Annotated in this window: 106 protein-coding genes, 1 tRNA gene and 1 other RNA gene (1 of these 108 cut by a window edge); 76 read left to right on the forward strand and 32 right to left on the reverse strand. The window is 68.8% G+C overall.

What is annotated here, in order from left to right; genetic code table 11:
• Positions 1-340, forward strand: a 340-nt coding sequence (locus M0L44_RS02635; RefSeq protein ID WP_252768069.1) for a transposase, incomplete at its 5' end; no start/stop codon positions are given.
• A gap of 1,169 nt (positions 341-1,509) precedes the next feature.
• Here the strand turns inward: M0L44_RS02635 and M0L44_RS02640 are convergent.
• Entirely contained in the window at positions 1,510-1,884 is a 375-nt protein-coding gene (locus M0L44_RS02640; RefSeq protein WP_252768070.1) for a nuclear transport factor 2 family protein, read from the reverse strand.
• Positions 1,885-2,113: 229 nt separating this feature from the next.
• Between M0L44_RS02640 and M0L44_RS02645 the strand changes: the two genes are divergently transcribed.
• The 6 genes from M0L44_RS02645 (at position 2,114) to M0L44_RS02670 (ending at position 6,887) form a co-directional block, all read left to right on the forward strand.
• On the forward strand, positions 2,114-3,046 hold the full coding sequence (locus M0L44_RS02645; protein WP_252768071.1) for a transporter substrate-binding domain-containing protein: 933 nt from the start codon (positions 2,114-2,116) through the stop codon (positions 3,044-3,046).
• Between the two features lie 48 nt (positions 3,047-3,094).
• On the forward strand, positions 3,095-4,030 hold the full coding sequence (locus M0L44_RS02650; RefSeq protein WP_252768072.1) for a transporter substrate-binding domain-containing protein: 936 nt from the start codon (positions 3,095-3,097) through the stop codon (positions 4,028-4,030).
• Positions 4,031-4,173: 143 nt separating this feature from the next.
• Positions 4,174-4,860 carry an amino acid ABC transporter permease gene (locus M0L44_RS02655; protein WP_252768562.1) on the forward strand — a complete coding sequence of 229 codons (687 nt, stop codon included), beginning with the start codon at positions 4,174-4,176 and terminating at the stop codon, positions 4,858-4,860.
• Position 4,861: 1 nt separating this feature from the next.
• A complete protein-coding gene (locus M0L44_RS02660; RefSeq protein WP_252768073.1) occupies positions 4,862-5,530 on the forward strand; it encodes an amino acid ABC transporter permease in 669 nt (222 codons plus the stop codon).
• Between the two features lie 114 nt (positions 5,531-5,644).
• Positions 5,645-6,379 (forward strand): amino acid ABC transporter ATP-binding protein, encoded by a 735-nt coding sequence (locus M0L44_RS02665; protein WP_252768074.1) that lies wholly within the window; start codon positions 5,645-5,647, stop codon positions 6,377-6,379.
• A gap of 13 nt (positions 6,380-6,392) precedes the next feature.
• Positions 6,393-6,887, forward strand: a complete 495-nt coding sequence (locus M0L44_RS02670; protein ID WP_252768075.1) for an ureidoglycolate lyase — start codon at positions 6,393-6,395, stop codon at positions 6,885-6,887.
• Positions 6,888-6,916: 29 nt separating this feature from the next.
• Here M0L44_RS02670 and M0L44_RS02675 read toward each other — a convergent pair whose 3' ends face one another.
• The 6 genes from M0L44_RS02675 to M0L44_RS02700 all read right to left on the reverse strand — a co-directional run bounded on the left by M0L44_RS02675 (position 6,917) and on the right by M0L44_RS02700 (position 13,832).
• Positions 6,917-8,101, reverse strand: a complete 1,185-nt coding sequence (locus tag M0L44_RS02675) for an amidase (RefSeq protein WP_252768076.1) — start codon at positions 8,099-8,101, stop codon at positions 6,917-6,919.
• 16 nt (positions 8,102-8,117) lie between these two features.
• On the reverse strand, positions 8,118-9,155 hold the full coding sequence (locus tag M0L44_RS02680) for an ABC transporter ATP-binding protein (protein WP_252768077.1): 1,038 nt from the start codon (positions 9,153-9,155) through the stop codon (positions 8,118-8,120).
• 10 nt (positions 9,156-9,165) lie between these two features.
• Complete coding sequence (locus tag M0L44_RS02685; RefSeq protein ID WP_252768078.1) at positions 9,166-10,200, reverse strand: ABC transporter ATP-binding protein; 1,035 nt, start codon at positions 10,198-10,200, stop codon at positions 9,166-9,168.
• A 4-nt stretch (positions 10,201-10,204) separates the two neighbouring features.
• A complete protein-coding gene (locus M0L44_RS02690; RefSeq protein ID WP_252768079.1) occupies positions 10,205-11,095 on the reverse strand; it encodes an ABC transporter permease in 891 nt (296 codons plus the stop codon).
• A 45-nt stretch (positions 11,096-11,140) separates the two neighbouring features.
• Positions 11,141-12,094, reverse strand: a complete 954-nt coding sequence (locus M0L44_RS02695; protein ID WP_252768080.1) for an ABC transporter permease — start codon at positions 12,092-12,094, stop codon at positions 11,141-11,143.
• A gap of 64 nt (positions 12,095-12,158) precedes the next feature.
• Entirely contained in the window at positions 12,159-13,832 is a 1,674-nt protein-coding gene (locus M0L44_RS02700) for an ABC transporter substrate-binding protein (protein WP_252768081.1), read from the reverse strand.
• Between the two features lie 188 nt (positions 13,833-14,020).
• On the opposite strand from M0L44_RS02700, the gene M0L44_RS02705 reads away from it, so the two are divergent.
• Positions 14,021-15,277, forward strand: coding sequence for a Zn-dependent hydrolase (locus tag M0L44_RS02705; RefSeq protein ID WP_435526380.1), 1,257 nt, complete (start codon positions 14,021-14,023; stop codon positions 15,275-15,277).
• Between the two features lie 33 nt (positions 15,278-15,310).
• Here the strand turns inward: M0L44_RS02705 and M0L44_RS02710 are convergent, their stop codons facing one another.
• Complete coding sequence (locus M0L44_RS02710) at positions 15,311-16,144, reverse strand: IclR family transcriptional regulator (protein WP_252768083.1); 834 nt, start codon at positions 16,142-16,144, stop codon at positions 15,311-15,313.
• A 99-nt stretch (positions 16,145-16,243) separates the two neighbouring features.
• On the opposite strand from M0L44_RS02710, the gene pyrC reads away from it, so the two are divergent.
• Positions 16,244-17,284, forward strand: a complete 1,041-nt coding sequence (pyrC, locus tag M0L44_RS02715) for a dihydroorotase (RefSeq protein ID WP_252768084.1) — start codon at positions 16,244-16,246, stop codon at positions 17,282-17,284.
• Between the two features lie 51 nt (positions 17,285-17,335).
• On the opposite strand, the gene M0L44_RS02720 is transcribed toward pyrC, so the two are convergent.
• From M0L44_RS02720 to aptA, 3 genes are all read right to left on the reverse strand, one after another.
• The gene (locus tag M0L44_RS02720; protein ID WP_252768085.1) at positions 17,336-18,754 is read right to left on the reverse strand and encodes a hypothetical protein; all 1,419 of its coding nucleotides are present in this window, start codon (positions 18,752-18,754) and stop codon (positions 17,336-17,338) included.
• A gap of 308 nt (positions 18,755-19,062) precedes the next feature.
• Positions 19,063-19,587 (reverse strand): superoxide dismutase [Cu-Zn] SodC, encoded by a 525-nt coding sequence (gene sodC, locus M0L44_RS02725; RefSeq protein WP_252768086.1) that lies wholly within the window; start codon positions 19,585-19,587, stop codon positions 19,063-19,065.
• Between the two features lie 98 nt (positions 19,588-19,685).
• Positions 19,686-21,026, reverse strand: coding sequence for an omega-aminotransferase AptA (aptA, locus tag M0L44_RS02730; protein ID WP_252768087.1), 1,341 nt, complete (start codon positions 21,024-21,026; stop codon positions 19,686-19,688).
• A gap of 93 nt (positions 21,027-21,119) precedes the next feature.
• Here aptA and M0L44_RS02735 point away from each other — a divergent pair, with 93 nt between their 5' ends.
• The 5 genes from M0L44_RS02735 (at position 21,120) to M0L44_RS02755 (ending at position 27,612) form a co-directional block, all read left to right on the forward strand.
• Positions 21,120-22,058, forward strand: a complete 939-nt coding sequence (locus M0L44_RS02735; RefSeq protein WP_252768088.1) for a LysR family transcriptional regulator — start codon at positions 21,120-21,122, stop codon at positions 22,056-22,058.
• 116 nt (positions 22,059-22,174) lie between these two features.
• A complete protein-coding gene (locus tag M0L44_RS02740; RefSeq protein ID WP_252768089.1) occupies positions 22,175-23,530 on the forward strand; it encodes an NAD(P)-dependent oxidoreductase in 1,356 nt (451 codons plus the stop codon).
• A 23-nt stretch (positions 23,531-23,553) separates the two neighbouring features.
• Positions 23,554-24,870 (forward strand): NAD-dependent dihydropyrimidine dehydrogenase subunit PreA, encoded by a 1,317-nt coding sequence (gene preA, locus M0L44_RS02745; protein WP_252768090.1) that lies wholly within the window; start codon positions 23,554-23,556, stop codon positions 24,868-24,870.
• Positions 24,871-24,880: 10 nt separating this feature from the next.
• Positions 24,881-26,323, forward strand: coding sequence for a dihydropyrimidinase (gene hydA, locus M0L44_RS02750; protein WP_252768091.1), 1,443 nt, complete (start codon positions 24,881-24,883; stop codon positions 26,321-26,323).
• 26 nt (positions 26,324-26,349) lie between these two features.
• Positions 26,350-27,612, forward strand: a complete 1,263-nt coding sequence (locus tag M0L44_RS02755; protein WP_252768092.1) for a Zn-dependent hydrolase — start codon at positions 26,350-26,352, stop codon at positions 27,610-27,612.
• 26 nt (positions 27,613-27,638) lie between these two features.
• Here the strand turns inward: M0L44_RS02755 and M0L44_RS02760 are convergent, their stop codons facing one another.
• Positions 27,639-28,328: an alpha/beta family hydrolase gene (locus M0L44_RS02760; RefSeq protein WP_252768093.1), complete on the reverse strand. Its 690-nt coding sequence runs from the start codon at positions 28,326-28,328 to the stop codon at positions 27,639-27,641.
• A gap of 170 nt (positions 28,329-28,498) precedes the next feature.
• Here M0L44_RS02760 and M0L44_RS02765 point away from each other — a divergent pair, with 170 nt between their 5' ends.
• Both M0L44_RS02765 and M0L44_RS02770 read left to right on the forward strand, forming a co-directional pair.
• Positions 28,499-30,385, forward strand: coding sequence for an ABC transporter ATP-binding protein (locus M0L44_RS02765; RefSeq protein WP_252768563.1), 1,887 nt, complete (start codon positions 28,499-28,501; stop codon positions 30,383-30,385).
• A 104-nt stretch (positions 30,386-30,489) separates the two neighbouring features.
• Positions 30,490-31,563, forward strand: coding sequence for an acyltransferase family protein (locus tag M0L44_RS02770; RefSeq protein WP_252768094.1), 1,074 nt, complete (start codon positions 30,490-30,492; stop codon positions 31,561-31,563).
• 40 nt (positions 31,564-31,603) lie between these two features.
• Here M0L44_RS02770 and M0L44_RS02775 read toward each other — a convergent pair whose 3' ends face one another.
• The 9 genes from M0L44_RS02775 to cysK form a co-directional block, all read right to left on the reverse strand.
• Positions 31,604-32,017 (reverse strand): VOC family protein, encoded by a 414-nt coding sequence (locus tag M0L44_RS02775; RefSeq protein ID WP_252768095.1) that lies wholly within the window; start codon positions 32,015-32,017, stop codon positions 31,604-31,606.
• 16 nt (positions 32,018-32,033) lie between these two features.
• The gene (locus M0L44_RS02780) at positions 32,034-32,660 is read right to left on the reverse strand and encodes a LysE family translocator (RefSeq protein WP_252768096.1); all 627 of its coding nucleotides are present in this window, start codon (positions 32,658-32,660) and stop codon (positions 32,034-32,036) included.
• 45 nt (positions 32,661-32,705) lie between these two features.
• Positions 32,706-34,553: an AI-2E family transporter gene (locus M0L44_RS02785; RefSeq protein WP_252768097.1), complete on the reverse strand. Its 1,848-nt coding sequence runs from the start codon at positions 34,551-34,553 to the stop codon at positions 32,706-32,708.
• The gene (locus M0L44_RS02790; RefSeq protein WP_252768098.1) at positions 34,550-35,215 is read right to left on the reverse strand and encodes a TetR/AcrR family transcriptional regulator; all 666 of its coding nucleotides are present in this window, start codon (positions 35,213-35,215) and stop codon (positions 34,550-34,552) included. The genes M0L44_RS02785 and M0L44_RS02790 overlap by 4 nt, the downstream gene beginning before the upstream one ends.
• Positions 35,216-35,283: 68 nt before the next feature.
• Entirely contained in the window at positions 35,284-36,291 is a 1,008-nt protein-coding gene (locus tag M0L44_RS02795) for an ABC transporter substrate-binding protein (protein WP_252768099.1), read from the reverse strand.
• A 57-nt stretch (positions 36,292-36,348) separates the two neighbouring features.
• Positions 36,349-37,449: an ABC transporter permease gene (locus tag M0L44_RS02800; RefSeq protein ID WP_252768100.1), complete on the reverse strand. Its 1,101-nt coding sequence runs from the start codon at positions 37,447-37,449 to the stop codon at positions 36,349-36,351.
• Positions 37,446-38,342: an ABC transporter permease gene (locus M0L44_RS02805; protein WP_252768101.1), complete on the reverse strand. Its 897-nt coding sequence runs from the start codon at positions 38,340-38,342 to the stop codon at positions 37,446-37,448. The genes M0L44_RS02800 and M0L44_RS02805 overlap by 4 nt, the downstream gene beginning before the upstream one ends.
• Positions 38,332-39,162: an ABC transporter ATP-binding protein gene (locus M0L44_RS02810; protein ID WP_252768102.1), complete on the reverse strand. Its 831-nt coding sequence runs from the start codon at positions 39,160-39,162 to the stop codon at positions 38,332-38,334. Before M0L44_RS02810 ends, M0L44_RS02805 begins: the two co-directional genes overlap by 11 nt.
• Positions 39,163-39,356: 194 nt before the next feature.
• Entirely contained in the window at positions 39,357-40,280 is a 924-nt protein-coding gene (gene cysK / locus M0L44_RS02815) for a cysteine synthase A (RefSeq protein WP_252768103.1), read from the reverse strand.
• A gap of 148 nt (positions 40,281-40,428) precedes the next feature.
• On the opposite strand from cysK, the gene rnpB reads away from it, so the two are divergent.
• From rnpB to glk, 5 genes are all read left to right on the forward strand, one after another.
• Positions 40,429-40,827, forward strand: an RNA gene (gene rnpB, locus M0L44_RS02820) — RNase P RNA component class A.
• Between the two features lie 40 nt (positions 40,828-40,867).
• On the forward strand, positions 40,868-42,109 hold the full coding sequence (locus tag M0L44_RS02825) for a multidrug effflux MFS transporter (protein WP_252768104.1): 1,242 nt from the start codon (positions 40,868-40,870) through the stop codon (positions 42,107-42,109).
• 37 nt (positions 42,110-42,146) lie between these two features.
• Positions 42,147-43,196 (forward strand): carbonic anhydrase, encoded by a 1,050-nt coding sequence (locus M0L44_RS02830; protein ID WP_252768105.1) that lies wholly within the window; start codon positions 42,147-42,149, stop codon positions 43,194-43,196.
• 204 nt (positions 43,197-43,400) lie between these two features.
• Positions 43,401-46,244 (forward strand): ExeM/NucH family extracellular endonuclease, encoded by a 2,844-nt coding sequence (locus M0L44_RS02835; protein WP_252768106.1) that lies wholly within the window; start codon positions 43,401-43,403, stop codon positions 46,242-46,244.
• 91 nt (positions 46,245-46,335) lie between these two features.
• Positions 46,336-47,367: a glucokinase gene (gene glk, locus M0L44_RS02840; protein WP_252768107.1), complete on the forward strand. Its 1,032-nt coding sequence runs from the start codon at positions 46,336-46,338 to the stop codon at positions 47,365-47,367.
• A 22-nt stretch (positions 47,368-47,389) separates the two neighbouring features.
• Here glk and M0L44_RS02845 read toward each other — a convergent pair whose 3' ends face one another.
• Entirely contained in the window at positions 47,390-48,466 is a 1,077-nt protein-coding gene (locus tag M0L44_RS02845; protein WP_252768108.1) for a substrate-binding domain-containing protein, read from the reverse strand.
• Between the two features lie 152 nt (positions 48,467-48,618).
• On the opposite strand from M0L44_RS02845, the gene M0L44_RS02850 reads away from it, so the two are divergent.
• The 25 genes from M0L44_RS02850 (at position 48,619) to M0L44_RS02970 (ending at position 77,910) form a co-directional block, all read left to right on the forward strand.
• Positions 48,619-50,292 (forward strand): OFA family MFS transporter, encoded by a 1,674-nt coding sequence (locus M0L44_RS02850; protein WP_252768109.1) that lies wholly within the window; start codon positions 48,619-48,621, stop codon positions 50,290-50,292.
• Between the two features lie 40 nt (positions 50,293-50,332).
• Positions 50,333-50,818: a formate dehydrogenase subunit gamma gene (locus M0L44_RS02855; protein WP_252768110.1), complete on the forward strand. Its 486-nt coding sequence runs from the start codon at positions 50,333-50,335 to the stop codon at positions 50,816-50,818.
• Positions 50,815-52,377, forward strand: coding sequence for a formate dehydrogenase beta subunit (locus tag M0L44_RS02860; RefSeq protein WP_252768111.1), 1,563 nt, complete (start codon positions 50,815-50,817; stop codon positions 52,375-52,377). Before M0L44_RS02855 ends, M0L44_RS02860 begins: the two co-directional genes overlap by 4 nt.
• 13 nt (positions 52,378-52,390) lie before the next feature.
• Positions 52,391-55,270 (forward strand): formate dehydrogenase subunit alpha, encoded by a 2,880-nt coding sequence (gene fdhF / locus M0L44_RS02865; RefSeq protein ID WP_252768112.1) that lies wholly within the window; start codon positions 52,391-52,393, stop codon positions 55,268-55,270.
• Between the two features lie 66 nt (positions 55,271-55,336).
• Positions 55,337-55,591, forward strand: coding sequence for a formate dehydrogenase subunit delta (locus M0L44_RS02870; RefSeq protein WP_252768113.1), 255 nt, complete (start codon positions 55,337-55,339; stop codon positions 55,589-55,591).
• A 225-nt stretch (positions 55,592-55,816) separates the two neighbouring features.
• A complete protein-coding gene (locus M0L44_RS02875; protein WP_252768114.1) occupies positions 55,817-56,242 on the forward strand; it encodes an organic hydroperoxide resistance protein in 426 nt (141 codons plus the stop codon).
• Between the two features lie 258 nt (positions 56,243-56,500).
• Entirely contained in the window at positions 56,501-56,929 is a 429-nt protein-coding gene (locus tag M0L44_RS02880) for a division/cell wall cluster transcriptional repressor MraZ (protein WP_252768564.1), read from the forward strand.
• A gap of 10 nt (positions 56,930-56,939) precedes the next feature.
• Positions 56,940-57,878: a 16S rRNA (cytosine(1402)-N(4))-methyltransferase RsmH gene (rsmH, locus tag M0L44_RS02885; RefSeq protein WP_252768115.1), complete on the forward strand. Its 939-nt coding sequence runs from the start codon at positions 56,940-56,942 to the stop codon at positions 57,876-57,878.
• Positions 57,875-58,183, forward strand: a complete 309-nt coding sequence (gene ftsL / locus M0L44_RS02890; RefSeq protein ID WP_252768116.1) for a cell division protein FtsL — start codon at positions 57,875-57,877, stop codon at positions 58,181-58,183. The genes rsmH and ftsL overlap by 4 nt, the downstream gene beginning before the upstream one ends.
• A complete protein-coding gene (locus M0L44_RS02895; protein ID WP_252768117.1) occupies positions 58,180-59,970 on the forward strand; it encodes a peptidoglycan D,D-transpeptidase FtsI family protein in 1,791 nt (596 codons plus the stop codon). The genes ftsL and M0L44_RS02895 overlap by 4 nt, the downstream gene beginning before the upstream one ends.
• A 46-nt stretch (positions 59,971-60,016) precedes the next feature.
• A complete protein-coding gene (locus M0L44_RS02900) occupies positions 60,017-61,534 on the forward strand; it encodes a UDP-N-acetylmuramoyl-L-alanyl-D-glutamate--2,6-diaminopimelate ligase (RefSeq protein ID WP_252768118.1) in 1,518 nt (505 codons plus the stop codon).
• Complete coding sequence (locus tag M0L44_RS02905) at positions 61,531-62,916, forward strand: UDP-N-acetylmuramoyl-tripeptide--D-alanyl-D-alanine ligase (protein WP_252768119.1); 1,386 nt, start codon at positions 61,531-61,533, stop codon at positions 62,914-62,916. The genes M0L44_RS02900 and M0L44_RS02905 overlap by 4 nt, the downstream gene beginning before the upstream one ends.
• Entirely contained in the window at positions 62,906-64,087 is a 1,182-nt protein-coding gene (mraY, locus tag M0L44_RS02910) for a phospho-N-acetylmuramoyl-pentapeptide-transferase (RefSeq protein ID WP_252768120.1), read from the forward strand. The genes M0L44_RS02905 and mraY overlap by 11 nt, the downstream gene beginning before the upstream one ends.
• A 12-nt stretch (positions 64,088-64,099) precedes the next feature.
• Positions 64,100-65,935 carry a UDP-N-acetylmuramoyl-L-alanine--D-glutamate ligase gene (gene murD / locus M0L44_RS02915; RefSeq protein WP_252768121.1) on the forward strand — a complete coding sequence of 612 codons (1,836 nt, stop codon included), beginning with the start codon at positions 64,100-64,102 and terminating at the stop codon, positions 65,933-65,935.
• The gene (gene ftsW, locus M0L44_RS02920; RefSeq protein ID WP_252768122.1) at positions 65,932-67,203 is read left to right on the forward strand and encodes a putative lipid II flippase FtsW; all 1,272 of its coding nucleotides are present in this window, start codon (positions 65,932-65,934) and stop codon (positions 67,201-67,203) included. The genes murD and ftsW overlap by 4 nt, the downstream gene beginning before the upstream one ends.
• A complete protein-coding gene (gene murG / locus M0L44_RS02925) occupies positions 67,200-68,294 on the forward strand; it encodes an undecaprenyldiphospho-muramoylpentapeptide beta-N-acetylglucosaminyltransferase (protein WP_252768123.1) in 1,095 nt (364 codons plus the stop codon). The genes ftsW and murG overlap by 4 nt, the downstream gene beginning before the upstream one ends.
• On the forward strand, positions 68,291-69,700 hold the full coding sequence (gene murC / locus M0L44_RS02930) for a UDP-N-acetylmuramate--L-alanine ligase (protein WP_252768124.1): 1,410 nt from the start codon (positions 68,291-68,293) through the stop codon (positions 69,698-69,700). The genes murG and murC overlap by 4 nt, the downstream gene beginning before the upstream one ends.
• Positions 69,697-70,674 (forward strand): D-alanine--D-alanine ligase, encoded by a 978-nt coding sequence (locus M0L44_RS02935; RefSeq protein WP_252768125.1) that lies wholly within the window; start codon positions 69,697-69,699, stop codon positions 70,672-70,674. The genes murC and M0L44_RS02935 overlap by 4 nt, the downstream gene beginning before the upstream one ends.
• Positions 70,671-71,462, forward strand: coding sequence for a cell division protein FtsQ/DivIB (locus M0L44_RS02940; RefSeq protein WP_252768126.1), 792 nt, complete (start codon positions 70,671-70,673; stop codon positions 71,460-71,462). Before M0L44_RS02935 ends, M0L44_RS02940 begins: the two co-directional genes overlap by 4 nt.
• 7 nt (positions 71,463-71,469) lie before the next feature.
• Complete coding sequence (gene ftsA, locus M0L44_RS02945) at positions 71,470-72,702, forward strand: cell division protein FtsA (protein WP_022981070.1); 1,233 nt, start codon at positions 71,470-71,472, stop codon at positions 72,700-72,702.
• A 99-nt stretch (positions 72,703-72,801) separates the two neighbouring features.
• On the forward strand, positions 72,802-74,040 hold the full coding sequence (ftsZ, locus tag M0L44_RS02950; RefSeq protein ID WP_252768127.1) for a cell division protein FtsZ: 1,239 nt from the start codon (positions 72,802-72,804) through the stop codon (positions 74,038-74,040).
• A gap of 122 nt (positions 74,041-74,162) precedes the next feature.
• On the forward strand, positions 74,163-74,810 hold the full coding sequence (locus tag M0L44_RS02955; protein WP_252768128.1) for a response regulator transcription factor: 648 nt from the start codon (positions 74,163-74,165) through the stop codon (positions 74,808-74,810).
• Positions 74,776-76,734: a sensor histidine kinase gene (locus M0L44_RS02960; RefSeq protein WP_252768129.1), complete on the forward strand. Its 1,959-nt coding sequence runs from the start codon at positions 74,776-74,778 to the stop codon at positions 76,732-76,734. Before M0L44_RS02955 ends, M0L44_RS02960 begins: the two co-directional genes overlap by 35 nt.
• A 38-nt stretch (positions 76,735-76,772) precedes the next feature.
• On the forward strand, positions 76,773-77,708 hold the full coding sequence (gene lpxC, locus M0L44_RS02965) for a UDP-3-O-acyl-N-acetylglucosamine deacetylase (protein WP_252768130.1): 936 nt from the start codon (positions 76,773-76,775) through the stop codon (positions 77,706-77,708).
• Between the two features lie 16 nt (positions 77,709-77,724).
• A complete protein-coding gene (locus tag M0L44_RS02970) occupies positions 77,725-77,910 on the forward strand; it encodes a hypothetical protein (protein WP_252768131.1) in 186 nt (61 codons plus the stop codon).
• A 4-nt stretch (positions 77,911-77,914) separates the two neighbouring features.
• Here the strand turns inward: M0L44_RS02970 and M0L44_RS02975 are convergent, their stop codons facing one another.
• Entirely contained in the window at positions 77,915-78,544 is a 630-nt protein-coding gene (locus M0L44_RS02975; RefSeq protein ID WP_252768132.1) for a TetR family transcriptional regulator, read from the reverse strand.
• A 148-nt stretch (positions 78,545-78,692) separates the two neighbouring features.
• On the opposite strand from M0L44_RS02975, the gene M0L44_RS02980 reads away from it, so the two are divergent.
• The 5 genes from M0L44_RS02980 (at position 78,693) to M0L44_RS03000 (ending at position 85,644) form a co-directional block, all read left to right on the forward strand.
• Positions 78,693-79,946 carry an efflux RND transporter periplasmic adaptor subunit gene (locus M0L44_RS02980; RefSeq protein WP_252768133.1) on the forward strand — a complete coding sequence of 418 codons (1,254 nt, stop codon included), beginning with the start codon at positions 78,693-78,695 and terminating at the stop codon, positions 79,944-79,946.
• A gap of 16 nt (positions 79,947-79,962) precedes the next feature.
• On the forward strand, positions 79,963-83,142 hold the full coding sequence (locus tag M0L44_RS02985) for an efflux RND transporter permease subunit (protein WP_252768134.1): 3,180 nt from the start codon (positions 79,963-79,965) through the stop codon (positions 83,140-83,142).
• On the forward strand, positions 83,142-84,569 hold the full coding sequence (locus tag M0L44_RS02990; protein WP_252768135.1) for an efflux transporter outer membrane subunit: 1,428 nt from the start codon (positions 83,142-83,144) through the stop codon (positions 84,567-84,569). The genes M0L44_RS02985 and M0L44_RS02990 overlap by 1 nt, the downstream gene beginning before the upstream one ends.
• Before the next feature lie 124 nt (positions 84,570-84,693).
• Complete coding sequence (locus M0L44_RS02995) at positions 84,694-84,981, forward strand: autorepressor SdpR family transcription factor (protein ID WP_252768136.1); 288 nt, start codon at positions 84,694-84,696, stop codon at positions 84,979-84,981.
• Between the two features lie 177 nt (positions 84,982-85,158).
• Positions 85,159-85,644 carry an SdpI family protein gene (locus M0L44_RS03000; RefSeq protein ID WP_252768137.1) on the forward strand — a complete coding sequence of 162 codons (486 nt, stop codon included), beginning with the start codon at positions 85,159-85,161 and terminating at the stop codon, positions 85,642-85,644.
• Here M0L44_RS03000 and ruvC read toward each other — a convergent pair.
• From ruvC to dusB, 4 genes are all read right to left on the reverse strand, one after another.
• Positions 85,638-86,192 (reverse strand): crossover junction endodeoxyribonuclease RuvC, encoded by a 555-nt coding sequence (ruvC, locus tag M0L44_RS03005; RefSeq protein WP_252768138.1) that lies wholly within the window; start codon positions 86,190-86,192, stop codon positions 85,638-85,640. The two genes, M0L44_RS03000 and ruvC, sit on opposite strands and share 7 nt — an antisense overlap.
• A 117-nt stretch (positions 86,193-86,309) precedes the next feature.
• Positions 86,310-87,896 carry a bifunctional phosphoribosylaminoimidazolecarboxamide formyltransferase/IMP cyclohydrolase gene (purH, locus tag M0L44_RS03010; RefSeq protein ID WP_252768139.1) on the reverse strand — a complete coding sequence of 529 codons (1,587 nt, stop codon included), beginning with the start codon at positions 87,894-87,896 and terminating at the stop codon, positions 86,310-86,312.
• A 55-nt stretch (positions 87,897-87,951) separates the two neighbouring features.
• Positions 87,952-88,191, reverse strand: a complete 240-nt coding sequence (locus M0L44_RS03015) for a Fis family transcriptional regulator (RefSeq protein ID WP_022981057.1) — start codon at positions 88,189-88,191, stop codon at positions 87,952-87,954.
• Between the two features lie 50 nt (positions 88,192-88,241).
• Complete coding sequence (dusB, locus tag M0L44_RS03020; protein WP_252768140.1) at positions 88,242-89,282, reverse strand: tRNA dihydrouridine synthase DusB; 1,041 nt, start codon at positions 89,280-89,282, stop codon at positions 88,242-88,244.
• 117 nt (positions 89,283-89,399) lie between these two features.
• Here dusB and M0L44_RS03025 point away from each other — a divergent pair, with 117 nt between their 5' ends.
• On the forward strand, positions 89,400-89,885 hold the full coding sequence (locus M0L44_RS03025) for a YqaA family protein (protein ID WP_252768141.1): 486 nt from the start codon (positions 89,400-89,402) through the stop codon (positions 89,883-89,885).
• 80 nt (positions 89,886-89,965) lie between these two features.
• Complete coding sequence (locus M0L44_RS03030) at positions 89,966-91,462, forward strand: carboxypeptidase M32 (protein WP_252768142.1); 1,497 nt, start codon at positions 89,966-89,968, stop codon at positions 91,460-91,462.
• Positions 91,463-91,494: 32 nt separating this feature from the next.
• On the opposite strand, the gene M0L44_RS03035 is transcribed toward M0L44_RS03030, so the two are convergent.
• Together M0L44_RS03035 and M0L44_RS03040 are read right to left on the reverse strand one after the other, a co-directional pair.
• A complete protein-coding gene (locus M0L44_RS03035; RefSeq protein ID WP_252768143.1) occupies positions 91,495-92,007 on the reverse strand; it encodes a phasin family protein in 513 nt (170 codons plus the stop codon).
• Positions 92,008-92,075: 68 nt separating this feature from the next.
• Positions 92,076-92,366: a copper-binding protein gene (locus tag M0L44_RS03040; protein ID WP_252768144.1), complete on the reverse strand. Its 291-nt coding sequence runs from the start codon at positions 92,364-92,366 to the stop codon at positions 92,076-92,078.
• A 203-nt stretch (positions 92,367-92,569) separates the two neighbouring features.
• Here M0L44_RS03040 and argB point away from each other — a divergent pair, with 203 nt between their 5' ends.
• From argB to tatC, 14 genes are all read left to right on the forward strand, one after another.
• Complete coding sequence (gene argB / locus M0L44_RS03045) at positions 92,570-93,481, forward strand: acetylglutamate kinase (protein WP_252768145.1); 912 nt, start codon at positions 92,570-92,572, stop codon at positions 93,479-93,481.
• 8 nt (positions 93,482-93,489) lie between these two features.
• Positions 93,490-94,413 (forward strand): DMT family transporter, encoded by a 924-nt coding sequence (locus M0L44_RS03050; RefSeq protein WP_252768146.1) that lies wholly within the window; start codon positions 93,490-93,492, stop codon positions 94,411-94,413.
• The gene (locus M0L44_RS03055) at positions 94,403-95,098 is read left to right on the forward strand and encodes a pyrimidine 5'-nucleotidase (protein ID WP_252768147.1); all 696 of its coding nucleotides are present in this window, start codon (positions 94,403-94,405) and stop codon (positions 95,096-95,098) included. Before M0L44_RS03050 ends, M0L44_RS03055 begins: the two co-directional genes overlap by 11 nt.
• A complete protein-coding gene (gene slmA, locus M0L44_RS03060) occupies positions 95,098-95,748 on the forward strand; it encodes a nucleoid occlusion factor SlmA (RefSeq protein WP_252768148.1) in 651 nt (216 codons plus the stop codon). Before M0L44_RS03055 ends, slmA begins: the two co-directional genes overlap by 1 nt.
• A gap of 106 nt (positions 95,749-95,854) precedes the next feature.
• A complete protein-coding gene (locus M0L44_RS03065; protein ID WP_252768149.1) occupies positions 95,855-97,720 on the forward strand; it encodes a bifunctional metallophosphatase/5'-nucleotidase in 1,866 nt (621 codons plus the stop codon).
• 63 nt (positions 97,721-97,783) lie between these two features.
• Positions 97,784-98,677, forward strand: coding sequence for an ATP-binding protein (locus M0L44_RS03070; protein ID WP_252768150.1), 894 nt, complete (start codon positions 97,784-97,786; stop codon positions 98,675-98,677).
• Positions 98,674-99,126: an NUDIX domain-containing protein gene (locus M0L44_RS03075; protein WP_252768151.1), complete on the forward strand. Its 453-nt coding sequence runs from the start codon at positions 98,674-98,676 to the stop codon at positions 99,124-99,126. Before M0L44_RS03070 ends, M0L44_RS03075 begins: the two co-directional genes overlap by 4 nt.
• 39 nt (positions 99,127-99,165) lie before the next feature.
• Positions 99,166-99,558 carry a phosphoribosyl-AMP cyclohydrolase gene (hisI, locus tag M0L44_RS03080; protein WP_225863054.1) on the forward strand — a complete coding sequence of 131 codons (393 nt, stop codon included), beginning with the start codon at positions 99,166-99,168 and terminating at the stop codon, positions 99,556-99,558.
• 8 nt (positions 99,559-99,566) lie between these two features.
• Positions 99,567-99,917, forward strand: coding sequence for a phosphoribosyl-ATP diphosphatase (locus M0L44_RS03085; protein WP_252768152.1), 351 nt, complete (start codon positions 99,567-99,569; stop codon positions 99,915-99,917).
• Positions 99,914-100,273, forward strand: coding sequence for a DUF4870 family protein (locus M0L44_RS03090; RefSeq protein WP_252768153.1), 360 nt, complete (start codon positions 99,914-99,916; stop codon positions 100,271-100,273). The genes M0L44_RS03085 and M0L44_RS03090 overlap by 4 nt, the downstream gene beginning before the upstream one ends.
• 9 nt (positions 100,274-100,282) lie before the next feature.
• Complete coding sequence (locus M0L44_RS03095) at positions 100,283-100,630, forward strand: histidine triad nucleotide-binding protein (RefSeq protein ID WP_252768154.1); 348 nt, start codon at positions 100,283-100,285, stop codon at positions 100,628-100,630.
• A gap of 99 nt (positions 100,631-100,729) precedes the next feature.
• A complete protein-coding gene (gene tatA, locus M0L44_RS03100) occupies positions 100,730-100,963 on the forward strand; it encodes a Sec-independent protein translocase subunit TatA (protein ID WP_252768155.1) in 234 nt (77 codons plus the stop codon).
• Positions 100,964-100,997: 34 nt separating this feature from the next.
• Positions 100,998-101,495, forward strand: coding sequence for a Sec-independent protein translocase protein TatB (gene tatB / locus M0L44_RS03105; protein WP_252768156.1), 498 nt, complete (start codon positions 100,998-101,000; stop codon positions 101,493-101,495).
• A 44-nt stretch (positions 101,496-101,539) separates the two neighbouring features.
• The gene (tatC, locus tag M0L44_RS03110) at positions 101,540-102,331 is read left to right on the forward strand and encodes a twin-arginine translocase subunit TatC (RefSeq protein ID WP_252768157.1); all 792 of its coding nucleotides are present in this window, start codon (positions 101,540-101,542) and stop codon (positions 102,329-102,331) included.
• Positions 102,332-102,347: 16 nt separating this feature from the next.
• Here the strand turns inward: tatC and M0L44_RS03115 are convergent, their stop codons facing one another.
• Positions 102,348-103,532, reverse strand: a complete 1,185-nt coding sequence (locus M0L44_RS03115; RefSeq protein WP_252768158.1) for a Do family serine endopeptidase — start codon at positions 103,530-103,532, stop codon at positions 102,348-102,350.
• 21 nt (positions 103,533-103,553) lie between these two features.
• Between M0L44_RS03115 and M0L44_RS03120 the strand changes: the two genes are divergently transcribed.
• Positions 103,554-104,303: a Nif3-like dinuclear metal center hexameric protein gene (locus M0L44_RS03120; protein ID WP_252768159.1), complete on the forward strand. Its 750-nt coding sequence runs from the start codon at positions 103,554-103,556 to the stop codon at positions 104,301-104,303.
• The gene (pdxA, locus tag M0L44_RS03125; RefSeq protein ID WP_252768160.1) at positions 104,300-105,325 is read left to right on the forward strand and encodes a 4-hydroxythreonine-4-phosphate dehydrogenase PdxA; all 1,026 of its coding nucleotides are present in this window, start codon (positions 104,300-104,302) and stop codon (positions 105,323-105,325) included. The genes M0L44_RS03120 and pdxA overlap by 4 nt, the downstream gene beginning before the upstream one ends.
• On the opposite strand, the gene mscL is transcribed toward pdxA, so the two are convergent.
• Positions 105,326-105,748 (reverse strand): large conductance mechanosensitive channel protein MscL, encoded by a 423-nt coding sequence (mscL, locus tag M0L44_RS03130; protein ID WP_252768161.1) that lies wholly within the window; start codon positions 105,746-105,748, stop codon positions 105,326-105,328. It abuts the gene before it with no gap.
• Between the two features lie 203 nt (positions 105,749-105,951).
• On the opposite strand from mscL, the gene petA reads away from it, so the two are divergent.
• The 6 genes from petA to M0L44_RS03160 all read left to right on the forward strand — a co-directional run bounded on the left by petA (position 105,952) and on the right by M0L44_RS03160 (position 110,184).
• Positions 105,952-106,548 (forward strand): ubiquinol-cytochrome c reductase iron-sulfur subunit, encoded by a 597-nt coding sequence (petA, locus tag M0L44_RS03135; protein WP_252768162.1) that lies wholly within the window; start codon positions 105,952-105,954, stop codon positions 106,546-106,548.
• A 39-nt stretch (positions 106,549-106,587) separates the two neighbouring features.
• Complete coding sequence (locus M0L44_RS03140) at positions 106,588-108,009, forward strand: cytochrome b (protein WP_252768163.1); 1,422 nt, start codon at positions 106,588-106,590, stop codon at positions 108,007-108,009.
• A 23-nt stretch (positions 108,010-108,032) separates the two neighbouring features.
• Positions 108,033-108,782, forward strand: a complete 750-nt coding sequence (locus tag M0L44_RS03145) for a cytochrome c1 (protein WP_252768565.1) — start codon at positions 108,033-108,035, stop codon at positions 108,780-108,782.
• Positions 108,783-108,896: 114 nt separating this feature from the next.
• Entirely contained in the window at positions 108,897-109,508 is a 612-nt protein-coding gene (locus tag M0L44_RS03150) for a glutathione S-transferase N-terminal domain-containing protein (RefSeq protein WP_022981032.1), read from the forward strand.
• 18 nt (positions 109,509-109,526) lie between these two features.
• A complete protein-coding gene (locus tag M0L44_RS03155; protein WP_252768164.1) occupies positions 109,527-110,051 on the forward strand; it encodes a ClpXP protease specificity-enhancing factor in 525 nt (174 codons plus the stop codon).
• Positions 110,052-110,108: 57 nt separating this feature from the next.
• Positions 110,109-110,184 (forward strand) — tRNA-Thr (locus M0L44_RS03160).
• A gap of 38 nt (positions 110,185-110,222) precedes the next feature.
• Here the strand turns inward: M0L44_RS03160 and M0L44_RS03165 are convergent.
• The gene (locus tag M0L44_RS03165) at positions 110,223-110,543 is read right to left on the reverse strand and encodes a hypothetical protein (protein ID WP_252768165.1); all 321 of its coding nucleotides are present in this window, start codon (positions 110,541-110,543) and stop codon (positions 110,223-110,225) included.
• A 115-nt stretch (positions 110,544-110,658) separates the two neighbouring features.
• Here M0L44_RS03165 and secA point away from each other — a divergent pair, with 115 nt between their 5' ends.
• A protein-coding gene (secA, locus tag M0L44_RS03170) for a preprotein translocase subunit SecA (RefSeq protein ID WP_290429030.1) crosses the window boundary here: on the forward strand, positions 110,659-111,523 show its 5' end (the start). It continues 1,886 nt past the right edge of the window; the window shows 865 of its 2,751 coding nt (coding positions 1-865); its start codon is at positions 110,659-110,661; its stop codon lies beyond the right edge, outside the window.

Genomic DNA, 111,523 nt, shown 5'->3' on the forward strand with positions numbered 1-111,523 from the left:
GCGTCAGCTCATGGCCTATGTGGGCCTGGTGCCCGGGGAGCACAGTTCCGGCCCCAAGCGACGCCAGGGCAGCATCACCAAGGCAGGCAACAGCGCGGTGCGCCGCATGCTGGTGGAGGTGGCTTGGCACTACCAAGCCGGCCCGCGCGTGAGTCCCATCATCGCCCGGCGCCATGACGGCCTGCCCTCCGCCATCACCGACATCGCCTGGAAGGCCCAGACCCGCCTGAACAGCAAGTTCAAGCGTCTGTTGGCCCGGCGCGTGATGAAGACCAAGGCCGTGGTGGCGGTGGCTCGGGAGCTCGCCGGCTTCGTCTGGGCCATCGGGCGCGAGGTGTAGACCTCCGGTTGGCGCGGCGCAGCCACGGCCATCAAGGGAATCCTCGCAAACGTTATTGGTGAGCCGCTGACCGGCAACGATCAGCGCGCAATCTCAGCCCCTAGACCGAGGCAGCCCTGCGACGAACACCTGTCTTGCGGTACCCAACCCGCGCATATCAGCATGAGCAACCGTCGCGCATCCACATCGGGTGGCATCCAACGGGCTCCGTCGCGTTCCCCGTCCGGCAACGGGTTTGAATTCAACATCCGCTGCGCGGAGAAATCAGTGTTGCCCCTTGACAGGAAGAAGCCATATCAACGTGGAAGTGAGGGGCAGCCGGAGCGCGTAGCGCGGAGGGGACCAACAAGCGCAGCTTGTTGGCTGTCCCTCTCGACTGCAGGGTTAGACCGATTTGAGTGCCTGAAAGTTAGCCAGAACTGTAGCGGGAAGACTATGCAACTTTGCTTTGTACTCTTCATGGTTGAAGAACCACTCCTCGATCATTGATCTGATGCTAGCGCAGGACTCCCGAGCGTGGCCCAGTCGTGATATCAATCTTTGGAACTCATACTTTGAATCGGTGAACAAGTACATAGCCCGTGGCAGGTTATGAACGATCCAGTTCCTTTCATGGACAATTTCAGCAAGATGAAAGCGAAGAGTCTCGACAAAGTAGACGTTAGCGTTTAATTGTTTGTTCAGCTTTCCTAGAGTTTTCTTGTAGTCGACATCCAAAGCCTCCCACGCCTCTTCGATGCTTCGAAATTCCTCATTCTTTACTACGCAAAGAATGACCGCGAGTAGATGCTCAAACTTGTGAAACTCGCTCACAGCCTTGCCAAGCGCTAGATGGAATGTCGCGACTACGTCAACTTCTGGCTGATAAGGCATGCTTAGGTCTAACTAGTTATATACGTCAAAAGTGACGCATAACATCCTGGTGTGACGGATAACATTCCAGTGCATGGGTTGCCAAGTCCTTGTCGGGTCTGATATTTTTCTGATTAATGCAGGATAACATTCCGTGCAGTGGCGTTAAAAGCATCAAGATCCCCCCATTTGGGGGTAAGAGCGCTGACCCGCAGACAGGGCGGCATGCCATGACGTGACTCAGCGTCAGTCCACTTGTCGACAGCGCTGGGCGAGCGCTGCCATTCGCGAACTTTCGCCTTGGCCGAGAGCGTCAATCACCACGCATCGGCTGCTGGAGTCCCCTGGTGATACCTCAACCGCCATCCATCGCCGTCCTGCACCCAAACCGACGACCGATGGGTGTGCAGGTGCAAAGTCCCATCGGTCTGCCGATGGGCGCTGCGGTAAGTCAGCAGGGCGACTTGGGGTGCGAGCAGCGCCACCTCAAACCCCTCCGACACCACCGGCGGGTGTTCGCTCAGGGAGGCGAGAAAGCCCAGCACCGTTTCTCGGTCGTAGGCGCGGCCGGATCGGCCGATCTCGTGGAACTGGGGATGGAGCAGCGCGTCCAGGCGCGAGGGGCTGCAGCGTGTGCCGGGGTGGTGCAGTTCCACTTCCAGGCCCTGCAGCAGAAGAAGCAGGTCTTGCATGCGCCCACCCTAGCGCAAAGCGGTGCCTTTGGGGGGCAGGGCAGGAGGGAAGGGGAGAGGGGGATGAACGGATTTCCGTCCGCCTGGATCGACGGGCGAACGGAAATCCGTCCGAGGTGGGGCCGCCGGGTGGGCGGCCGCCAGACCAGCGCCCATGATGCGACAGGCACTTGGGCGCGTGTTGCGCCGCGTCAATGGGCCTGGCACGTTGCCTGCAAGAGTGGCCCTCATGTTTTCGGTGCGCCGCTCCCTGTTGTCCTGCTGCCTGGCCTTGGGCCTGGCGGGGCTGGGCGTGGCCGCACGGGGCGCGCCGCAGGCGGTCAGCCCGGCGCAGCCGGATTCGCCCACCCTGGCCCGCATTGCCGAGACGGGCACCATCAACCTGGGCCACCGCGAGTCCTCGGTGCCGTTCTCGTACTACGACAACAAGCGCCAGGTGGTGGGCTATTCGCAGGACCTGATGCTCAAGGTGGCCGATGCCATCAAGGCCGAGCTGAAGCTGCCGGCGCTGACGTTGCGCCTGGTGCCGGTCACCTCGCAGAACCGCATTCCGCTGGTGCAGAACGGCACGGTCGATCTGGAATGCGGCTCCACCTCGCACACCACCGAACGGGCCACGCAGGTGGCGTTCTCCACCTCCTTCTTCGTCATCAGCACGCGGCTGCTGGTCAAGCGCGATGGCGGGCCGCGGGACTTCCCCGAACTGGCCGGCCGCCGCGTGGTGGTCACCTCGGGCACCACGTCCGAACGCCTGCTGCGCAGCTACAACGAGTCGCACGGCAGCCGCATTCAGCTGCTGACGGCGCGTGACCATGGCGATGCCTTCCAGGCCCTGGAAAACGGCCAGGTGGATGCGCTGATGCTGGACGACGCGCTGCTCTATGGCGAGCGCGCCAAGGCCCGCAACCCGGACGACTGGATCGTCACCGGCACGCCCATGTCGGCCGAGGTGTACGGTTGCATGATGCGCAAGGACGACCCCGGCTTCAAGGCCGTGGTGGACCGCGCGTTGACCCGCTTGATGACCTCGGGCGAGGCATCGAAGATCTACACCCGCTGGTTCCAGCGCCCCATTCCGCCCAAGGGGCTCAACCTCAACTGGCCTCCGTCGGAGGCGCTGCTCAAGTTGTTCCGCCAGCCGGACGACCGTCCCTCGCCCTGACGGGCAGCGACGGTGCCCCCGGTTTTTTTTGTCCTTGATGGAGTTGTGATGTCACAGACCCGCTTTGCTTTCACCACCCGCCGCACCGCCCTCGCCCTGGCGGTGTTCTCTGCCGTGCTGGGCACCGCCGCCCATGCCGAGACGACGGACACCCTGAAGAAGATCAAGGACAGCGGCACCATCACGCTGGGCGTGCGTGAGTCGTCCGGTGCCCTGGCCTACACCCTGGGCAACGGCAAGTACGTGGGCTTCCACACCGAGATGGCCGAGCGCGTGGCGCAGGACATCCGCAAGAAGCTGGGCATGAGCTCGATCACCGTGAAGTACCAGCCGGTCACCTCGCAGAACCGCATCCCGCTGGTGCAGAACGGCACCGTGGACCTGGAGTGCGGCTCCACCACCAACAACCGCGCTCGCCAGAAGGACGTGGCCTTTGCCGTGACGACCTACGTCGAGGAAGTGCGCATTGCCGTGAAGGCCAATTCGGGCATCACCTCGATCAAGGACCTGGCCGGCAAGACCGTGGCCACCACCACCGGCACCACCTCGGTCCAGACTCTGCGCAAGCATGAGCGTGCCACCGGCCTGGACTTCAAGGAGCTCTATGGCAAGGACCACGCCGACAGCTTCCTGCTGCTGGAATCGGGCCGCGCCGATGCCTTCGTGATGGACGGTCAGATCCTGGCCGGCAACATCAGCAAGTCCAAGAACCCGAAGGACTACAAGATCGTCGGCGAAGTGCTGTCGGTCGAGCCCATTGCCTGCATGCTGCGCAAGGACGACCCGGCCTTCAAGACCGCGGTGGACGACAGCATCAAGGCCATGATGAAGAACGGCGACCTGGCCAAGATGTACGACAAGTGGTTCATGCAACCCATCCCGCCGGCCAATGTGGCCGTGGGCCTGCCGATGTCGCAAGCCACCAAGGAAGCCTGGGCGCATCCGAACGACAAGCCGATGGAAGACTACGCGGCGAAGAAGTAAGCGCTTGAACGGGGCGTGCCCCGGCGGCTGGCTTTGAGCCGGTGATGCCGGGGCACAGGTTTTGAGGGTCACGCGGGGGAGAACATCCGTTGGGCAATTGGGATTGGCAGGTCTTCTGCCGCAACACCATCGATGGCGAGGTGATGCCGGGCTGCTTCGGTAGCAACGGCGACATCACCTATCTGGACTGGCTGCTCTCGGCCTGGGGCTGGACACTGAGCGTGTCCTTCTGCGCCCTGGCCGTGGCCCTCATCGTGGGGGCCCTGATGGGCATCCTGCGCACCGTGCCCCACAAGGGCCTGGTGTTCCTGGGCAATGCCTGGACGGAGCTCTTCCGCAACATTCCGCTGCTGGTCCAGATCTTCCTCTGGTACCACGTGGTGCCGGCCCTGGTGCCGCCGCTCAAGGGCGTGCCCAGCTTCGTGCTGGTCGTGCTGGGCCTGGGCTTTTTCACCTCGGCCCGGGTGGCCGAACAGGTCAAGGCCGGCATCCAGAGCCTGCCCAAGGGCCAGCGCTATGCCGGCCTGGCCCTGGGCCTGACGCTGCCGCAGACCTACCGCTATGTGCTGCTGCCCATGGCCATGCGCATCGTCATTCCGCCGCTCACCAGCGAGTCGATGAACATCATCAAGAACTCGGCCGTGGCCTTCGCGGTCAGCATTGCCGAGATGACGATGTTCGCGATGCAGGCGCAGGAAGAGACCTCGCGCGGCATCGAGGTCTACCTGGCCGTCACCGGCCTGTATTTCATTTCGGCCTTCGCCGTCAACCGCGTGGCGCTCGTCATCGAGAAGAAGCTGCGCGTGCCGGGCATGGTGGGGGCGCACTGAGATGATCAACCTCGACTTCTCCTTCCTGAGCTGGCAGGTCCTGTCGGACTTCGTCGCCAAGGGCTTCATCTTCTCGATCGAGCTGACCCTGGTGGCCATGCTGGGCGGCATCGCCCTGGGCACCGTGCTGGCGCTGATGCGCCTGTCGGGCAAGCCCTGGCTGGTGGGCCCGGCGTCCTTCTACGTCAACACCCTGCGCTCCATCCCGCTGGTGATGGTGATCCTGTGGGTGTTCCTGCTGCTGCCGCTGCTCACCGGCGAGCCCATGGGCGCCGAGCTGTCGGCCGTCATCACCTTCACGGTGTTCGAGGCGGCGTACTATTCCGAGATCATGCGCGCCGGCATCCAGAGCGTGGCCAAGGGGCAGACCTATGCGGGCTACGCGATGGGCATGACCTACCGCCAGACCATGCAGCTGGTGGTGCTGCCGCAGGCCTTCCGCAACATGCTGCCCGTGCTGCTCACTCAGACCATCGTGCTGTTCCAGGACACGTCCCTGGTCTACGCCATCGGCGCCTACGACCTGCTCAAGGGCTTCGAGGTGGCCGGCAAGAACTTCAACCGTCCCGTCGAGACCTACCTGGTCGCCGCCGTCGTCTACTTCGTGATCTGCTTCAGCCTGTCCATGCTGGTCCGGCAATTGCAAAAGAAGATCGCCATCGTGAGATGAGACCCCCACGCTCCCTGCCGGTCGCTGCCCCCCGAGGGGGCTCCGGCAGCGGACCGGCGAAGCCGGATCCACGCCGGCCCTTGGTGGGCACGGTACCCAGTTCAGGAGATAGAAGTGATTGAGATCAAGAACGTCAGCAAGTGGTACGGCAGCTTCCAGGTGCTGACCGACTGCACGACCAGCATCCAGAAGGGCGAGGTGGTGGTGGTCTGTGGCCCTTCGGGCTCCGGCAAGTCCACGCTGATCAAGACCGTCAATGCGCTGGAGCCCTTCCAGAAGGGCGACATCGTGGTCGACGGCATCAGCCTGTCCGACCCCAAGACCAACCTGCCCAAGCTGCGCAGCCGCGTGGGCATGGTGTTCCAGCACTTCGAGCTCTTCCCCCACCTGTCGGTGACCGAGAACCTGACGCTGGCCCAGATCAAGGTGCTGGGCCGCAACAAGGACGACGCCCTGAAGCGCGGCCTGAAGATGCTCGAGCGCGTGGGCCTGATGGCGCACAAGGACAAGTTCCCCGGTCAGCTCTCCGGTGGCCAGCAGCAGCGCGTGGCCATCGCCCGCGCGCTGTCGATGGACCCCATCGTGATGCTGTTCGACGAGCCCACGTCGGCACTGGACCCGGAAATGGTCGGCGAGGTGCTGGACGTGATGGTGCAGCTGGCCAACGAAGGCATGACCATGATGTGCGTGACGCACGAGATGGGCTTTGCCCGCAAGGTGTCCAACCGCGTCATCTTCATGGACGCCGGCAAGATCATCGAGGACTGCAAGAAGGAAGACTTCTTCGGCAACCCCGAGGCCCGCAGCCCGCGCGCCAAGGACTTCCTGTCCAAGATCCTGGCGCACTGAGCGGCGGCGCGCCATGCGTCGCCTGGTGCCGGTGCCGCTGACGGCCGAGGGCTTCGCGCCGTTCGGCACCGTGATCGAACGCCCCGCCGAGCCCGGCGGGCGCCTCATCAATGGCGGCACCTCGCGCCGCCACGACCTGCTGGCCGACCTGGGCGTGCAGGCAGAAGGCGGCCACCCACTGCTGACCTTGTTTCATGCCCAGGCCCGGCCGTTCCCGCTGCGCCTGGGTGAACTGGAGCGTCACCGCCTGGGCTCGCAGACCTTCGTGCCCCTGGCGGGGGCGCGCTGCGTGATCGTGGTGGCTGCGGCCGACGCACCGCTGCACGCGGAGGCCCTGCAGGCCTTTCAGGTGCGGGGCGACCAGGGTTTCGTGCTCGCGCCGGGCACCTGGCACCACGCCTTGTTGGCCATCGACGAAGGGGACTTCGTCGTCATCGAGCGCGGTGCCGACACCGTGGACTGCGACGAGCAGGCTCTCGACACCCCGGTCGAACTGAACCTGGGTTGAACGGCGGCCGCTGAGCGGTCTGCCTGGCCTCAGGCCGCGGCGGCGATGCGCTCGGCCAGGGCGATCAGGCTGCGGTCGCTGCCCGCCGGCCCCAACAGGGAAATGCCCAGCGGCGCACCGTCGCGCCGGGCCAGCGGCATCGACAGTTGCGGGAAGCCCGACAGCCCGGCCATGCAGAGCATCTGCGTGGCGCGGTTGCGGTAGGTTTCCAGGTCCGCCTCGGACGTGCTGCGCAGCGGCGCGATGTCCGGCATGGTGGGCAGCACCAGCACACCATCGGTGCCCAGCAGGGCGGCCAGGTGGGCGCGGAAGCGGGTGCGGAAGGCGCGCGCCTCGGTGACCTGCGCATCGGTGACCTGCTTGGACCAGGCAAAGCGCTCGGCCACGCCCGGGCCCAGCGGCGGGGCGTAGCGTTCGATCAGCGGGCCATCCACCAGCCAGGCCTCGCGGCCCTGCACGTGGCGGAAGGCCCAGTACATCGCGTCCAGCGAATCCAGCACTGCCGTGGCAGGCTGAGCGGCGCTCAGTGCGGCTTCCACCTGCGCCAGGGCAGGCGCCAGCGCGTCCACCGCGCCCGGTTCGGCCAGGGCCCAGATGTCGGTGGGCTTGAGCAGGCGCACGGTGGCCGGCAGCGGGGCCGGGTCGTCCGCCAGCAGCACATCGGCCACGCGGGCAAAGGTCTGCACGTCGCGGGCAAACCAGCCGCAGGTGTCCAGGCTGGGGGACAGGTCCAGGGCGCTTTCCAGGCTGACCCGGCCGTGGGTGGGCCGCAGGCCGTACAGGGCGCAGTGGTTGGCCGGCGCGCGCACCGAGCCGCCGGTGTCGGTGCCCAGCGCGAAGTCGCACAGGCCCCAGGACACGGCAGCGGCCGAACCCGAGGAGGAGCCGCCGGTGATGCGCTCTGGCGCCGCGCCGTTGATGGGCGCGCCGAAGTGAGCGTTGTTGCCGTTCATCGAGAAGGCCAACTCGTCCGTCACCGTCTTGCCGGCCATGCGGGCGCCGGCGTCCAGCAGCTTTTGCACCGTGGGGGCGGTGCGGGTCTTGATGCCCGAGGCCGCCAGCACGAAGGGGTTGCCGCCGCCGGTGGGGTAGCCCGCCACGTCGAACAGGTCCTTCACGCCGAAGGACAGACCGATCAGCGGGCCGGTGCCGGCATGGGGCACCGGAGCGTCGGGGTAGGGGAGGAAGCCGCGGGAGGGATCGTGCAAGGACATGGCGGGTGGCCTGGGTTCAGAGGACGGGGGTGGCGGTCTCGGCCAGACGCAGGCAGCGCACCACGTGGCCGGGCGTGAGCTCGACTGCTTCCGGCGCGCTGGCGCGGCAGCCGGCATCGGCCAGACTGCAGCGGGCGGCAAAGGCACAGCCGGGCGGCAGGGCGGTCAGGTCCGGCGGTGCGCCGGCCAGGGTCTGCAGCGGCGCGCCGCGCTCCATCGCGCCGTGGGCCCGGCTCATCAGCAGGGCGCGGGTGTAGGGATGGCGCGGGGCGTGGATCAGCTCGCGGGCCGTGCCCTCCTCGACGATGCGGCCGGCGTACATCACGGCGATGCGGTCGGCCACCTCGATGGCGGCGCCGATGTCGTGGGTGACGAAGACGATGGTCAGGCCCAGGTCGCGCTGCAGTTCGCGCAGCAGCAGCAGGATCTGGATCTGCACCGTGGCGTCCAGCGCGGTGGTGGGCTCGTCGGCCAGCAGCACCTGCGGGTTGCAGGCCAGGGCCAGCGCGATCATGGCCCGCTGGCGCATGCCGCCGGACATCTCGTGCGGGTAGGCCTTGAGCCGCTGGGCCGGGCTGGGAATGCGCACCCGCTCGAACAGTTCCAGCGCGCGGGCCTCGGCGGCGGCAGCGCTCAGGCCTTCATGCCGGCGCAGGGATTCGGTGATCTGCGCGCCCACCGGGTACACCGGGTCCAGGGCCAGCAGCGGCTCCTGGAAGATCATCGAGGTGACCTTGCCGCGGTAGGCACACAGGTCTTTCTCCTTCATGGCCAGGATGTCGCGCCCGCCGATGCGGACCTGGCCTTCCATGCGGGTGCGGCGCTCGGGGTGCAGACGCAGCAGGGTGCGCAGCGTCACGCTCTTGCCGGAGCCGGATTCGCCGATCAGCGCGACCGACTGGCCGCGCGGCACCTGCAGCGTGACGCCGTTGACGACCTGGGCGGGCTTGCGGCCGCCGGTGAAGGTCACGCGCAGGTCGCGCACGTCAATCAGCGGTTCGGCCGAGGGGGCCACAGCCAGGGGGGAAGCCGGGGAGGGGGCGGGGGTGCTCATCGGGATCTCCTCAGGCGGCCTGGGGCAGGGTGGCCGGGGCGCCGGGGTGGCCGCTGCCGGCCTCGTGCATCAGGCAGGCCGCCACATGGTGGCTGTCCAGTGCGGTGTGCACGGGGGCGCGTTGGCTGCAGACGGCCGCGGCCTGCGGGCAGCGGGGATGGAAGCGGCAGCCCGTGGGCGGGTTGATCGGGTTGGGCGGGTCGCCGGCCAGCGGGGCCTTCTCCGTGCGGTGGTCCGGGTCCATCGACGGCATGGACGACAGCAGTGCGCCGGTGTAGGGGTGGCCAGGCTGGCGGAACAGGGTGTCGGACGGGCCGATCTCGGCCACCTGGCCGAGGTACATCACCATCACCCGGTCGCTGATGTAGTGCACCACGTTCAGGTCGTGGCTGATGAAGACATAGGTCAGGCCGAACTCGCGCTTGAGGTCCTGCAGCAGGTTCAGCACCTGGGCTTCAACCGATTTGTCCAGTGCCGAGACGGCTTCGTCCAGGATGACCAGGCGCGGCTGCAGCGCCAGGGCACGGGCGATGTTGACGCGCTGGCGCTGGCCGCCAGAGAGCTCATGCGGGTAGCGCTCGGCAAAGCGCTCGGGCGCCAGGCCCACGCGCGAGAGCAGGTCGCGTGCGCGGGCCACCGCCTCGCGCCGCGAGACGCCATGGACCTGCGGGCCGAAGGCCACCGAGTCCTCGATGGTCAGGCGCGGGTTGAGCGAGGCATAGCTGTCCTGAAAGACCATCTGCACCTGGCGGCGGAAGTCCTTGAGCGAGAGGTCGCGCGTGCCGACCACGCGGCCATCGAAGATCACCTCGCCCGCCGTGGGGGCCAGCAGCTGCATCAGCAGCCGCGCGGTGGTGGACTTGCCGCAGCCGGATTCGCCGACCACGCCCAGGGTCTCGCCCTTGAGCACCTCGAAGTCCACACCATCGACGGCGCGCACCAGGCCGCCCTTCTTGAGCGGAAAGTGCTTGGTCAGGCCGCGGATGGTGAGCAGAGGCTGGGCCGGGCCGCCGACGTCTTCAGCAGGCAGGAAAGGCGTGTTCATGGGATCAGCCCTTGTGGTCCATGGCCGAACGCAGGCCGTCCGACAGCAGGTTGAAGGAGATGGAGGTGATGAAGATCATCGCGCCCGGCAGCGCCGCCACCAGCGGCTGGGTGTAGATGGCCGTGCGCAGGGTGTTGAGCATCAGGCCCCACTCGGGTTCGGGCGGCTTCACGCCCAGGCCCAGGAAGGACAGGCCCGAGGCCAGGATCATCGACACCGCGACCAGGCTGGTGGCGTACACGAAGATGGGCCCGAGCACATTGCCCAGCACATGCACCCGCACGATGGTGAAGGCGCTGGCGCCGGTGGCCCGCGCGGCTTCCACGTAGTCGCGGTGGCGGGCCTGGGCGGTGACGCTCTCGGCCACGCGGGCGATCTGCGGCACGAAGACGATGGTCAGCGAGACCAGCGAGTTGAAGATGCCCGCGCCCAGGGCGCCGGACAGCGCGATGGCCAGCAGCACGGAGGGGAAGGCGTAGAACACGTCGATCGTGCGCATGATCACCGTGTTGGTCACGCCGCCGGCGTACCCGGCCAGCACGCCGATGGCGGTGCCGATGACGAAGGCCAGCAGCACCGGCGTGATGCCCACGAACAGCGAGAGCCGGGCACCGACGATCAGGCGCGAGAGCAGGTCGCGGCCCAGCTCGTCACTGCCCAGCGGGTAATCGGGGGTGCCGATGGGTTGCAGGCGCTTGAACATTGAGCTGGCATAGGGATCGGCCGGCGCCAGCTGCGGGCCGAAGAGGGCCAGCAGCAGCAGGGCCAGCAGCAGCAGGCCGGCGCCCATGGCCACCGGGTTGCGCACGAAGCGGCCCAGCACGGAGGCCCAGTAGCCGCGGCTGCGCGGCGGGGCCGGCTCTGTCGCCACCGAGGAAGAGGCAAGGGTGTTCATGTCGGTGTCCTCAGGATCGGTTCACGGGCGGGTTCACGGGCGGGTTCATTGGCGGGCAATGCGCGGGTCCAGCAGGGTCTGCATCACGTCGACCAGCAGGTTCAGCAGCACGAAGAACAGGGCCAGCACCAGGATGCTGCCCTGCAGCAGCGGCAGGTCGCGCTGGAAGATGGCCTGGTTGAGCAGGAAGCCGGTGCCGGGCCAGGAGAACACGGTCTCGATCAGGATGGAGCCGCCCAGCAGGTAGCCCAGCTGCAGGCCCATCACAGCCAGCGCGGTGGGCGCGGCGTTCTTCAGCACGTGGCGGAACACGCCGACGTGCGACAGGCCCTTGGCGCGCAGGCCGGTGATGAATTCCTGGTCCAGCAGCTCGGCCACCAGGGCCCGCACCGTGCGGGCGATGATGCCCATCGGGATCACCGACATGGTGATGGCCGGCATCACCATGAACTGCACATGGTCCCAGTCCCAGGCCCAGTCCTCGGAGCCGCCGGGGCCGGCGCCGGTGGCGGGCAGCCACATCAGCAGGGACGAGAAGACGATGACCATCACCATGCCCAGCCAGTAGTGCGGCACCGACACGCCCAGCACCGACACGGCCGAGGCGAGGCGGTCCAGCCAGGAGTTGCGGAAGTAGCCCGCCACGAAGCCGAACAGGCTGCCCAGGACAAAGCCGATGAGCGTGGCCACCAGGGCCAGGCGCAGGGTGTTGACCACGGCGGTCATCACCTCGGACGAGACCGGCCGGCTGTTGGCGATGGACAGACCCAGGTCGCCGTGCAGTGCGCGCCAGACCCAGCGGGCGAACTGCTCGGGCAGCGGGCGGTCGAAGCCATAGAGCGTGCGCAGCTGGGCCTGCAGCTCCGCCGAAGCGTCGGCCGGCAGCACGGAGACCAGTGGATCGCCCGGGGCGATGTGCACCAGGGCGAAGCACACCAGGGCCACGCCCAGCAGGATGGGCAGGGTGTAGAGGATGCGGCGGAGCAGGTAGGCAAGCATGGGCGGCGGCGCGTGCGGGGTGGAAGGCGGAGGGCCGCCGCGTGGCGGCAGCCCTCCAGGGCCATCACTTCAGGGTCATCGTGGCGATGTCGATGAACCAGCTCTGCGGCTGCACCACGTTGCCGACCTTGGCCGACATGGCACGCGGGCCGACGTCATGGGCCACGAAGAGGAACGGGGCCTGGTTCACGATCTCGGTGTGCAGCTCGGCCAGGGCGGCGTCACGCTTCTTGTCGTCGAAGCTGGTGCGGGCCTTCTCGACGATGGCGTCCACCTTCGGGTCGCTGAAGTAGCCCCAGTTGTTCGACACCGGCGGGAAGGCCTTGGTGCTGACGAAGCGCACCATCGCGAAGAAGGGGTCCATCGTGGCGGCGGTCACGTTGGTGGCGTTGGCGCCGTGCGCGCCCGGGTCCTTGGCGCCCAGGCGCCAGCCGGAGAACAGGGTGTTCCACTCGACCACGTCGAAGTCCACGTCGATGTAGCAGCTCTTGAGGTTCTGCTGGATCACCTCGTTCATCGGCAGCGGCAGCATCTGGCCCGAGCCCGAGGCCGAGGTCTGCACCTTGACCTTCAGGTGCTTGTTGGGGCCGTAGCCGGCCTGTTGCATCAGGGCCTGGGCGGCCGGGACGTCGTACTTGATCTGGAATTTCGGCTGGCCGCGCCAGGGGTGGCCGGGCTCCACGATGCCGGTGGCCTCGACCATCATGCCGCCCAGCAGCTGCTTCATCGCGGTGCGGTTCACGCACAGGTTGGCGGCCTGGCGCACGCGCACGTCGGTCCAGGGCGAGCCCGGCAGGAAGGAGAACTGCCACGGCCAGATGTGCGGTTGCAGGTTGGAGTAGAGCTTGAAGCCGCGCTGCTGCAGGGTGGTCAGCGCGTCGGGGGCCGGGGCCTCGATCCAGTCAACCTGGCCGGACATCAGGGCGGCGGTGCGCGAGTTGGCCTCGGGCAGCGGCAGCAGCACCACGCGGTCGATCTTGGGGCGGCGCTTGGCATCCCAGTACTCGGGGTTCTTCACCATCTCCAGGCGCTCGCGCGGCACGAACTTGGCGGCCTTGAACGGGCCGGTGCCGGAGGGGTTGGCGGCAAAGGCCGTCCAGGCCTGCTTGCTGCGCTCGGCATGGTCGGTCACGCCGGCGGGGACGGCGTCGTACTTCTTCTGCCAGGCGGCCGGCGAGGCCATGAACAGGTTGGTCAGGTTGATCGGCAGGAAGGCATCGGGCTCGCTGGTGGTGAGCTCGACGGTCAGGTCGTCGATCTTGCGGGCGCTGCGCAGCGTGGGCATGCGCGAGGCGGTCACGCCCACCTGGGCCGGGTCGTACTGCGGCGCGCTCTTGTCGAGCACCTTGTGCACGTTCCAGACCACGGCGTCGGCGTTGAAGGGCGAGCCGTCATGGAACTTCACGTCCGGGCGCAGCTTGAACACCCACTTGGTGTGGTCCTTGGGGTCGACGGCCCAGGACAGGGCCAGGTCGGGAATGACGGCGCTGGGCTTGGTGGCCGAGCTCAGGTCCCACTGGGTCAGCCCGTCGTACATCGGGATGCCGGTGAAGCGGTTGCCCTCGAAACCCTGGTCGGGCTGGCCCGAGGTGCGGGGAATGTCGCCAGCGGTCATCGCGATGCGCAGCACCTTCTCCTGGGCCAGGGCGTTGCTGCTGCCCAGGGCGCCGAAGGTGGCGGCCAGGGCCAGGCCCAGAAGGGCCGATCGGGAAGACGGGAAACGCGGGGTCGGGGACATCACTGGGTACCTCGTCGAGGGGGTGGAAGGATGGGTCAGGTGAAGCAAGCGGTATGCCAGAAAGAAACGTAAAAATCGATGTTCGATTTATCTGTCGCGTTTATCGGTATGTACATAGTCTATAGAGATACTGTGGTGTGCTTCTTGCAGCGTCGGCCCCATCCTGTTTCCTGTTTGGATGAATCGCGATGACAAGCCTTGAAATGCCCCGAATCGATGCCGCACGGCTGTGGCAATCCCTGATGGACCTGGCCCAAGTTGGTGCGACGCCCAAGGGTGGTGTGTGCCGACTGGCGCTGACCGACCAGGACCGCCAGGCGCGCGATCTCGTCACCCGCTGGTTCCACGAGGCCGGGCTGAGCGTGCGTGTGGACGAGGTGGGCAATGTGTTCGGCCGCCGTGCCGGCACCGACCCGCAGGCGGCGGCGGTGGCCACCGGCAGCCACATCGACACCCAGCCCTCGGGCGGCAAGTTCGATGGCAACTACGGCGTGATGGCCGGCCTGGAGGTGGTGCGCACGCTCAACGACCGCGGCATCCGCACCCGCGCACCGATCGAGGTGGCCTTCTGGATGAACGAGGAGGGCTCGCGCTTCACGCCGGTGATGATGGGCTCGGGCGCCTTCACGGGGGTGTTCACGCCCGACTTCGTGCGGGCCCAGCGGGACATCGACGGGCTGAGCGTCGGAGACGAGTTGGCGCGCATCGGCTACCGTGGCCCGGTGCCGGCCGGCGAGGTGCCCGGGGGCATGTTCGCGGCCTACTTCGAGGCCCACATCGAGCAGGGGCCCATCCTGGAAGCGGTGGGGCGGCCCATCGGCGTGGTGGCCGGTGCCCTGGGGCAGCAGTGGTACGACGTGGTCGTCACCGGTCAGGATGCCCACGCCGGCCCGACGCCCATGGCGCTGCGCCATGACGCCCTGCTGGCCACGGCCCGCATGATCGACCGGGTCAACCGCATTGCGCTGGACGAGGCGCCGCATGGCCGGGGCACGGTCGGCTTCGCGCAGGTGATTCCGAATTCGCGCAACGTCATCCCGGGCGAGGTGCGCTTTTCGGTGGACTTCCGGCACCTGTCACAGGACGGCCTGGACCGCATGGACGCCGCGATGCGCGAGGGCTTTGCCGCGTTGGCACGGGACTGCCAGTGCGAGGTGGTCCTTCAGCAGGTGTGCAAGTTCGAGCCGGCGCAGTTCGACGCCGACTGCGTGGCCAGCGTGCGCCATGCGGCCGAGGCCCTGGGCCTGCCGCACATGGACGTGGTCAGTGGCGCCGGGCACGACGCGGTCTACGTCAGCGCCATCGCCCCCACCGGCATGATCTTCGTGCCCTGCAAGGACGGCATCAGCCACAACGAGATCGAGGATGCCCAGCCCGAGCACCTGGCCGGCGGGGCCGATGTGCTGCTGCTGGCCATGCTGGAGCGGGCCGGCCGCGTGGCCTGAGGCCCCTGGGGCGCTCGGCGGCGCCCCAGCGCCTCAGTGCGCCATCGCCTGCGAGATGGCGCGGGCGCACTCGATCACCATGGGGCCGAGCTTGCGCTGGGCCTCGTCCAGCGTCCAGCGGCTGGTGGGCGGGGCGATGTGCACCGCGGCCACCGGCTGCCCGCGGCTGTCCACCACCGGGGCGCCGATGCCCATGTCGCCCAGGAACAGCTCCTCGCAGTTGGTGGCCACGCCAATGCGGCGGCACTCGGCCACCTTGGCCAGGATGTCGTCCACCGCCGTCAGCGTGGCGGCCGTGCGGGCCGGCCGCGGCGCGGCCTCCAGCAGGGCCCGGGCCTGGGCTTCGTCCAGGCAGCTGAGCCAGGCCCGGCCCGAGCTGGTGCAGTACATCGGCACCCGCATGCCCACCGGCGTGAGCACCGGGATGAACTTGGGTGTGAGCAGCTGCGCCACATAGACCATGTCGGTGCCCACCGCCTCGGTCAGGCTGGCCGTCTCGCCGCTGGCATTGGCCAGCTGTGACAGGTAAGGATGGGCGGTGCGGATCAGCGGATGGGCCGCGATGTAGTTGAAGCCCAGTTCGATGACCTTGGGCAGCAGCTGGAAGCGGCGGGTCTGCGGGTGCTTGCCCACATAGCCCAGCACCTGCAGCGTGTGCACCGTGCGCTGGGCCGAGGCCTTGCTCATCCCTGTCAGGCCGGCCAGTTCGGCCAGGGTCAGCGTGCGGTGCGCGGCGTCGAAGGCCCGCAGCACCTCCAGCCCCTTTTCCAGGGACTGGTTGAACAGCGGATCGGGCCGACGCGCCGGCGCCGGGGCGCTGGCAGCAGGGGGCGGTGGTGAGACAGCGGTGCGGGCCTTGGGCGGCATGGTGGTGCTATATGGGTGAATCGATTGTCGATGCAATGCACGTGAAATGCATGCAGGTTTCGGGCCTGGGGGGCGGCCCCGCGATGGGACAATTCCCCCATGAGCGCTCCCACCTCCCTGACGATCACCCGCCCCGACGACTGGCACCTGCATGTGCGCGACGGGGCAGCCCTGGCGGCCGTGGTGCCGCACACGGCGCGCCAGTTCGGCCGCGCCATCATCATGCCCAACCTGAAGCCGCCGGTGACCACCGCGGCCCAGGCCCTGGCCTACCGCGAGCGCATCCAGGCCGCGGTGCCGGTGGGCGTGGCCTTTGAGCCGCTGATGACGCTCTACCTGACCGACAACACGCCGGCCAGCGAGATCGCCGCGGCGAAGGCCGCTGGCGTGGTGGCGCTGAAGCTTTACCCCGCGGGCGCCACGACCAACAGCGATGCCGGCGTCACCGACATCCGCAAGACCTACGCGACGCTGGAGGCCATGCAGCGCGCCGGCCTGCTGCTGCTGGTGCACGGCGAGGTGACCGACCCCGAGGTGGACATCTTCGACCGCGAGGCGGTGTTCATCGACCGCGTGATGCAGCCGCTGCGCCGCGACTTCCCCGAACTGAAGGTGGTGTTCGAGCACATCACCACGAAGGAGGCCGCCGACTACGTGGCCGGCGCCGGGGCCTTCACGGCCGCCACCATCACCGCCCACCACCTGCTCTACAACCGCAACGCCATCTTCCAGGGCGGGCTGCGGCCGCACTACTACTGCCTGCCCGTCCTGAAGCGCGAAGTGCACCGCCAGGCCCTGGTGGCCGCGGCCACCAGCGGTTCGGACCGCTTCTTCCTGGGCACCGACAGCGCGCCGCACCCGGCGCACCTGAAGGAACACGCCAGCGCCTGCGCCGGCTGCTACACCGCCCTGTCGGCGCTGGAGCTGTACGCCGAGGCCTTCGAGGCCGCGGGCGCGCTGGATAAGCTGCAAGGCTTCGCCAGCGAGCACGGCCCGGCCTTCTACGGCCTGCCGCGCAACGCCGGCACCGTGACGCTGCTGCGCGAGCCCTGGACCCTGCCGGAGGCCGTGGCCTTCGGCGACGCCAGCCTCAAGCCGCTGCGCGGCGGTGAGACCCTGCACTGGAAGCTGCAGGGCTGACGCCCCCAGCCTCGACCGGACAGCACAAGGGCCCCGAGCGGGGGGCCTTTGTCAGACAAGAGCAGCTCTGTACTGCTGTGTCGCGTTCGACGACATAAATGAGCTGACGGAGGTCGGTGAAGCATCGGACGCCGACACGTCCCAGCCGAATATTCGGAGCACGCAGCGCTCGACCAGAAGCTTGAGATGCTCAAGTGCCACATGGATGGAGTTCATGTCCGTTTCTGAGAACGGCGCGCCGTGGGAGAGTCGATTCCGAATCGAGTAGAGGTCGAGTCCGGGTGACTCATCTCGATAAGCTGGCCACAGGTCGGCTACCGGCACATCAAACGCCTCGATGAAGCTCCGGAACCGTCGGTCAGGCGGCGCACCGATCCTGTCGAGCCTGCGTTGAGTTGGACCCACGTCAATCGAGGGGTCGCTCGCTTTGAGCGCATTGAGCGCGTGCAGGACCGCTTGGCGAATCTTCCGGTTCCGTGCCCTCTCTGCGGCAGAGAGGCGTTGACCGCCTGAGTCATCGAACTCCACGCACAGGCCTTCTAGCGCGGAGAACACAGAACGGAACTGATCCTCCAGGGTGCCGTGCTGGCTGTGAACAACCATAAGCGCCTGCCGTATTGACTCCCGCTGGTTTGCGGAGAGCTTGGCAGCGGCCGCCAGCGCCTGCGTCAGGAAGTTCGATAGCACTGCTTTAGGAATTAGCTCGTCCCGTGGCGGCTGGGGCCAATGCGGTGTCCACGAACTGAGTGCTTGAAAGTAGGTACGCGACACCGTGTTTCTGTCTGCCCACTGCCTTCCCCACACTCTAGTTGGGTACCGCGCCGCGAAGCCTGCAACAAGCAGTGCCTCACGCACGGCAGTGTCAACCTCTTCCAGCGAGGCCGACGCAGACACAGGCCTGTTCAGTATGAGTGCAAGCGTGGTTGTCTCAGACCTGACGCCTGGCTCGGTCTCAACTAGGCCGTGCCTTTGGTCAAACGCCAACAGGCCAAGGTGCGGGTGCTGACATTCGATGCGATGGATGGCGGTTCGGTTCACCTGTCCATTCGGGTGTCTCTCGACCATCGACGCAGGGTTGAGGAGCTTGCAAGGGGTCAGAAAGTACTCTACCTCCCTGCAATGCTCCTCCGAACCGGAGCCATAGCGTTGCGTGATGTCGAGCTCGTAGATTTGGTCCAGGTACAAGGTCGGCCGCGCGTGCCTTCTGTCCGGATGATGTTCCCGCTCGAATGCCTTCAGCCAAACGCCGTCGGCTGTCAGCGTGGTGTTCCCGAGAACGCCGCGAAGCTGATATGGCCCTGCTGCCATGACGGCGAAGGCATCGAACGGGGTCGTACAAGCAAGCTCCATCCTTCCAGGGCTGTTCGCGTCAACGGGTTCCCAGACAGCGGCATCAAATTCGGCAGCAACAACGCTGTCCACTAGCAGCTGGAGGTCGATGCGGAGAGAGGGCTTTTCGGCAGTGAACATCGGTCTGGGGAGTCAGGGAGAACAAGTGAAGTGGCTCCGTTTATCAGCCCGCCCCTAGTCTGTATTCCACCCGTGGATGCGCGGCAACAGAGCTCGCATTCCATTGAGACTTCCACCTACGCAGCGTACGCGGTGCAGTCCGCGAGGTGTGATTTTGTGGACACAAGGGCAGGTCATGAGTGAAAACTGCCCTCGTGTAGGCCCCGATTCCAGCGCCAATGTCTACGAAAACGGGCTCAAACCGGCCGAATGACGTGGCTTGGATCATCAGCTAGATAACACCCGTGAGGGCGTGATGCAGAGTACGCTCAGCCCGGGATGACGCCGCAGGCCATGCGCGCCCCGCCACCGCCCAGCGGGGCGGGGTGGTCCGAGTGGTTGTCGCCACCGGCATGCACCATCAGGGCGTGGCCCTGCACGTCGGCCAGTTTCAGGCGCGGGGCCAGCACGGGCTGGGCAGCGGTGCCGTCGGCCGCCACGAAGAGCGGGGGCAGGTCGCCCAGGTGGCCGTCGCCCCAGGGCTCGCCGTGCTTCTTGCTGCCGGCCGGGTCCAGGTGGCCGCCCGCGGCGCCCGCGGGCACCGGCTTGCCGTTCTGCTCGGCCGGGGCGCAGGAGCCCTTTTCATGCACGTGGAAGCCATGCAGGCCCGGCGGCAGGCCCTGCAGCGTGGGGTAGAAGGCCAGACCGTAGGGTGTCTCCACCATCTTCACCGTGCCCAGCGTGGTGCCGGGGCCGTCGGGGTTGGCCGCCTGCAGCGTGACGGTGGCCTCGGCGGCCAGGGTGGCGGAGGCGGCGGCACAGCAGCCGGCCGCGAACAGCAGTTTGAGGAGCATGGCATTCCCTGTGGATGTGTGGGAATGCCCTTGTAGCGCAGCCTCCTGCGGCTGTCATCGCACAAGCGTGACGACCGCAGGGGCTTGGCCCGGTGTCGTCAGGCCGTCGCGTTCAGCGCTTCGCCCAGCGCGTTGACCAGCGCGTCCACCTGGGCCGGGGTGGTGATGAAGGGCGGGGCCAGCTGGATGGTGTCGCCACCGAAGCGCACGTAGAAGCCCTTCTCCCAGCACTTCAGGCCGATGTCCCAGGGGCGGATGCTGGGGTCGCCGTCGCGGGCGGCGATGGTCAGGCCGGCGGCCAGGCCGTAGTTGCGGATGTCGGTGACGTGCTTGGCACCCTTGAGGCTGTGCACCGCGTTCTCGAAGTACGGGGCCAGTTCCTTGGACTGCTGGATTGCGTGTTCCTTCTCCAGCAGGTCGAAGGTGGCCAGGCCGGCCGCGCAGGCCACCGGGTGGGCCGAGTAGGTGTAGCCGTGCGGGAATTCGATGGCGTGCTCCGGGCCGCCGGCCGACATGAAGGTGTCGTAGATCTCGCCCTTGACCACCACGCCGCCCATGGGGATGGTGCCGTTGGTGACCTGCTTGGCGAAGTTGACCATGTCGGGCGTGACGCCGAAGGCCTCGGAGCCCGTCCAGGCGCCGGCGCGGCCGAAGCCGGTGATGACCTCGTCGAAGATCATCAGGATGTTGTGCTGGGTGCAGATCTCGCGCAGGCGCTGCAGGTAGCCCACCGGCGGGATGACCACGCCGGCCGAGCCGGAGAAGGGCTCGACGATCAGCGCGGCGATGTTGGACGCGTCGTGCAGGGCGATCACGTCCAGCAGCTCGTTGGCCAGCTCGGCGCCGTTTTCCGGCATGCCGCGGCTGAAGGCGTTGCGGGCCAGCTGGGTGTGCGGAATGTGGTCGCACTGCAGGCCTTCGCCGAACATCTTGCGGTTGCCGCCGATGCCGCCCACGCTGATGCCGCCGAAGTTCACGCCGTGGTAGCCCTTGAGCCGGCCGATCAGGCGGGTCTTGCTGGCCAGGCCCTTCTGGCGCCAGTAGGCGCGGGCGATCTTCAGCGAGGTGTCGGCCGCTTCGGAGCCGGAGCAGGCGAAGAACACATGTTCCAGGCCGGCGGGCATGTGCGAGACGATGCGCTCGGCCAGCTGGAAGGAGCCCTTGGTGCCGAACTGGAAGCCCGGCGCGTAGTCCAGCGTGCTCACCTGGCGGCCCACTGCCTCGGCGATCTCGCTGCGGCCGTGGCCCAGGCCACAGGTCCACAGGCCCGACAGGCCGTCAAAGACCTGGCGGCCGCGGTCGTCGGTGAAGTACACGCCCTTGGCGCCCACCAGGATGCGCGGGTCCTTCTTGAAGGCGCGGTTGGCGGTGAAGGGCATCCAGTGGGCCTTCAGCTGGGCCTCGGTCAGCGGTTGCTCAGGCAGGGTGCTCATGTCCATGGTGGGGCTCCGTAAAAGGCCCATTCTGTTCAGTGTGTTGGTTTGCATAAACTGCAATCTTTGACCAATCACGCGCAGAGGATTGAAACCTTCATGGTGAAGAAGGCCTTGCTGGGGCAGGTGGGCGACACCGAGCTGCGCCTCTTGCGCATCTTCAAGTCGGTGGTGGAGTGCGGCGGGCTGGCGGCGGCCGAGCTGGAGCTCAACATCGGCCGCTCCACCGTCAGCCGCCATGTGAAGGATCTGGAGCAGCGCCTGGGCCTGGTGCTGTGCCGGCGCGGGCGCAGCGGCTTCGCGCTCACGCCCGACGGCCAGCGCGTCTACGACGCCGCGCTGCGCCTGCTGTCGGCACTGGACGGCTTCCGGGCCGATGTGCGCGACCTGCACGCCGATCTGAAGGGGCCGCTGGCGCTGGGCTTGTTCGACAAGATCGCCACCAACCCGGCCGCGCGCCTGCACCAGGCCCTGGCCGATTTCCGGGACCAGGCGCCGCAGGTCACCCTGGATGTGACGGTGGGCTCGCTCAATGCGCTGGAGACCGCGGTGATCGACGGTCGCCTGCACCTGGCGGTGGTGCCGGACCACCGGCGCTCCGACAGCCTGAACTACCTGCCGCTGTTCCCCGAGACCATGTGGCTGTACTGCGGCGCCGGCCACCCGCTGTTCGGCCGGCCGGCCGATGCGGTGGGCTGGGACGAACTGCGCCGGCACGACTACGCCGGCCTGGCCTTCCATTCCCCGAACATGGAGGTCACGCACCGTTTCGGCCTGCGGCGCACCGCCACGGTGACCGACCAGGAGGCGCTGGCGCTGCTGATCCTGTCCGGCCGCTTCCTCGGCTTCCTGCCGGACCACTATGCGGCCGTCTTCCTGCGCGAAGGCCGGCTGCAGCGGGTGGGGCCGGCAGACGCCAGCTACCCGGTGCAGTTCGTCGCGGTGACGCGGGCGTCTCCCTCGGCGCCGCGGGCGGCGCGGGCCTTTCTGGAGGCGCTGCGCCAGGCGCATCCCCAGCCCCCGCTCCCACCGGCCTGATTGCCCGCGACACGCGGCGCCGGCTTGTCTGGCATGGATCTGGCTTTGGCTTGCTCTGAAAGTTGACCAAACGGTCAAGTTCCTGAGGCCCAACCCGAACCAGACGAGGAGTTCGCGTGTCCCCGACCCCCCATCCCGCGCAGGCCATCGCCGCCGCCGCCGAAGCCCCGCTCACCCGCGCCCAGGCGCTGCTGGAAGCCGAGCGCTGCCTCTACTGCCACGACGCGCCCTGCGAGCAGGCCTGTCCCACCCACATTCCGGTGCCGCAGTTCATCCGTCGCATCGGCGATGGCGACCTGCGCGGCGCAGCCCGGGCCATCCTGGCGGCCAACCCGCTGGGCGGGCTGTGCGCCCGCGTCTGCCCGACCGAGGAGCTGTGCGAGGCCGTCTGCGTGCGCAACACCCAGCAGGGCCAGCCCATCGCCATCGGCCGCCTGCAGCGCCACGCGGTGGATGCGGCGATGACGCTGCCGGCCAGCACCTTCTTCACCCGCGCACCGGCCACCGGCCGCAACGTGGCGGTGGTGGGCGCCGGCCCGGCCGGCCTGGCCTGCGCCCACGGCCTGGCCCTGCAGGGCCACCACGTGGTCGTCTTCGACGCCCGCGAGAAGGCCGGTGGCCTCAATGAATATGGCCTGGCCAGCTACAAGACGGCCGAGGACTTCGCCCAGCGTGAGATCGCCTGGCTGCTGCAGACCGGCGGCATCACCGTGCGCTGCGGCTGGAAGCTGGAGACCGTGGCCCAGCTGGTCGAGTTGCGCAACAGCTTCGACGCGGTGTTCCTGGGCCTGGGCCTGGGCGGCACGGCGGCCCTGGGCGTGCCGGGCGAGGACCTGGCTGGCGTGGCCGATGCGGTGGACTTCATCGCCCAGCTGCGCCAGGCCCCGGACCTGGCCCGCCTGCCGGTGGGCCGGCGCGTGGTGGTCATCGGCGGCGGCATGACGGCCATCGACGCCGCGGTGCAGGCCAAGCTGCTGGGCGCCGAGCAGGTCACCATCGCCTACCGCCGCGGGCCCGAGGCCATGTCGGCTTCCCAGGTGGAGCAGCACTGGGCGCAGACGCACGGGGTGGTGATCCGCCACCATCTGGCGCCGCAGGCCCTGCTGGGCCAGGACGGCCGGGTCAGCGCCATCGCGCTGGCCGTGCAGCAGGAGGTGGACGGCCGCCTGCAGCCCACCGGCGAGGTGGAAACGCTGGCCGCCGACCAGGTGCTCAAGGCCATCGGCCAGAAGCTGGCCCTGCCCTGGGCCGAGTCGGCCGGTCTGGCGATCCAAGGGGGCCGCCTGGTGGTGGACGCCGAGGGCCGCACCGCGCTGCCGGGCGTCTGGGCCGGCGGCGACTGCGTGGCCGGTGGCCGCGACCTGACGGTGGAGGCGGTGGAGCACGGCAAGCAGGCCGCGCTGTCCATCCATGCGGCCATCCAATCCGCCACTTCCCAGCCTTCCGAACAGCCGGTGGCCCACGCCGCCTGACGATCTTCCAGGAGCCTTTCACCATGGCCGATCTCTCGACGAACTTCGTGGGCATCCAGAGCCCGAACCCGTTCTGGCTGGCCTCCGCCCCGCCCACCGACAAGGCGACCAACGTCATCCGCGCCTTCGAGGCCGGCTGGGGCGGTGTGGTCTGGAAGACCCTGGGCGAGGACCCGCCGGTGGTCAATGTGCATGGGCCGCGCTACAGCACCCTGCTGTCGCCCGACCGCCGCGTGCTGGGCCTGAACAACATCGAGCTCATCACCGACCGCCCGCTGGATCTGAACCTCAAGGAGATCACCCAGGTCAAGCGCGACTGGCCGGACCGCGCGATGGTGGTCTCGCTGATGGTGCCCTGCAACGAGGCCAGCTGGAAGCGCATCCTGCCGATGGTGGAGGACACGGGGGCCGACGGCATCGAGCTGAACTTCGGCTGCCCGCACGGCATGAGCGAGCGCGGCATGGGCGCGGCCGTGGGCCAGGTGCCCGAGTACATCGAGATGGTCACCGCCTGGTGCAAGCAGTACAGCCGCCTGCCGGTGATCGTCAAGCTCACGCCCAACATCGCCGACATCCGCCACCCGGCACGGGCCGCCAAGCGCGGCGGGGCCGATGCGGTCAGCCTGATCAACACCATCAACTCGGTGATGGGCGTGGACCTGGACACCCTGACCATGCTGCCCAGCACCGGCGGCAAGGGCAGCCACGGCGGCTACTGCGGCCCGGCGGTCAAGCCCATCGCGCTGAACATGGTGGCCGAGATCGCCCGCGACCCGGAGACCGCGGGCCTGCCCATCTCCGGCATCGGTGGCGTCACCAACTGGCGCGATGCGATGGAGTACATCGCCCTGGGCGCCGGCACGGTGCAGGTCTGCACCGCGGCCATGGTCTATGGCTTTCGCATCGTGCAGGAGATGGTCTCCGGCCTGTCCAGCTACCTGGACGAGAAGGGCCTGCCCAATCTGGCGGCGGTGCAGGGCCGGGCCGTGCCCACCGTGTCGGACTGGCGCTATCTGAATCTGAACCATGTCTCCAAGGCGGTGATCGACACCGACGCCTGCATCGAGTGCGGCCGCTGCCACGTGGTCTGCGAGGACACCTCGCACCAGGCCATCGCCTTCCACAAGGACGAGGCCACCGGCGCGCGCCGCTTCGAGGTGAAGGAGGCCGACTGCGTGGGCTGCAACCTCTGCGCCTCCATCTGCCCGGTGCCCGGCTGCATCACGATGCGCGACCTGGCCCCCGGCGAGATCGATGAGCGCACCGGCGCACCGGTGCCGGCCGGCCACCGCGACTGGCGCACCCACCCCAACAACCCGATGCGGGAAACCGCGGTCTGAGGAGCAAACCATGAAGAGCCTGTTGATCCGCGGTGGCACGGTGGTGAACGCCGACCGCGAGCAGCGTGCCGATGTGCTGTGCGTGAACGGGGTGATCGCCGAGGTGGGCGAGCAGCTCAGCGCCCCGTTGGGCGCCACCCTCATCGAAGCCGGCGGCCAGTACGTGATGCCCGGCGGCATCGACCCGCACACCCACATGAACTTCCCGTTCATGGGCACCCGCACCGTCGATGACTTCTACAGCGGCACCGCGGCCGGCCTGGCCGGCGGCACCACCAGCATCATCGACTTCGTCATCCCCGACCCGCAGCAGCCACTGATGGACGCCTACCGCCAGTGGCGCCAGTGGGCCGAGGTGGCGGCCAGCGACTACAGCTTCCACGTCGCCATCACCTGGTGGGGCGAGAGCGTGCACGCCGACATGGGCACCCTGGTGCGCGAGGAGGGCGTGAACAGCTTCAAGCACTTCATGGCCTACAAGAACGCCATCATGTGCGACGACGAGACCCTGGTGAACAGCTTCCGCCGCGCGCTGGCGCTGGGCGCCATGCCCACCGTGCACGCCGAGAACGGCGAGCTGGTCTTCCTGCTGCAGCAGGAGATGAAGACCCAGGGCATCACCGGCCCCGAGGGCCACCCGCTCTCCCGCCCGCCAGCGGTGGAGGCCGAGGCCGCCCAGCGCGCCATCGCCATCGCCGATGTGCTCAACGTGCCGATCTACGTGGTGCACGTCTCCAGCGCCGAGACGGCCGAGGCCATCGCCCGCGCCCGCGCCCGTGGCCAGCGCGTCTACGGCGAGGTGCTGGCCGGCCACCTGGTGGTGGACGACAGCGTCTACCGCGACCCGAGCTTCGAGTTCGCCGCCGCGCATGTGATGAGCCCGCCCTTCCGTGCCAAGGGCCACCAGGAGGCGCTGTGGCGTCACCTGCAGGCCGGTGCGCTGCAGACCACCGCCACCGACCACTGCACCTTCTGCGCCGCGCAGAAGGCGGCCGGCCGGCTGGACTTCAGCAAGATCCCCAATGGCACCGGCGGGGTGGAGGAGCGCATGGCGGTGCTCTGGGATGCCGGCGTCAACAGCGGTCGCCTCACGCCCAGCGAGTTCGTTTCGGTGACCTCGGCCAACGCCGCCAAGCTCTTCAACCTTTACCCGCGCAAGGGCTGCGTGGCCAAGGGCGCCGATGCCGATCTGGTCGTCTGGGACCCGGCCGGCACCAAGACCTTCTCGGCCGCCAGCCAGCATTCCAAGGGCGACTTCAACATCTTCGAAGGGCGCACCGTCACCGGCGTGCCCAGCCACACCATCAGCCAGGGCACGGTGGTCTTCGCCCAGGGCGAGCTGCGCGCCGAGGCGGGCGCCGGCCGCTACATCAAGCGTCCGGCCTTTGGGCCGCAGTTCACTGCATTGGGCCGCAAGGCGGCGCTGGCCGCGCCGGTGGCCGTGGCGCGCTGAGTGGCGCCGAATAACAGGAGCATCCCATGAGCACCCCCAGCACCACGTCCACCTCCGCCTTGCGCATCCATGGCGAACGCCTCTGGCAATCGCTGATGGACCTGGCCCGCATCGGCGCCACGCCCAAGGGCGGCGTCTGCCGCCTGGCCCTGTCCGAGCTGGACGGCCAGGGCCGCGACCTCGTCGTGGGTTGGGCCCGCGAGGCGGGCCTGTCCGTCACCATCGACCAGATCGGCAACGTCTTCATGCGCCGCCCCGGGCGCAACAACAGCCTGCCGCCCATCATGACCGGCAGCCACATCGACACCCAGCCCACCGGGGGCAAGTTCGACGGCAACTACGGCGTGCTGGCCGGGCTGGAGGTGATGCGCACCCTCAACGACCACGGCATCCAGACCGAGGCGCCGATGGAGCTGGCCTTCTGGACCAACGAGGAGGGTTCGCGCTTCGTGCCGGTGATGATGGGCTCGGGCGTGTTCCGCGGCGCCTTCACGCTCGAACATGCCTATGCCGCCACCGATGTGGACGGCAAGACGGTGAAGGACGAGCTGCAGAAGATCGGCTACCTGGGCGACGAGGTGCCGGGCCAGCACCCCATCGGCGCCTATTTCGAGACCCACATCGAGCAGGGCCCGGTGCTGGAGGACCACGGCAAGACCATCGGCATCGTCACCGGGGTGCTGGGCATCCGCTGGTACGACTGCACCGTGACCGGCATGGAGGCCCATGCCGGCCCCACCCCCATGCACCTGCGCCGCGACGCGCTGCAGGTGGCCACCCGCCTGATGCAGGAGGTGGTGGCCTGCGCTGGCCGGCATGGCCCCGAGGGCCGCGGCACCGTGGGCATGGTGCAGGTCTTCCCGAACAGCCGCAACGTGATCCCCGGGCAGGTGAAGTTCAGCATCGACATGCGCAATGCCAGCGACGCGGCCTGCGACGCGATGGACGCCGACATCCGCGCCGTGGCCGAGCGGCTGACCCGCGAGACCGGGCTGGCGATCCGGTTGGATCTGGTGTCCGCCTACCCCGCGCAGCCCTTCCACCCCGACTGCGTGGAGGCGGTGGCCCACGGCGCCCGGACGCTGGGCTACAGCGCCATGCGCTGCGTCTCCGGCGCCGGCCACGACGCGGTCTACATGGCCCAGCTGGCGCCGGCCGGCATGGTCTTCATCCCCTGCAAGGACGGCATCAGCCACAACGAGATCGAGGACGCCGACCCGGCCCACATCGCCGCCGGCTGCAACGTGCTGCTGCACGCCATGCTGGAGCGGGCGGGCGTGGTGGGCTGAGGGGGGACGGATCGGCCCGCCGCGGCTCACCAGCCGAGCTCGGTCTCGATGAGGGCCACGATCCGGTCGGCTTGTTCGGGGTCGAGACGGAAGTCGTGGTCGGCTTCGACCACCCGCAGGCAGACCTGCGGGCTCAAGGGGTAGCGCTGGGCCACCTCGGCGCCGCCATAGACGTCATGTCGGCCCTGGACGATCAGCATCGGCGTGCGCAGCGTGGCCAGGTGCCGGTAGCGCTCGGGCTCGTCGCCTGCATCGGGGTGGCGAAAGGGGTAGCCCAGGCAGACGATGCGGGACAGGGGCAGCGCATCGGCCACCAGCGAGGCCACCCGCCCGCCCGAGGAGCGGGCGAAGACGATGACCTCGCCCTGCTGCGCCAGCGCGCGCACGGTGTGGCACAGGCTGGCGCAGCGGTCTTCCACCGTGCGCCGGCCCCGGCGCCGCAGGTAGCCCAGGTAGGAGGGGTGAACCACGGCGTAGGCCAATTGCGCGCCGCGCAGCCCCCACGGATGCAGCCATCCCGGCAGGCCGGGGTGTCGGCGTGTCCAGTCCTGCCAGGCATGCACCCAGGCCGTGGCCGGGTCTTCCCAGGCCACACGCAGCCCGGGCCGCCGCAGGCGATCGAGCAGTTGGATGTTCAGCGGCCCGTCCTTCTGCCAGTGGTCGCGGCCCACCATCAGCAGGATGGGCGTGCGTGAAACCGGGGGGATGGGCGGCATGGCGCGGCGCATGCTAGCAGGGCCCTGGCCGCACCGCAGCCGCCATCCGGAGGAAGCCCGGCGCCAAGACAGCGTCACCCTTCCACGCTACGCTAGAGGGCTTGGCCGCCATCCGCGGCCGTCTGTCCTGGCCCATCCGGCCCGTTCTTCCGAAGGGAACCCCCTTGTCCTTGTTCGACCGTTTCGAGCGCCTTGTCGACCCCTTCCCGGTGGCGGAGTCCGGTCCGGCGCCCAGCCGCTTCTGGCCTTTTCTGTGGCAGGCCACCGAGGGCGTGCGGCGCTACATCGCCGGCATGACGCTCTTCACCGCCATCATCGGCGTGTTCGAGGCCTGGCTGTTCTCGCTGTTGGGCAAGCTGGTGGACTGGCTGGCCGGCATTCCGCCGGCCGAGCTGTGGGCGCGCGAAGGGCACACCCTGCTGGCGCTGGGGGCCGTGCTGGCGTGCAGCACGCTGGCCGTGGCGCTGCAGACCATGTTCAAGCACCAGACGCTGGCGGGCAACTTCCCGATGCGCCTGCGCTGGAACTTCCACCGCCTGATGCTGGGCCAGAGCATGGCCTTCTTCCAGGACGAGTTCGCCGGCCGCATCGCCGCCAAGGTGATGCAGACCGCGCTGGCGGTGCGTGACGTCTGGTTCACCGTCTGCGACATCCTGGTCTTCATCATCATCTACTTCGTCACGCTGATGGCGGTGGTGGGCGGCTTTGACGCCTGGATGCTGGTGCCGCTGGGCGGCTGGCTGGCGCTGTACCTCGCGGCCATGCGGGTCTTCGTGCCGCGCCTGGCCCACGTGTCCAAGAACCAGGCCGATGCCCGCTCGCTGATGACCGGGCGCATCACCGATGCCTACACCAACATCGCCACCGTCAAGCTCTTCGCCCACGACCGGCGCGAGGCCGCCCATGCCAAGGGCGCGATGCAGGATTTCCTCGGCACGGTGCACCGGCAGATGCGGTTGGTGAGCTGGTTCGAGGTGGTCATCCATGTGCTCAGCGTGCTGCTGATCCTGGGCATTGCCGGCGTGGCCCTGTGGCGCTGGACCCTCGGTGAGGTGGGCGTGGGCGCGGTGGCGGCGGCCACCGCGATGGCCATGCGCCTGAACGGCATCTCGCACTGGATCATGTGGGAGATGGCCTCGCTGTTCGAGAACATTGGCACGGTGCAGGACGGCATCGGCACCCTGGCGCGGCCACGCCGCGTGGTGGACGCCACCGAGGCCCGGCCGCTGCAGGTGAAGGCCGGCGAGATCCGCTTCGAGGATGTCACCTTCCACTACGGCGATGCCGCCACCGGCCGCCCGGTGGTGGACCACCTGGACCTGACCATCCGGCCGGGCGAGAAGATCGGCCTGGTGGGCCGCAGCGGCGCAGGCAAGAGCACGGTGCTGAGCCTGCTGCTGCGCTTTCACGATGTGCAGGGCGGCCGGGTGCTGATCGATGGTCAGGACATCGCCGGCGTGACGCAGGACAGCCTGCGCGCCCAGGTGGGCATGGTCACCCAGGACACCTCGCTGCTGCACCGCTCGGTGCGCGAGAACATCCTCTACGGCCGGCCTGACGCGGGCGACGCCGCCATGAAGGCCGCGGCCGAGCGGGCCGAGGCGGCGGCCTTCATCCAGACGCTGAGCGACCCCAAGGGCCGCCAGGGCTACGACGCCCAGGTGGGCGAGCGCGGTGTGAAGCTCTCCGGTGGCCAACGCCAGCGCATCGCCATCGCCCGGGTGATGCTCAAGGACGCGCCCATCCTGTTGCTGGACGAAGCCACCAGCGCGCTGGACAGCGAGGTGGAGGTGGCCATCCAGGACAGCCTCTACAAGCTGATGGAGGGCAAGACGGTGGTGGCCATCGCTCACCGGCTGTCCACCATCGCCGCGATGGACCGGCTGCTCGTGATGGACGCCGGCCGGGTGGTGGAGGAGGGCAGCCACGCCGAGCTGCTGGCGCGCGGCGGTCTGTATGCGCGTCTGTGGGCCCACCAGAGCGGCGGCTTCCTGGGCGAGGAGGACGAGGCGGACGACACCGACCTGACGCCGGCGAAGGTGGTTCGCACAGCCTGATACAGCGCTTGCGCTGCGTTGCATCATCGGGCTTGTCCTGAGGGGGGCTACCCGGAGAAGCTCTTGCTCTTTGGCCATCGCGTCGATGGATCGAAGGGAGAGCCATGACAACGCTGGCGCAACGGATCGAGGAGACCGGGGGCCGGGCCTCCGGGTTTGACTACTTGAGGCTCACCCTGGCGGTGGCCGTGCTCCTGGTGCATTCGGTGGACACCACCTATGGCCTGCCGGCCAACGATGCGCTGTTCGGCTCCTGGCTGCGCCCCTTCATCCGGGCCATCCTGCCGATGTTCTTTGCCCTCAGCGGCTTCCTGGTGGCCGGGAGCCTGCTGCGCAGCCAGGGCATCGCCACCTTTCTGTGGATGCGCGCGGTGCGCATCTACCCGGCGCTGACGGTCGAGGTGCTGCTTTCGGCCTTCATCCTGGGGCCGATCTTCACCAGCTACACGCTCGGCCAGTACTTTTCGGATCCGCTGTTCCTGCGCTATCTGGTGAATGCCACCGGCCACATCTCCTTCCTGCTGCCCGGCGTCTTCAACGACAACCCGCATCCGAACACGGTGAACACCCAGCTGTGGACGGTCCCATTCGAGCTGTACTGCTATCTGACCCTGGCGGTGCTGGCGCTGGCGGGCCTGAAGAACCGACGTGTGGTGGGCATCCTTTCCATCGTGGCGATCAGCCTGAGCCTGTTCCTCTACAAGTCCTTCAGCCAGAGCCTGGCCCTGACCCCCGTGGGGCCGGTGTCCGGCTACCTGCTGGTGGCCAGCTTCCTGGCCGGGGTGATGGCCTACCTGTACCGGGAGGTGATTCCCTACAGCCGCCCGCTGCTGTGGGGCACGCTGCTGGCGAGCCTGCTGCTGCTGTCCGTGGTGCCGGGCGGTGACTTCCTGGCGCCCCTGCCCGTGGCCTATGCCACCGCACACCTCGGCCTGCTGAATCCGCGCCGCATCAGGTTGGTGCAAGGCGCCGACTTCTCCTACGGCATCTACCTCTATGGCTTCGTGGTGCAGCAGGCGGTGGTCAGCATCGAGGCGATCCCGCGGCTCTGGTACGTCAACTTCGTCGTGGCCGGCCTGGTGACGTCGGCATTCGCCGCCTTCTCCTGGTACTGGGTCGAAAAGCCCATGCTGCGGTTCAAGCACTGGAGCGCCCTGCGTCGCCCGGCCGCTGTCTGAGCGGCGCCAGGGAGTGCCGCGCCCAGGGGGGCTCAGTCCCTCATCGCGGTGCCAATGGCGCAGCTTCGGGCGCATGGCAGGCCACGCCGATCTTGTTGCCCTCCGGGTCGCGGAAGTAGGCGCCGTAATAGTCGGGGTGGTAGTGCGGGCGCAGGCCCGGGGGGCCTTCGCACTGGCCGCCATGCGTCAGCGCCAGGGCATGGGCCCGGTCCACCTGGTCCCGCCGCTGCGCCAGAAAGGCCACCATCTGGCCATTGCCCGCGGCATGCGGCTGGCCATCCCAGGGCGTGCCGATCAGGAACAGGGGGCGTGGCCCCGGGGTGCTCTGCCAGCCGGCCCAGGGGCGGCTGCGGTCGCAGAAGCGCGGGGCGATGTCCAGCGCGGCCAGCACCGGGGTGTAGAAGGCCAGGGCCCGCTCGAAGTCCTTCACGCCGACGAAGATGTGCGAGAACACGTCCGGCCTCCCGGGTTCAGCGGGTGGCCAGCAGGCGCAGGCCCAGGCCCACGAAGACCGCACCGGCCACCCGGTCCAGCCACAGGCCCACGCGGGGCTGGCGGTTGATCCACTGCCCGATGGCGCCCGAGAAGTAGCCCAGCAGGCCGAACAGCAGGGCGGCCTGGAGGGTGAAGGTCAGGCCCAGCAGGGCGATCTGCAGTCCCACCTGACCGTGCTCGGCCACCACGAACTGGGGCAGGAAGGACAGGAAGAACAGCACCACCTTGGGGTTGATGGCGTTGGCGAACACGCCCTTGAGGAACAGGCGCATCAGCGAGGGTTCGCTGTCGGTGACGGCCCGGATCTGGGTACCGCCGCGGCTGCGAAGGGCCTGCACGCCCAGCCACACCAGGTACAGGCCGCCGCAAACCTTCAGCGTGGTGAAGGCCAGCGGCGAGGCGGCGATAAGCGCGCTCACGCCCGCCACCGCCAGCACGGTGTGGCTCAGGCAGCCCAGGGCGCAGCCCAGGCCGAAGGCCATGCCCTGGCGGCGCCCCTTGGAGATGCCCATGCCCAGCACCATCAGGTTGTCGGGGCCGGGCGAGGCGGTGATCAGGAGGGCGGCCAGCAGGAAGGCGAAGAACTGTTCAGGACTCAGCATGCCGTGAGCATAAGGGCTGTGGCCGCCGCTGGGCCGTGCCAGGGCTCAGCGTGCCTTGGGGTCCACCCAGGCGACGGCCGCTTCCAGCGAATCGGCACTGGCGTCGAAGTGCCAGGGCGCCCCGGGGGGCGGTGCCGTGTCTGCGCCGCCGGTGCGGGGGCGCAGCAGCACCAGCCGTGCCAGGCCGCGCTGGCGGATCACGCCCAGGGCCTGCAGCACGCGGTGGCCTTGCGGGCTGTCGGCTTCGGGCAGTTCCACCAGGAAGACCAGGCCCAGTGCGTCCAGGGCCTCCGGGTCCTTGGGCGTCACGCATTCGTCCAGCGTGAAATGGCGCGCGTCCAGACCCTGGTGGCACAGCACGCGCACCAGCAGTTCCGCCACCAGCTCCGAGCCGACGCTGCCGCTGCTCAGGCACAGGGTCACCGAGCCCCGGGGGGCATGCTCCGGCCCCGGCCGCCCCCCACTGGCCTGCAGCCGCGCCTGACGCAGGCCCAGTCCGATGCGGCCGCTGTCCAGCGCGCTGGGCGGGCGGCGGCGCCCGCGCCGGTGCGGCTGCGTGGGGTCGCCTGCGATGGTGTCGAACAGCGCCTGGATGGCTGCCCGCGCCTTGGCCTGCTGGGATTCGCTGATCAGGCCGGCCTCGAAGTCGGCACGGGCCAGCTCGAAGGCCGGCAGCGCCACCTGGTCGAAGTAGCGCGCCAGCGGATGCTTCTTCAGATAGGCCTGGGCGTCGGCCACGATCTCGACCAGGTTGCCGGTGATGCTGCGCTGGTAGAAGCGCTGGGCCAGTGTCAGCGCGGGCGTGTCCCCCAGCAGCAGGTCCAGGAAGGACAGCGCGGGCACATGGCGGCCCGCCACCACCAGGCACAGGGTCAGCGGGGTGGACATGAGCAGGCCCACCGGCCCCCACACCGCGCCCCAGAAGATGGCCGAGACCACCACCGAGAAGGGCGACAGGCCGGTGCTGTGGCCGTAGAGGTGGGGTTCGACGGCATTGGCCGCCACCAGTTCCACCACCGCCAGGATCAGCAGCGTGCTGCCGGCCAGGCCCCAGCCGGGCTCGGCGGCCGCGGCCATGGCTGCCGCGGCCAGCGCGGCCGCCGGGTAGCCCACATAGGGCACGAAGCGCAGCAGGGCCGCCAGCACCGCCCAGACGGCGGGTTGCGGCAGGCCGATGGCGGCCAGCAGGGCCCAGGTGACCAGCCCCACGCCGGCATTGACCGCGAACTGCGAGGCGAAGTAGCGCGACAGGCGCTGGGCGGCGTCGTCGAAGGCCACGGTGGCGGCGCGCAGGTCCTGGCCGCCGGCCAGGCGCAGCAGGCGGTCGCGCAGGGCGTCCTGCTCCAGCAGCAGAAAGACCAGCACCAGCGCCACCACGCCGATGGTGCCCAGCGGGCCCCAGAGGCTGGCCAGCACATGGGTCAGCAGGCTCACGGGTGACTGTCCCGCCGTGGCGTCGCCTGGCACTGCGTCCGGGGCGCCCGGCAGGCCGGTCTGCGGGTCCGCGGGGGCGGGTGCCAGGCGCAGGCCGAGGTCACCCAGCGCGCCCAAGGGCCCCAGGCTCAGGTGGCGCACGGCCTCCACCTTGTTCTGCAGATGGGTCTGGTAGCGCGGCAGGTTGTTCGACAGGCTGGCCAGCTGCAGGGCCAGAACGCCGGCCACGCCTGCCGCCAGCAGCGCCACCAGGCCCAGCGTGGTCAGCGAGGCGCCTGTCTGGCCCAGGCCGAGCCGGCGGATCTGCCGCACGACGGGGGCGAGCACGAAGGCGGCCATCGCGGCCAGGGCGATGGGCACCAGCACATCGCGGCCCAGCACGATCAGGCCCAGCAGGGCCGCAGTGGCCAGGATCCGCAGGGCCAGGGTTTCGCTGCGGAAGCGGTCGGTGTCGCTCATGGCCGGGACAGGCCGCAGCCTTGCAGGACCATGGCCAGCACATGGGCCTCGGCCCGGGCGTGGTCGGCCGGGGTCAGTTCGGCGCGACCCAGTACCGCCCGCACCTGGACGTCGAAGTCCGCGTAGGTCTGGGTCATGGCCCAGATCGAGAAGAAGAGGTGGGTGCTGTCCACCGGGGTCATGCGGCCGGCGGCGATCCAGCCGTCGATGACGGCCGCCTTCTGCGCCACCAGGCGGTGCAGCTCGCTGCGCAGCAGCTCGCCCACCACCGGGGCACCGTGCAGCAGTTCATTGGCGAAGACCTGCGATGCCGCGGGCCGCTCACGGCTGAGCGCCATCTTGGCGCGCACGTAGCGGCTCAGGGCCTCGCGCGGGTCGGCCTCGGCGGTGATCGCGTCGGTGGGGGTGAGCCAGTCGCGCAGCACGGTGGCCAGCACCGCCTCGTACAGGCCCTTCTTGCCGCCGAAGTAGTAGTGCAGGTTGGCCTTGGGCAGATCCGCCTGCTCGGCGATCTCGGCCATGGTGGCCCCCTCGAAACCCGCCCGCGCGAACACCTGCTCGGCCGCACGCAGGATGGCTGCCTCGTTGGCCTGGCGGATCTGGCCTTTGCGGCCGTCTTCGGCCGCAGCGGCGCGGCGCAGGGAAAGGGCGGAGGGGCTCATGCGGACGCGATCATAGGGCCCCGCCGCGGCGGGGCCCCGGATGACCGTGGCGCGGGCGGCCGAATGCCTTACTTCTGTGCGGCGTCCCACACGGCGTGGGTCATGGCCGCAGTGCCCGGGTCCTTCTTGATCACCGGCGAGCTGCCGCCGCTCAGCAGCACCTTGACCGTGCGCTCATAGGCGGCCGGGTCCAGATAGCCGATCTTGGGCGTGTTGGCGTTGCTGATCAGCTTGGCGATGTTCTCCATCTGGCGCTTCTGCACGGCCACCGTGGCGCTGCCCGAGGCGTCCTGGGCGACCACGATCTTGGCCGCCTCCTCGGGGTTCTTCACCGCCTCGTTCCAGCCCTTGAAGCTGGCCTTCAGGAACTTGGCCATCTTGGCCACGAAGGCCTTGTCCTTCAGGTTGCCTTCCAGCACGTACAGGCCGTCTTCCAGCGAGGCCACGCCTTCCTTCTCATAGAAGAAGGTGGTCAGGTCGGTCTCCTTGATGCCGGCGTCGATGACCTGCCAGTACTCGTTGTAGATCATCGTCGAGATGCAGGCGGCCTGGTTCTGCAGCAGCGGATCGACGTTGAAGCCCTGCTTGAGGATCTTGATGTCGGTGCCCGGCTTGTAGCCCAGCTTGTTCATCCAGTTCAGGAACGGGTACTCGTTGCCGCCGTACCAGACGCCCAAGGTCTTGCCCTTGAGGTCCTTCGGGCTGTGCACACCGGCCGACTTCTTGCAGGTCAGCATCAGGCCGGACTTGTCGAACACCTGGGCGATGTTGACCAGCGGCACGCCGGCCTCGCGGGCGGCGAGCGCGTCAGGCATCCAGTTGACGACCACGTCGGCCGACTTGCCGGCGATGACCTGCACGGGCGAGATGTCCGGCCCGCCGGCCTTGATCGTCACATCCAGCCCTTCGGCCTTGTAGTAGCCCTTGGCTGCGGCCACGTAGTAGCCGGCGAACTGGGCTTGCGGCACCCACTTCAGCTGCAGCGTGACCTTCTCGGCCGCCTGGGCCCCCAGGCAGAACGCACCGGCGGCCAGGGCCAGCACCGAGCGGCGGATCATCGGGATCGAAAGCATCATCGAAAAAGCTCCTCGTGTGGAGTGGGTTGGTGATGAGGGACGAAAGCGCAAGCAGGTTCAGCGGCTGCGGAAGGCCGGGTGCCAGAAGTTCACCCGGCGCTCCAGCGCCGACAGCAGGGCGTACAGCACCGAGCCGGTGAGGGAGGCCAGCACGATGGCGGCCCAGACCAGGGGCATGTTCATGCGGGCGGCCTCGGTCGAGATCCGAAAGCCCAGGCCGGCCGTGGGCGAGCCGAAGAACTCGGCTACGATGGCGCCGATCAGGGCCAGCGTGGCATTGACCTTGAGCGCGCCGAAGATGTGCGGCAGCGCGGTGGGCAGGCGCAGCCACAGCAGCGTGCGGCGGTAGCCGGCGGCGTAGCTGTGCATCAGTTCGCGCTCCAGCTTGCCGGCGGCGTCCAGCCCGGCCAGGGTGTTGATCAGCGCCGGGAAGAAGGTCATCAGCACGATCACCGCCGCCTTGGACGGCCAGTCGAAGCCGAACCACATCACCGCGATCGGTGCCACGCCCACCAGGGGCACGGTGCTGGTCAGGGCGGCCACCGGCTGCAGGCCACGCTGCAGAAAGGGCGCGCGGTCGATGGCGATGCCGGTCAGCACGCCCAGGCCGTTGCCCAGCAGATAGCCGATCAGCACCGACTTCAGCACGGTCTGCACGAAGTCGCCGCCCAGCGTGGCGGTGTTGTCCCACAGGGCCTGCACGATCAGCGAGGGCGCGGGCAGCAGCACCCGGGGCACTTCGAAGACGGTGACGCCCAGCTCCCAGACGTACAGCAGCCACAGGCCGAACAGGCCGGCGGTGGCCGGGCCGCTCCAGCGGCTGTCGGGCTGCTCGGCCAGCTGGCGCACGCTGCACTGGGCCAGGGCCAGGATGGCCAGCAGGCGCAGCCCGTCGCCGCCCTGCAGCGGGGTGGGCAGGGCCAGGAAGAGGGCGACGGCCGCTGCGGCGATCAGGCCCAGGGACAGGGCGCTGCGGCCCGGGCCGACGGCCGGGCGCAGCGCGGCCAGCGCCGCCAGCAGCAGCAGGGCGTCGGCCAGCGGGCGCAGCTGGCCCTGGCTGGGGGCCAGCACCGTCAGGGCCAGGGCCAGCACGGCGGCCAGCGAGCCGGGGCGGCGGAGCCCGGCGGGCGACGGGGTGGACAGGTTCAGGGTGTTCATGCGCCGCTCCGCGACGGGGCCGGCCGCATGCGGCGCAGCACGGCCTTTTCCAGCAGGGTGATGGCGCCGGTCAGCACCAGGCCCAGCACCGAGGCCATCACCAGCGCCGACCAGATGGCCACCGTGTTGCCGTAGTAGGAGCTGGTCAGCAGGCGCGCGCCCAGGCCGGCCTGGGCGCCGGTAGGCAGTTCGGCCACGATGGCGCCGACCAGGCCGGCCGCCATCGAGACCCGCAGTGCCGGAAAGAGGAAGGGGAGGGAGGCGGGCAGGCGCAGCATCCAGAAGGTGTGGGCCCGGCTGGCGGCGTAGGTGTGCATCAGTTCCAGCTCCAGGCGCTGCGGCGCGCGCAGGCCCTGCACCATGGCCACCGTCACCGGGAAGAAGCAGAGGTAGGTGGCGATGACGACCTTGGGCATCAGGCCCTCGAAGCCCAGGCTGCCCAGGATGACCATGACGATGGGGGCGATGGCCAGCACCGGGATGGTCTGCGAGGCCACCACCCAGGGCAGCAGGGCCCGCTCCAGCGTGCGGGAGTGGACGATGGCGGCAGCCAGGACCATGCCCAGCAGGGCGCCCGCCACGAAACCGATCAGGGTCGCTTCGCCCGTCACACCGGTGTGCAGCCACAGGCTGCGCGGCGAGTCGATCGGCCAGTCCACCAGGCCGGACCAGAGGTCGGCCGCGATCTGATGCGGCGCGGGCAGCACCGGGCGCTGCATGGCCAGCGTGGCCCGCACCAGGTCTTGCCAGGTCCAGGCGCCCTGGGGGGGCAGCACCCGTTCGATGGTGCCGGGGGCATTCAGACCGATGGTGGCGGCGTACCAGAGCAGCAGGATCACCCCGCCCACCACCGTCACCGGCAGCACCCGGCGGCGCAGGGTGTCAATGATCATGGTGTCCGTCGGCCAGGGCTTCGCGCACCTCGTGGGCCAGCGCGGTGAATTCCGGGCTGTCGCGCAGGGCCAGCGTGCGCTCGGCCGGCAGCGGCGAGTCGATGATCTTCACGATGCGGCCGGGCCGCGGCGACATCACGACGATGCGGGTGGACAGGTACACCGCCTCGGCGATGGAGTGGGTGACGAAGACCACGGTGCGCTGCTCGCGCCGCCACAGGTCCTGCAGCTGCACGTTCAGGCTGTCGCGGGTGATCTCGTCGAGCGCGCCGAAGGGCTCGTCCATCATCAGCAGCCGGGGCTCGAAGCCCAGCGCCCGGGCGATGGACACGCGCTGCTGCATGCCGCCGGAGAGCTGCCAGGGGTACTTCTTCTCGAAGCCGGCCAGGCCCACCCGGGCCAGCTGCTCGCGGGCGATCTCCTCGCACTGGGCCGGCAGCCGCCCCTGGATCTGCAGCGGCAGCATCACATTGGCCAGCACGGTGCGCCAGGGGAACAGGGCTGGGGCCTGGAAGACATAGCCGTAGGAGCGCGCCATGCGGGCGTCCTGCGGGCTCATGTCGTTGACCCACATCTCGCCCGAGGACAGCGGCTCCAGGTCGGCGATCACCCGCAGCAGGGTGGTCTTGCCGCAGCCCGAGGGGCCGATCAGGGAAATGAACTCGCCCTGGCGGATGGTCAGGTCCACGTCCTGGAGGGCGTGCACCGGGGCGTCCGCGCCGGGGTAGATGACGCTGGCGCTCCGCACGCGGATGGCGTCACGGGGCGGGGCGGCCGGCGTGGAGACCGGCTCGGAGACGGGAAGAGGCTCGGCGATCATGCAACTGCGCTGGAGGTCCGGAAGCTGACCAATTGGCCAGGTTTACCGTCTTCAAGCCAGTTCCGTGCCATGCCTGCGCCGCAGGGCCTTTCGCCTGCAGGGGCCTGAGCTGCACAGCGCTGAGGCGTTTTCCCCGCGGCTCAGCGCCGCTTTGGTGCGGGGGCGGGGGCGCCACCCCCTTTCCGATCAGGGGCTCAGCTGCCCGCCGGCAGGAAGCCGTCCACCGACAGGTAGCGTTCGCCGGTGTCGTAGTTGAAGCCCAGCACGCGGCTGCCGGCCGGCAGTTCGGCCAGCTTCTTGGCGATGGCGGCCAGCGTGGCACCGCTGGAGATGCCCACCAGCAGGCCTTCCTCGCGGGCGCTGCGGCGGGCGTATTCCTTGGCGTCGTCGCCTTCGACCAGGATCACGCCGTCCAGCAGCTCGGTCTTCAGGTTCTTGGGCACGAAGCCGGCGCCGATGCCCTGGATGGGGTGGGGCGAGGGCTGGCCACCGCTGATGACCGGCGAGGCGGAGGGCTCCACCGCGAACACCTTGAGCTGCGGCCACTTCGCCTTCAGCACGCTGGCCACACCGGAGAGGTGACCGCCGGTGCCTACGCCGGTGATCACCGCATCCAGGCCCTCGGGAAAGTCGGCCAGGATTTCCTGCGCGGTGGTGCGCTGGTGCACCTCGATGTTGGCCGGGTTCTCGAACTGCTGGGGGATCCAGGCGCCGGGGGTGCTGGCGGCCAGTTCTTCGGCCCGGGCGATGGCGCCCTTCATGCCTTTTTCCTTGGGCGTCAGGTCGAAGCTGGCGCCATAGGCCAGCATCAGGCGGCGGCGCTCCAGGCTCATGCTCTCGGGCATCACCAGGATCAGCTTGTAGCCCTTGACGGCGGCCACCATGGCCAGGCCCACGCCGGTGTTGCCGGAGGTGGGCTCGATGATGGTGCCACCGGCCTTCAGCGCGCCGCTGGCCTCGGCCGCCTCGACCATCGCCAGCGCGATGCGGTCCTTGATCGAGCCGCCGGGGTTGCTGCGCTCGGACTTGATCCAGACCTGGGCATCGGGCCCGAACAGGCGGTTGATGCGGATGTGCGGCGTGTGGCCGATCGTGGCGAGAACGTTGTTGGCTTTCATTCGTGTCTCCAGGGCCCGGGGCCCGATGAGGTGCGGACGATGATGCCCCAAGGCCTGCGCGCTGTCTCCCATGAGCTTCTGACTGCAAGTTATGTGGAGGGCCGCTCGGCTTCGGCGGTCTTTCCAAAGCATGGGACAATGACGGCGTGAAGCAGACCAGACCGCCGCTGGTGCAATCCGCAAGGCGGCGCGCAAGCGCCGGGCCGAAAGGCCGCACTGGAGGAAGGTCCGGACTGCACAGAGCAGCGTAGCGGGTAACGCCCGTCCACCGCGAGGTGCGGATCAGAGCCACAGAGACGAGTCGGCGACGGAAGGCGCAAGCCTTCTTGGGAGACGGCATGCCGCGCTCCGACGTCGCCGGGTGAAACGCGGCAATCTCTACGCGCAGCAACACCAAATAGGCCAGCTTTGACGCGGCTCGCTGAGCTGGCGGGTAGGTGGCATCGAGCCAGGGTGGCAACACCCCGGCCCAGAGGAATGGCGGTCACACCGTGGCGGCGCAAGCCGGCGCGGTGCACAGAATCCGGCCTATCGGTCTGCTTCACTCTTTTACCGATGACGATCCCGAGCCCGCGCCGGCCTGCCGAATGAACCCGAACGCCTCCCAACTCTGGCCCGGCCGCCGCTGGACCCTGGCCCTGCTGCTGGCCACGCTCAGCATGATCGGGCCCTTCTCGATCGACACCTACATCCCGGCCTTCGCCGGCATCGCCCAGTCCCTGGGCGCCACGCCGGTGGAGATGCAGCAGACGTTGTCGGCCTACCTGCTGGCCTTCGCGCTGATGAACCTGTTCCACGGCGCGCTGGCCGACAGCTTCGGCCGCCGGCCGGTGGTGCTGGTGGGCATGACGGTGTTCGCGCTGGCCTCTCTGGGCTGCGCGCTGTCGCAGTCGATCGGTCAGCTGGTGCTGTTCCGGGCCCTGCAGGGCATGTCGGCCGGGGCCGGCATGGTGGTGTCGCGCGCCGTCATCCGGGACATGTTTCCGCCCCATGAAGCCCAGCGGGTGATGTCGCAGGTCACGCTGTTCTTCGGCTTGGCGCCGGCCATCGCACCCATCATCGGCGGTCAGCTCTTCGTCTGGCTGGGCTGGCCCAGCATCTTCGGTCTGCTGGCGCTGATCGGCCTGGGCCTGTCCCTGCTGATGGGCGCGCGCCTGCCGGAGACCCTGGACCCGGCCCAGCGCCAGCCCTTCAGCGTGGGGCACCTGATGCGCGGCTACGTGCAGCTGGGCGGCAGTGCCCGCTTCATGGCCCTGTGCCTGGCTTCGGGCGTGCCCTTCAACGGCATGTTCCTCTACGTGCTGTCGGCCCCGGTGTTCCTGGGCGAACACATGCATCTGGCCCCCACCCAGTTCTTCTACCTGTTCCTGATGACCATCGGCGGCATCATGGCCGGTGCCTGGCTGTCGGGTCGCCTGGCCGGCCGCATCTCCCCGCACCAGCAGGTGCGCCATGGTTTCCAGGTGATGGCTGGCGTGGGCCTGCTCAACGTGCTGCTGAACGCTCTGCTGCCACTCAGCCCCTGGTGGGCCCTGCCCATCCTGGGCGTGTACTCGCTGGGCTGGGCGGTGATGGTGCCGGTGGTGACCCTGCTGGTGCTGGATCAGGCGCCGGAACGGCGGGGCATGGCCTCGTCGCTGCAAGCCTGCATCGGCAGCGTGGCCAACGCGCTGGTGGCCGGGGCCCTGGCGCCGCTGGTCATGCATTCGCTGATGGGCCTGGCCTGGGCCTCGCTGGGTCTCATGGCCATCGGCCTGCTGGCGTGGTGGTGGGTGCAGCCCCGGCTGCCGCATCCGGCCCCGGGAGCGGCCGGCCACCGCGCCGGCTGACGCTCAAGCAGCGGGCGGACCGGCCGATATGCCGGTGATGAGCGCTTTCACCCACGCCTTCGCCTCCCGTCGGTCCCTGTCCGCCAGCGGCCTGCTGGCGCCGCTGGCATTCGCCACCGCGCTGTCCTGCCAGGCTGCGGGCACGCACGAGCCGGCTGCCGAGCAGGCCGTCCCGGCCTCGGCCGCCTCCGGCGCCGCACGCAAGCCCATGACCATGGACGATCTGCGGGAGCGCCTGGCCGAAAAGCTGGGCGCGGCCAAGGCGCCGGGCAGCCCCACGCCCTATGTGGTGCGGGTGGAGAACAAGACCGATGGCGAGGCCGCGACCCCGGCCCGCAAAACCAAGGCCAACGCCAAGGCGGCTGGCCGCAAGGACAGCGCGCCCGAGCCGGCCGGCCATGGTGAGCACCATCCGCCCCACTGGAGCTACGACGGTCCCGAGGGGCCCCTGGCCTGGGCCCGCCTGACGCCCGAGTACGCGCAGTGCGGCAGCGGCCACCGGCAAAGCCCGATCGACATCCGCGACGGCATTCCGGTGCAGTTGCCGCCCATCCAGTTCGACTACCGGCCCAGCGGCTTCAATGTGCTGGACAACGGCCACACCATCCAGGTCAGCCCGGCGGCGGGCAACAGCATCACCGTCAATGGCCGCCGCTATGACCTGGTGCAGTTCCACTTCCACAAGCCGTCCGAGGAGCGCATCAACGGCCGCAGCTTCGACATGGTGATCCACCTGGTCCACAAGGACGCCGAGGGCCAGCTGGCGGTGGTGGCCGTGCTGCTGCAGCGGGGTGAGCCGCAGCCGCAGATCCAGTCCGTCTGGAATGCGCTGCCGCTGGAGCGTGGCAGCAGCCTGGCCTCGCCCGTGCCGATCGACCTGCCGGCCCTGTTGCCGCAGGACCCCCACTACCTGACCTACATGGGCTCGCTCACCACACCGCCCTGCAGCGAGGGCGTGCTGTGGCTGGTGATGAAGCAGCCGGTGACCCTGTCGCAAACGCAGATCGACATCTTCGCCCGTTTGTATCCCATGAATGCCAGGCCCGTGCAGGCGGCGGATGGGCGCCTGATCAAGGACGGACAGTGAGGCCAGATGTCGGCAACGGGCCGGGAGATCGCCGCGTGTTTCACACGACGGTGATCTGACGCGCCGGATGGGCCATGCCCGGGCCGGCCCTGCCGTCAGCAGGGTGACACGGCCCGGTCATCCCGGGTCACGAAGCTGCGGAGCCTCACGCCGGGTGCTCCACGAGGGCCCCGAGCGATTCCAACCGCTCCAACCTTCAGCTTCATGAAACTCCATCCTCTTGCCGCCGCCATCGCGGCCCTGCTGGTCTGCGCCGCACCGCTGGCCCAGGCCTCCACCTCCGGCGTGGTCATCAGCCAGTTCTACGGCGGAGGCGGCAACAGCGGCGCCACGCTGAAGAACGACTTCGTCGAGCTCTACAACGCCGGCACCAGCGCCGTGTCGCTGGCCGGCTGGTCGCTGCAGTACAACTCCAGCACCGGCACCGGCACCTGGCAGGTCACCACGCTGCCGGCCGTGACGTTGCAGCCGGGCCAGTACTTCCTGGTGCAGGAAGCCCAGGGCAGCGCCGGCACCGACGCCCTGCCCACGCCGGACGCCACCGGCACCATCGCGATGAGCGCCACCAGCGGCAAGGTCGCGCTGCTCAACAGCACCGTGGCCCTGAGCGGCGCCACGCCCAGCAGCAGCGCCCTGGTGGACCTGGTGGGCTTCGGCTCGGCCAACTGGTTCGAAGGCGCGGTGGCCACGGCGCCGTCCAACACCAGCGCGCTGCTGCGCGCGGCCTCGGGCTGCACCGACAGCGACAACAACGCCAACGACTTCGCCACCGCCACCCCGGCGCCGCGCAACAGCGCCAGTGCCCTGGGCACCTGCGGCGCCGCACCGGGCCCGGTGGCCGCCACCATCCCGCAGATCCAGGGCCGCACCGGCACCAGCCCGCTGCTGGGCCAGTCGGTGCAGACCAGCGGCGTCGTGACCCTGGTGATGGAAAACGGCTTCTTCATGCAGGACCCGGCCGGCGACGGCGAAGACAGCACCTCTGACGGCGTCTTCGTCTACACCCGCACCACCCCCACCGTGACCACGGGCGACTGGGTGCAGCTGACCGCCGCGGTGACCGAGTACAACGTGGGCGCCAGCAGCAACACCGACACCGCGGCCCACACCGTCACCGAGCTGACCGGCCCGTCGGCGCTCACCGTGCTCAGCAGCGGCCACACCATCACCCCGGTCGTGGTCACCCTGCCCGAGGCCGTCAACGACGACCTGGAGCGCTACGAGGGCATGCTGGTCACGCTGCAGGGCCCGCTGACCGTGTCGCAGAACTACTTCCAGGGCCGCTACGGCGAGGTCACCCTGTCGGTGGGCGGCCGCATGGAGACGCCGACCAACCGCTACCGCCCCGGCTCGGACGAGGCCGTGGCCCTGGCCGACGAGAACGCCCGCCGCCGCATCATCCTGGACGATGGCAGCTCGCTGCAGAACCCCAACCCGACCCCGTTCATCGGCGTGGACAACACCCTGCGCGCGGGGGACACCACGGCCAGCGTGACCGGCGTGGTCGACTACGGCCTGGCCACAGCCAGCAACACGGGTTTTGGCGACTACAAGATCCAGCCGATCGGCACGGTGGTCTTCAGCCGTGACAACGCCCGCACCGAGGCGCCCGTCACCACCGGCGGCAACCTGAAGCTCGCCAGCTTCAATGTGCTGAACTTCTTCACCACCTTCACCGACGGCAGCACCGCCGACGGCCAGACCGGCCAGGGCTGCAGCCTCAATGGCAGCGTCTCGGCCAGCAACTGCCGCGGCGCCGACAGCCTGGCCGAGTTCACCCGCCAGCGCGACAAGATCGTGGCCGCCATCGCTGCCATCGACGCCGATGCCCTGGGCCTGATGGAGATGCAGAACAACGGCGCCACCGCCGTGCAGAACCTGGTGGACGCCCTGAACGCCAAGGTCGGCACCGGCACCTATGCCGTGGTGACCGACCCGGCCGCCGGCACCGGCAGCGACGCCATCAAGGTGGCGATGATCTACAAGCCGGCCCGCCTGAGCCGCGTGGGCGAGGCCCAGTCGGACACCGACCCGGTGAACAACCGCCCGCCGCTGGCCCAGACCTTCGCCACCCTCAATGGCCAGCGCGTCACCCTGGTGGTCAACCACCTGAAGTCCAAGGGCAGCTGCCCCTCGGCCGGTGACAGCGACTACGCCGGCAACTTCGACAGCGGTGACGGCCAGGGCTGCTGGAACGCGCTGCGCGTGCAGCAGGCCGAGCGCCTGTCCACCTGGGTGGGCACGCTGGCCGATGCCGCCGGCACGACGGACGCCGTGCTGCTGGGCGACTTCAACTCGTACGCCCAGGAAGACCCGGTCGTGACCCTGACCTCCTCGGGCTTCGGCGACCAGGTCAGCCGCTTCAACAGCTTCGGCTATTCCTATGTGTTCGACGGCGCCTCGGGCCGCCTGGACCATGGCTTTGCCACCGCCTCGCTGTCGGGCAAGGTGACCGATGCGGTCGACTGGCACATCAACGCCGACGAGCCGGCCATCATCGACTACAACCTGGAGTACAAGCAGCCGGCCTGCGCCACCTGCGGCCCGGACTACTACACGTCCACCGCCTACCGCTCGTCCGACCATGACCCGATGGTCATGGCCCTGAGCCTGCTCAACACCATCAGCGGCTCCAAGAAGCGCGACACCCTGGTGGGCACGCCGGGTGACGATGTCTTCATCGCCGGCGGCAAGGCCGACACCCTGACCGGCGGTGCCGGCCGTGACCAGTTCCGCCTGACGGCCCTGGGCGATGCGCGCGACACCATCACCGACTTCACCCCGGGTGAGGACGTGCTGGACCTGCGCACGCTGCTGGCCAGCATCGGCTACACCGGCAGCGATCCGATCGGCGACCGCGTGGTGCAGCTGCGCAATCACGCCGAGGGCGTGCACGTGCAGGTCTACAACCCCAACACCGCCAAGTACAAGGTGGTGGCGACCCTGAGCGGCCTGGTGACCAGCCAGATCGACCCGGCGCGCGACCTGTGGCTGGTGGAGGCACCGGCGCTGAAGGCCGCCAAGCGCAGCCGCGCCAGCGTGCACTGAAGCCGGCGGGCGCCTGCGGGCGTCCCCTGACCGGACAGGGACCGTCCCCGTATCATGGGGCGGTCCCTTTTTGCATGGTGGGCCTCGCTTCATGGACTCCGCAATCCCCCCCGCCACGCCGGCCCGTCCCTGGCTGGTGGCCGACATCGGTGGCACCAATGCGCGCTTCGGGCTGGTGACGGCCGTGGGGCGGCCGGCGGTCCATGTGCAGCGCCTGGCGGTGGCCGACCACGCCGGCCCTGAGCAGGCGATCCGGGCTTATCTGGCGGGTCTGGCCCCGGCAGCGGCGCCGGCGGGGCTGGCCACCGAGGGTCTGGCGGCGGCCGCGCTGGCGGTCGCCACGCCGGTCACCGGGGACGAGGTGAGCTTCACGAACAGCGCCTGGCGATTTTCGGTGCAGGGGCTGCAGGACGCGCTGGGCCTGGCCCGGCTGCTGGTGCTCAACGACTTCGAGGCCCTGGCCCTGTCCCTGCCGCGGCTGGGACAGGCCCAGCGCCACACACCGGCCGGCTGGCTGGCGCCGGATGAGCATCCCGCCCAGATGCTGGCCGTGGTCGGCCCGGGCACCGGCCTGGGCGTGGGCGGCGTGCTGCCCACGCCGGCCGGCTGGGCGGCCATCGCGGGTGAGGGCGGCCATGTCACCCTGGCCGCGGCCGACGAGGAAGAGGCCGCGCTGCTGGCCTGGGTGCGCCGCAGCCACGGCCATGTCTCGGCCGAGCGCCTGCTGTCCGGCCTGGGCCTGCCGCTGCTGCACCAGGCGGTGGCGGCGGTGCAGGGCCGCGCGGTGCCGGTCCTGTCGGCCGAGCAGATCGTGACGGCCGGGCTCGGCGACGGGGGCGATGCCCTGTGCCGGGAGACCCTGGCGCACTTCTGCGCAATGCTCGGCGGCGTGGCCGGCAACGTGGTGCTCACACTGGGCGCGCGTGGCGGCCTCTACATCGGCGGCGGCATCGTGCCGCGTCTGGGGGACTTCTTCGCCTGCTCGCGGTTTCGCGAGCGCATGCTGGCCAAGGGGCGCTTCGCCGACTACCTGGCCGCCGTGCCGGTGGCCATCATCACGGACACGCTGGCGGCCCTGGCCGGTGGCGCCCTGGCGCTGGAGCAGGTTGCCGCGCCACGCTGAACACGCCCAGGCGCGCTGGCGTCTAGAGGTCGATGGCCGGATAGGCCTGGGCCAGCGGGGTGACGGTGCCGGCGGCGCCGGGGTCGTAGCCCGGCAGGTCGGCCAGCCGGGCCCGAAAGGCCGGCTCGCGCAGCGCGGCCAGCACGGTCTGCAGCGCCGTGCTGTCCATCACATCGTCGCGACAGAGCAGGAAGTAGCGCTCGGTGGCGACGGGCACGAAGTCCAGCTTGAACTGGCGGGCCGGTGGCTCCAGGCCGAAGCCCACGTCGGCCATGCCGCTGGCTACATAGGCCGCCACCGCCGCGTGGGTGTACTCGCCCTGCTCGAAGCCGGCGATGCGGGTGGTGGCGATGTCCTGGGCCTTGAGCAGCCCTTCGAGCAGCAGCCGCGTGCCGGAGCCCACCTGGCGGTTGATGAAGCGCACCGAGGGCCGGGTCAGGTCGGCCAGGCTGTACAGCTCCTTGGGGTTGCCGGGGCGCACCATCAGCCCCTGGCGCCGGGTGGCGATGTCCACCAGGCTCAGGGCCATGCCCGACAGCCAGGGGCGGTAGTGGGCCAGGGCCATGTCCTGCATCGGTCCGAAGGGGATGTGCAGGCCGGCGATGTCGCAGTCGCCCTCGCGCAGGGCCGCGGCCGCGGCCGAGCTGCTGGCGTAATGGACGGCCAGCTTCAGGCCGTCGGCGGCCAGGCGCTCGATCAGCCGCTCGATCGCGAAGCCGTGGCTGGCGTGGATGCGCAGGGCCGACGGGCTCTCGCTGAGCGCGCCGCGCAACTCCTCGGCCAGCTCGGAGGACAGCGATTCCAGCACCGGCGTCAGGCGGGCGTGAATGCGCTTGTCGGCCCAGACGATGCGCGCGCCCAGGTCGGTGAGGGTGGAGCCGCGTCCGCGCTCCATCACCAGCAGTTGGGCGCCGAAGAGCTGTTCGCCCTGGCGCACCAGGTCCCAGGCGCGGCGGTAGGACAGATCCAGCGAACGTGTGGCCAGCAGCAGGCTGCCCGTCTCGGCCACCTGCACCAGCAGTTCGATCAGGCGGGCGGGAAGCGGCGGACCGCCGACATCCTGGATCGTCCACACGGGACGGATGGAGACCTGCTTCATCAGGGTTGCTGCTTAGGAAGCCCGCTGCCGATGTATCGGCCCCACCGGTTCATATTGCGTGGAACGCCGATCACCGTGACGATGCGCGGGCCGAAAAACATCGGCCGCATTCTCTACCGGATCGCGGCCCGCCATACACACAAGGAGACAAGATGTCGTCGGTACTCACCCAAGGGGCTGCGCCCCCGCACCACCAGGACGCTGGGATCCTGCCCAAGGAACGCACCATCGCCGCGCCCGGCTTCAACCGCTGGCTGGTGCCACCGGCCGCGCTGGCCATCCACCTGTGCATCGGCATGGCCTACGGCTTCTCGGTGTTCTGGCTGCCGCTGTCCAAGGCCATCGGCATCAAGGAGGCACTGAAGTGCGGCCCCGAGGTGGGCTTCTTCCAGCAGCTGTTCACCACCAGCTGCGACTGGCCCATCTCCACCCTGGGCTGGATGTACACGCTGTTCTTCGTCTTCCTGGGCCTGTCGGCCGCCATCTGGGGCGGCTGGCTGGAGCGCGTCGGCCCCCGCAAGGTGGGCGTGCTGGCCGCGCTGTGCTGGGGCGGCGGCATGCTGTTCTCGGCCCTGGGCGTCTACACCCACCAGTTCTGGATGATGATCCTGGGCTCGGGCATCGTCGGCGGCATCGGGCTGGGGCTGGGCTACATCTCGCCGGTCAGCACGCTGATCAAGTGGTTCCCGGACAAGCGGGGCATGGCCACCGGCATGGCCATCATGGGCTTCGGCGGCGGCGCGATGATCGGTTCGCCCCTGGCCGCCGAGCTCATGAAGCACTTTGCTACCCCCGCCAGCGTCGGTGTCTGGGAGACTTTCGTGGTCATGGGTTGTCTGTACATCGTGGCCATGCTGGTCGGCGCCTTCGGTTACCGCATTCCAGCCAGCGGCTGGGCGCCGGAGGGCTGGACGCCGCCCGCCCAGGCCGGCCAGAAGGCCATGATCACCCACGGCCATGTGCACGTGAAGAAGGTCTGGGGCATCCCGCAGTTCTGGCTGGTCTGGATGGTGCTGTGCATGAACGTCTCGGCCGGCATCGGCGTGATCGGCATGGCCAGCCCGATGCTGCAGGAGGTCTTCGGTGGCAGCCTGATCGGTGTGCCGGCCAAGTTCGGTGAACTCGACAAGACCCAGCTCACCGCCATCGCGGGCGTGGCCGCCGGCTTCACGGCGCTGCTGAGCCTGTTCAACATCGCCGGCCGCTTCTTCTGGGCCAGCCTGTCGGACGCCCTGGGCCGCAAGCTGACCTACACCGTCTTCTTCATCCTGGGCGGCCTGCTGTACTTCAGCATCCCGGCCAGCGCTGGGGCCGGCAGCAAGCTGCTGTTCGTCGGTGCCTTCTGCATCATCCTGAGCATGTACGGCGGCGGCTTCGCCACCGTGCCGGCCTACCTGGCCGACCTGTTCGGCACGCAGATGGTGGGCGCCATCCATGGCCGCCTGCTCACCGCCTGGGCCACCGCCGGCATCCTCGGCCCAGTGGTGGTGAACTACATGCGCGACTACCAGCTGGGCCTGGGCATCCCGCGTGACCAGGTCTACAACCAGACCATGTACATCCTGGTGGGCATGCTGGGCGTGGGGCTGCTCTGCAACTGGCTGGTGCGGCCGGTGGCCGACAAGCATTTCATGACCGAGGCCGAGCTGGCCGAGGAAAAACGCCTGGCCCACGACAAAGCCTTGGCTTCCGCGGCGGGTCCGGTCACCATGACGTTCCACCGGACGCCCGTCGTCTGGGTGGCGCTGGCCTGGCTGGCCGTCGGGGTGCCGCTGGCTTGGGGCGTGTACCGCACGCTGCTGAGCGCGGCCAAGTTCTTCCACTGAGTCTTTCACTGAACGCCGCTCCGGCGGTGATCTGTCATCCATGAAGCTGATTCCAAGTTCCGCGCAAGACCTGGTCCGGGTGGCCGAGATCGTGGCCGAGCACCGCGACCAGCCCGGGGCGCTGCTGCCCCTGCTGCATGCGGTGCAGGACGCCCTGGGCCATGTGCCGGACGATGCCGTGCCCTCCATCGCGCGGGCGCTCAACCTCTCGCGCGCCGAGGTGCATGGCGTCATCACCTACTACCACTTCTTCCGCCGGGAGGCGCCGGGCCGCCGGGTGGTGCAGGTGTGCCGGGCCGAGGCCTGCCGGGCCTGCGGGGGCGAATCATTGCTGGCGCATGCCGAGCGCTTTCTGGGCTGCCAGCGGCACGAGACCCGGGCCGATGGCGCGGTGACCCTGGAGCCGGTGTACTGCCTGGGGCTGTGTGCCTCCTCGCCGGCGGTGCAGATCGACGACCAGTTGCATGCCCGGGTGACGCCCGAGCGGCTGGAGCAGCTGCTGGCCGACGTGGGGAGGCCGCAATGAGCACGGCCACGACGATCTACGTGCCGCGCGACTCTGCGGCGCTGGCCGCCGGGGCCGACCAGGTGGCCGCTGCCATCGCCGCCGAGGCCGCCCGCCGCGGCCAGGCCGTGACCCTGGTGCGCAACGGCTCGCGCGGCCTGTTCTGGCTGGAGCCGATGGTGGAGGTGCAGACGCCGGCCGGCCGCGTGGCCTACGGGCCGGTGGCGCCGCAGGACGTGCCCGGCCTGTTCGAGGCTGGTTTCCTGGCGGGCGGCGCCCACGCGCTGGGGCAGGGGGTGACCGAGCAGATCCCCTTTCTGGCGCTGCAGGAGCGGCTGACCTTTCGCCGCATGGGGCTGACCGACCCGCTGTCGCTGGCCGATTACGCCGCCCATGAGGGCTGGGTGGGCCTGCGGCGCGCCGCAGCCATGTCGCCTGGCGACGTGATCCACGAGGTCACCCATTCCGGCCTGCGCGGCCGGGGTGGGGCGGCCTTTCCGGCCGGCATCAAGTGGAAGACGGTGGCCGAGGCCGCGGCCGGCCAGAAGTACCTGGTCTGCAACGCCGACGAGGGCGATTCGGGCACCTACTCCGACCGCATGACGATGGAGGGCGATCCCTTCATGCTGATCGAGGGCATGGCCATCGCCGGCCTGGCGGTGGGCGCCACGCACGGGGTGGTCTACATCCGCTCGGAGTACCCGCACGCGGTGGCGACGATGCGCGAGGCCATCGTGCGGGCCACCGAGGCAGGCTTCCTGGGGGCCGATGTCTGCGGCAGCGGGCGGCCCTTCCAACTGGAGGTGCGCAAGGCGGCCGGAGCCTATGTCTGCGGCGAAGAGACGGCGATGCTCGAGAGCATCGAGGGCAAGCGCGGCATCGTGCGGGCCAAGCCGCCGCTGCCGGCGCTGCAGGGCCTGTTCGGTCAGCCGACGGTGATCAACAACGTCATCACCCTGGCCAGCGTGCCCATCATCCTGGCCCGCGGGGCGGACTTCTACCGGAACTACGGCGTGGGCCGCTCGCACGGCACGCTGCCCTTCCAACTGGCCGGCAACATCCGGCACGGCGGCCTGGTCGAGAAGGCCTTCGGCCTGACGCTGCGCGAGCTGATCTACGGTTTTGGCGGCGGCACGCGCAGCGGCCGGCCGGTCAAGGCGGTGCAGGTGGGTGGGCCGCTGGGCGCCTATGTGCCCGAGTCCAAGTGGGATGTGCCGCTGGACTACGAGGCTTACGCCGCCTTTGGCGCGGTGGTGGGCCATGGCGGCATCGTGGTGCACGACGACACGGCCGACATGGCGGCGCTGGCGCGCTACGCCATGGAGTTCTGCGCGCTGGAGAGCTGCGGCAAGTGCACGCCCTGCCGCATCGGCAGCACCCGCGGCGTCGAGGTGATCGACCGCATCGTGCGCGACGAGCGGCGGGCCGAGCAGGTCATCCTGCTGCGCGACCTGTGCGACACCATGCTGGCCGGCAGCCTGTGCGCGATGGGGGGCATGACGCCCTATCCGGTGCTCTCGGCGCTGGACCACTATCCCGAGGATTTCGGCATCGCGCCGCCCAGCGAGCGCGCAGCCTGAGCAGGAGAAGACGATGCTGCAACACCTCAAGAACGAGATCGACCACGGCACCCCGGCCCGGGTGTCCGACCAGACCGTCACGCTGACCATCGACGGCATGGCCGTCAGCGTGCCCCGGGGCACCTCGCTGATGCGGGCCGCGGTGGACGCCGGCGTCAACGTGCCCAAGCTCTGCGCCACCGACAGCCTGGAGCCCTTCGGCTCCTGCCGGCTGTGCCTGGTGGAGATCGAGGGCCGCCGCGGCTTCCCGGCTTCCTGCACCACCCCAGCCGAGGCCGGCATGGTGGTGCACACCCAGACCCCCAAGCTGCAGCAGCTGCGCAAGGGCGTGATGGAGCTCTACATCAGCGACCACCCGCTGGACTGTCTGACCTGCAGCGCCAACGGCGACTGCGAACTGCAGGACATGGCCGGCGTCACCGGCTTGCGCAATGTGCGCTACGGCGTGGGGGCGGCAGCCGGCGCCCACCACTGCGATGCGAAGAAGGACGCCTCCAACCCCTACTTCACTTACGACCCGAGCAAGTGCATCGTCTGCAACCGCTGCGTGCGGGCCTGCGAGGAGACGCAGGGCACCTTCGCGCTGACGATCAGCGGGCGCGGCTTTGAGTCGCGCGTCTCGCCGGGGCAGGACCAGCCCTTCATGGACAGCGAATGCGTGAGCTGCGGTGCCTGCGTGCAGGCCTGCCCCACCGCCACGCTGCAGGAAAAGACGGTGATCGAGCTCGGCCAGCCCGAGCACAGCGTCATCACCACCTGCGCCTACTGCGGTGTGGGCTGCGGCTTCAAGGCCGAGATGAAGGGCAACACCGTGGTGCGCATGGTGCCCTGGAAGGACGGCAAGGCCAACGAGGGCCATTCCTGCGTGAAGGGGCGCTTCGCCTGGGGTTACGCCACCCACAAGGACCGCATCACCCAGCCCATGGTGCGCGAGACGATCACCGACGCCTGGCGCGAGGTCAGCTGGCCCGAGGCGATCGACTTCGCCGCCACCCGCTTCAAGGCCATCCAGGCCCGGCACGGCCAGGATTCGGTGGGTGGCATCACCTCCTCGCGTTGCACCAACGAGGAGGTCTACCTGGTCCAGAAGCTGATCCGCGCGGCCTTCCACACCAACAATGTGGACACCTGCGCCCGGGTCTGCCATTCCCCCACCGGCTACGGCATGGGCCAGACCTTCGGCACCTCGGCCGGCACCCAGACCTTCAAGTCGGTGGAAGAGGCCGACGTGATCATGGTCATCGGCGCCAACCCGACCGATGCCCACCCGGTGTTCGGCTCGCGCATGAAGAAGCGCCTGCGCGAGGGCGCGAAGCTCATCGTCGTGGACCCGCGCCGGATCGATCTGGTCAGCTCGCCGCACATCCGGGCCCAGCACCACCTGGCGCTGCAGCCCGGCACCAACGTGGCGGTCATCACCGCGATGGCGCATGTGGTGGTCACCGAGGGGCTGGTGAACGAGGCCTATGTGGCCGAGCGCTGCGACACCCCGAGCTTCAACGCCTGGCGCGAATTCGTCGCCCGCCCGGAGAACTCGCCCGAGGCCTTCGAGCCGGTGACCGGCGTGCCGGCGTCCGAGCTGCGTGCCGCGGCGCGGCTCTTCGCCGCTGGTCCCAACTCGGCCATCTACTACGGCCTGGGCGTGACCGAGCATGCGCAGGGCTCGACCATGGTGATCGGCATCTGCAACCTGGCCATGGCCTGCGGCATGGTGGGCCGCGAGGGCGTGGGCGTGAACCCGCTGCGCGGGCAGAACAATGTGCAGGGCAGCTGCGACATGGGCAGCTTCCCGCACGAACTGCCCGGCTACCGCCACATCAGCGACACCACGGTGCGCAGCACCTTCGAGGCAGCCTGGGGTGTGGAGATCAGCCCCGAGCCGGGCCTGCGCATCCCGAACATGTTCGAGGCCGCGCTGGCCGGCAGCTTCAAGGGCCTGTACTGCGTGGGCGAGGACATCGTCCAGAGCGACCCCAACACCCAGCATGTGGCGGCGGCGTTGTCGGCGATGGAATGCATCGTGGTGCAGGACATCTTCCTTAACGAGACGGCCAAGTACGCCCATGTGCTGCTGCCGGGCTCCAGCTTCCTGGAGAAGGACGGCACCTTCACCAACGCCGAGCGCCGCATCAGCCGGGTGCGCCAGGTGATGCCGCCGCTGTCTGGCGTGGGCGACTGGGAGGCCACGGCGATGCTGTCCACCGCCCTGGGCTACCCGATGCACTACACGCATCCGGAAGAGATCATGCGCGAGATCGCCGCCCTCACGCCCAGCTTCGCGGGCGTCACCTACGAGAAGATCGACCGCTTCGGCAGTGTGCAGTGGCCTTGCAACGAGACCACCGCCGAGGCCGGCACCTCGCTGATGCATGTGGAGAAGTTCGTGCGCGGCAAGGGCCGCTTCTTCAACACCCAGTACGTGCCCAGCGACGAGAAGGTCAACAGCCGCTACCCGCTGCTGCTGACCACCGGGCGCATCCTCAGCCAGTACAACGTCGGCGCGCAGACCCGGCGCACGCCCAACAACCAGTGGCACGACGAGGACCGCCTGGAGATCCATCCCCACGACGCCGAGGAGCGCGGCATCGCCGACGGCGACTGGGTGGGCGTCGCCAGCCGCGCGGGGCAGACCGTGCTGCGGGCCCAGATCAGCGACCGCATGCAGCCCGGCGTGGTCTACACCACCTTCCACTTCCCGGAGTCGGGTGCCAACGTCATCACCACCGACAGCTCCGACTGGGCCACCAACTGCCCGGAGTACAAGGTGACGGCGGTGCAGGTGACCCAGGTGCTGCAGCCCTCCGAGTGGCAGCGGCAGTACGCCGATTTCAACCGGCAGCAGCTGGCGTTCCTGGCCGAAGGCCGGGCGCGCGCCGAGGTGACCGGGAAATGAGCACGATGAACGCAGTTGCCGGGACGCATCGGCAGGCCAGAGGCGGTGAACAGGGGCAGGGCGCAGATGGACATTGAGAACCTGGTGAAGATGGCCAACCGCATCGGCCAGTTCTTCGAATCCATGCCGGATGCCGAGGAGGCCTCCCGGGAGATCGCCCAGCATCTGCGCAAGTTCTGGGAGCCGCGCATGCGCGAGGCCCTGCTGGCCCACCTCGATGCGGGGGCCGGGGAGGGGCTGAGTCCCATCGTCGCCCGCGCCGTGCAGGCCCATCGGGACACGCTGGCGGTGCGGCCGGCCAGCCGCGCGGCCGGCGCCTGAGTCGCGGCCGACCGGGGCTCGCCGCATTCGCGCGGTGACGGCCCAGGTCCGGTGGCCCGGCGCGCTGCCCTAGCGGCAAGTGCGCCGTCGTGCGTGTTCCCAGCGCCAAGGGCTCACGGTGGGCAGGGGCAAATCAAATAGCGTGCTATTAAATTGCGAATAATTTAAAGTGCGTCCCATGCAAGCCGCTGGGCGGCCTGCAACACCCCCCTCAGGAGCGAAACCATGTCGATCGAAAAAGTCCTCTACCAAGCCCACGCCACAGCCACCGGCGGCCGCGATGGCCGCGCGCAGTCCGACGACGGTCGCGTGGATGTGGTGCTGAGCGTGCCGCGTGAACTCGGCGGCGCCGGCGGCCCCGGCACCAACCCCGAGCAACTGTTTGCCGCCGGCTACAGCGCCTGCTTCCTGGGCGCGATGAAGTTCGTGGGCGCCCGTGACAAGCTGCCCGTGCCGGCCGACACCACGGTGCAGGGCACGGTGGGCATCGGCGCCATCCCCACGGGCTTCGGCATCGAGGTCGAGCTGCGCATCACCCTGCCGGGCGTGGACCGGGAGGTCGCGCAGCAGGTCATCGACCGCGCCCACATCGTCTGCCCGTACTCCAACGCCACCCGCAACAACATCGATGTGCGCCTGACCCTGGTCTGAGTCGCCTCACCCCGACGCCCCGGGCGCCGCTGCAGCGGTTCCCGGGGCGTTCCCTTTGCGGCGCGTGAATTCATGCATCACTTTGAGAGCCCCCTGCAAGTCATTGCTTTTGAACAGAAAAACTGGGGGAAATACCTTTCGATTGCCCGCTAAGTGACTGATTTCATTGATTTTTTGGACGTCGTTTCGTTGACCGGGGGGTGTGGGTGCAGTAAAGTGGGGGAAAGTGCACTTTAGTGGGGTCTCGTGGCGGAATTTGTGCTTCAGGGGGAGTCCGAGCTGACGCTGGACGGCAAGGGGCGGATGACCGTCCCGGCCCGTCATCGCGATGGCCTGGCCGCCCTGTGCGCGGGTCAGATGACCGTCACCAAGAGCCCCTCGCGCTGTCTGCTGCTGTTCCCCCGCCCGGCGTGGGAGGAATTCCGCGCCAAGCTGATGGGTCTGCCGATGGACGCCGAGTCCTGGCGTCGCATCTTCATCGGCAGCGCGCTGGACGTGGAGATCGACAGCGGCTCGCGCATCCAGCTCTCGCCCGAGCTGCGCCGCTGGGCCGGCCTGGACCGCGAGCTGATGCTGGTGGGCATGGGCACCCGGATGGAGATCTGGGATCGCGGCCGCCACCAGGCCCTGGAAGACGCGACGCTGGCGCAGCCCATGCCCGACAGCGTCAGCAAGCTGGTGATGTGAGGCCGACCCCATGAGCTTCGTCCACACCACCGTGCTGCTGAACGAAACGGTGGAGGCTGCCCTCACCGATCCCAACGGCACCTATGTCGATGGCACCTTCGGCCGCGGCGGCCATTCGCGCCTGCTGCTCTCGCGCCTGGGCCCGCAGGGCCGGCTGATCGCCTTCGACAAGGACCCGGAGGCGGTGGCCGCTGCCACCGAGGGGGAGCACGCCATCCGTGACCCCCGCTTCACCATCCACCACTGCAGCTTCGCCCGCATGGACGAGGTGCTGCCGGCAGGCTCCGTCACCGGGGTCCTGCTGGACCTGGGCGTCAGCTCGCCCCAGATCGACAACCCAGCTCGCGGCTTCAGCTTCCGTTTCGACGGGCCGCTGGACATGCGCATGGACACCACGCGGGGCGAAAGCGCCGCCGAGTTCCTGGCGCGGGCCGACGAGCGTCACATCGCACAGGTGATCCGTGATTACGGCGAAGAACGGTTTGCTGCATCCATTGCAAAGGCGCTTGTGGCTCGCCGCGAGAGCGGACAGCCGCTGCGCACCACCGGCGAGCTGGCCGAGCTCGTGGCTCGTTCGGTCCGCACCCGCGAGCCGGGGCAGGATCCCGCGACCCGGACGTTTCAAGCCCTTCGGATTCTGGTCAACGCCGAACTGGAAGAGCTCGAGCAAGGTCTGAGCGCCGCGCTGGGCCTGCTGGCGCCCGGGGGGCACCTGGCGGTCATCAGCTTCCATTCGCTGGAAGACCGCATCGTCAAGACCTTCATCGCCCATGAGAGCCGCGAGGAAGTGGACCGACGCGCCCCGTTCGCACCGCCCACCCGGGCGCTGCGATTGAAGCCGCTGGGCCGCATCAAGCCTTCGGCGGGCGAGATCAAGGTCAATCCCCGCTCACGCTCGGCCGTGCTGCGGGTGGCCGAGCGCCTGCCGCTGGCCGGAGGTTCGGCGTGAACCGCCTGAGCACCGTGCTGCTGCTGGCCCTGATGGCCAGCGCCATGTACCTGGTCAAGACCAGCTACGAGGCCCGTCGTGCCTTCGCCGACCTGGAAAAGGCCAAGGCCGAGGAACACCAACTGGCCTCCGACGCCACGCGGCTGGAGGCCGAGCGCCGCAGCGAAGGTACGCACCTGCGGGTGGAGCGCGACGCGCGCGAGAAGCTGCAGATGCGTCTGGCCACGCCGGACGTCACGCTCTATGTGAGCGATCCGCGTGCGCCGGCGCAGGCGGCCTCGCCGGCATCGGGAGGGGCGCCATGAGTGGCAACACCCGCCGGGCTGGTGGCGCGCAGTCGGTGCGCGGCGTGAACTATTCGACCAGCCCGCTGCTGGCTTCCAAGACCCCGCCCTGGCGCAGCCGCTTCCTGGTGTTGCTGGTGGGCCTGGGTTTCACGGTGCTGATCGCGCGGGCCGCCTATGTGCAGGTGCTGCATGCCGACTTCTTCCAGAAGAAGGGCGAGGAGCGCTACGCCGCCACGCTGGATCTGCCGGCCAACCGGGGCCGCATCCTAGACCGCAATGGCCAGTTGCTGGCCATCAGCGTCTACGCGCCCACGGTGTCGATCAACCCGCAGCAGTTCAAGGCCAGCGAAGAGGAAAAGCGCGAGCTGGTGGCGCTGCTGGGCCTGAAGGCCAAGGAGCTGGACGCCAAGCTGGCCGACGACGGCGCCTATGCCGTGCTCAAGCGCCAGGTCGACGGTGGGGTGGCCCAGCAGATCCGCGCCCTGCGCATCAAGGGCCTGACACTGGAGCCAGGCTACCTGCGCCGCTACCCCGAGAACGAGGCCGCCGCGCAGGTGGTGGGCTTCACCGACATCAACGACGAAGGCCAGGAAGGCATCGAGCTGGCCTACCAGACCCAGCTGCAGGGCCACAGCGGCTCGCGTGGCGTGGTGAAGGACCGCCTGGGCCGCATCGTCGAAGACCTGGGCGAGCCGGTGGACCCGCGCGATGGCAGCGATGTGCAGCTGACCATCGACTCCAAGCTGCAGGCCATCGCCTACCAGCGCATCCGCGATGCGGTGGGGCAGTTCCACGCCAAGGCCGGCAGCGTGGTGGTGCTGGATGCGCAGACGGGCGAGATCCTGGCGATGGCCAACTACCCGAGCTACACGCCCGAGGAGCGCCACAACCTGACCGGCGGCCAGCTGCGCAACCGCGCGGTCACCGACGTCTTCGAGCCCGGCTCGACGGTGAAGCCCTTTGTCGTCAGCAAGGTGATCGAGGACGGCTACGCCACCCCCGACACCGTGCTGGACACCAACCCCTTCATGGTCGGTCCCCTGCGGGTCAACGACGGTGCCCACTCGCACCCCTCGCTGTCGGTGGCGCAGATCATCCAGAAGTCCAGCAACGTGGGCACGGTCAAGCTGTCGCAGCACCTGGACCCGCGTGAAATGGGCGAGCTCTACGCCGCCGTGGGCTTCGGCACCAAGCCGCAGATCGGCTTCCCGGGTGTGGCCACCGGCAAGCTGCGCCCCTGGCGCACCTGGAAGCCCGTCGAGAAGGCCACCATGGCCTACGGCTACGGCCTGTCGGCGTCGCTGCTGCAGATCGCCCATGCCTACACGGCCATTGCCCGTGACGGTGAGCTGGCGCCGCTGACCCTGGTCAAGGGGCACCCCGCCGGTACGCCGGTGCGGATCTTCAAGCCCCAGACGGCGCGCACCATGCGCCAGATGCTGCGTGGCACCGTCAGCAAGGAAGGCACGGCCCCGCTGGCGGCGCTGACCGGCTATTCCGCCGGCGGCAAGACCGGCACGGCGGCCAAGCAGGAAGGCCGGGGCTACGCTGCGGGAAAATACCGCGCCTGGTTCACCGGCCTCGCTCCGATCGACACCCCGCGCGTGATCATCTCCGTGATGGTCGACGAGCCCACCCCGATTCACTACGGCGGCCTGGTCTCGGCCCCGGTCTTCAAGGCCGTGGCCGAACAGACCCTGCGCACCATGGGCGTTCCGCCCGACATGGACATGAAGCCCCCCTCGGTGCTGACGGCTGCGGCCGCGGCCGCCGCGGCGGAGAACGAAGACGTGGAGCAGCACTGATGGCCCGCACCGCACACCCGGTGAACCAGGCCGGAGGCATCCAACCATGAGCATCACCCACCTGAAGAGTCCCGAGGCGGCCGCACGCTGGCTGCAGTCCTGGGTCACCGGCACCTTGCGCACCGACAGCCGCCTGGTGCAGCCCGGTGACGGTTTCATCGCCTGGCCCGGCCAGGTCACCGATGGCCGCCAGTACGTGCAGGCCGCGCTGGATGCCGGGGCGGCCACCTGCATCGTCGAGCTCGACGGTGTCGATGCCCATGGCTTCGAGGACTCGCGCGTGGCCGCGCTGCCGAACCTGAAGGAAGCCACCGGCCGCATCGCCGATGCCTACTTCGGCCGCCCCAGCGATGCGCTGAAGGTGGTGGCCGTCACCGGCACCAATGGCAAGACCTCCAGCGCCTGGTGGACGGCCCAGGCCCTGGGCATGCTGGACCGGCCCTGCGGCCTGGTGGGCACGCTGGGCGTGGGCACGCCGCCCGTGCCGGGTCGGGGCGAAGGCCACATCCGCTTCACTGGCCTGACCACGCCGGACCCGGTGGTGCTGCAGGCCAGCTTCGCCGACATGGTGAAGCAGGGCTTCGGCGCCTGCGCGATCGAGGCTTCGTCCATCGGCATCGCCGAGGAGCGCATGGCCGGCACGCGCATCGCGGTGGCCCTGTTCACCAACTTCACCCGCGACCACCTGGACTACCACGGCGACATGGCGGCCTACTGGGCCGAGAAGCGCCGTCTCTTCGCCTGGGACGGCCTGAAGTCCGCGGTGATCAATGTGGACGACGCACAGGGCGCCAAGCTGGTGGCCGAGCTGGCTGGCAGCGGTCTGGACCTGTGGACCGTCTCGGCCCAGGGCGATGCCCGCATCCAGGCCCGCGAGGTGGGCTACACCGCCCAGGGCCTGCGTTTCCTGCTGGCCGAGGCCGGTGGCGAGCAGGACCTGCCGGTGCAGACCGGCCTGATCGGCCAGTACAACATCAGCAACCTGCTGGGCGTGATCGGCGGCCTGCGCGCGCTGGGTGTGCCGCTGACCGACGCGGCCCTGATCGCCCACCACATCACCCCGGTGCCGGGCCGCATGCAGCGCGTCAGCGCCGGCGAAGGTCAGCCCGAGGTGGTGGTGGACTACGCCCACACGCCCGACGCGCTGGACAAGGCCATCGGCGCGCTGCGTCCCATGGCCCAGGCCCGTGGCGGCCAGCTCTGGTGCGTCTTCGGCTGCGGCGGCGACCGCGACGCCACCAAGCGTCCGCTGATGGGCGCCATCGCCCAGCAGGGGGCCGACCGCGTGGTCGTCACCAGCGACAACCCGCGCCACGAGGCCCCGCAGGCCATCGTCGACCAGATCGTGGCCGGCATGAAGGACCCGGTGGGCTCGCTCAAGGTGCAGGTCGAGGTCGACCGCCGTCTGGCCATCCTGCAGACCCTGGCCGCGGCCGGTCCGCAGGACGTGGTGCTGTTGGCTGGCAAGGGCCACGAGGACTACCAGGACGTGGCCGGCGTGAAGCATCCCTTCTCGGACCTCGAAGTGGCCCAGGCCGGGCTGCAGGCCAGGAGCGCCGCGTGACCGAGCTCACCCTGTCCCTGGCGGCCCAGCTCATCCCCGGCGCACAGCGCCTGGGCGAGGGCGACCCGGTGCTGCGTCGTGTCCACACCGACACCCGCAGCCTGGCGGCCGGGGATTGCTTCGTCGCCCTGCGCGGCGAGCGCTTCGATGCCCATGACTTCCTGCCCCAGGCGGCCGCGGCGGGCGCCGTGGCGGTGATCGGCAGCCGCGGCGTGGCCGCTTGCGGCCTGCCGGGCCTGCAGGTGGCCGACACGCTGCAGGCGCTGCAGCAGCTGGCCTCCGGCTGGCGTGCACGCCACAGCCTGCCGTTGATCGCGGTGACCGGCAGCAACGGCAAGACCACCACCACCCAGATGATCGCCAGCATCCTGCGCGCCGCCGCGGGCGAGCAGGCCCTGGCCACCGCGGGCAACCTGAACAACCACATCGGCGTGCCGCTGACCGTGCTGGGCCTGCGGGCCGCGCACCGTCTGGCGGTGGTCGAGCTGGGCATGAACCACCCTGGCGAGATCGCCGAGCTGGCCGCCATCGCCCAGCCCACGGTGGCCTTGGTCAACAACGCCCAGCGCGAGCACCTGGAATTCATGCAGACGGTCGAGGCCGTGGCGCGCGAGAACGGCAGTGTGCTCAGCGCCCTGCCGGCCGATGGCGTGGCGGTGTTCCCGGCCGACGAGCCCTACACCCCGCTGTGGCGCACGCTGGCCGGCGAGCGTCGCGTGCTCACCTTCGCCCCGGCGAACGCCGACGTCACCGGCGACGCCACATGGCAGGTCGACCACTGGGCCCTGCAGCTGCACACCCCGGCCGGCGAGGCCGCGGTCAAGCTGTCCATCGCCGGGCGTCACAACATCCGCAACGCGCTGGCGGCCACCGCCTGCGCCCTGGCTGCGGGCGTACCGCTGGCCGCCGTGGTGCAGGGCCTGCAGGCCTTCACGCCGGTCAAGGGCCGCTCGATGGTGCGCCCACTGGTCCTGAACGGCCAGGCCCGCACCCTGATCGACGACAGCTACAACGCCAACCCCGACTCGGTGCGGGCCGCCATCGCGGTGCTGGCCGAGCTGCCCGGCCCGCGCTGGCTGGTGCTGGGCGACATGGGCGAGGTGGGCGATCAAGGTCCGGCCTTCCACGCCGAGGTGGGCCAGGCCGCGCGCGAGCAGGGCATCGAGCAGCTCTGGTGTGCCGGCGCCGCCGCGGCCGATGCCGCCCGCGCCTATGGCGCAGGGGCCCGGCACTTCGCCACGACAGCCGAACTGGTGGCGGCCCTGGGCCAGCGCCCGGCCTTCGCTTCGGTGCTGGTCAAGGGCTCGCGCTTCATGAAGATGGAACAGGTGGTGGCTGCCCTGCAGACCATTGCCGCGGGGGAGGACACCCATGCTGCTTAGTCTGGCCCAGTGGCTGCAGGCGCTCTACCCGGAGCAGTTCGGTTTCCTGCGCGTCTTCCAGTACCTGACCTTCCGGGCCGTGATGGCGGCCATGACCGCGCTGGTCATCGGCCTGGCCTTCGGCCCCTGGCTGATCCGCCGCCTGACCGAGCTGAAGATCGGTCAGCCCATCCGCGAATACGGGGTGCAGACCCACCTGGCCAAGGCCGGCACGCCCACCATGGGCGGCGCGCTGATCCTGATCGGCATCGGCGTGGCCACGCTGCTGTGGAGCGACTGGAGCAACCGCTTCGTCTGGGTCGTGATGATGGTCACCTTCGGCTTTGGCGCCATCGGCTGGACCGACGACTGGCGCAAGGTGGTGGACAAGAACCCCGAGGGCATGCGCTCGCGCGAGAAGTTCTTCTGGCAGACGCTGATCGGTGTGGTCGCGGCGCTGTACCTGGCCTTCAGCGTGTCCGAGACCACCAATGTGCGGGTCATCGAGCTCTTCGTGCGCTGGGTGCAGAGCGGCTTCTCCAACGAGCTGCCGCCCAAGGCCGACCTGATGCTGCCCTTCTTCAAGAGCATCAGCTACCCGCTGGGCGTGTTCGGCTTCATGGCCCTGACCTGGTTCGTCATCGTCGGCGCCAGCAATGCGGTGAACCTGACCGACGGCCTGGACGGCCTGGCCATCATGCCGGTGGTGCTGGTCTCGGGGGCGCTGGCCATCTTCGCCTATGTGGTGGGCAACGCGGTGTACGCCAAGTACCTGCTGTTCCCCTACATCCCGGGCGCGGGCGAGCTGATGATCTTCTGCGCGGCCATGGTCGGCGCCGGCCTGGCTTTCCTGTGGTTCAACGCCCACCCGGCCCAGGTCTTCATGGGCGACGTGGGTGCGCTGTCCCTGGGCGGGGCCCTGGGCACCGTCGCGGTCATCACCCGGCAGGAGATCCTGCTGGGCGTGATGGGCGGCGTGTTCGTCGCCGAGGCCCTGTCGGTGATGCTGCAGGTCAGCTGGTTCAAGTACACGAAGAAGAAGTACGGCGAGGGCCGGCGCCTGCTGAAGATGGCGCCGCTGCACCACCACTTCGAGAAGTCGGGCTGGAACGAGACCCAGGTGGTGATCCGCTTCTGGATCATCACGATGCTGCTGTGCCTGATCGGCCTGGCCAGCCTGAAGCTGCGCTGATCTGACGAGACCATGAAACACCTGCAAGACCTGTCCGTGCTGATCCTGGGCCTGGGTGACTCCGGCCTGGCGATGGCGCGCTGGTGCGCGCGCCACGGCGCGGCCCGCATCCGGGTCTGGGATTCGCGTGCCAACCCGCCGCAGGCCGCGGCCCTGGCGGCCGAGGTGCCGGCGGCCACCTTCTTCAGCGGGGCGCTGGGCGCCGACGCGCTGGAGGATGCCCGTCTGCTGCTCAAGAGCCCCGGCCTGTCGCCCGCCAAGCCGGAACTGCAGCCGCTGCTGGCGGCGGCCCGGGCGGTGGGCGTGCCCGTGGCGGGTGAGCTGGACCTGTATGCCCGCGCCCTGGCCGACCTGAAGGCCGACTGGGGCTATGCGCCCAAGGTGCTGGCCATCACCGGCACGAATGGCAAAACCACCACCACCTCGCTGACCGCGCAGCTGGTCGAGCGCTGCGACCGCCGCGTGGCGGTGGCCGGCAACATCGGCCCGACCCTGCTGGACACCCTGACCACCGCCTGGCTGGCCGAGGCCGAGGCCCGTGCCCTGGCGGCCGAGCAGGCGCAGGCCGAGGCGGAGGCCGCCGCTTCGGAGGCCGAAGCCGCCGCCGCTCAGGCGTCTCAGCTGGAATCGCCGGTGGACGAGAGTTTGCTCGAGGCCGCCGCGGCACTGCCGCCGACGGATGAGCCGCCCGTGGTGGGCGAGGCTGCGGCCGAGGCCCCCGAGACCGAGGACGGCGCTGACGAGCCGGCAGCGGTCGATGCGGCGCCCCTGGACGACGAGGCCGCGCCCGTGGTGTTGGCCCCGCCGCCCCCGACCGAGCCGGTGTTCGAGCACCTGCCCCAGGTCTGGGTGCTGGAGCTCTCCAGCTTCCAGCTCGATGGCGTGCAGGGCTTCGAGCCCAGCGCCGCCACCGTGCTCAACGTCACCCAGGACCACCTGGACTGGCATGGTTCGATGGACGCCTACGCCGCGGCCAAGGCCCGCGTCTTCGGCCAGCAGGCGGTGATGGTGATCAACCGCGATGACCCGCTGGTCGAGGCCATGGTGCCGGCGCCGGTGATGGTCAGCCCTGGCCGCGGCCGGCCCAAGAAGGCGGTCAGCCGCAACGTCTGCCGCTTCGGCCTGAACCCGCCGCAGCACCCCGGCGACTTCGGCCTGGTGGTGGAGGGCGGCATGGCCTGGCTGGTGCGCGCCATGCCGGCCGACGAGACCATCAAGCGGCGCAAGGACGAGCCCGAAGAGATCATCCTGCAGCGCCTGATGCCGGCCGATGCTCTGCGCATCCGCGGCCGCCACAACGCGGCCAACGCGCTGGCCGCCCTGGCCCTGGCCACCGCCATCGGCTGCCCGCTGGCGCCGATGCTGCACGGCCTGCGCGAGTACCGCGGCGAGCCGCACCGTGTCGAATCGGTGGGCGTGGTCGGTGGCATCGAGGCCTTCGACGACAGCAAGGGCACCAATGTGGGCGCCACCGTGGCCGCGCTGGACGGCCTGGGCGCCGACCGCCATGGCAAGCTGGTGGTCATCCTGGGCGGCGATGGCAAGGGCCAGGACTTCGGCCCGCTGGCCGGTCCGGTGGCCCGCCATGCGCGTGCGGTGGCCACGATTGGCCGCGACGCCGAGGCCATCGAGGTCATGCTGGCCGCCACCGGCGTGCCCTTCCAGCGTCATGCCACGCTGGAGGCTGCCGTGCCCTGGTGCTTCGCCCAGGCGCAGAGCGGTGACGCCGTGCTGCTGAGCCCGGCCTGCGCCAGCCTGGACATGTTCCGCAACTACGCCCATCGCTCCGAGGTGTTCATCGCCGCGGTGCAGCAGTGGGCGGCCGACCAAGGGGAGCTGCTCGCATGAAGCTGGCCGCCACCCTGCCGGACTGGTCCGGGCTGCGCGAGCGGCTGGCGGGCCTGTGGGCGCGCGGCCGCGAGGGCACCGAGCACCTGCCCATCCGCGACTGGGTGGGCGGCGCCACCGCCCGTCCCGCCGCGGTGTCGGGCTATGACACGGCGCTGATCTGGGTGGTGGTCAGCCTGCTGGCCTTCAGCCTGGTGATGGTTTATTCGGCCTCGGTGGCCATGCCCGACAGCCCGAAATTTTCGCGCTACGACACCAGCTACTTCCTGGTGCGCCAATCGGCCTTCGTCGCGGTGGCCTTCGTCGCGGCGGTCATCACGCTGCAGATCCCGATCGCCACCTGGGAGAAGTGGGCGCCCTGGCTGTTCGCCACCACGCTGGCCCTGCTGATCCTCACGCTGATCCCCTTCATCGGCAAGGGCGTGAACGGTGCACGCCGCTGGATCCCGTTGGGCATCATGAACTTCCAGCCCAGCGAGCTGGCCAAGCTGGCCATGGCCATGTATGCGGCCAGCTACATGGTGCGCAAGATGGAGGTGAAGGAGAACTTCGTCAAGGCGGTCTGGCCGATGGCGGTGTCGCTGGGCGTGGTCGGCGTGCTGCTGCTGGCCGAGCCGGACATGGGCGCCTTCATGGTGATCGCCGCGATCGCGCTGGGCATCCTGTTCCTGGGCGGCGTGAACGGCCGCATGTTCCTGCTGAGCGTGGCGGTGCTGGTCGGTGCCTTCGTGCTGATGATCGTGTTCAGCGAGTTCCGGCGTCAGCGCATCTTCGCCTACCTGGACCCGTGGAACCCCAACTACGCCCAGGGCAAGGCCTACCAGCTGACCCACTCGCTGATCGCCTTCGGCCGCGGCGAGGTCTTCGGTCAGGGCCTGGGCAATTCGATCGAGAAGCTGCACTACCTGCCCGAGGCCCACACCGACTTCCTGATGGCGGTGATCGGCGAGGAGCTGGGCTTTGTGACCGTGGTGGTGGTGATCCTGGCCTTCTTCTGGATCACCCGCCGCGTCTTCGTGATCGGCCGCCAGGCCATCGCGCTAGACCGTGTCTTCGCCGGTCTGATGGCCCAGGGCATCGGCATCTGGTTCGGTGCCCAGAGCTTCATCAACATGGGCGTGAACCTGGGCGTGCTGCCCACCAAGGGCCTGACGCTGCCGCTGCTGTCCTACGGCGGCTCGGGCGTGCTGCTCAACCTGGTGGCCCTGGCCATCGTGCTGCGGGTGGACCAAGAAAACAGGCAGCTGATGCGGGGAGGCCGGGCATGAGCGCGATGGCCCGCACCCGTCACCTGGTCATCATGGCCGCCGGCACCGGTGGGCATGTGATCCCCGGCCTGGCCGTGGCCCGCGAGATGGGCACCCGCGGCTGGACGGTCAGCTGGCTGGGCACCGAGGGCGGCATGGAAAACCGGCTGGTGCCGCCCACCGGGCTGCCGATGGACCGCCTGGCCTTCAGCGGCCTGCGTGGCAAGGGCCTGGCCCACAGCCTGGGCGGCGTCTTCCGCCTGTTCAAGGCCTTCTGGGACAGCCTCTGGATCTTCCGCCGCCGCCGTGCCGACGCGGTGCTGGGCATGGGCGGCTATGTCTGCTTCCCCGGCGGCTGGGTGGCCAAGCTGAGCGGCCGGCCGCTGGTGCTGGTCAATGCCGATGCGGCCCTGCTGATGAGCAACAAGGCCCTGCTGCCGGTGGCCGACAAGGTGGCCTTCGGCTTCGACGGCCCGGCTGTCGAGAAGGTGAAGCAGGCGGTGGTGACGGGCAACCCGGTGCGCGCCGAGATCGAGGCCATGCCGGCCCCGGCCCAGCGCTTTGCCGGCCGCCAGGGCCCGCTGCGGGTGCTGGTGGTGGGCGGCAGCCTGGGCGCCCGGGTGCTCAACGAGCAGGTGCCCGCCGCCCTGGCTCATCTGCCGGTCGAGCAGCGGCCGCAGGTGACCCACCAGACCGGCATGGCCCATCTGGAAGATGTGCGGGCCCGCTACGCCACCCTGGGCCTGCAGGCCGAGGTGCTGCCCTTCATCGACGACATGGACCGCCGCCTGGCCGACTGCGATGTGATCGTCTGCCGGGCTGGCGCGATCACCGTCAGCGAGCTGTGCGCAGCCGGTGTGGCCAGCGTGCTGGTGCCGCTGGTGGTGAGCACCACCTCGCACCAACGCGACAACGCGGCCTGGATGGCGGCGCGCGGCGCAGCCATCCACCTGCCGCAGAACGAACTCAACCCGCAGTCGCTGGCGGAGCTGCTGTCGCAGCTCAGCCGCGAGAAGCTGCTGGCCATGGCCGAGCAGGCCCGCCTGCTGGCCCGGCCACAGGCCGCCGCCAAGGTGGCCGATGAAATCGAAAGGCTGGTGAAGCCGACATGAAACACGCCGTCAAGCGCATCCACTTTGTGGGCATCGGGGGGGCCGGCATGAGCGGCATCGCCGAGATCCTGCACAACCTGGGCTACCAGGTCACCGGTTCCGACCAGGCTGAATCGGCCACCACCCGCCGCTTGGCCAGCCTGGGCATCGGCGTGGCCATCGGCCACGAGGCCGCCCACCTGGGCGCGGCCCAGGCCGTGGTCACCTCCTCGGCCGTGAAGGGTGACAACCCCGAGGTCATCGCCGCCCGGGCCCACCACATCCCGGTGGTGCCGCGCGCCGTGATGCTGGCCGAGCTGATGCGCCTGCGCAAGGGCATCGCCATCGCCGGCACCCATGGCAAGACGACCACCACCTCGCTGGTCACCAGCGTGCTGGCCGAGGCCGGCGTGGATCCGACCTTCGTGATCGGCGGCAAGCTCAATTCGGCCGGCGCCAACTCGCGCCTGGGTTCGGGCGAGTTCATCGTGGTCGAGGCCGACGAGTCGGACGCCTCCTTCCTGAACCTGATGCCCATCCTGTCGGTGGTGACCAACATCGACCAGGACCACATGGACACCTACGGCCACGACTACGCGCGGCTGAAGCAGGCCTTCGTGGAGTTCATCCACCGCATGCCCTTCTACGGCGCGGCGGTGCTGTGCGGCGACGATCCGGGTGTGCAGAGCATCATCCCGATGATCTCCCGCCCCGTGATTCAGTACGGCCTGGGCGAGGGCCTGCCGGTGCGGGCCGTCAATGTGCAGGCGCTGGCGGGCGGCCGCATGCACTTCACCTGCCAGCGGCGCAACGGCCACGTGATGCCCGACCTGGACATCACGCTGAACCTGCCGGGTGAGCACAACGTGCGCAATGCGCTGGCGGCCATCGCGGTGGCCACCGAGCTGGAGCTGCCGGACGAGCCCATCGTGGCGGCGCTGGCCAAGTTCAGCGGCGTGGGCCGGCGCTTCCAGCGCTACGGCGAGCTGGCCTGCCAGGGCGGCGGCCAATTCACCCTGATCGACGACTACGGCCACCACCCGGTGGAGATGGCCGCGGTCATCGCGGCCGCGCGCGGGGCCTTTCCGGGCCGGCGTCTGGTGCTGGCCTTCCAGCCGCACCGCTACACCCGCACCCGGGACTGCTTCGAGGACTTCGTCAAGGTGCTGGGCCAGGCCGACGCGGTGCTGCTGACCGAGGTCTACGCGGCGGGCGAGGCCCCCATCGTCGCGGCCGATGGCCGCTCGCTGGCACGGGCCCTGCGTGTGGCTGGCAAGGTCGATCCGCTGTTCGTCGACGAGGTCAAGCAGCTGCCGGCGGAGATCGCGGGCTTCGCACGCGACGGGGATGTGGTGATCGTGATGGGGGCCGGCTCGATCGGGGCTGTGCCGGCCCAGGTGGTGGAACAGGTGGGGCAAGCAGCATGAGCACGGTGGACGTGAAGGCGCTGGGCAAGGTGGCGGTGTTGATGGGCGGCAGCTCGGCCGAGCGGCCGGTCTCGCTGATGTCGGGTGAGGGCGTGCTCAAGGCCCTGCGCTCGCGCGGTGTGGACGCCCACGCCTTCGATCCGGCCGAGCGGGACCTGGGCGATCTCAAGCGCGAGGGCTTCGACCGCTGCTTCATCGCCCTGCACGGCCGCCATGGCGAGGACGGCACGGTGCAGGGCGCGCTCGAACTGTTGGGCATTCCCTACACAGGCTCGGGCGTGATGGCCTCGGCCGTGGCGATGGACAAGGTCATGACCAAGCGGGTCTGGCTGGCCGAAGGCCTGCCCACGCCACGCTGGCGCTGCCTCTCCACCGAGGAGCAGGGCCGCGACATCGTGCGTGAGGTGCCCGATGCGCTGGGCCTGCCGCTGATCGTCAAGCCGGCGAGGGAGGGCTCTTCCTTCGGTGTGACGAAGGTGCGGGGGTATTCCGGCATGCAGGAAGCGGTCACTCTCGCGGCACAATACGACCCTGACGTGCTTTGCGAAGAATTCATTGACGGTGACGAGGTGACCTGCCCCGTGCTGGGTGAGGGCGAAGCCTCCGCCGCGTTGCCGGTGATCCGCATCCAGGCCCCCGACGGCAACTACGATTTCGAGCACAAGTACTACTCCGAGGACACGCGCTACCTGGTCCCGTCCGGTCTGCCAGAGAACGAAGAGCGCGAGATCCAGCGCATCGTGGTGGCTGCCTACCGCGCCCTGGGCTGCCGTGGCTGGGGCCGCGCCGATCTGATGATCCGCGCCAGCGACCGCAAGCCCTTCCTGCTGGAAATGAACACCTCGCCCGGCATGACCGGCCACTCGCTTGTGCCGCAGTCGGCCAAGGCCGCCGGCATCAGCTACGAAGACCTCTGCCTGCGCCTGCTTGCCGGCGCCACCCTGGACAGCCACCCCACCGCCGCCCAGCCATGAACACTGCGACCCTGTCCACCCCGCTGCCGCCGGATGTCCGCGTGACCCAGTTCACCACGCTCGTGGTGGCAGCGGCCGTGGGCGTGCTGCTGCTGACGGCGGCGGCGGGCTGGGTCGCGCGCCAGCCGCTGTTCGCCTTTGGCGGCATCCGGCTGGAGGGCGATGTGAGCCGCAACAGCGCGGCCAACATCCGGGCCAACATCGCCTCCAAGCTGGTCGGCAATTTCTTCACGCTGGACTTGCAATCTGCGCGCCAAGTCTTTGAAAGTCTGCCCTGGGTGCGCCATGCGGTGGTGCACCGCGTCTGGCCCAACCGGTTGGAAGTGACGCTGGAAGAGCACAAGCCCGCGGCCGTCTGGAAGGGCGACGAGGGCAACGACCGCCTGGTCAACACCCACGGCGAGGTGTTCGAGGCGAATGTAGGCGACGTCGACGACGACGATCTGCCCGAGTTTTCCGGCGACGAGGCCAGCGCTCCCGAGATGCTGGCCATGTACCGCCGCCTGAACCCGGTCTTTGCCCCGCTGGGCCTGGAAGTGGCGCGCCTGACCTTGTCCGGCCGCGGCTCCTGGGAGGCCGAGATGGACAACGGTGCCATGGTCGAGATCGGCCGTGGCAGCGACGAGGAAGTGCTGGCCCGTTGCGCGCGTTTCGTGCGCACCGTCACCCAGGCCGCGGCCCGCACGCCGCGCGGCTGGACCCTGGCCGATCTGCGGCACACCGATGGCTATGCGCTGCGCCTGAAAGGCGCGGCCGGCGCGGCCGCTCACCCCCCCATCACGCATTGAGGAAGGCATGGCCAAGGAATACAAGGATCTCGTCGTCGGACTGGACATCGGCACGGCCAAGGTGATGGCCGTGGTGGCCGAGGTCGTGGCCGGTGGCGAGTTGCGCGTGGCCGGCCTGGGCGTGGCGTCCTCGCACGGCCTCAAGCGCGGCGTGGTGGTCAACATCGATGCCACGGTGCAGAGCATCCAGCAGGCCTTGAAGGAGGCTGAGATGATGGCCGCCTGCAAGATCGAGCGGGTCTACACCGGCATCACCGGCAGCCACATCCGGGGCCAGAACAGCACCGGCATGGTGATCGTGCGTGACAACCGCGAGGTCACGCCCACCGATGTGGCCCGGGTGATCGAGACCGCCAAGGCGATCAACATCCCCAACGACCAGCGTCTGCTGCTGGTCGAGTCGCAGGAGTTCGTGATCGACGGCCACGAGGTCAAGGAGCCGATCGGCATGAGCGGCAGCCGGCTCGAGGTCAAGGTGCACATCGCCACCGGCGCGCAGAGCGCAGCCGAGAACATCATCAAGTGCGTGCGGCGCTGCGGCCTGGAAGTGGAACAGCTGTGCCTGACCCCGACCGCCTCGGCCGCCGCGGTGCTGACCGACGACGAGAAGGACCTGGGCGTGGCGGTGGTGGACATCGGCGCGGGCACCACCGACGTGGCCATCTACACCGGCGGCTCGATCCGCCACACGGCGGTCATCCCCATCGCCGGCGACCTGATCACCAGCGACATCGCGATGGCGCTGCGCACCCCGACCAAGGATGCCGAGGAGATCAAGGTCGAGTACGGCGTGGCCAAGCAGCTGCTGGCCGACCCGGCCGAACAGCTCGAGGTGCCCGGCCTGGGCGACCGCGTGCCGCGCATGCTCAGTCGCCAGGCTCTGGCCGGTGTCATCGAGCCGCGGGTGGAAGAAATTTTTTCACTGGTGCACCAGGTGATCCGCGAATCGGGCTACGAGGAACTGCTGTCCTCGGGCATCGTGATCACCGGGGGCACGGCGGTCATGCCGGGCATGGTCGAGCTGGGGGAGGACATCTTCCTCAAGCCGGTCCGCAAGGGCCTGCCGACCTACTCCAGCGCACTGTTCGACATGGTGGCCAACCCGCGCTCGGCCACCGTGATGGGTCTGCTCGAAGAAGCACGGCTCGCCCACACCCGCGGCCACAAGGCCGCGCAGCAGGCGGGATCGGTCAAGACCATGTTCGGGAAGGCGCGGGACTGGTTCCTGGGGAATTTTTGAGTTTCTGAAGTGAGCGGTTCCAAGCGGCCGGCACAGGTCCGCAACGAACCCGGATTCAACGCAAACGGCAACTGCAACGAAACGGAGAAGGAGGTCACCATGGCCATCGAGATGATCGAAGAATTCGACCAAGGCACGCAGATCAAGGTGATCGGTGTGGGCGGCGGCGGCGGCAACGCGGTCGAGCACATGATTGCCCAGGGCGTTCAGGGCGTGGAGTTCATCTGCGCCAACACCGATGCCCAGGCGCTCAACCGCAGTGCCGCGCCGCACCTGGTGCAGCTGGGGGGCACCGGCCTGGGGGCGGGCTCCAAGCCCGATGTCGGCCAGCGCGCCGCCCAGGAGGCCGAGGACCGCATCCGTGAAGCGATCTCCGGCGCCCACATGCTGTTCATCACCGCCGGCATGGGTGGCGGCACCGGCACCGGTGCGGCGCCGGTGATCGCCCGCGTCGCCAAGGAGATGGGCATCCTCACCGTGGGCGTGGTGACCAAGCCTTTCGAGTTCGAAGGCGGCCGCCGCAGCAAGCAGGCCGATGCCGGCGTGTCCGAACTGGAAGCCAATGTCGACTCGCTGATCGTTGTGCTCAACGAGAAGCTGCTGGAGGTGCTGGGTGACGACGTGACCCAGGACCAGGCTTTCGCCCATGCCAACGATGTGCTGAAGAACGCCGTGGGCGGCATCAGCGACATCATCCACATGGACGCCTTCGTGAACGTCGACTTCGAAGACGTGAAGACGGTGATGAGCGAGCCGGGCAAGGCCATGATGGGCACCGCGATGGCCACCGGGCCGGACCGCGCCATCAAGGCCGCTGAGTCCGCCGTGGCCTGCCCGCTGCTGGAAGGCATCGACCTGTCCGGCGCGCGCGGCGTGCTGGTGCTGATTGCCGCGGCCCGCTCGACCTTCAAGCTGTCCGAGAGCAAGAACGCGATGAACACGATCCGCCGCTATGCCGCGGAGGATGCGCACGTGATCTTCGGCGCGGCCTATGACGACAGCCTGGGCGACCAGCTGCGCGTCACGGTGATCGCCACCGGCTTGTCGGGGGCCCGCCGCGCTGCGGCGCCGCTGACCGTGGTGCAGTCGCAGCCCGTGCTGCGCACCGGCACCGACAACCTGCCGATGCTCAACACCCCGATGGGCACGACCGCGGCACCCATCACCGCCCAGACGATGGGCGCGACGGCGCCGGTGCAGCAGGACTACGGCGCGCTGGCCACGCCCAGCGTGTGGCGCACGGGCCGCACCCAGGCGGCAGCCAAGGTCGAGGCCCTGTCCAACAACGGCATGGACGAGATCGAGATCCCGGCGTTTCTGCGCAAGCAGGCCGACTGAGTCGACATCCGTCTTTCGTTGCTGTGCATTCAGGGGGCGCCCAGGCGCCCCCTTTTTGCGTCCGCAGCTCCTGTCACCCAGCCAGGGGACACGCGAGATTTCCAGCCGTCTACACTCGCTGCATGCGCCCCATTTCCGTGGTCATCGTCGAGGACGACGAGCGCGTCCGTTGCGCCTTCTCCGCCATCCTGCAGACGGCGGAGGACATGCGCCTGCTGGGCATGGCCGCCGATGTGGGCGAAGGGCTGGCCTTGCTGGACGCCACAAGGCCGGATGTGCTGCTGGTCGACCTGGGCCTGCCCAGTGGCAGCGGCATCCAGTTGATCCGCCATGCCCAGGCCCAGCTGCCGGACACCGACGTGATGGTGGTCACGGTCTTTGGCGACGAGCCCCATGTGATGGCTTCGCTGGAGGCGGGGGCGACCGGCTATTTGCTCAAGGACACCCATGCCGGCGACCTGATCGAGCAGATTCGCGCCCTGCGTGCGGGGGGCAGTCCCGTCAGTCCGGTCATCGCCCGCCAGCTCTTGCTGCGGCTGGCCCCACAGGGCACGCAACCCTTGGCCGACGAGGCGCTGCTGTCGCCCCAGGAGCGCCAGGTGCTGACCTACAGCGCCAAGGGCTTCAGCTTCGACGAGATCGCCAGCATGCTGGGCCTGTCCCGGCACACGGTCATGACCTACGTGAAGCGCAGCTACCGCAAGCTGCAGGTGCACTCCAAGACCGAGGCCATCTATGAGGCCCGCAAGCTGGGCCTCGTCCGCGACTGAGCTGCGCGCGGGCTGGGCCCGGCAGCTGCTGCTCCTGGGGGTGGCCCTGCTGATTCTTCTGGCGGCCGGCTGGGTGGTGGAGCTGCCCCGCCGCGCGGCGGCACCCCCTGAGCTGGTGGGCCTGTATGTCCAGCCGCTCGGGGCGGCGCAGGCGCAGGCGGGAACCCAGGCGCTGCTGAACCGGCTGCCCGCGCCGGGCAGCGCCCCGACCTGGCAGCCCCAGCATCTGCCCTTGACGGGGCCGGCCCCCGGTGGTCTGGCGGCCGATGAGCGCGCCATCTGGTGGCATCTGCTGCCCGCGCCCGAGGCTTCAGCGCTCTCGGCTCCGGGCCGGCGCTGCGCCCTGTATGTGCCTCGGGTGTCGGGCGGGGCCGTGCTGGTGGCCGGCTGGCGGGAGGGCCGCTGGTCGCTGCAGTGGGATGGCACTGACCTGTGGCGCGAGCAATGGAACCGACCGGTGTGGGTGGATGTCGGCACCTGCAGCCAGGCCGCCCTGACACGCTGGGTGGTGGGGGTCGCGCATCCCGCGGACCACGGGCACCGGATCAGCCGGGTCTATCTGGGGCCGACCGAGGCCCTGCTGCCGGCCTATGAGGCGCGCACCCAGCTGCAGCAGTCCGGGGCCCAGGTCGGCAGCCTGGCCTTCCTGGCCCTGGGCGTGATCGCGCTGGTGTACTGGCTGGGGCGACCACGGGAAAGCTCGTTCCTGGTCTTCGCGCTCACCTCGGTGGCCTGGACGCTGCGCAATCTGCACTACTACGCGACCCTGCCGCGCCAGCCAGAAGCCCTGGCCTGGTTCTGGTGGATGACCAATGCCTCCCTGGCCTGGGTGATGGCACTGATGTACCTGTTCGCGCTGCACTTCGATCCGCAGCCATCGCCGCGGCTCACGCGGGCCTTGGTGGCGTTCGTGCTGGGCGTGTCCCTCCTGTCCATGCCCCTGGCCGGCATGCCGCTGAACAGCCTGCTGGCGGTGCACCTGATCAATGCCGTGGTGGCCAGCGCGGTGGGGGTGCTGCTGACGCTGAGGACGCTGCGCACGGGCGGCGAGGAACTGCGCCACATCACGCTGGCCTTCTGGCTCACCGAGGCCTTCGGTCTGCATGACCTGCTGCTGGTGACGGGCGCCATCGCGCCGTCGTCCATCTATCTGCTGCCCTATGCCAGCCTGGTGGTGCTGCTGGCTTTTCTCTATGCGGCGCAGCGCCGCTATGTGCAGGCCACCCGGCAGGCGGCCGAGGCCCAGCAGCGGCTGGAGGAGCAATTGGCCCGGCGCGAGGAGGAACTGCGCCAGAACCACGAGCGCCTGCGCAGTGTGGAGCGCGAGCAGGCACTGCTGCTGGAACGGCAGCGCCTGGTGCGGGACATGCATGACGGCCTGGGCTCCAACCTGATGTCGGCCCTGGTGCTGGCCGAGCAGGGGCGTCTGTCCCGCGACGCGGTGACCGGGCTGCTGCGGGAGTGCCTGGACGATCTGCGCCTGGTGATCGACTCGCTGGAGCCCATCGGCAACGATCTGGTGACCCTGCTGGCCCTGCTGCGCCACCGGCTGGCCCGCCGGCTGGAGGCGGCCGGCCTGAACCTGGTCTGGGCGGTGGATGACCTGCCGCCACTGGACTGGCTCACGCCCCCGGAAGCCCTGCAGGTGCTGCGCATCGTGCAGGAGGTGCTCAACAACGTGCTGCGCCATGCCCATGCGCGCCAGGTGCGCATCGCCATCAGCCGCCAGCCCGAAGGGGTGCGCGTGGCCATCGAGGACGATGGCATCGGCTTCGACCCCGCGCTGACCATGCCCGGCCGCGGGCTGCGCCATCTGCGCGAGCGGGCCGCCCGGCTCGGTGGCCGATTGCGCATCGACAGTCGCCCGGGCCTGGGCACCTGCGTGCAGCTGGACCTGGCGTTCCAGCGCAAAGCGCCGGCTTGAAGGACAATCCGCGCTGACCCGGATCCTCGCCTGCCTCCATGCTCCAGCAACGCACCCTCAAGTCCCTGACCCGCGCCGTGGGCGTGGGCCTGCACAGCGGCCAGAAGGTCGAGCTGACCCTGCGGCCGGCGGCACCGGACACCGGCATCGTGTTCCGCCGTGTGGACCTGCCTCAGCCGGTGGACATCCCGGTGCGCTTCGATTCGGTCTGCGACACCCGCATGGCCTCGACCATCTCCCCGGGCGGTGACCCTGGCGCGCCCAAGGTCCAGACCATCGAGCACCTGATGTCGGCCTGTGCCGGCCTGGGCATCGACAACCTCTACGTGGACATCACCGCCGACGAGGTGCCCATCCTGGATGGCTCCTCGGCCTCCTTCGTGTTTCTGCTGCAGAGTGCGGGCATCGAGCTGCAGAAGACCCCCAAGCGCTTCCTGCGGGTCAAGAAGACGGTGGAAGTGCGCGAAGGCGAAGGCCGGCGCCTGCTCTGGGCCCGCCTGGAGCCCTACCACGGCTACAAGCTCACCTTCCAGATCGACTTCAACCACCCGGCCGTGGACGCCACGCCGCAGGAAGTGACCTTCGACATGGGCTCGGGCCGCTACAAGCAGGAGATCGCCCGCGCCCGCACCTTCGGCTTCACCAAGGATGTCGAAGCCATGCGCTCGCGCGGCCTCACCCTGGGGGGCAGCATGGACAACGCCATCGTCATCGACGATTACAGGGTGCTCAACAGCGAAGGCCTGCGCTACGACGACGAGATCGCCAAGCACAAGATCCTCGACGCCATCGGCGACCTCTACATCGGTGGCCATCCCCTGCTGGCGGCTTACACCTCCTTCAAGGGGGGGCACGCCCTGAACAACAAGCTGTTGCGCCAGTTGCTGGCCGACGAAAGCGCCTACGAGATCGTCACCTTCGAGGACGAGAAGAAGGCCCCGGCCGGCTTTGCCGAGCTGGCGCCGGCCTGGTGAACGGGGCGGGCACGCGATGTTCGTTTTCCGTCTGGTCTTCGGCCTGCTGCTGGTGGCGGGGCTGCTGTGCTTCGCGGCCTACGTGGCCACCGGCAACCCGCTCTGGCGTCGCCGTGGCCTGGTGACGGTCAAGTGGACCCTGATCGCGGCCCTGGGGGCCGCGGCGGTGTTGGTGCTGGAACGGCTGCCGGCCCTGCTCTGAGCGTTCAGTCGACGGGGCCGGCCAGGCCGCGCAGAAAGCTCACCACCCCCGCGCGCGCCACGGGCAGCAGCTCGAAGGCGGTGGGCCGGCGGGTCCAGTTGTGCATCAGGCCGTCGACCATCGCGAAGAGGGCCGTGGCCTGGGCGCGGCTGTCCAGGTGGGGGGGCAGCTCGCCCCGGCGCATGGCCTGACGCAGCAGGCGGTCGATCTCGGCGATGTAGCGTCCCACGCCATCGTCACAGCGGGTCAGCACCGGGCTCATTTCGTCGGTGTACTCGGTGAAATGCATTGCGATCGTGAAGACCCGCCGCAGCCGGCCGTCGGTGCTCAGCTGTTCCAGCGGGGCCAGGGCCAGCGCGGTCACCGCGGACAGAGGATCCGGGTGCTCCTCCTCGATCTGCTCGGCATCGTCCATGGCCCATTCACAAGGCAGCAGGACGCGGTCCATCATGGCCGAGAAGAGTTCGGCCTTGTCCTTGAAGTGCCAGTAGATGGCCCCGCGCGTCACCCCGGCTGCGGCAGCCACCTGCTGCAGTGACGTGCGCGCAACACCCTGAGACTCGAACACCTGTTCGGCAGCGTCCAGAATGCGGTGGCGTGTGGCCAGAGCGTCTTCCTTGGTTCGGCGCGCCATGGCTTACCTCGGCATAACCCTGTTGTGGAACATACATCCAGGATTGTATGTAAACTCGCCGTTTGATTTTGTTCTCCCTCACAAGCCCCACCTCCGTCAAGGTTGACCCACCTGGCGGCGGTTTGACACGAGTCAACAAAGGATGAGCATGGCTTTGAAGCCCCAGACTGCGCTGGATCCGGCGCCCCTGTCTTCCTCCACGGCGTTGGTGCGCCGTCTCCCTGTGCGGCCGCTGGCTGGTCTGGCGACCGTGGCGCTTGCCGCCGTGCTGGCCGCCTGCGGTCAGGGTGCGGGAGGACCGCAGGGTGGGCAGATGCCGCCAGCCCCGGTGGGGGTCATCACTGCCAAGACCTCCACGGTGGACGTGAGCACCGAGTTGCCCGGCCGCCTGGAGGCCATCCGCACGGCCCAGGTGCGCGCCCGCGTCACCGGCGTGGTCAAGCGCCGGTTGTTCACCGAAGGCAGCGTGGTCAAGGCCGGGCAGAGCCTGTTCGAGATCGATCCGGTGCCCTACCGCGCCGCCCTGGACAGCGCCCTGGCCACCGAGGCCAAGGCTGAAGCCGTGCTGATGCAGGCCCAGGCGACGCTGGAGCGCAACCGCCCGCTGGCCCAGGCCAAGGCCATCAGCGACCAGGATTGGGTGAGCACCCAGGCCAGCTTCAAGCAGGCCCAGGCCGACGTGGCGGCGGCCAAGGCAAACGTCGTGCAGGCCAAGCTCAACGTGGACTACGCCAGCGTGCTGTCGCCCATCAGCGGCCGCATCGGTCGGGCCGAGGTGACCGAGGGGGCCCTGGTCAGTGCGGGCGAGGCCACGCTGCTGGCCACCGTTCAGCAGATCGACAGCCTGTACGTCAACTTCACCCAGTCCGCGGCCGACGCGATGAAGCTCAAGCGCGCCGTCGAGGCCGGCAAGTTTCAGAAGGCCGGTTCGGCCGAGGTGCACGTGGTGCTGGATGACGGCACCGTGTACCCGGTGGCGGGCAAGCTGCTCTTCTCGGACATCACGGTGGACAGCACCTCCGGCCAGGTGACGCTGCGGGCCGAGCTGCCCAACCCCAAGGGCGAGCTGCTGCCGGGCCTCTATGTGAAGGTGCGCATCGCCACGGCACGGGCCACCGATGCCATCCTGGTGCCGCAGCAGGCCGTCTCCCGCGGCACCACCGGCGACACCGTGATGGTCGTCACGCCCGACAAGCAGGTCAGCGTGCGCCCGGTGCAGCTGGGTGGCACCCAGGGCAGCCAGTGGGTGGTGTTGGGCGGCCTGCAGCCCGGCGACCAGGTGGTCGTCGATGGCTTCCAGAAGATCCGACCCAAGGCCGCCGTGAATCCGGTGCCCTGGACGCCGGAAGGTGCCGCTTCTGCCCCCGCGGCGGCGGCGCCGGCCTCGGCGGCCAGCCACTGAGCCAGGAGCGCATCGCATGCGATCCCGTTTCTTCATCGACCGGCCCATCTTCGCGTGGGTCATCGCGCTGTTCATCGTCGTGATCGGGGCGGCGGCCATCACCCGGCTGCCTGTGGCCCAGTACCCGACGGTGGCACCTCCCTCCATCGTCATCACCACGGCCTATCCGGGCGCCTCCGCCCAGGTGCTGGAAGACAGCGTGCTGTCCGTCATCGAGCAGGAGCTCAACGGCGCACCCGGCCTGATCTACATGGAGTCCAGCGCCGACGCCAACGGCGCCGGCTCCATCACCGTCACCTTTGAGCCGGGCACCGATGTCTCCATCGCCCAGATCGAGGTGCAGAACCGGCTGAGCCGGGCCACGCCACGGCTGCCTGCGGCCGTGACGCAGCAGGGCGTGCGCATCGACAAGGCGCGCTCGAACTTCCTGCTGTTCGTGATGATGACGTCGAAGAACCCGGCCTACGATCCCGTGGCCCTGGGTGACTACGCGGCGCGGAACATCCAGCCGGAGCTGCTGCGCATCCCCGGCGTGGGCCAGGCCCAGCTGTTCGGCACCGAGCGTTCGATGCGCATCTGGGTCGACCCGGCCAAGTTGGTGGGCTACGGCCTGTCGACGGCCGACGTCAATGCGGCCATCGCCGCGCAGAACCTGCAGGTCTCGGCCGGCAGCATCGGCGCGCTGCCCGCGGACAAGGGCCAGACGATCTACGCGACGATCAACGTCAACGGCCAGCTCCACACGGTCGAGGACTTCGGCAAGATCATAGTGCGGGCCAACACCGACGGCTCCACGGTGCGCCTGAAGGACGTCGCCCGCATTGAGGTCGGCGGTCAGGCCTACACCAGCTCCTCGCGCCTGAACGGCGTGACGGCCTCGGGCATCGGCATCCAGCAGTCGCCAGGCGGCAATGCGCTGGCCACGGCCACCGCGATCAAGCGGCGCATGGCCGAGCTGCAGAAGTACATGCCGGAAGGGGTGAGCTACGACATCCCCTACGACAGCTCCAAGTTCGTGAAGATCTCGATCGAGGAGGTCGTCAAGACCCTGGTCGAGGCCATCGCGCTGGTGTTCATCGTGATGCTGGTGTTCCTGCAGAACATCCGCTACACGCTGATTCCGACCATCGTGGTGCCGGTGGCGCTGACGGGCACCTTCTCGGTGATGCTGGCGCTGGGTTTCTCGATCAACGTGCTGACGCTGTTCGGCATGGTGCTGGCCATCGGCATCCTGGTGGACGATGCCATCGTGGTGGTCGAGAACGTCGAGCGCATCATGGCCGAGGAGGGCCTGTCGCCGCATGACGCGACGATCAAGGCCATGGGGCAGATCACCGGCGCCATCATCGGCATCACCGTGGTGCTGGTCTCGGTGTTCCTGCCCATGGCCTTCTTCAGCGGCTCGGTGGGCAACATCTACCGCCAGTTCTCGCTGTCGATGGCGGTGTCCATCCTGTTCTCCGCCTTCCTGGCCCTGACCCTGACGCCCGCCCTGTGCGCAACGCTGCTCAGGCCCGTGTCCGAGGACCACCACGAGAAGAAGGGCTTCTTCGGCTGGTTCAACCGCCGCTTCAAGCGCACCGCCAAGGGCTATGAAGGCCTGGTGGCCCGGGTGCTGCCGCGTGCCGGCCGCTACCTGGTGATCTACGCCGCCATCGTCGGTGCGGTCGGCTTCCTGTACACCAAGCTGCCGACCTCCTTCCTGCCCAACGAGGACCAGGGTTACCTGATCGTCAACATCCAGCTGCCGCCGGGGGCTTCGCAGACCCGCACCTCGGCCGTGGTGGGCCAGGTGGAGCAGTTCTTCCTGCATCAGCCCGAGGTGGACAAGGTGGTGGGGGTGCTGGGTTTCTCGTTCGCCGGCTCCGGCCAGAACGCGGCCCTGGCCTTCGTGCCACTCAAGCCCTGGGATGAGCGCAAGGGGGCTGAGCACTCGGCCCAGGCCCTGGCCGGCCGGGCCTTCGGGGCGCTGATGGGCATCCGCGATGCCTTCATCTTCCCGCTCAGCCCGCCGCCCATCCCCGAGCTGGGCACGGCCACCGGCTTCAGCTTCCGCCTGCAGGACCGCTCCGGCCAGGGTCATGAGGCCCTGCTGGCCGCGCGCAACCAGATGCTGGGCATGGCCATGCAGAGCAAGGTGCTGGCCGGCGTGCGGCCGGACGGCCTGGAAGACGCGCCGCAGCTGCAGCTGGACATCGACCGTGAGCGTGCGGCCGCCCTGGGCGTGTCCTTCAGCACAGTGGGCTCGGTGCTGTCCACGGCGCTGGGCTCCACCTACGTGAACGACTTCCCCAACGCGGGTCGTCTGCAGCGGGTGGTGGTGCAGGCCGAGGCCGCGACCCGCATGACGCCGGAGGACATCCTCAAGCTCTACGTGCCCAACAGCAAGGGCCAGCAGGTGCCGCTGTCCGCGTTCGCCTCGACCCGCTGGGTCAACGGTCCGATCCAGACCATCCGCTACAACGGCTACCCGGCGATGAAGATCGCCGGTGACGCCGCGCCGGGCTATTCGACCGGCGATGCGATGAACGAGATGGAGAAGCTGGCCAGCCAGCTGCCGCCGGGCTTCGGCTTCGAGTGGACAGGCCAGTCGCGTGAGGAGAAGCTCTCCGGCTCGCAAGCCATCTACCTGATGGCCTTCTCGATGCTGGCCGTGTTCCTGTGCCTGGCCGCGCTGTACGAGAGCTGGAGCATTCCGGTGGCGGTGCTGCTGGTGGTGCCGCTGGGCGTGCTGGGCTCGCTGTGCGGTGTCTGGCTGCGGGGCATGCCCAACGACGTGTACTTCAAGGTCGGCCTGATCACCATCATCGGCCTGTCCGCGAAGAACGCCATCCTGATCATCGAGTTCGCCAAGGACCTGCAGGCCGAGGGCAAGAGCCTGCTCAAGGCCACGCTGGAAGCCTGTCACCTGCGCTTCCGTCCGATCATCATGACCTCCTTCGCCTTCATCCTGGGCGTGCTGCCGCTGGCCATTTCCAGTGGTGCCGGCTCGGCCAGCCAGCGGGCGATCGGCACGGGCGTGATGGGCGGCATGATCACGGCCACGGTGCTGGCCGTGTTCATGGTGCCGGTGTTCTATGTGGTGATCCGCCGCCTCTTCAAGGGCGGCCACGTCAGCGGCCACAACACGATGATCTCTTCGGAGAAGACTGAAAACGCCGTGGGCGGCATGCTGCCCGGCGAGGAGGACCGCTGATGATCCGGCGTCTGACGATGACCCTGACCCCGCTGGCCCTGAGCCTGGGCCTGGCGGGTTGCCTGAACCTGGCGCCGGACTACCAGCGCCCGGCGCTGCCGGTGCCGGCGGCGCTGCCGGAGGCCTCAGCCGCTGCCCCGGCGGCCCTGCCGGGTTGGCGTGAACTGGTCCGTGACGAGCGTCTGCGCCAGGTGCTCAACCGTGCACTGGCCCAGAGCCGCGACCTGCGGGTGGCGGTGCTGAACGTGGAGCGCAGCCGGGCCCAGCTGCGCATCACCGATGCCGACCGCTGGCCAGCACTGAGCGTGGGCGTGACCGGCCAGCGCGCACCCAACAGCAGCGGCAACGAGACCAACACCTTCACCGGGGGCTTGCAGCTGGCGTCCTACGAGCTGGACCTGTTCGGCCGGCTGCGCAACAACAGCGATGCCGCCAGCGCCACCCTGCTCAGCAATGCGGCGGCGGCCCGCTCGGCCCGGCTCTCGCTGGTGACGGCCACCGCCACCGCCTGGCTGACGCTGGCGGCCGACGAGGAACAGCTGCGCCTGGCCCAGCGCACGCTGGCCACGCGTGACGAAACCCTGCGCCTGGTCCGTCTGCAGGCCGATGTGGGGGCGGCTTCCGAGCTGGACCTGCGCGGCGTGCAGACCCTCTCGGCCCAGGCCCGCGCCACGGTGGCTCAGTTGCAGCGCCAGCGCGATGCCGATCTGAACGCGCTGAACCTGCTGGTCGGCGAGTCCCTGCCGCCTGAGCTGCTGCCCGGCTCGATGGCGGCCACCGACGCCCATTGGCTGGCCGACGTGCCGGCCTTTGCCTCTTCCGACCTGCTGCTGGGTCGCCCGGACCTGATGCAGGCCGAGCAAAGCCTGGTGGCGGCCAACGCCAACATCGGCGCAGCGCGCGCGGCCCTGTTCCCGGCCATCACCCTCAGCGGCAGCTACGGGGTGGCCAGCGACAGCCTGTCCGGCCTGATCCACGACGGCATCACCGCCTCCACGATCAGTGGCTCCGTGCTGCTGAGCATCTTCGACGCAGGCCGCCGCCAGGCCAATGTGAAGGTGGCCGAGGTCAATCGTGACATCGCCGTGGCCCAGTACGAGAAGGCGGTGCAGACCGCCTTCAGCGAGGCGGCCACCGCGCTGCAGGGCCAGGCGCAATGGCGGGCCCAGGTGCAGGCCCAGAGCGGCCTGCTGGAAGCCGAGCGCGAGCGCTACCGCCTGACCAAGCTGAAGTACGACGTGGGGGCGGCCAGCCAGCTGGACTACCTGGACATCGAGCGCTCGCTGGCCAGTGCCGAGCAGGCCCTGGTGCAGGTGCGCCTGGGCGAGCTGCTCAACCGCCTGAGCCTGTACAAGGCCCTGGGCGGCGAGGAGCGGGGCACACCACTGAGCGCCGAAGCCCCCGCCAGCGCAGCCGAGCCGTCCTGAGCCCACGCTGAGCCGACCTGCCGGCCCGGTCACGGAGTGCTCCGTGGCCGGGCTTTTTCATGTGTCGACGCATCGTCTTCCGGGCGCACTTGACATTTATTCTGTCATTGGCGAAATTGCGAATATGGACAAGATCTTCAAAGCCCTGAGCGACCCGACGCGGCGCCGCATCCTGCAGCTGCTGCGCGAGCGTGACATGACTGCCGGTGAATTGGCCGACCGCTTCACCCTGGGCAAGTCCACCTTGTCCGCCCACTTCCAGGTGCTGCGTGACGCTGAGCTGGTGACCTCCACCAAGTCCGGCACCAGCATCACCTACCGGCTCAACCTGTCGGTGTTGGAAGAAGCCTTGTTGAGCTTTGGCGACCTGTTCGGCCTGGCCCACCGGCGCGGCGAGGCTCCCCATGGCTGAGACCCTGGCACGGCACGCTCAGCAGGGCCTGTTGTTGGGCAATGCCGCACTGGGCGTCTGGGCCTGGACCCGCCTGCCGGCTGACACGCAGGTGCCCTCCACTTCGGGCTGGACGGCCAGGCCGATGGGTGGGCTGCGCCCCTGCCGGGTCTGCTGTGCCTGCCCGCGCTGGCGCTGTTGCTCTACGGCCTGCGCCTGGGGCTGCCGCATCTCGATCCGCGTGGCGAACACCTGCGGCAGTCCGCGCGGGCGCTGGATGCGATCTGGCTCACTTTGCTGGGCTTCCTGGCCGGCATGCAGGTTTTCATCGTGCTGCAGGCCCTCGGCTGGATCGGGCCCGTGCCGCAATGGCCGGTCTGGGCCCTGGCTGCGTTGATGGCCGGCATCGGCAATGTGATGGGCAAGTTGCGGTCCAACTTCTTCGTGGGCGTCCGCACCCCCTGGACGCTCAGCAGCGAGCAGGTGTGGGACCAGACCCACCGCTGGGCAGGACGGCTGTTCGTCGGTGCCGCCGCCGTGCTGGCGGTGCTGGCTGGGGCCATGCCCCGTTCAGCGGCCCTGCTGCCGCTGGCCGTGACGGTGCTGGTCCTGGCCAGCCTGGCACCGGTGCTGCAGTCCTGGCGGCTGTGGCGGGCCGCACAGGGCGGTTCGGCGGATCAGTAAGTCCGCCCGCCCTTGAACTGGGCGTGGGTGCGGCGGTTCAGGGTGGTGGCCTGGGCCATGGCGGCGAAGGAGCCACCGGCGTGCACATGGGTGATGGCCAGGCCCAGCGCGTCGGCCGCGTCCTTGCTGGGCAGGCCGGGCAGGTTCAGGAGGCGTTTGACCATCTCCTGGATCTGGTCCTTGCGCGCATGGCCGTGCCCCACCACCGACTTCTTCATCTGGAGCGCGGTGTACTCGTTGACCGGCAGGCCGCAGGTGGCCAGGGCGGTGATGGCCGCGCCCCGGGCCTGGCCCAGCAACAGCGTGCTCTGCGGGTTCACGTTGACGAAGACGATCTCGCAGGAGGCCTGGTCGGGCTCGTAGCGCCGCACCACCTCCTGCACGCCCTCGAAGATCATCTTCAGCCGGCCGGGCAGATCGCCCAGCGTGATGCCGCTGGTGGTGCGGATGGTGCCGCTGGCCACGTACTGCAGCTGGCTGCCGTCCTTCTGGACGACGCCGAAGCCGGTGCACTGCAGGCCAGGGTCGATGCCGATCACGCGGGTCATGGCGGGCATGTTAATCGCTGGGTGATGGTGGGCCGGCGGACATGAAAAAGCCCGGCGCGGGGCCGGGCTGCAGCGCAGGGCGGCGTGCGCCCTGGGCGGGAGATCAAACGCGGACGCTCAATGGCGGAAGTGGCGGGTGCCCGTCAGCACCATCGCGATGCCGCGTTCGTCGGCGGCGGCGATCACTTCCTCGTCGCGCATCGAGCCACCCGGGTGGATGACGCAGGTCGCGCCGGCGTCCACCACCACGTCCAGGCCGTCGCGGAACGGGAAGAAGGCGTCGCTGGCCACGGCCGTGCCCGACAGGCTCAGGCCGGCGGCCTGGGCCTTGATGCTGGCGATGCGGGCCGAATCCAGGCGGCTCATCTGGCCGGCGCCGACGCCGAAGGTCATGCCGTCCTTGCAGAACACGATGGCGTTGGACTTGACGAAGCGCGCCACGGTCCAGGCGAACTTCAGGTCTTCCATCTGCTGGGCGGTAGGCTGCAGCTTGGTGACCACCTTCAGTTCGCCGACCACGTCGATGTTGTCGGCCGACTGCAGCAGCATGCCGCCGCCCACGCGCTTCATGTCCAGCGCGTTGACGGCACGGCTCACCGGCACTTCGAGCAGGCGCACATTGACCTTGCTGGCGTAGGCGGCGCGGGCGGCCGGCGTGATGACCGGGGCGATCGCCACTTCGACGAAGTGCTTGTTCGCATTGATCTTCTCGACCACGTCGGCGTCCAGCGGGCGGTTGAAGGCGATGATGCCGCCGAAGGCACTGGTCGGGTCGGTCTTCAGGGCCTTCTCATAGGCTTCCAGCAGCGTGGCGCCCACGGCCACGCCGCAGGGGTTGGCATGCTTGACGATCACGCAGGCCGGCACGTCGAAGGCCTTGACGCATTCCCAGGCAGCATCGGCGTCGGCGATGTTGTTGAAGGACAGCTCCTTGCCCTGGATCTGGGTCCAGCCGGCCAGCAGGCCCTCGGCGACCTTGGCTTCCTTGTAGAAGGCGGCGCTCTGGTGTGGGTTCTCGCCGTAGCGCATGCCCTGTACCTTGTGCAGCTGCAGGTTGAAGACGGCGGGGTATTCCTCGCGCTTCGGAACCTCGGCGGTCTTCTCTTCCGAACCGGCCTCCAGCGAGGTCAGGTAGTTGCTGATCATGCCGTCGTAGGCGGCGGTGTGCGAGAACACCTTCTTGGCCAGCATGAACTTGGTCTTGCGGGTCAGGGCGCTGCCCTTCGAATCGGCCAGTTCGGCCAGCACCTGCGGGTAGTCGGTCGGGTCGATCACCACGCCCACGTCCTGCCAGTTCTTGGCCGCGGCGCGCAGCATGGCGGGGCCGCCGATGTCGATGTTCTCGATCGCGTCCTCGAAGGTGCAGTCGGCCTTGGCGGTGGCCTGGGCGAAGGGGTAGAGGTTGATGATCAGCAGGTCGATGGTGCCGATGCCGTGCTCCTTGAGCGCGGCCATGTGCTCGGGCACATCGCGGCGGGCCAGCAGGCCGCCGTGCACGCGCGGGTGCAGGGTCTTGACGCGGCCGTCGAGCATCTCCGGGAAGCCGGTGATCTCGCTGACCTCGGTCACCGGCAGGCCGGCCTGGGCCAGCAGCTTGGCGGTGCCGCCGGTGGACAGCAGGCGGATGCCGTGGCCGTGCAGGGCCTGGGCGAATTCGACGATGCCGGTCTTGTCGGAGACCGAGAGCAGGGCGGTGAGGGCCATGGTGGTGTGCGTTTGGATGGAAGAAAAGGGGAGGGCGAGGCGGCGGGTCAGCGGCTCACTTGATCAGCTTGTGCTCGACGAGCTTGCGGCGCAAGGTGTTGCGGTTGATGCCCAGCCACTCGGCGGCCTTGCTCTGGTTGCCGTCGGCCTGTTGCATCACGACTTCCAGCAGCGGCTTCTCGACCGTGCGGATGACCATGTCGTGCAGCGAATGCGGCTCGGCGCCGCGCAGGTCCTTGAAGTACTGGTCCAGCGTCTCACGGACGCAGGCGTCGATGTCGTTGTTCTTGCTCATGGGTCAGGCAATGGGGCGGCCTCCAGGCCGGCGGTCGCGACCGCGCGGCGTCAGGCTTGTTGTGCAAGCGCGTCCTGGTTGGCAGCCGGTGGGGTCGAGGGCAGCAGCCGGTGGGTGTCGGCCAGGGCCTCGAAAAAGGTGGTGACCGCGCGCAGCTGGGCCTCGCAGTCGTCCAGGGTGTTCATGGCGGCGCGGAAGGCCTCGCCGCCGGGCAGGGCGCGCACCGCCCAGCCGATGTGCTTGCGCGCGCTGCGCACGCCCGCGTCCTCGCCGTAGAGCGCATAGTGGTCGCGCAGGTGCTCGGTCAGCCAGGCCTGCACCTCGCGCGTCTCGGGCGGGGGCAGGTGGGTGCCGGTGGTCAGGAAGTGGGCGATCTCGCGGAAGATCCAGGGCCGGCCCTGGGCCGCGCGGCCGATCATCACCGCATCGGCGCCGGTGGCCTGCAGCACGGCGCGGGCCTTCTCGGGCGAGTCGATGTCGCCATTGGCCACCACCGGGATGCCCAGCGCGGCCTTCACCGCGGCCACGGTGTCATATTCGGCCAGGCCCTTGTAGCCCTGCTCGCGGGTGCGGCCATGCACCGTCACCATGGCCACGCCGGCGGCCTCGGCGGCGCGCGCCAGGGCCACGGCATTGCGCTCGGTGTCGCACCAGCCGGTGCGCATCTTCAGCGTCACGGGCACGCCGCGCGGGGCGCAGGCGGCCACCACCGCCTCAACGATGGCGATGGCGCCCGGCTCATCGCGCATCAGGGCCGAGCCCGCCCACTTGTTGCAGACCTTCTTGGCCGGGCAGCCCATGTTGATGTCGATGATCTGGGCGCCGCGGTCGATGTTGTAGGCGGCGGCCTCACCCATCATGCCCGGCTCGGTGCCGGCGATCTGCACCGCGATCGGCGCGGTCTCGCCGGTGTGGTCGGCCCGGCGCGAGGTCTTGAGCGAATTCCACAGGTCCCTGCGCGAGGTGACCATCTCGCTGACCGCATAGCCGGCCCCCAGGCGCTTGCACAGCGTGCGGAACGGCCGGTCCGTCACCCCGGCCATCGGGGCAACGAACAGCTGGTTCGGCAGCTCATGGGGGCCGATGCGCATGGGAGGAGGAGGTGGGGAATTGCTTAAAAAGGAGGCAGGATTATAGACCTCCCGCTGCCGGCCGCCCGGCGACCCCGGGGCCCGCTGCGTGGGGGCGAGGCGGGCCACAATCACGCCATGGATTCCTGGATGCACACCCTGCTGTCCTGGCTGGCCCTGCCGGAGTTCGGCCTGAGCACCCTGTTCCTGGTGGCCCTGCTGTCGGCCACCCTGCTGCCGATGGGGTCGGAGGCGGTGCTGTTCGGCCTGGTCAAGCTCAACCCCGAACTGCTGTGGCCGGCCATCGTGGTGGCCACGCTGGGCAACACCGCCGGTGGCGCCATCACCTGGTGGACGGGCTACGGGGCCGAGCGGGCCTACGAGCACCTGCGCCACCGCCCGCCCCGGGAGTTGCGCCTGCTGCAATGGTTGCAACGCTTCGGCCCGCGGGCCTGCCTGGTCAGCTGGCTGCCCATCGTGGGTGACCCGCTGTGCGCGCTGGCCGGCTGGCTGCGTCTGTCCTTCTGGCCCTGTGTGGGCTACATGCTGGTGGGCAAGTTCCTGCGCTATGTGGTGATGACACTGGCCTTGCTGGGCTGGTTTCCGGGAACCTGGCAGCCCTGAGTGCTCCCCGGGCGGCCTTGGCATCCCCCCTTGGAGGGAACCCCCTCCCGCCACCGGGGGACGGGCGCCACAATGCCCGGATGTCACAAGCTCACCCTGCCTACGACGCGCTGACCGAGCGCCATGGCCGCCTGCACCGGCTGGCCCACCTGCAGTCCCTGGCCCACTGGGACCAGGCCGCCTTCATGCCGCCCGGCGGCAACGACGCCCGCACGGCGGCCCTGACCGAACTGGCCGGGCTGCTGCACCGCCAGCGCACCGACGAGGCGATCGGGCCGCTGCTGGCTCAGGCGGCGCAGGAGCCGCTGGACGACTGGGCGCGGGCCAATCTGCGCGAGATGCAGCGCGACTGGCAACTGGCCACCGCCCTGCCGGCGGCCCTGGTCGAACGCCGCTCGCTGGCCGTGTCCCGTTGTGGCCAGGCCTGGCGCCAGCAGCGCCCGGCCAATGACTGGGCCGGCTTCCTGGAGAACTTCCGCCCGGTGCTGGCCGTGGCGCGCGAGGAAGCCCGCCTGCTGGCCGAGCGCAGTGGCCTGTCGCCCTACGACGCGCTGCTGGACCAGTACGAGCCCGGCATGACCCGCGCCGGGGTGAAGAAGGTCTTTGACGAGGTGCGGCAATGGCTGCCGGGCCTGATCCAGGCGGCGGTGGCGCGCCAGGCCGCCCAGCCGCCGCTGATCGAGGCCCGCGGCCCCTTTCCCGTGGAGGCCCAGCGCCGCCTGAGCGAACAGGTCATGCACCTGCTGGGCTTCGACTTCAACGCCGGTCGGCTTGATGTCAGCGCCCATCCCTTCACCGGCGGTGTGCCGGAGGACGTGCGCATGACCACCCGCTTCAACGAGGCGGACTTCCTCTCGGCCCTGATGGGCACGGTGCACGAGACCGGCCACGGCCGCTACGAGCAGAACCTGCCGCGCGAATGGCTGGGCCAGCCGGTGGCGCTGGCGCGCTCCATGGCCCTGCACGAAAGCCAGAGCCTGTTCTTTGAAATGCAACTGGGCTCGCACCCGGGCTTCGCCGCCCTGCTGGCCCCCATGCTGGCCCAGGCCTTCGGGGCCCAACCCGCCTTCGAGCCGGCGAATCTGCAGCGCCTGATGACCCGGGTGCAGCCCGGGCGGATCCGCGTGGAGGCCGACGAGGTGACCTACCCGGCCCACATCCTGCTGCGCTTCGACATCGAGCAAGCCCTGATCGACGGCACGGCCCAGGCCGAGGACATCCCGGCGCTGTGGGACGCGGGCATGCGCGAGCTGCTGGGCATCGACACCCGCGGCAACTACCAGGATGGCCCGATGCAGGACGTGCACTGGCCCGAAGGTCTGTTCGGCTACTTCCCCTGCTACTCGTTGGGGGCCATGTACGCGGCGCAGTGGTTTGCGGCCCTGCGGCGCGCCATGCCGGACGTGGACGAGCGCATCGCCCGCGGCGAGCTGGCGCCGGTGTTCGACTGGCTCAAGCAGTCCATCTGGCAGCAGGGCAGCCGCTGGACCACCCGCGAACTGACCGAGCGGATCAGCGGTGAGCCGCTGAACCCGGCCCACTTCAAGGCCCATCTGGAAGCCCGCTATCTGGGCTGAGGGCGAGTGCGCGAGCCGCCGGCGGAGCGACTTCAGGTGGCTTCGTCGGGTGGCGCGGCCTTGGTGGCCACGGCCGGCCGGCTGCGCTTGCGGGCGGGTGCCGCGCCCGAGGCCTGAGCCGCCCGGCTCTTGCGGGCGGGGCGGGCGGCCTTCTTCAGGGCATCCACCTCCTGGCGCAGTCGGCCCACCTCGGCCTGCAGCGCCACCCAGGCCGCCGATGAAGGCAGGCCCAGGCGTTCCAGCCACAGCTGGCTGCGCGTGTCCAGGGCGGTTTCCAGGCGTTCCCAGGGTCGGCCGGCCTTGTCGGCCAGGGCCTCGGCCTTGGCGCTGAGCTGCTCCAGCGGGGTCTGCACCTTGCTCTGCAGGTGCTCGCCTTCCTTGACCAGGGCGTCGAAGACCTTGTTGCCCTCGGACTGGGCCTTGGCGAAGGCGCCCAGCCCGGCCAGCCAGATCTCCTGGGCCGATTGGCGCAGCGTGGCGCGCAGGTGGGGATCCTCGGCGGTCTGCGAGGAGCCGGTCTCAGCGTTCGCGGATGGGTCGGTCATGCCTGCATCTCCTTGGATGGGATGCCGCATGGTGAACCCATTGCCCGGCCGGGATCAAGAGCCTGCCGTCAAGGCAGCTTGCGAATGGCGGTGACCACGTACTGTCCGTCGACCTGGGCGGCCTCGAAGCTCACCTTGTCGCCCTCGGCCAGGCCGTTGAGCAGGCTGGGCGGCGTGGCCTTGAAGACCATGGTCATGGGCGGCATGTCCAGGTTGGCGATGGGGCCGGACTTGATGGTGATCTTGGCCTGGGCGGCGTTGATCTTGCGGACCTCGCCTTCGGCGGCCAGGGCGCTCAGGGACAGGCCGGCCAGCAGGGCAGCGGTCCACAGGCGCAGGCGGCGGGGTGTCTGGAACATGGCGAATCTCCTTCGGTACATTCAACGCGCCACCGCGGGCGGGCGCTGACAAGGGTGAGCGGACGAGGGTACCAGCAAGCCCGACGGCCCCGTGCCTACAATGCCCTGGCTGTCCGGATTCCCGGGCGCCGCGGCTGCCGCCGCGGGCCGCCGGACGGCATCGCCACCCCCTGTTGTCTGACGCCGCCACCGGCCCTGCCACCATGAGCAACGACGCGCCCGAGCCCTCTTCCCTGGACGCCATCCAGCCCCGCGACAAGGCCGAGATCCTGGCCCAGGCCCTGCCTTACATCCGCAAGTTCCACGGCAAGACGCTGGTCATCAAGTACGGCGGCAACGCCATGACCGATCCTGCGTTGCAGCAGGATTTTGCCGAGGACGTGGTGCTGCTCAAGCTGGTGGGCATGAACCCCATCGTCGTGCACGGCGGTGGCCCGCAGATCGACGCCGCGCTGGCCAAGATCGGCAAGAAGGGCACCTTCGTGCAGGGCATGCGCGTGACCGACCCCGAGACCATGGACGTGGTCGAATGGGTGCTGGCCGGCGAGGTGCAGCAGGACATCGTGGGCCTGATCAACGCCGTGGGCGGCAAGGCCGTGGGCCTGACCGGCCGAGATGGCGCGATGATCCGCGCCCGCCAGATGCGCTTGGCCGACAAGGACGACCCGAGCAAGACCCACGACGTGGGCCAGGTCGGCGAAATCGTCTCGATCGATCCCAGTGTGGTGAAGGCCCTGCAGGACGACGCCTTCATTCCCGTCATCAGCCCGATCGGCTTTGGCGAGAAGAACGAGAGCTACAACATCAACGCCGACCTGGTGGCCTCCAAGCTGGCCGAGGTGCTCAAGGCCGAGAAGCTGCTGCTGCTGACCAACATCCGCGGTGTGCTGGACAAGGCCGGCAACCTGCTGACCGATCTGACTTCCCGCCAGATCGACGAACTGGTGGCCGATGGCACGATCAGCGGCGGCATGCTGCCCAAGATCGCTGGCGCGCTCGATGCTGCCAAGAGCGGCGTGAATGCCGTGCACATCGTCGATGGCCGGGTGCCGCACGCCATGCTGCTGGAGATCCTGACCGACCAGGCCTACGGCACGATGATCCGTTCGCACTGATGGTGTGGATGATGTCCGGCTCCCGTTCCGTCGCTGCTCTGGCCGCAGCCTGCTCGGCGGGCTTCCTGTGGGGCACCGGTGCCCTGGTGGTCAATCTCTTGATCGCCCGTTTCGGGATCGCGCCCGAGAACATCTCCTTCTGGCGCTTCGTGATCGGTGGGCTGGGTTTGCTGGCCGTGTTCGGCCGTGCCGGCCTGCTGCCTGCATTTCAGCGGGAGGCGGCGCTGTTGGGGGCCGCGGGGAGCTGCATGGCGCTCTATGTTCTGTGCTGGTTCCTGGGCATCGCCCGCATCGGGGCGGCCGTGCCGACGCTGATCGCGTTGTGTCTGCCACCGGTGCTGGTCACGCTGTCGGCGGTGCTGCGCGGGCGGGAGCGTCTGGATGGCCCGCTCGCCTTATGGCTGGCGATGGCCCTGGCGGGCACGGTGGCGGTGGTCTGGCGCAGCGGCGAGGGGCCGCTGTCGCAGGAACCCTCCATGCTCTGGTCGGGCATTGCCTTCTCGGTGGCCTCGGCTGTGCTGTATGCGGCCTTCACCTTGGTGAGTGGCCGGCTGTCGCAGCGGCTGGGGGCCGGTCGCGCAACGACCGGACTGACCCTGGTTGCGGCGGCGGTGATGGGCCTGACCGCTGTCTACTCCCCCCTGTCCTGGCCGCGCGAGTTGCCGCCGGAGGCCTGGTTGCTGTACCTGGGCCTGTTCACCGCCGCGCTGGCATTGCTGGCCTTCAGTTGGGGGGCCGCCCGGCTGAGCCCCACCGCGCTCACCGTGGCCACCCTCGTGGAGCCCTTGACGGCAGTGCTGCTGGCAGCACTGCTGCTGGGCGAACAGATGGGTTGGAGCCAGTGGCTGGGGGCTGCGCTGATGCTGGCCAGTATTGCCGGCCTGGGTGTGCGCGACGCCCGCCAATCGCCTGGAGACCGGCATGCGCTGTGATCCAGGCCGGCGGGTCTGGCTGTTCGACCTGGACAACACGCTGCACAACGCCGGCGCCTCGGCCTTCCGTCACTTCGATGTGGCGATGAACCGCTACATCGAGGACACCCTGGGCGTGCCCGCGCAGGAGGCCGACCGCCTGCGGGCCCACTACTGGGCCCATTACGGCAACACCCTGGTGGGCCTGGTGCGCCACCACGGCGTGCAGGTGGAGCACTTCGTGCGCCTCACCCACGCCTTTCCCGGGCTGGAAGGGGAGCTGGCCGCCCATGTGCACGACCTCGCCGCGCTCAAGCGCCTGCCGGGCCGCAAGATCGTGCTGACCAATGCGGGCCGGGGCTACGCGGTGCGGGTGCTGCGCGCCCTGGGGGTGCTGGGCTGCTTCGAGGCCGTCATCGGCGTGGAGCAGATGCGCTGTTTTGGCGATCTGCGGCCCAAGCCCGATGCGCGCATGCTGCGCCTGCTGGCCGCCCGGCTGAAGGTGCCGGTGCAGCGCTGCGTGCTGGTGGAAGACAGCCTGATGAACCAGAAGGCGGCGCACCGGGTGGGCATGCGCGCGGTGTGGATGCAGCGCTGGGCGCGGGGCCACGGCCACGGGCCGGAACGGGGTGCTCGCCTGCGCCGTCGGCCCGCCTACGTGTATGCCAGAATCGGCTCGCTCCAACAGTTGCACCGCCTGTCGTGATGTCTGACCTGCCTGAAGCCCTGGAACCGGAAGCCGAGACAGTCAGCACGAGCGAAGCCGTGAGTGCCCCGGCCGCACGCAAGCGGCCCAAGCCCGGCGAGCGGCGGGTGCAGATCCTGCAGACCCTGGCCGAGATGCTCGAGCAGCCCGGCGCCGAGCGCATCACCACCGCGGCCCTCGCCGCGCGCCTGTCGGTCAGCGAAGCAGCGCTCTATCGCCACTTCGCCAGCAAGGCCCAGATGTTCGAGGGCCTGATCGAGTTCATCGAATCCTCCGTCTTCACCCTGCTCAACCAGGTGGCCGAGCGCGAGCAGGCCGGCCAGGCCCAGCGCATGCTGCAGGTGCTGCTGCAGTTCGGCGAGCGCAACCCCGGCATGACCCGTGTGATGGTGGGCGATGCCCTGGTGTTCGAGCACGAGCGCCTGGGCCTGCGTATGAACCAGTTCTTTGACCGGGTGGAGTCGCTCCTGCGGCAGAGCCTGCGTCTGTCCGCCGAAGCGGCCGGTTCGGCCACGCCGACTGTGGAGGCCAACGGCCAGGCCTCGGCCCTGACCTGCTTCGCCATCGGTCGCCTGCAGCGCTTCGCGCGCTCGGGCTTCCGCCGCCTGCCCACCGAGCAGCTGGACATCGCCCTGCGCGCGCTGGGCTGAGGCCGGCGACATCGCCCCCAGAACATGGGGGCATCGCGCTTCCGTCAAGCGGCTGTCACGGGCCGGCCGCTCCAATTGGGACTCCAACAACACGCAGGGAGTCCCCATGTTCGCTCTGAACCGCCTGGCGCTGGCCCTGATGGCCGCGCTGGCCGTCGCCGGTGCCCACGCCGCAGCCGGCGCCAAGACCACCATCGTCCGCGCCGCCGCGGCCAAGGACACCAGCAACCCCGTGATCAAGGTGCTGGCGCTCAACGACTTCCACGGTGCGCTGGAGTCTCCGGGGACCTACAAGGCCGACGGCAATGCCGCAGCCGTGCCGGCCGGGGGGGTGGACGAGATCGCCGGCTACATCGCCGCGGCGCGGGCCGCCAATCCGAACACCGTGGTCGTCTCCGCGGGCGACCTGATCGGCGCGAGTCCGCTGGTCTCGGCCCTGTTCCACGACGAGCCGACCATCGAGACCATGAACCGGGCCGGCCTGGACTTCAACGCCGTGGGCAACCACGAGTTCGACGACGGCAAGGCCGATCTCAAGCGCATGGCCCAGGGCGGCTGCCACCCCACCGACACCGTCAACAGCTGCCGCGGTGCGGATGTGGGCACGCCGGTGCCGTTCGAGGGCGCGCAGTTCAAGTTCCTGGCGGCCAATGTGGCCAACGCCAAGACCGGCGACACGCTGTTCAAGCCCTATGGCATCAAGGCCTTCAAGGCTGGCGGCAAGAAGGTCAAGGTGGCCTTCATCGGTCTGACCCTCAAGGAAACGCCGCAGATCGTCACACCCTCGGCGGTCAAGGGCCTGGTGTTCAACGACGAGGCGGCCACCATCAACCGGCTGGTCCCCGAGCTGCGTGCCCAGGGCGTGGAGGCCATCGTCGTGCTGATCCACCAGGGCGGCGTGCAGACCGGCTCCACGGTGGACATCAACGCCTGCGCCGGCAACCTGGACGGCTCGCCGATCAAGACCATCGTCAGCCAGCTCGATGACGCGGTGGACCTGGTGATCAGCGGCCACACCCATGCGGCCTACAACTGCCAGCTGCCGCTGGCCTCGGGCCGGCTGATTCCGGTGACCAGTGCCAACACCCAGGGCAAGGTGCTGACCGACATCGACATCACGCTGGACCGCGCCACCGGCCAGGTGGCCGCCATCACCGCGCAGAACAAGGTGGTGGACCGCAGCAACGCCGCCATCGTGCCCAACGCGCAGATCGCCGGCATCGTGGCGGCCTACAAGGCCCTGGCCGCGCCGGTGGCCAACCAGGTGATCGGCGCCATCACCACCGACGTACCGAACACCAAGGACGCCGCCTGCAACATGCCCGCGGGCGACCTGATCGCCGATTCGCAGTGGGCCGCCACCAGCCCGTCCAACCTGGGCGGCGCGCAGTTCGCGCTGATGAACCCGGGCGGCGTGCGCAACCCGGGCTTCCTCTACGCGGGCAGCGCGGTGGGCGAGGGCGATGGCAACGTCACCTACGGCGAAGCCTTCACCGTCCAGCCCTTCGGCAACAGCCTGGTGACGCTGACGCTGACCACCCAGCAGGTGCGTGACACGCTGGAGCAGCAGTTCCCCGGCTGCCTGGGGCAGACCAGCACCTACGCCAAGGTGCTGCTGCCCTCCAAGGGCATCCGCTACGAATGGGACTACACCCAGGCCTGCGGGGCCAAGGTGCGTAACCTGACGCTGACCAGCGGGGCTGGCGTGCAGACGCTGGTGGATGCCGCGGGCCAGGTGGTGGATGCCGGCAAGACCTGGCGCGTGACGGTCAACAACTTCCTGGCGGATGGCGGGGACGGCTTCAGCGCGCTGAAGGGCGGCAGCAACCGCCTGGGCGGCGCCCAGGACATCGATGCGCTGTCGGCCTACCTGGCCGCCTACAAGGCGCCGGCCCCGGCCTATGACCCGGCGGCGGCCAACCTGGGCAAGCCGCGCATCGCGCGCCTGGACGTCGGCACCAGCTGCCCCTGAACCGGCGGCGGGCCGGCCCGTGCATGGGCCGGCCCGCCTCCTGCGCCTCGTACACTCGGGGTCATGAACCTGGAAGATCTGGAGCCCCTGCTGCTGCGTGCCGAGCGGGTGCTGGAACGGCTGGAGGCCTGGCTGCCCCGGCCCTTGGGTGCGCCCGATTGGGATTTGTCGACGGCGTTTCGCTATCGCCGTCGGCAGGGCATGGGACGGCTGGAGCCGGTGCGTCACGTGTCGACGATCCAGCTGGCCGACCTGCACGAGATCGAGCCGCAGAAGGAGCGCCTGTGGCGCAACACGGCGCAGTTCGTCTCGGGCCAGCCGGCCAACAACGTGCTGCTCACCGGGGCCCGTGGCACCGGCAAGAGCTCGCTGATCAAGGCCTGCCTGAACACCTTTGCCGACCAGGGCCTGCGCCTGATCGAGATCGACAAGGCCGATCTGGTGGACCTGCCCGATGTGGTGGAGCTGGTGTCGCGCCGACCCGAGCGCTTCATTGTCTTCTGCGATGACCTGAGCTTCGAGGAAGGCGAGTCCGGCTACAAGGCGCTCAAGTCCATCCTGGACGGCTCGGTGGCCGCAGCCAGCGACAACCTGCTGATCTACGCCACCAGCAACCGGCGCCACCTGCTGCCCGAGACGATGAAGGACAACCTCAGCTACCAGCACACCGAGGATGGGGAACTCCATCCCGGCGAAGTGGTGGAGGAGAAGATCTCCCTGTCCGAGCGCTTCGGCCTGTGGATCAGCTTCTACCCCTTCAGCCAACCGGAATATCTGGCCATCGTCGCGCAGTGGCTGTCGCACTTCGGCCTGGATGCCGCCGCCATCGAGGCGGCCCGGCCTGAGGCCCTGGTGTTCGCGCTGGAGCGCGGCTCCCGCTCGGGTCGGGTGGCCTACCAGTTCGCACGCGATCTGGCGGGGCGCCGGGCCCTGGACAGCGGGGCCGGCAGCGCATGAGCGGGGCCTCCACAGAACGCACGCCGGTCGATGTGGCCGTGGGCGTGCTGGTCGAGCGCGACGGCACCGGGCGGGAAGGGCGCTTCCTGCTGACCTCCCGGCCCGAGGGCAAGGTCTACGCCGGCTACTGGGAATTCCCGGGTGGCAAGCTGGAGGCCAGCGAAACCGTGCACGAGGCCCTGGCCCGTGAGCTCTGGGAGGAGCTGGGCATCCGCATCGGCGAGAGCTTCGCCTGGCAGGAGCTGGTGATGGACTACCCCCACGCCCGGGTGCGTCTGCATTTCCGCAAGGTCTACGAGTGGAGCGGTGAGTTCCAGATGCGTGAGCAGCAGGCCATGGCCTGGGAGACCCTGCCGGTGGCCAGCCACCCGGTGCTGCCGGGCACTGTTCCCGTGCTGCAGTGGTTTGCCGCCGAGCGCGGTTTCACCGGCCCGACCCACCGCGACTGAGCCGGCGGCCCGGCTTCACGCTTCGCTACACTGCCGCCCATGGATTGGTTGGATCACATCAAGTGGGACCGTGACGGCCTGGTGCCGGTCATCGCCCAGGAAGCCGCGACCGGCGACGTGCTGATGTTCGCCTGGATGAACCGCGAGGCCCTGGCCCGCACCGCCGCGCTGAAGCAGGCGGTGTATTTCAGCCGTTCGCGCCAGAAGCTCTGGCACAAGGGCGAGGAGTCCGGCCATTTCCAGCAGGTGCACGAGATCCGCGTCGACTGCGACCAGGACGTGGTGCTGCTGAAGATCACCCAGCTGGGCCATGAGCCCGGCATCGCCTGCCACACCGGCCGCCACAGCTGCTTCTTCGAGCGGCTGGAGGGCGACCAATGGCAGGCCGTGGACCCGGTCCTGAAGGACCCGGCCACCATCTACAAGGCATGAGCATTCCCATGAGTTCGAACGACACGCTGCAACGCCTGCACGAGGTGATCGAGAGCCGGCGCGGTGGCGACCCCGACAAGAGCTATGTCGCCCGCCTGTTCCACAAGGGCACCGACACCATCCTGAAGAAGGTGGGCGAGGAGGCGGTCGAGACCGTGATGGCCGGCAAGGACGGCGACCGCAGCAAGATCATCTACGAGATGGCCGACCTGTGGTTCCATTCCCTGGTCGCGCTGGCGCACTTCGGCCTGTCACCGGCCGATGTGCTCACCGAACTGGAGCGGCGCGAGGGCCTGTCCGGCCTGGAAGAATTCGCTGCCCGCAAGGCGCAGCAGCGCGAACACAAGGAGGGTTCATGAACGATGTCGTCAACACCGCCCCGTCGTCCGAACGGCTGGCCAGCCTCAAGCAGCTCACGCTGATCACCTACATCCTGTATGCGCTAAGTGCCGTGATCGGCTTCACCGCCATCGTCGCGGTGATCATCAACTACGTGAAGCGCGAGGACACGGCCGGCACGATCTACGAAAGCCACTTCACCTGGCAGATCCGGACCTTCTGGTTCAGCCTGCTGTGGGCGGTCCTGGGCTTCATCACCGTGATCGTCGGCGTGGGCTTCATTGTGCTGTTCGCCGACTCGGTGTGGGTCATCTACCGTATCGTCAAGGGCATTCTCAACTGGAACGACGGCAAGCCCATGCCGATCAAGGCCTGAAGGTCACCCATGCACACCGATCCCGATTGCCTCTTCTGCAAGATCGTCGCTGGCCAGATCCCTTCGAAGAAGGTCTACGAGGACGAGGACGTCCTGGCCTTCCACGACATCCATCCCTGGGCGCCGGTGCACTTCCTGATCATCCCCAAAACCCACATCGCCACCATGGCCGACGTCACGCCGGCCGAGCAGGCGCTGATGGGCAAGATGATGATCCTGGCACCGCAGCTGATGGCCCAGTTGGGCGTGACCGGCGGCTTCCGCCAGATCATCAACACCGGGCGCGACGGTGGGCAGGAGGTCTACCACCTGCACATGCACGTCATTGGTGGGCCGCGCCCCTGGGCCAAAGGCTGATCGGGGCTGCGCGGCTTGTCGGGTCCGTGACACGGGCTTGACGCAAAGTGTCACGGAGCCCCCCGTAGAATCGCAAGATTCGTTTTCTGGAGAATTGACATGGGATCGTTCAGCATCTGGCATTGGCTGATCGTGCTGGTCGTGGTGGTGCTGATCTTCGGCACCAAGAAGCTGAAGAACGTGGGCACCGACCTGGGTGCTGCCGTCAAGGGCTTCAAGGACGGCATGAAGACCGGCGCAGAAACCGATGAACCGGCCCCTCCCCAGGTGACCGCGAAGAAGTCGACCGCCGACAGCAACACGGTGGACGTCGACGCGCGCCCCAAGTCCTGAGCGTGTGCATGCCTGACCTCGTCTTCGCCGCAGCATGATCGATTTCGGCTTCGACAAGCTGGCCCTTATCGGTGCGGTGGCCCTGATTGTCATCGGCCCTGAGAAGCTGCCGCGCGTGGCCCGCACCGTGGGGCATTTCATCGGCAAGGCCCAGCGCTACGTGGCGGATGTGAAGGCCGAGGTCAACCGTTCGATCGAACTGGAGGAGCTTCAGAAGATGAAGTCCCAGTTTGAGACCGCCGCGCGTGACGTCAGCCAGAGCGTGCAGCAGGAAGTCCAGCAGGCGGCCAGCGCCGTTGAAAGCGCCTGGAAGCCCGAAGGCAGTGCCGAGTACGCCGGTCTGGAGACCACTGCGCCGGCGTCCTTGACCTCCTCGGGCTGGACACCGGCCTACCAGCCTCCACGCAAGCGCTGGCGCATGAAGCGCGGAGCCGTGCCCCGCTGGTACAAGCAGCGCCAGGGTGTGCGCATGCATGTGCAGTCCGGTGCCGCGCGCGTGGCCCGGTTCCGTCCGCCCCATTCCGGGGCCTGAATTGACACGGCCCCAGGCCCGCACCGCGGCTGGGTGGTAGTGACATGAGCCAAGAACCTCGCGACGAACTGGAGGGCACCGAAGCCCCCTTCGTCACCCACCTGATCGAGCTGCGGGACCGCCTGGTGCGGGCCCTGCTGGCGGTTGGGGTGGCCTTCGGCGTCCTGGCCATCTGGCCGGGGCCAGCCGGTTTGTACGACCTGCTGGCGGCACCGCTGGTGAGCACGTTGCCGCATGGCGCGACGATGATTGCCACCAACGTGATCTCGCCCTTCCTGGTGCCGCTCAAGATCACCATGATGGCGGCCTTCCTGCTGGCGCTGCCGGTGGTGCTCTACCAGGTCTGGGCCTTTGTGGCGCCGGGCCTGTACAGCCACGAGAAGAAGCTGGTGCTGCCGTTGGTGGTCTCCAGCACCGTGCTCTTCTTCACCGGTGTGGCGTTCTGCTACTTCTTCGTGTTCGGCAAGGTGTTCAAGTTCATCCAGAGCTTCGCACCCCACAGCATCACCGCGGCGCCGGACATCGAGGCCTACCTCAGCTTCGTGCTGACCATGTTCATCGCCTTCGGCGCGGCCTTCGAGGTGCCGGTCGCCGTGGTCGTGCTGGCCCGCATGGGCATCGTGTCGGTGGCCAAGCTGCGTGAGTTCCGCGGCTACTTCATCGTGCTGGCCTTCATCATCGCGGCCATCCTGACGCCGCCGGACATCGTCTCGCAGCTGTCGCTGGCCATTCCGATGTGCGTGCTCTATGAGCTGGGCATCCTGGCGGCGGGCGTGTTCATCAAGCACACGCAGTTCCCGGACAGCGATCCGGCCGATTCCGACAAGACCGCCTGACGCCGCCAGGCGCTGCTCACTGCGTTTGTTGGCGCGGTCGTTGTGCGATGTGGACCTTCAGGTCCACCGCCTGCTGTCCGCGCAGCACACCCACCACGGCATCGGTCTGCGGCTTCAGCGCGGCCACCACATTGAGCAGCTGCGCCGTGTTGCGGATCGGTTGGCCAGCAATGCGCACCACCACGTCTCCCGGCTTCATGCCGGCTTTGCTGGCCGGGCCGTCCTGCAGCACGCCGGTGATCAACACGCCCTCGGCCACCGGGATTTTGAAGTTCTGTGCGAACTCCGGGTCCAGATCGCGCGGCTGCACGCCGATCCAGCCGCGCGTCACCTGACCCTCCCGCACCAGGCCGTTCATCACCTGCTGCGCCAGATCGATGGGAATGGCAAAACCGATGCCCATGCTGCCGCCGGAGCGCGAGTAGATGGCTGTGTTGATGCCGATGAGATTGCCGTTCACGTCGATCAGTGCGCCGCCGGAATTGCCAGGGTTGATCGCCGCATCCGTCTGGATGAAGTTCTCGAAGGTGGACAGGCCGAGGCCGCTGCGGCCCAGGGCGCTCACAATGCCCGAGGTGACGGTCTGGCCGACGTTGAAGGGGTTGCCGATGGCCAGCACCGCGTCGCCCACCACCACCTGGTCGATCCGTCCCAGGCTGACCACGGGCAGGCGGTCCAGATCCACCTTCAACACCGCGATGTCGCTCTCCGGGTCGGTGCCCACCAAGCGGGCCTTGGCGGTGCGGCCATCGGAGAGCTGCACCTGGATCTCGTCGGCGCCATCGACCACGTGGTTGTTGGTGAGCAGATAGCCCTCGGACGACACGATCACGCCCGAGCCCAGGCCGATCTGGGGCTGTGGATCCTCGGCGTCCTGCTGGCCGCCCCGCTGTCCGAAGAAGTAGCGGAACCAGGGGTCTTCCGCATGGGGATTGGCGGAGTTCGTCTTGCTGGTCTTGCTGGCCGTCACACTGACCACCGCCGGCGACGCCTTGCGCGCGGCCACGCTCAGCGGCTGCGTGGGCAGCGGGTCGTCGGACACCTGGACGGGCACGCCGGATGCCGGCGTGGTGGGGACGGCCTGGGGCCAGGCCATGCGCGGGGCCTGCTGCAGCCAGCCGGGCTTGAAGGTCCCCAGGACGAAGACCACCGCCACCGCGACGGTGACCGATTGGGCGAAAATGAGCCAGATTCTGCGCATGACACGTCGAGGAAGAAGCCCATGGCTGCAAGAACGGAGATCGAGGGTTGCCTCAACCAGTGGCTGCAGCCTGAGCGGTTCAAGGATTATGGGCCGAACGGTCTGCAGGTCGAGGGGCGTGCCGAGATCCGGCGGCTCGTCTCCGGGGTGACCGCGAGCCTGGCGCTGATCGACGCCGCGATCGCAGCCCAGGCCGATGCCATCCTGGTGCACCACGGCCTGTTCTGGCGCGGGCAGGATGGTCGCCTCACCGGTTGGCTGAAGACCCGGGTGGAACGGCTGCTGGGCCATGGCATCAATCTGTTGGCCTACCACCTGCCGCTGGATGCCCACCCCGAACTGGGCAACAACGCCCAGTGGGCCGCCCGACTGGGTTGGCGGGCCGATGGCCGCTTCGGCGAGCAGGACCTGGGCTTTGTCGGCACCCAGGACGGCGCCACCACCGTGGAACAGCTGGCCGCCGATCTGCAATCTCGTCTGGACCGGGTGCCGACGGTGCTGCCTGGCGATGGCCGGCCACTGCGGCGCCTGGCCTGGTGCAGCGGTGGGGCCCAGGGCTACTTCGAGGCCGCCATCGCGGCCGGCGCGGACGTCTTCCTGACCGGGGAAATCTCCGAGCCGCAGGCTCATCTGTCGCGCGAGACGGGCGTGGCCTTCCTGGCTTGCGGCCACCATGCGACGGAGCGCTATGGCGCGCCGGCCGTGGGCACGCGCCTGGCGGCCCAGTTCGGGCTCGAGCACCACTTCATCGATTTGCCCAATCCCGCATGAACGCCCCCAAGCCTCGCCTGCTGGTCACGATGGGGGATCCCGTGGGGATCGGTCCCGAGATCATCGCCAAGGCGTTCGCCGCGGGCGAACTTGCTGATGCCCTGGTGGTAGGCGATGTGGGGGCGCTGCGCCGTGGGGCTCGCGCGGCCGGCCTGTCCCTGCCGGTGGCCTGGCTGGAGGTCGCGGGCGACTGGGCATGTTGTCCACCGGGGTGTTTGCCAGTCTGGCAGCCACCGGGCCTGCCGCCGGGTGTGGATCAACTGCCCTGGGGCCGGGTTGACGCCCGCGCCGGGGCAGCCGCAGCGGCCTGCATCACCGGGGCTGTGGGGCTGCTGCAGGCGGGAGAGGCGGGCGGCCTTGTCACCGCCCCCCTGCACAAGGAGGCCCTGGGGGCGGCCGGCGTTGCCTTTCCTGGCCACACCGAGATGCTGCAGTCTCTCTGTGCGGTCGGTGGTGTGTTGCCGCCGGTGCGGATGATGCTCGCCAACGGGGAGCTGCGGGTGGTGCTGGTGACCATCCACATGGCACTGCGCCAGGCCATCGAGGCTCTGGACACCCCGGGCATCCTCGAAACCCTGCGCATCACCCAGGCGGCCGGCCGGCGCTTCGGCATGGCGGCCCCACGCATCGCCGTGGCCGGCCTGAACCCGCATGCCGGCGAGGGAGGGCTGTTTGGCGACGAGGAAGTCCGGCTGATCGCGCCGGCGATTGAGGCCGCCCGGGCCGAAGGCATCGACGCCCGCGGGCCTTACGCGCCCGACACGGTCTTCATGCGGGCGCGCCATGCCCCAGGACACCCCGGTGAATTCGACTTTGTGGTGGCCATGACACACGACCACGGTCTCATTCCGGTCAAGTACCTGGGGGTGGAGGAGGGGGTCAATGTGACCTTGGGGCTGCCCCTGGTGCGGACCAGCCCCGACCACGGCACGGCCTTCGACGTGGCGGGGCAGGGCGTGGCCAGTGCGGCCAGCCTGGTGGCGGCGGCCCGGATGGCCCGCCGCCTGCTGGGCATGCGCTGATCAGCGCTTGAGTGCGTCGCGGATCTCGCGCAACAGCAGCACATCCTCCGGCGTCACAGGCGCGGGGGCCGGTGCCGGTGCGGGTTCATTCGCCTTCCGCAGCCGGTTGATCTGGCGGACCATCACGAAGATGATGAAAGCCAGGATGATGAAGTTGAGCAGCACGGTCAGGAAGTTGCCGTACGCGAAGACGGCCCCAGCCTTCTTGGCCTCCGCCAGCGTGGCGGCGGGTGCCCCCGAGAGCTGCAGGAAATAGTTCGAGAAATCCAGTCCGCCGATGGCCAGGCCGACCAGGGGCATGATCAGGTCGCTGACCACCGAGTCGACGATCTTGCCGAAGGCGCCACCGATGATCACACCGACCGCCAGATCGACCACATTGCCCTTGACGGCAAACTCCTTGAACTCGCTCATGATCGTCATGGGTGCTCCTTGATGTTGGGTATAAGTGCTTGGGTGAAGTATTGCCCGGATGCCCACAGTGTCAATCCATAGCCGCAAACAAGTTGCGTCGGATTGCGCTAGATCGAATCGGAAGTGTTGTTCCACTCACTAAAATGTGAGATTGCCCGTGAGCAGACACCCAGAGGTCTGCCTGTCTTTCCAAAGCTCCTAGAAGGACCCCCATGAGTGATAACGCGGTGGACCAAGGCAAGCGCACCTGGCTGATTGCCACGAGTTGTGCCGGTGCCGTCGGTGGCGTGGCGACTGCCGTGCCCTTCGTCAGCACATTCGCGCCTTCGGAGCGCGCCAAGGCGGCCGGTGCCGCGGTCGAGGTCGACATCAGTGCGCTTCAACCGGGCGAGAAGATGACCGTCGAATGGCGCGGCAAGCCGGTCTGGATCGTCCGTCGCACCAAGGAGCAGGTCGACGCGCTGAGTAAGAACGACGGCGAGCTGGCGGACCCCAAGTCCGAGCGCAAGGCCTATCCGATCCCCGACTATGCCAAGAACGAGTGGCGCTCGATCAAGCCGGAATACCTGGTGGTGATCGGCGTGTGCACGCACCTGGGCTGCTCGCCTTCCGACAAGTTCGCGGCCGGGGCGCAACCCTCGCTGCCCGACAACTGGCCGGGTGGCTTCCTGTGCCCCTGCCATGGCTCGACCTTCGACATGGCGGCCCGCGTCTTCAAGAACAAGCCTGCTCCAGACAACCTGGAAGTGCCTCCCCACATGTACCTGGCCGACACCAAGCTGTTGATCGGCGAGGACAAGAAGGCCTGATCGGCGCCCCCAACGACAAGACGAAAGGCAACCATCAACATGGCTGAATTCAAAGTCGCGCCAGCGGACGCGCCGCTGGGCGTGAAGCTGATGACCTGGGTGGACAACCGCTTCCCGGCCACCAAGCTGTACAAGGAGCACCTGTCCGAGTACTACGCGCCCAAGAACTTCAACTTCTGGTATTTCTTCGGCTCGCTGGCCCTGCTGGTGCTGGTGATCCAGATCGTCACCGGCATCTTCCTGGTGATGCACTACAAGCCGGATGCTTCGCTGAACTCGGCGGGCGTGCCGGTGGCCTTCGCCTCCGTCGAGTACATCATGCGCGATGTGCCCTGGGGCTGGCTCATCCGCTACATGCACTCCACCGGCGCCTCCTCGTTCTTCGTGGTGGTGTACCTGCACATGTTCCGGGGCATGCTGTACGGCTCCTACCGCAAGCCGCGTGAGCTGGTGTGGATCTTCGGTTGCGCCATCTTCCTGGCGCTGATGGCCGAGGCCTTCATGGGCTACCTGCTGCCCTGGGGTCAGATGTCCTTCTGGGGCGCCCAGGTGATCGTGAACCTGTTCTCGGCCATCCCCTTCGTCGGTCCGGACCTGTCCTTGCTGATCCGTGGCGACTACGTGGTGGGCGATGCGACGCTGAACCGCTTCTTCAGCTTCCACGTCATCGCGGTGCCGCTGGTGCTGCTGGGCCTGGTGGTGGCGCACATCATCGCGCTGCACGAAGTGGGCTCCAACAACCCCGACGGCGTTGAGATCAAGGCCAAGAAGGACGAGCAAGGTCGCCCGCTGGACGGCATCCCCTTCCACCCGTACTACACGGTGCATGACATCCTGGGTGTCTCGGGCTTCCTGATGGTCTTCTGCGCCATCATCTTCTTCGGCCCCGAACTGGGCGGCTACTTCCTGGAGTACAACAACTTCATCCCGGCCGACCCGTTGAAGACCCCGCTGCATATCGCGCCGGTCTGGTACTTCACGCCCTTCTATTCGATGCTGCGCGCCACGACCGACGTGATGGTCAATGTGTTGAGCGGTGTGGTGGGCCTGGCGGCGGTCGCCGCCCTGCTGAAGGGGCGCTTCTCCAGCGTGGCGAAGGTGGGTGTGGTCGTGGCCGCACTGGTCGCGATCTTCCTGCTCAAGACCTTCGACGCCAAGTTCTGGGGCGTGGTGGTGATGGGCGGTGCCGTGATCATCCTGTTCTTCCTGCCCTGGCTGGATCACAGCCCGGTCAAGTCGATCCGCTACCGTCCGAGCTGGCACAAGGCGCTGTACGGCGTGTTCGTGGTCTTCTTCGTCGTGCTGGCCTACCTGGGCATCCAGCCGCCGTCCGACACCGGCACCCTGATCGCTCAGGTCGGTACCCTGTTCTATTTCGGCTTCTTCCTGCTGATGCCGTGGTGGAGCCAGCTGGGCACCTTCAAGCCGGTGCCCGAGCGTGTGACCTTCCACCCGCACTGAATCTCGGCAGGAGCAACAACATGATGAAGAAACTCATTGCGAGCTGCTTTGCGGCCCTGTGCCTGGTCGGTGGTGCGTCGGCCAACACCGGGGGCACGCCCTGGGACAAGTTCCCGACCGAGAAGGTGACGGATGTGGCGGCGCTTCAGCATGGCGCCAAGCTGTTCGTCAACTACTGCCTGAACTGCCACGGCGCATCCTTCATGCGCTACAACCGCCTGCACGACATCGGGCTGACGGATGCGCAGATCAAGGACAACATGCTGTTCACCGGCGGGAAGGTCGGCGACCTGATGAAGGTCGCCATCGACCCGAAGGATGCCAAGGCCTGGTTCGGTGCCAATCCGCCGGACCTGAGCGTGATCGCCCGCTCGCGGGCCGGCGCGCAGGGCAGTGGCGCGGACTATCTCTACACCTATCTGCGCGGCTTCTACCGTGACGACACCCGTCCGACCGGCTGGAACAACACCGTGTTCCCGGCCGTGGGCATGCCCCATGCGTTGTGGGAGTTGCAGGGCCAGCAGACGGTTGAGGTGGAAGCCGGTGCCAACGGCGAGCACCATATCAAGCTGGTGCCGCCGGCCACGCCTGGGACGATGACGACCCAGGAGTACAACGAGTCCGTGGCCGATCTCGTGGCCTATCTGCAGTGGATGGGTGAGCCGGCACAGATCCAGCGCAAGCAGCTGGGCGTCTGGGTTTTGCTGTTCCTGGGCGTGCTCATGTTCCTGGCCTGGCGCCTGAACGCGGCCTACTGGAAGGACGTCAAGTAAAATCCAGTCCAGCCGCGAGGCTTGGACTCGCACGCAGCGTGTCGTGAGGCACGCTGCGTTTTTCCGTTTTCGGCGTCTGTCGATTCTGTTTTGCTGTTGAGGGAGCCCACCGCCATGATGGTGCTGTATTCCGGAACTACCTGCCCCTACTCGCACCGTTGCCGCTTCGTGCTGTTCGAGAAGGGCATGGATTTTGAGATTCGCGATGTCGACCTGTTCGCCAAGCCCGAGGACATCGCGCTGATGAACCCCTACAACGAGGTGCCCATCCTCGTGGAGCGCGACCTGATCCTGTACGAGTCGCACATCATCAACGAGTACATCGACGAGCGCTTCCCGCACCCGCAGCTGATGCCGGGTGACCCGGTGGCCCGCGCCCGTGTGCGCCTGTTCCTGTTCAACTTCGAGAAGGAGCTGTTCGCCAACGTGAACATCCTCGAAGGTCGGGGCATCAAGGGCACGGACAAGCAGCTGGAGAAGGCACGCGCCCAGATCCGCGACCGTCTGACGCAGCTGGCGCCCATCTTCCTGAAGAACAAGTACATGCTGGGCGACGACTTCTCGATGCTCGACGTGGCCATCGCGCCGCTGCTGTGGCGTCTGGATTACTACGGCATCGACCTGTCCAAGAACGCGGCACCGCTGCTGAAGTACGCCGAGCGCATCTTCTCGCGCCCGGCCTACATCGAGGCGCTGACCCCGTCCGAGAAGGTCATGCGCAAGTAAGAAGACAGGCCTGTCCCGATGAGCAACGTGCCTCCCTCGCCACCTGCCGACACCCAGGGCAGTTCCACCCGGCCCTACCTGATCCGTGCGCTGCATGACTGGTGCACGGACAACGGGTTCACGCCCTATCTGGCGGTCTTTGTCGACCACTCGGTCCAGGTGCCGTTCGAGTATGTGAAGAACAACGAGATCGTGCTCAACGTCGGCTTCGAGGCCACCAGTGGGCTGAAGCTGGGCAACGACTTCGTCGAGTTCAAGGCCCGCTTTGGTGGCGTGGCGCGCGAGATCCAGGTGCCGGTGGATCATGTGGTGGCCATCTATGCCCGGGAGAACGGGCAGGGCATGGCCTTCCCCATGCCCACGGCGGCTGCCGAAGCTGCGGGCGAGGAAGAAGCGCCCGCGCCGGCCGCCGAGCGCAGCACCGGCCTTCGCCTGGCCTCGGTCGAGACCGAAACGGACCGGGCAGGCGAGGACGTTCCCGAAGGGGACGAGCCGCCGCCTTCGGCGCCCACGCCGCGCCCCGCGCTCAAGCGCATCAAGTGACCCCGCTGCGATGCTGGCAGGCTTGCGCTTGCCACTAGAATCGCAGCCTCTTCATCCGCCGGCTTAGCTCAGTTGGTAGAGCAACGGTCTTGTAAACCGTAGGTCGTCCGTTCGATTCGGACAGCCGGCACCATCGCTTGAGCCGGGCATCGGCAGGCGCCGCGCGCGGCCTCAGCGCTCTGGTGCCTGGACCTTGACCCGCAGCGCCACCCGCGCCCAGCCCTCGTCCAGCAGAACCTGTTCGATCAGGGGCAGGCACTGGCGCAACTTGGCCGCCACGGCGCTGTTCGGGACCAGCAGGTTCCAGCCCTCCTCGTCCAGAACGCCGCCACGCACATGGGCTCGCATCGCGGGCGGCAGGACCTGGCGCACGCAACGCAGTCGGGCTTCCGATTCGCGCAGGCGCTCCAGCAGCCGCCCCAACATGGCGTTGGCTCCCAGGGCCTCGGAAACGGGCCGGGTGTGGGCTTGCTGCTTGGGTGGGGGCGCCATGGCTGCCAGTGTAGCGGTCCGCCTTTGGTGGGGATCGCCCCCCGAACCTGGCATCCGGAAGCTGACACCCCCCGGTGCTAAACTCAAACGCTTTGTTCAGCCCCGTTGACGCCGCATGTTGCCCAAGCTTCTCACCCAGATTTTCGGCAGTCGCAATGACCGTCTGCTCAAGCAGTACCGGCGTGTCGTCGAGCGGATCAACGCGCTGGAACCCACCTTCTCCGCGCTGGACGAGACGGCCCTGAAGGGCAAGACGGTCGAGTTCCGTGAGCGCCTGGCCAAGGGCGAGACGCTGGACGATCTGCTGCCCGAGGCCTTTGCCACGGTGCGCGAGGCCGGCAAGCGCGTCTTCAAGATGCGCCACTTCGACGTGCAGCTGATCGGCGGCATGACCCTGCATGCCGGCAAGGTGGCCGAGATGCGCACGGGTGAAGGCAAGACCCTGATGGCCACGTTGCCCGTGTACCTCAATGCCCTGTCGGGCCAGGGTGTGCACGTGGTGACGGTCAACGACTACCTGGCCAGCCGCGATGCCGAGTGGATGGGGCGCCTCTACAACTACCTGGGCCTGAGCACCGGCATCAACGTGCCGGGCATGGACCGCGAGGCCAAGCAGGCCGCTTACGGCGCCGACATCACCTACGGCACCAACAACGAGTTCGGCTTCGACTACCTGCGCGACAACATGGTCTACGACCCGGCCGACCGGGTGCAGCGCGGCCTGAACTTCGCCATCGTCGACGAGGTGGACTCCATCCTGATTGACGAGGCCCGCACGCCGCTGATCATCTCCGGCCAGGCCGATGACCAGACCGAGCTCTATGTGCGCATCAACGCGATCGCGCCCAAGCTCAAGCAGCAGATCGGCGAGGCCGACCCGCGCACCGGCGAAGGTGTGATCGAGCCGGGCGATTACACGCTCGACGAGAAGGGGCGGCAGGTCTACCTGACCGAGGACGGCCACGAGAACGCCGAGCGCC

The organism is Ideonella oryzae (assembly GCF_024055665.1).
GTDB classification, from domain to species: domain Bacteria; phylum Pseudomonadota; class Gammaproteobacteria; order Burkholderiales; family Burkholderiaceae_C; genus Ideonella; species Ideonella oryzae.

What these genes read in the sequence shown, in the direction of transcription:
- M0L44_RS02640 (WP_252768070.1), bottom strand. Translation starts at nt 1,884, where the DNA reads ATGCAAGACCTGCTTCTTCTGCTGCAGGGCCTGGAAGTGGAACTGCAC.
- M0L44_RS02645 (WP_252768071.1), top strand. Translation starts at nt 2,114, where the DNA reads ATGTTTTCGGTGCGCCGCTCCCTGTTGTCCTGCTGCCTGGCCTTGGGC.
- M0L44_RS02650 (WP_252768072.1), top strand. Translation starts at nt 3,095, where the DNA reads ATGTCACAGACCCGCTTTGCTTTCACCACCCGCCGCACCGCCCTCGCC.
- M0L44_RS02655 (WP_252768562.1), top strand. Translation starts at nt 4,174, where the DNA reads ATGCCGGGCTGCTTCGGTAGCAACGGCGACATCACCTATCTGGACTGG.
- M0L44_RS02660 (WP_252768073.1), top strand. Translation starts at nt 4,862, where the DNA reads ATGATCAACCTCGACTTCTCCTTCCTGAGCTGGCAGGTCCTGTCGGAC.
- M0L44_RS02670 (WP_252768075.1), top strand. Translation starts at nt 6,393, where the DNA reads ATGCGTCGCCTGGTGCCGGTGCCGCTGACGGCCGAGGGCTTCGCGCCG.
- M0L44_RS02675 (WP_252768076.1), bottom strand. Translation starts at nt 8,101, where the DNA reads ATGTCCTTGCACGATCCCTCCCGCGGCTTCCTCCCCTACCCCGACGCT.
- M0L44_RS02680 (WP_252768077.1), bottom strand. Translation starts at nt 9,155, where the DNA reads ATGAGCACCCCCGCCCCCTCCCCGGCTTCCCCCCTGGCTGTGGCCCCC.
- M0L44_RS02685 (WP_252768078.1), bottom strand. Translation starts at nt 10,200, where the DNA reads ATGAACACGCCTTTCCTGCCTGCTGAAGACGTCGGCGGCCCGGCCCAG.
- M0L44_RS02690 (WP_252768079.1), bottom strand. Translation starts at nt 11,095, where the DNA reads ATGAACACCCTTGCCTCTTCCTCGGTGGCGACAGAGCCGGCCCCGCCG.
- M0L44_RS02695 (WP_252768080.1), bottom strand. Translation starts at nt 12,094, where the DNA reads ATGCTTGCCTACCTGCTCCGCCGCATCCTCTACACCCTGCCCATCCTG.
- M0L44_RS02700 (WP_252768081.1), bottom strand. Translation starts at nt 13,832, where the DNA reads ATGTCCCCGACCCCGCGTTTCCCGTCTTCCCGATCGGCCCTTCTGGGC.
- M0L44_RS02705 (WP_435526380.1), top strand. Translation starts at nt 14,021, where the DNA reads ATGACAAGCCTTGAAATGCCCCGAATCGATGCCGCACGGCTGTGGCAA.
- M0L44_RS02710 (WP_252768083.1), bottom strand. Translation starts at nt 16,144, where the DNA reads ATGCCGCCCAAGGCCCGCACCGCTGTCTCACCACCGCCCCCTGCTGCC.
- pyrC (WP_252768084.1), top strand. Translation starts at nt 16,244, where the DNA reads ATGAGCGCTCCCACCTCCCTGACGATCACCCGCCCCGACGACTGGCAC.
- M0L44_RS02720 (WP_252768085.1), bottom strand. Translation starts at nt 18,754, where the DNA reads ATGTTCACTGCCGAAAAGCCCTCTCTCCGCATCGACCTCCAGCTGCTA.
- sodC (WP_252768086.1), bottom strand. Translation starts at nt 19,587, where the DNA reads ATGCTCCTCAAACTGCTGTTCGCGGCCGGCTGCTGTGCCGCCGCCTCC.
- aptA (WP_252768087.1), bottom strand. Translation starts at nt 21,026, where the DNA reads ATGGACATGAGCACCCTGCCTGAGCAACCGCTGACCGAGGCCCAGCTG.
- M0L44_RS02735 (WP_252768088.1), top strand. Translation starts at nt 21,120, where the DNA reads ATGGTGAAGAAGGCCTTGCTGGGGCAGGTGGGCGACACCGAGCTGCGC.
- preA (WP_252768090.1), top strand. Translation starts at nt 23,554, where the DNA reads ATGGCCGATCTCTCGACGAACTTCGTGGGCATCCAGAGCCCGAACCCG.
- hydA (WP_252768091.1), top strand. Translation starts at nt 24,881, where the DNA reads ATGAAGAGCCTGTTGATCCGCGGTGGCACGGTGGTGAACGCCGACCGC.
- M0L44_RS02755 (WP_252768092.1), top strand. Translation starts at nt 26,350, where the DNA reads ATGAGCACCCCCAGCACCACGTCCACCTCCGCCTTGCGCATCCATGGC.
- M0L44_RS02760 (WP_252768093.1), bottom strand. Translation starts at nt 28,328, where the DNA reads ATGCCGCCCATCCCCCCGGTTTCACGCACGCCCATCCTGCTGATGGTG.
- M0L44_RS02770 (WP_252768094.1), top strand. Translation starts at nt 30,490, where the DNA reads ATGACAACGCTGGCGCAACGGATCGAGGAGACCGGGGGCCGGGCCTCC.
- M0L44_RS02780 (WP_252768096.1), bottom strand. Translation starts at nt 32,660, where the DNA reads ATGCTGAGTCCTGAACAGTTCTTCGCCTTCCTGCTGGCCGCCCTCCTG.
- M0L44_RS02785 (WP_252768097.1), bottom strand. Translation starts at nt 34,553, where the DNA reads ATGAGCGACACCGACCGCTTCCGCAGCGAAACCCTGGCCCTGCGGATC.
- M0L44_RS02790 (WP_252768098.1), bottom strand. Translation starts at nt 35,215, where the DNA reads ATGAGCCCCTCCGCCCTTTCCCTGCGCCGCGCCGCTGCGGCCGAAGAC.
- M0L44_RS02795 (WP_252768099.1), bottom strand. Translation starts at nt 36,291, where the DNA reads ATGATGCTTTCGATCCCGATGATCCGCCGCTCGGTGCTGGCCCTGGCC.
- M0L44_RS02800 (WP_252768100.1), bottom strand. Translation starts at nt 37,449, where the DNA reads ATGAACACCCTGAACCTGTCCACCCCGTCGCCCGCCGGGCTCCGCCGC.
- M0L44_RS02805 (WP_252768101.1), bottom strand. Translation starts at nt 38,342, where the DNA reads ATGATCATTGACACCCTGCGCCGCCGGGTGCTGCCGGTGACGGTGGTG.
- M0L44_RS02810 (WP_252768102.1), bottom strand. Translation starts at nt 39,162, where the DNA reads ATGATCGCCGAGCCTCTTCCCGTCTCCGAGCCGGTCTCCACGCCGGCC.
- cysK (WP_252768103.1), bottom strand. Translation starts at nt 40,280, where the DNA reads ATGAAAGCCAACAACGTTCTCGCCACGATCGGCCACACGCCGCACATC.
- M0L44_RS02825 (WP_252768104.1), top strand. Translation starts at nt 40,868, where the DNA reads ATGAACCCGAACGCCTCCCAACTCTGGCCCGGCCGCCGCTGGACCCTG.
- M0L44_RS02830 (WP_252768105.1), top strand. Translation starts at nt 42,147, where the DNA reads ATGAGCGCTTTCACCCACGCCTTCGCCTCCCGTCGGTCCCTGTCCGCC.
- M0L44_RS02835 (WP_252768106.1), top strand. Translation starts at nt 43,401, where the DNA reads ATGAAACTCCATCCTCTTGCCGCCGCCATCGCGGCCCTGCTGGTCTGC.
- glk (WP_252768107.1), top strand. Translation starts at nt 46,336, where the DNA reads ATGGACTCCGCAATCCCCCCCGCCACGCCGGCCCGTCCCTGGCTGGTG.
- M0L44_RS02845 (WP_252768108.1), bottom strand. Translation starts at nt 48,466, where the DNA reads ATGAAGCAGGTCTCCATCCGTCCCGTGTGGACGATCCAGGATGTCGGC.
- M0L44_RS02850 (WP_252768109.1), top strand. Translation starts at nt 48,619, where the DNA reads ATGTCGTCGGTACTCACCCAAGGGGCTGCGCCCCCGCACCACCAGGAC.
- M0L44_RS02855 (WP_252768110.1), top strand. Translation starts at nt 50,333, where the DNA reads ATGAAGCTGATTCCAAGTTCCGCGCAAGACCTGGTCCGGGTGGCCGAG.
- M0L44_RS02860 (WP_252768111.1), top strand. Translation starts at nt 50,815, where the DNA reads ATGAGCACGGCCACGACGATCTACGTGCCGCGCGACTCTGCGGCGCTG.
- fdhF (WP_252768112.1), top strand. Translation starts at nt 52,391, where the DNA reads ATGCTGCAACACCTCAAGAACGAGATCGACCACGGCACCCCGGCCCGG.
- M0L44_RS02870 (WP_252768113.1), top strand. Translation starts at nt 55,337, where the DNA reads ATGGACATTGAGAACCTGGTGAAGATGGCCAACCGCATCGGCCAGTTC.
- M0L44_RS02875 (WP_252768114.1), top strand. Translation starts at nt 55,817, where the DNA reads ATGTCGATCGAAAAAGTCCTCTACCAAGCCCACGCCACAGCCACCGGC.
- rsmH (WP_252768115.1), top strand. Translation starts at nt 56,940, where the DNA reads ATGAGCTTCGTCCACACCACCGTGCTGCTGAACGAAACGGTGGAGGCT.
- M0L44_RS02895 (WP_252768117.1), top strand. Translation starts at nt 58,180, where the DNA reads ATGAGTGGCAACACCCGCCGGGCTGGTGGCGCGCAGTCGGTGCGCGGC.
- M0L44_RS02900 (WP_252768118.1), top strand. Translation starts at nt 60,017, where the DNA reads ATGAGCATCACCCACCTGAAGAGTCCCGAGGCGGCCGCACGCTGGCTG.
- mraY (WP_252768120.1), top strand. Translation starts at nt 62,906, where the DNA reads ATGCTGCTTAGTCTGGCCCAGTGGCTGCAGGCGCTCTACCCGGAGCAG.
- murD (WP_252768121.1), top strand. Translation starts at nt 64,100, where the DNA reads ATGAAACACCTGCAAGACCTGTCCGTGCTGATCCTGGGCCTGGGTGAC.
- ftsW (WP_252768122.1), top strand. Translation starts at nt 65,932, where the DNA reads ATGAAGCTGGCCGCCACCCTGCCGGACTGGTCCGGGCTGCGCGAGCGG.
- murG (WP_252768123.1), top strand. Translation starts at nt 67,200, where the DNA reads ATGAGCGCGATGGCCCGCACCCGTCACCTGGTCATCATGGCCGCCGGC.
- murC (WP_252768124.1), top strand. Translation starts at nt 68,291, where the DNA reads ATGAAACACGCCGTCAAGCGCATCCACTTTGTGGGCATCGGGGGGGCC.
- M0L44_RS02935 (WP_252768125.1), top strand. Translation starts at nt 69,697, where the DNA reads ATGAGCACGGTGGACGTGAAGGCGCTGGGCAAGGTGGCGGTGTTGATG.
- M0L44_RS02940 (WP_252768126.1), top strand. Translation starts at nt 70,671, where the DNA reads ATGAACACTGCGACCCTGTCCACCCCGCTGCCGCCGGATGTCCGCGTG.
- ftsA (WP_022981070.1), top strand. Translation starts at nt 71,470, where the DNA reads ATGGCCAAGGAATACAAGGATCTCGTCGTCGGACTGGACATCGGCACG.
- ftsZ (WP_252768127.1), top strand. Translation starts at nt 72,802, where the DNA reads ATGGCCATCGAGATGATCGAAGAATTCGACCAAGGCACGCAGATCAAG.
- M0L44_RS02955 (WP_252768128.1), top strand. Translation starts at nt 74,163, where the DNA reads ATGCGCCCCATTTCCGTGGTCATCGTCGAGGACGACGAGCGCGTCCGT.
- M0L44_RS02960 (WP_252768129.1), top strand. Translation starts at nt 74,776, where the DNA reads ATGAGGCCCGCAAGCTGGGCCTCGTCCGCGACTGAGCTGCGCGCGGGC.
- lpxC (WP_252768130.1), top strand. Translation starts at nt 76,773, where the DNA reads ATGCTCCAGCAACGCACCCTCAAGTCCCTGACCCGCGCCGTGGGCGTG.
- M0L44_RS02970 (WP_252768131.1), top strand. Translation starts at nt 77,725, where the DNA reads ATGTTCGTTTTCCGTCTGGTCTTCGGCCTGCTGCTGGTGGCGGGGCTG.
- M0L44_RS02975 (WP_252768132.1), bottom strand. Translation starts at nt 78,544, where the DNA reads ATGGCGCGCCGAACCAAGGAAGACGCTCTGGCCACACGCCACCGCATT.
- M0L44_RS02980 (WP_252768133.1), top strand. Translation starts at nt 78,693, where the DNA reads ATGGCTTTGAAGCCCCAGACTGCGCTGGATCCGGCGCCCCTGTCTTCC.
- M0L44_RS02985 (WP_252768134.1), top strand. Translation starts at nt 79,963, where the DNA reads ATGCGATCCCGTTTCTTCATCGACCGGCCCATCTTCGCGTGGGTCATC.
- M0L44_RS02990 (WP_252768135.1), top strand. Translation starts at nt 83,142, where the DNA reads ATGATCCGGCGTCTGACGATGACCCTGACCCCGCTGGCCCTGAGCCTG.
- M0L44_RS02995 (WP_252768136.1), top strand. Translation starts at nt 84,694, where the DNA reads ATGGACAAGATCTTCAAAGCCCTGAGCGACCCGACGCGGCGCCGCATC.
- ruvC (WP_252768138.1), bottom strand. Translation starts at nt 86,192, where the DNA reads ATGACCCGCGTGATCGGCATCGACCCTGGCCTGCAGTGCACCGGCTTC.
- purH (WP_252768139.1), bottom strand. Translation starts at nt 87,896, where the DNA reads ATGGCCCTCACCGCCCTGCTCTCGGTCTCCGACAAGACCGGCATCGTC.
- M0L44_RS03015 (WP_022981057.1), bottom strand. Translation starts at nt 88,191, where the DNA reads ATGAGCAAGAACAACGACATCGACGCCTGCGTCCGTGAGACGCTGGAC.
- dusB (WP_252768140.1), bottom strand. Translation starts at nt 89,282, where the DNA reads ATGCGCATCGGCCCCCATGAGCTGCCGAACCAGCTGTTCGTTGCCCCG.
- M0L44_RS03025 (WP_252768141.1), top strand. Translation starts at nt 89,400, where the DNA reads ATGGATTCCTGGATGCACACCCTGCTGTCCTGGCTGGCCCTGCCGGAG.
- M0L44_RS03030 (WP_252768142.1), top strand. Translation starts at nt 89,966, where the DNA reads ATGTCACAAGCTCACCCTGCCTACGACGCGCTGACCGAGCGCCATGGC.
- M0L44_RS03035 (WP_252768143.1), bottom strand. Translation starts at nt 92,007, where the DNA reads ATGACCGACCCATCCGCGAACGCTGAGACCGGCTCCTCGCAGACCGCC.
- M0L44_RS03040 (WP_252768144.1), bottom strand. Translation starts at nt 92,366, where the DNA reads ATGTTCCAGACACCCCGCCGCCTGCGCCTGTGGACCGCTGCCCTGCTG.
- argB (WP_252768145.1), top strand. Translation starts at nt 92,570, where the DNA reads ATGAGCAACGACGCGCCCGAGCCCTCTTCCCTGGACGCCATCCAGCCC.
- M0L44_RS03050 (WP_252768146.1), top strand. Translation starts at nt 93,490, where the DNA reads ATGATGTCCGGCTCCCGTTCCGTCGCTGCTCTGGCCGCAGCCTGCTCG.
- M0L44_RS03055 (WP_252768147.1), top strand. Translation starts at nt 94,403, where the DNA reads ATGCGCTGTGATCCAGGCCGGCGGGTCTGGCTGTTCGACCTGGACAAC.
- slmA (WP_252768148.1), top strand. Translation starts at nt 95,098, where the DNA reads ATGTCTGACCTGCCTGAAGCCCTGGAACCGGAAGCCGAGACAGTCAGC.
- M0L44_RS03065 (WP_252768149.1), top strand. Translation starts at nt 95,855, where the DNA reads ATGTTCGCTCTGAACCGCCTGGCGCTGGCCCTGATGGCCGCGCTGGCC.
- M0L44_RS03070 (WP_252768150.1), top strand. Translation starts at nt 97,784, where the DNA reads ATGAACCTGGAAGATCTGGAGCCCCTGCTGCTGCGTGCCGAGCGGGTG.
- M0L44_RS03075 (WP_252768151.1), top strand. Translation starts at nt 98,674, where the DNA reads ATGAGCGGGGCCTCCACAGAACGCACGCCGGTCGATGTGGCCGTGGGC.
- hisI (WP_225863054.1), top strand. Translation starts at nt 99,166, where the DNA reads ATGGATTGGTTGGATCACATCAAGTGGGACCGTGACGGCCTGGTGCCG.
- M0L44_RS03085 (WP_252768152.1), top strand. Translation starts at nt 99,567, where the DNA reads ATGAGTTCGAACGACACGCTGCAACGCCTGCACGAGGTGATCGAGAGC.
- M0L44_RS03090 (WP_252768153.1), top strand. Translation starts at nt 99,914, where the DNA reads ATGAACGATGTCGTCAACACCGCCCCGTCGTCCGAACGGCTGGCCAGC.
- M0L44_RS03095 (WP_252768154.1), top strand. Translation starts at nt 100,283, where the DNA reads ATGCACACCGATCCCGATTGCCTCTTCTGCAAGATCGTCGCTGGCCAG.
- tatA (WP_252768155.1), top strand. Translation starts at nt 100,730, where the DNA reads ATGGGATCGTTCAGCATCTGGCATTGGCTGATCGTGCTGGTCGTGGTG.
- tatB (WP_252768156.1), top strand. Translation starts at nt 100,998, where the DNA reads ATGATCGATTTCGGCTTCGACAAGCTGGCCCTTATCGGTGCGGTGGCC.
- tatC (WP_252768157.1), top strand. Translation starts at nt 101,540, where the DNA reads ATGAGCCAAGAACCTCGCGACGAACTGGAGGGCACCGAAGCCCCCTTC.
- M0L44_RS03115 (WP_252768158.1), bottom strand. Translation starts at nt 103,532, where the DNA reads ATGCGCAGAATCTGGCTCATTTTCGCCCAATCGGTCACCGTCGCGGTG.
- M0L44_RS03120 (WP_252768159.1), top strand. Translation starts at nt 103,554, where the DNA reads ATGGCTGCAAGAACGGAGATCGAGGGTTGCCTCAACCAGTGGCTGCAG.
- pdxA (WP_252768160.1), top strand. Translation starts at nt 104,300, where the DNA reads ATGAACGCCCCCAAGCCTCGCCTGCTGGTCACGATGGGGGATCCCGTG.
- mscL (WP_252768161.1), bottom strand. Translation starts at nt 105,748, where the DNA reads ATGACGATCATGAGCGAGTTCAAGGAGTTTGCCGTCAAGGGCAATGTG.
- petA (WP_252768162.1), top strand. Translation starts at nt 105,952, where the DNA reads ATGAGTGATAACGCGGTGGACCAAGGCAAGCGCACCTGGCTGATTGCC.
- M0L44_RS03140 (WP_252768163.1), top strand. Translation starts at nt 106,588, where the DNA reads ATGGCTGAATTCAAAGTCGCGCCAGCGGACGCGCCGCTGGGCGTGAAG.
- M0L44_RS03145 (WP_252768565.1), top strand. Translation starts at nt 108,033, where the DNA reads ATGAAGAAACTCATTGCGAGCTGCTTTGCGGCCCTGTGCCTGGTCGGT.
- M0L44_RS03150 (WP_022981032.1), top strand. Translation starts at nt 108,897, where the DNA reads ATGATGGTGCTGTATTCCGGAACTACCTGCCCCTACTCGCACCGTTGC.
- M0L44_RS03155 (WP_252768164.1), top strand. Translation starts at nt 109,527, where the DNA reads ATGAGCAACGTGCCTCCCTCGCCACCTGCCGACACCCAGGGCAGTTCC.
- M0L44_RS03165 (WP_252768165.1), bottom strand. Translation starts at nt 110,543, where the DNA reads ATGGCGCCCCCACCCAAGCAGCAAGCCCACACCCGGCCCGTTTCCGAG.